Origin of the sequence: Vibrio sp. Sgm 5, from assembly GCF_026241575.1 — a bacterium.
Lineage (GTDB): Bacteria > Pseudomonadota > Gammaproteobacteria > Enterobacterales > Vibrionaceae > Vibrio > Vibrio jasicida.
The window spans coordinates 1-107,844 of sequence record NZ_JAPHPY010000014.1; the positions used below are offsets into that span (position 1 = coordinate 1).

Below are 107,844 nucleotides of genomic sequence, written 5' to 3' on the forward strand. Positions count from 1 at the left end.
GAGTTCTCCGTTACAAATCAGCAAAGTATCCAATCTGGAAAAAGAAAAATGCCAGTCAGCTTAACTGACTGGCATTAGCTCGAATGTGAGCTGCTTTTTGCTTTACAGTTGGGACAAATTTCGCGTTTATTGCGGTTTCAGTGATTATTCAGACAAGGTGATGATTGGTAAGTCATCCCAAATCTTGCTCTCATCCGAAGCGCCGCCAGAGAAGTTCCAAGGACCTTTGTCTTGTTCAAGTGGACGGTAAGTGGCAGACAATCCATCCAAGTCCCAAGTTGTCACATAGAATCGAATGCCATCCAGTGAATCAGGTCGACCTAGTGCGTCACTCGCGAAGTCCATCGAAATGGTGTTTTTGGCTTTGTCTACCGTCACCATTGGTGCCGGCGTTACTGCTTCGCCCCATGTTGTCGCGTTTGCGCCTTGGGTGTTGTAAATCGAGCTTTGCCAGCCGAAGACCACAGCATTGCGACTCCATGTTCCGCTTGGCATAGAAGCGTTGATCTTAGGCAGTTCCGTTAGGTTGGTTGCCGCTTCTTCCGGTAAATCAATGAAGATGGTGAAACCAACGTGGTCAAAGCCATTTGGCGGTAACCAAGTATCGGTGATCTTGTCCATGGTGAAGGTCAAGCGCACGTTGCTGCCGACGGTAAATACCTCGGCTTTGTTGATTGCGAGTTGGCTGTTGTCTTTATCGAAAGTTGGATCCGTTGGTAGCGAGTAGTTACCGTTAGGACCGCCCATGCCATCTTGTGCATCACCTGCATCATCAATAGTGTCGTCTGGTGTGTTTGACCAGCTTAAGTCCGACACAAAGTTCACATCTTCAATGCCTGCTTTTTTCTCCGTGGAGTAAATCGCGAAGCGGTGTTGTTGCTCGCCAATCGCAAAGTGACGGGTAGATAAAGTCACGCTAAATTGACCGTCAGCACCCACGGTAATGGCTTGTGCGGTTTCTAGATTACCGTCTACGACAAGGTTTAATTTCTCGTTTGCGTTAGCAGTACCAACAATCACGATGTCATCAGTGATGGTTTGTCCTTCCCAATCCTGTGCCAGTTGGATGTTGAGGTCTGGGGTATCTACCGATTGGGTATCGTTAGTTTTTGAGTAAATCACGGCAGATTTGGCTGGTAGCTCAAGGGTTACGTGACCGTTTTCATCGGCGACTAGCTGCTCCGGAGCGTCTGCCCAATTTGACATGATTTGTTGTTGGAAGACGGTGCCGCCCGCTTGCTCTACATCGAGTTGGTTCATCAACATCGGGGAATTCGATGTGTTCATTACCACCAAGACTTCGTCGTTATCCAACGTTCGGGTAAAGGCGAACACACCGGCACCAGCTTTATCGCTGCCAATCACTTTCATTTCGCCGCGTGTCATGACTTTGTTTTCGGTACGTAACTTAGCAAGCTCTTGGATGAACAAGTACATCTCGCTATTTTGATCGAATGAATCTACGTAGTCGCCATCTTCTCGGTAACCGCCAGCAAACATCGCATCGCGCGCTGCTGACATCGCCTGTTCTGTACCTTGGTAAATCACAGGAATGCCCGGTACCGCCATCATGGTAATCAGCGCTTGCTTCATATCGTTGACACTACCTTGCGATAGAAAACGTGGCATATCGTGGTTATCAATGAAGTTCGGCATGATGTATGGATTCGGGAACATCTCCATCATTTTCTTAAGACGGAAGCGTAAGTAATCGGTCGGTTGTCCTGCTGCAAACACGCGTGTCATGGTTGCTTGCAATGGGAAGTTCAACACCGAGGTTAACTGCTCCGGTGAGCCGCTTTCACCGATGTAAGTCAGCATCTTCTCTTCGCCTTCGGTGTTGTAAGGCGTAGATGTTTCGAAGACTTCACCAAAGGTAAGGAAGTTATCGCGACCAGTATCAACCGCTTGAGTCATCACACCATCGTCGGCGTGCAGGAAGTCGTTCCAGAAATCGTGCTCAACAAACTTCACGGTATCGATACGGAAACCGTCAACGCCCACTTCGCGGATCCATTTACGGTAGCTCTCTTTTAGATAAGCGCGTACTTCAGGATCGGACGTATTTAGGTCATCCAGATCCGACAGTTGCCAGGTTTTTTCTTGTACTGGGTCGTTGTGGTCGGTGATGCTTGGCGTCCAGTGGTAAATGCCAGTACCGTCTTCTTTACACTCATTCATGTTGAGCGGATAAGGCAGTTCTTGCCCTGCTGGCAGCGCATTTTCAATCAAACGGAAACCTTGGCAAGGTAGGCTAGGATCGTAATTGTATGGGTCATCGTAAGTGAAGAAGTTACCTACGTGGTTGGTCACGATGTCTTGAATCAAGAACATGTTACGAGCGTGCACTTCTCGCGCTAACGCTTGGTAGCTTTCCATGTCACCAAAGTGCTCATCCACTTTTTGGAAATCACGCGCCCAGTAGCCGTGGTAGCCGCCGTAGTTTTGTTCTGCGTCCCACCATTGGTTTGCCACTGGCGGCGTAATCCAGATAGAGGTTGCGCCTAGGTCTTCGATGTAACCCAGTTTGTCGCTGACACCAACAAGATCACCACCACTGAATTTCTTGTCTGAGGTAGGATCGTACTCATTCTGACCTTGATCGTTAAGCGTGTTGTCGCCGTCGTTAAAACGGTCGATCATCAAGAAGTAAATGATCTGGTCTTGCCAATCAGGAGATGCCACGTGGCTTCCTGTATCGGTTGGCGTAGTTTCATCGCTACCACAGCCAGAAAGAGCTAGGGCGATCGCAAGAGGGAGTATTTTTATTTTATTCATATGGTTAGGTAAGATTTCAAACACGGTTTTTGTCTCCGTTATGCAGCAATGCGGAAACGATAAATCAAAGGTTTGAAACTGAGAGTGTCATTTCACGCCAAAAGAGACGTGAAATGATGTCACGAAGTGCTGAATTTGAACTGTGCTACATATTTAACTGAGTGGTTGCACAATTGGGTATTGAATCGGGTAATGGTCTTTGGCTAACTCATTACCCGAATGATCATAGAGTCGGAATCGACACTGTTTAGCCGTTTGGGGGAGGGGAAGTTGTAGCGCCCAGCATGTGTAATCTTCTGCATTCTGAGTTTGGCTCATTGTGTGCGGAGATGGCGCATTACCCACGTAGCAATCGATCTTCGCCACGTCTTTTAATCGACACGCGAGTTCCACAAACAAGGTGTACTGAGTGCCGAGTTGGATAAGTTGCCTTGTCGGGACAATGTATTCCGTTGCGCCAATTAAAAGCCCTTTAGAAACCACGTAACCGCGCTGGTGGTTGTTATCAATGTAGCGTTCACCATCGACTTCATAACACAGTCTAAACGTCAGTGGATGAGCGACAGGAAGCTCTGTTGTCGCCCATAGTTCGGTGCCATTATTCAAGAAACGCTCAAAGAAGGCTGGGTAGTGACGCCACGTGCCATCACGGTCTCGACACTCAACGGAGACCACTTTTTCAAACGCAATGTTATCCACTTCCATCCAGATTTTACCGACGGGTTGGTCAATGTCGTTATCGGCTAGAGTGTTCGCTTTGGCGTAGAACAAGCGGATGGGTTGGTTGTTGAGATGAGTGCGGTTATCCAAGCACTGCTGGCGATATTGCATTGGCGAAAACGGATACCAACGGCGAAAAGTTCGGTGGAAGTTGGAAGGCTCCTCATAACCCAACTGATAGGCGATTTGCTGCGTTGTGAGTTGAGTGTCTGCGAGTAGAGCTAATGCGTGCTTTTTCTTGGCGAAGTCGACGCATTGCGAATAGCTCATTTGTTTTTCTTGCAGGCGACGTTGCAAGGTGCGCTTGGATACGCCCAGTTGCAGCGCGGCTTGGTCTAATTTCAGTGCGTAATTGCTGTTTTTGACGAACAGAGCATTAAGCACGCTCAATAATTCTGGCTGTTCAATTGGTTGGTGAGACAGCAGTAAATAAACATGTTTTACCAAGTCGAACATGACCGAGTTTTGCGTTGAGTTGGTTTCTTCTTCTAGTTCGAAATGAGCAGAATAAAGCTCAGTGCTGTGAAGTTGAATGTGCACAGATTTATTCAAACCTAGCTGTTCTAATTGCATCAGCAGCAAGTCATAAACCGATTCTGCCCAGCTTGGCATCTCGGTAGCTCGGCACTCTAGCCGCATCTGAACCTGGTTATCACTGTGTTCGAAAACAATGTACAAGCGACGGTCGAACAGCGAAACGCTTTTGCTCCACCACAACAGACCTTCACGCAGAGTCGGTGCCTCTTGCAACATCATACATTGCAAGGCAACCAACTTTTCAATGTGCCAATATTCGCCAGCAATTCTTAGGTGATTGTGCCCGAGTTTTTTGCAGAGAAAGGGCGTGATGATGTTGTCTTGAGGCAGCATGAAAGTGGTTCGGTAACGGAGCAAAGGCGACATTATTGCTTAAACCGAGTGTTGCTTCAGTGAGAGTGCTCAAAGCTTGTTACATCGGCGATTTTCAAATTTATTTTGAAGATGTTTTTAACTGAAATCGGTTTTTCCCTGTAACTCATAAGGTTAAAGTGATAACCAGCATAAACTACTCGACTGGAGAACCCGATGGACATCGTTCAAGCTGCTAAATCTCGCTACTCAACCAAAGTCTTTGACCCAACTCGTAAGCTGCCTCAAGAAAAGATCGACGCAGTCAAAGAGCTGATTCGTTTTAGTCCATCGAGTGTGAACTCTCAGCCGTGGCACTTCATTCTGGCAAGCACAGAAGAGGGCAAGCAACGTATCGCAAAAGCAGCACAAGAGAACTACGCGTTCAATGCTGCGAAGATCCTAAACGCATCACACGTGTTGGTGTTCTGTGCTAAAACGGACATCGATAACGACTACATCGAAGCGCTATTGGCGCAGGAAGAAAAAGACGGTCGATTCCCAACCGAAGAGGCAAAAGCAGCGGTACGTGGCGGTCGTAGTTACTTTGTGAACATGCACCGTTTTGACCTGAAAGACGCCAATCATTGGATGGAGAAACAGGTTTACCTCAACGTGGGTACATTGTTACTGGGTGCTTCAACGCTAGAAATTGATGCGGTGCCAATCGAAGGTTTTGACCCGAAAGTGCTGGATGAAGAATTTGGTCTACGTGAAAAAGGCTACACTGGCGTTGTGATTGTACCGCTTGGCTACCACGCGGAAGATGACTTCAATGCCAAGACGCCGAAGTCACGCTGGGAAGAAAGCTCTGTGTTTACTGAGATTTGATATCAACTCTATCAATTATTTAATCCTCCTTGCTGGTTAAAATCGTTGATAACTTCGTTTTGAACTTTGTAATTAGACCCACTAGTTACCGCAGTTCACGCCTTGTTCTAAACGATTTTTCCTGCGCAATTTATAACCTCATAATCAATAGAGTTGATATAGATGATTCATTTAGTTGCAGAAATTAAAGCGTACCCAGATAGTATCGACAACGTAACCAACTTACTTTCTGGTCTACTAGAACCTTCTCGTGAAGAAGAGGGGTGTTGCCAATACGAACTGTATTTGGATCAAAAGATCGAAGGCTTGTTTATGTTCCAAGAAATTTGGGCATCGCAAGAAGCGTTAGATAAGCACCTACAAAGCCCACATATCGCACAGTTTATCTCGACGCTAGAAGATAACGACTGGGTTGAATATTCTCAGATTCGCCCAATGACGTTCGTCGGCTAACCTTCTGAGCAGAATGTTGCAAGCACTTTCTTACGTTGCTGGCAGCATTTTTCATGAATGAATTCACGGAAGGTGCGAATGGTTGGCGTCAGCAAACGACGATCAGCGCACACCATGTATAACGGTACTGGACCACAATCCCATTCAGGTAATACTCTTACTAATCTTCCCCCAATCAAATCTTGGCTGATGTCCATCAGTGATTTGTTGGCGATGCCTTTGCCTTTGATTGCTAAGCGATGGGATAAGTCACTGTCGTTGCTAAGTAGCTTGCCACTCACGACAACTTGTTCTGTTTCGTCTCCGCGAGTCAGCGTCCATTTGTTGTAAACCGAATCCGCCACCATGTAACACAAACAGTTGTGTTGGTTTAGATCTTCCGGTTTGGTCAGCACAGGATTATTTGCGACGTATTCTGGAGAGGCACACAGGATTCGCTCATTTGCGCCACACAATGCCAATACGACGAGGTTAGAGTCAGCAGGTTCACCGTAGCGAATCGCGATATCGACGGGCTTGGTGTACATATCGGTTAAGCTATCAGACAGCTCTAACTTGATAGAGACGTTTGGGTAAACATCAATAAATTCATCAACCCAATCAAGCAGCATGTTGCGACCAAAATCAGATGGCGCAGTGATATGCAGCTGACCAGATAACTCGCCACGTGCGCTTGAGATCTGATCTAACCCTTCTTGCAGCGTTGCGAGTGCTTGGGTGGTTTTGTCTAAGAACAGCTCACCTTCCGACGTTAAGCGAAGGCTGCGAGTGGATCGCACAAACAGAGGAAAGCCTATTTGTCCCTCAAGACGTTTGATCGATGCACTGATGGCTGCTGGTGTCATGTCCATGCTGTTGGCGGCTTTCGAAAAACTGCCTTGGCGTGCGGTTTCGACAAAGATATTCAGATCGTTGAGGGCTTTCATAATGAAAAGGGCTTTTAAGAAGTTTGGGCTACTATAGGGGAGAGTCGCAGGGCAATTCAAGGTTAAAACATTAGGTTGCACGGCGAGTTTGAGTTAGATTAGCGCGCAACTTCACTTTACCGGATCAATAGCATGAGCCAACAGCAGCCGAATAACCCACTTCACGGGTTGAGTTTAGAGAAAATCCTTACCCGTTTAGTTGAGCACTTTGGGTGGAACGGAATGCATGAGCGCGTTCGTGTTAATTGTTTTCAGAAAGATCCTTCAATCAAATCGTCGTTGAAGTTCCTGCGCAAAACGCAGTGGGCAAGAGATAAAGTGGAAGCGCTGTACATCGAGACGTTCTGCTAATTGGATTTGGTGCACGTCTAAAAGAGATATTCCGGATGGCTCGCTAGAATGACACAACTTTTCTCATCGCATAGGCTGGAAGAGTACCTCTGCGTCATTCCCGATAGCGACGAAGGAGCGCAGTCGGGAATCTCGATTCTAATCTCTCGCTTCTCGCCTCTTTATTACTCCAAATGATGCGTACTGCCCACGGTGCCTTCCAAGTCTAAAATCGACTGGCGAACGTGGTCTGGAATCGCGGCTTTCACATTGTTCTTAAAATCAAACATCACACCAGTGGCGGTCGCGATGGTCGCAATCTTGCCCCACTTCTTACTCAGCACTTGGTATTCCATCGTGATGCGATCTTCTTGCATGTCGATTACGCGTGAGCCAATCAAAAGCGTATCTGGAAACGTAACGGGTAGTTTGTAGCGGCACTGGGTTTCACTTAAAACCGGACCGATGTGAGACGTCTGCAAATCTACCAACAGATTAATCTTGTTGAAGTAGTCCAAACGCGCAGTTTCGAAGTAACGAAAATACACCGCATTATTGACGTGTTGCAGGGCATCCATCTCTCCCCAAGCGACTTTGATTTCCGTAATCACTGGGAATTCTTTTAATAACGTATCCATTACTCATATTCCTTTTTCATCACCGTTGCCGCAATTTGCCAAGTGACTTATCACTTTGAGTATTTATTCTAGATGGAATTGATTAAAATGTAATAAAATTGTATGTGAAATGTGAAATGAATTAGATGCTTATTTTGTAAACTAAAAACTTTACATAGTCAGTTGTGAGGCGTAGGTTTAAGTAAGCGTAACCAAAAGGAGATGTCCAATGACAGAACTGAAAGGTTTCAATCTTGCCAAAGTAGAAAAACGAATCGACTGGACAGGTGAGCTGTTCAGTCTACGAGTTTCCGGAGCGCCTCTCTCCTTCAAAGCCGGACAATTTACCAAACTGGCCTTGCTCGACGAACAGGGCAATCCCATTAGCCGTGCATACTCGGTAGTAAATGCGCCCAGTGAGCAGTTTGAATGGCTTGAATTCTTAGTCGTCGCGAACCCAGAAGGGCAATTGACGCCAAGGCTACAGCAGCTTCAAACCGGCGATAGCATTTATGTTGGTGAAACGGCCCATGGCGATCTGATCCACGATACCATTCCCAAACACGCAAACGATCTATGGCTGCTTTCCACGGGCACAGGCATTGGTCCATTTCTCTCTTTGTTAGACGACATCAATCTACTGCCACACAGCGATCATATTGTGCTGGTGCATGGTGTGCGTTACGAAAGAGATTTAGTTTACAAATACCTGATAGAGCAGCTCCAACAGCGATATGAAGGTCGTCTTCGTTATGTACCGATTGTCAGCCGTGAGAGTATTCCGGGTCAGCTTCAAGGCCGTATTCCAGATCTGATTGCGTCGGGAGAGCTCGTTAATCGCGCTGACTTACCGTTTTCTAAAGAAAGCAGCTTTGTGATGATGTGTGGTAATCCAGAGATGATCAAAGACACCTCTCCAGTACTGCAAGAATTAGGGCTTGATAAATACCGAGCGAGAACGGGTGGCAATATCATTTACGAAAGGTATTGGTAAGCTTTGACTGATTTTTAATCCATCTCACTTCTGAGAGAGGTTCACAAATATCACATCTCACAATTGAGCACTTTGTGGTCCATCCCTAGAATGCATCAGCTTGCATTTCAGGGGGGAAGTATGTGGTGTTCAATTGCCAGTAAACGGCGCAGATTTATTGGTGGGCTGATTGATTTAATGCTTGTGACAGGGATAGTGCTACTTATTGCTCTCACGATCAACTCCCTCATTAATGGCTTCGAACTTTCTTTTCGTGAAAATCTTCAACTCGTTAATGAGACCAAAGCAAACTACGTCCTAACAATTCCGATGTTAATGATGATGAATTGGAACCTATTGCGTGACGGCCAGACAATTGGCATGCGTTTGGTTGGGATTAAAGTGGTGATGAGTAATGGCCATGATACGACGAAAGTCACTGCTTCATTGCGATTATGCATGGGCTACTTGATAGAAATGCTTATTCCATATACGCCGTTAGTGAATTTGTTGTTGCTGATTCTTCACCCGCAAAGGCGACTACTGCACGATTTAATTTCCGGAACTAAAGTTGTGAACTGTTAAAACATCTCGGATTTCGCCTGTTTCATACAGAGTTGCGAGTGACTCACCTTTCCACAACCCTCCTCTAACGTCTACACTTTCTTCAGACATAAATTCAATCGCTTAGGATCAAGGATGATGAACAAAGCTGGCTAGGCGGTTTGTTTCGCTGCACTATTCTCTTCGGTTGCTTCTGCGGGTGAATGGGAGATTGAAGCCGGTGGGTTTTTCTCCCGTACCGATACGAAACTCAACGCTTACGACCCTTATCTCGATCAAATACGCACTATCGATTTTGAATCGGATCTCGATTTGAAAGAGTTTACTGTGCTGCCTTATGTGGAGTTGGAGTATTACTTTAACCCCAAACACAGCGTGTACGCAGACTGGCGAAGTTTGCATCGAGAAGCCACCCGAACGGCGGTGACCAAGCCATTCGAAGTGACGATAGATGGAACAACGTATGCTGTTCAGGCTGGTTCAAAGCTTACAACAGAGCTGAATATTGATATTGCACGCCTAGGTTACGGTTACCAATTTTATACCAGCGATAAATGGGCGGTGGATGTATTGGCTGGGTTGCACGTAATGTGGCTGTCATTGGGTTTAGATGGCAAGCTCGGTGCTAAAGTGAGTGGAGTGGATGAAATCCCAGTGATGTTTGTTGATGATGCGGTTTTAAATGATGTCACAGCGCCATTACCAGACTTAGGTATTCGAGCTGAGTATTCGCTGAGTCCTGATTGGATTTTGAAAAGTCACGCCCAAGTCTTCTACCTAGCCGTCGATGATATTGAGGGTTACTTGTTGGAATTCGATTTGGGCGCTAAATACTTCTTTACCAATCAGTTCAGCATGACGGGGTCATTCAACTATTATGAGGTGGGCGTTGATTATGAAAGTGACAAATCAGCATTGGATGTCACTTATCGGTTTTACGGGCCGATGCTGACCATGGCGTATACATTCTGATATTAAAAAAGCCACATTCGAGTGTGGCTTTTTGCATTTAGCTGTACGTGACTAAATCAACGTGCTTATTGCTGGTTGATGTACGCTTTAAAGCGCGCTTGTGTTTCTGCGTCTGCTTTTTGGTACCAGAAGTGCAGCATCTCTTCAGCTGTTGAATCGACTTTCATGGTCGCAGGTTTAGTTTGCTTCATGTCCGCTGGGATCTTTGCAGGAAGTGTTGCTGGTTGAATTACTGCAGCACTTACAACGCCAACTGCCGCAACACCGCCAGCTTTGTTGTAATCTTCCACTTCACGAACGTAGTCACGACCGATTTGCATACCAGGCTTCATAAGCTTGTCTTGCTCAACTGCGATAGCGTTGCCAGAAGCGTCAACCAGTTTCCAATCTAGATCTTTGATTTTGTTTTCGGCTTCACGAAGGTCGCGGTATTCCGGCAGTTGTAGAGTCAGCTCTGCATCTGTCGCGTCGAAACGCGTTACGATCACGTCACTCTCAACACTTAGGCGGTCATTACCTTGGCTGAAATATGGCGCGTAACGGAACACAACTTGGTTTACGCCGTCAGGTAGAGTGAAGCTCTTTTCCGAAGCAAAGAAGCCACCAGATAGTTTTACTTTTTCGCCGTTTGCGGCCAAAACTGAAACGTCGTCAGGAACATTTACGGTTACATCCGCGAATGCCATTCCGCTCATAGCAAGAGCAAGCGCGCAAGTTAAAGGCTTGATCAATTTCATTGTTTTTATCCTAAGCACTGTCATTTGTGGTCACCGAGAGTGCATCGTAAAGTGCTTTATTGCAACTCTCGAATGTAAGAAGTATGAAAATTTAACAAGAACGTCATTTTAATCTTATTCGCGTCGATGAAACTGTGAGCCAAATAGCTCAAACCGCTGCAAGCAGCGGTTTGTTTCAATTGATAGAACGATTAGATACCAGCGCCGTGTCCGGCTTCGTTTTGTCTGGAATCTCGCTCGGCATTTTCCTCTAACGCTTCTTGCTGCTGTTGCGCTTTTTCAATGTTCAACCACCACACGAACAGCTCGTACCAAATCGCTAGAATAACCGCACCTAAGAATAGGCCGACAATGCCGTAGAACAACATACCGCCGATTGCACCCAGTAGAATTACGGGCATTGGTACATCCACACCACGACCCATCAACATTGGTTTGAATAGGTTTTCAGATAGCGCTGCAACCACAACCCAAACCGTAAACATGGTTGCTGTGCTGGTGTCTTGCGTCATGTACATGTAACCAACGACTGGCAGTACTGCCAATAGAGCAGGTAGCTGTGCGATACAAAGAATCATCAGTACTAGTGTTAGTAAGCCCGCAGCCGGAACGCCAAAGATGAAGAACCCCGCACCAATTAATAGAGCCTGAATGGCTGCTACACCAACAACGCCAAGCAACACACTCTTGATGGTCGCTGCAATAAGCGTTGTCCAGCTCTTCGCATTATCACCCGCAGTACGAACCGCGATGGTTTTCAAGCCAGATGCTAGAGACTCAGAGTAAGTCATAAAGCCAGCAGCAATCGCTAGAGAGATGATTGATAGTAGTAAGCTACCCAGTGCACCACCGACCATACCAAGCAGAGAAGTCAGACCTGCCTTAATTTGAGGCATAAAGGTTTGGATTGCTTTTTCTAGGTTGGTTGCAAACAGTGTCCATACTTCGTAAAGCTTGTCACCGACCAAAGGCCAATCTGCTACCGATGCTTTTGGACCTGGGATCTTAATGTCACCACTTTGCAGTACGTCCAGCGCATGCGTTGCGCCATCGACAATAGAACCCGATACCATGACTAAAGGTGTAACCAATAGCGCGATACCCAGCAAGGCGATGGTCGTTGCAGCGAGGCCACGTTTACCACCATACACTTTTGCCAGCTTTTTACAGATTGGCATCAGAGCGACGGCAATGATGGCACCCCAAATCACCGGAAGGATGAAAGGTTTGATGATGTCGTATGTAAACATCAGCAAGATCAAGATCAAGCCGATTCGTATTGCAGATTCCACCATGTTACTGATGAAAACCTTACTTTCGATTTTTACCGATTGTTTATCCATTTTTGTTTACCTGATGTTCAATGTTGGAACTGACGAGACTTGAAACAACAATCGCCATATAAAACACGCCTACGATGGCCTCTAGATACACGACGACTTGCGCCAAAGGTGTTAGAGGGCTGATGTCGCCATAACCGAGAGTGGTTAGAGTGACGAAACTGAAATACGCTGCGTTAGAGAAGTTTTGGCCCCATGAGATGGCTTCCATCCCAGTGAATGAGTTTGGGGAAAACTCCAGCAGAATGAGGTAAGCAATTGCCCACATCAGACCGAGCAGCAAGAAGAGTGCAACAGATCCAATCACCTTGTTGGTGTTCACATGTCCAGTGAAAAGAATCTGTCTTGCAATCGATTTAAACGTACCAAAGAAGAAGGCGAAGGTTAGGGCGAGCATCACTACGTCCATCTCTTTGATGCCTAATACTGCTTTGATGGCAATGACCACGATCCACGTACCTAACAAGGTATAAAGGAAGCGTGACCAGTTCTTATCAAAACGCAGACTCGCCATACAAACGATGAAAGTCAGAATGGTGAAGCCTTGCAGAAGATGCTCCATTGCACCTTCCCCTACGACTTGTACAAACGCACCACCGATCAACAGACCGATAAGCGCTAACGTCAGGTAGAAGAAGTTGTTTTCTTCATTGATGTTTTTGAGTTTTTTTCCAATAGCCATGGTTTGCCTGTTTAACTCCTATTCTTGTTCTTGTGATGAGTCCTTCATCACCATGATGGAAGCGGAAAGCCCGAATCTCAGATCAACGTCTTCCGGCAATTCATGCAATGACACTCGAACAGGAATACGTTGTGCTAGGCGAATCCATTGGAATACCGGGTTCACGTTAGGCAGAAGGTTATAGCCCACGGTGCCGTCTTTTGGGGCGATACCCCAACCGATAGAATCGACGGTGGCATCGATTGGTGTGTCTGGGTGTGACATCAGAGTAACGCGCGCATCACTGCCCGGAGCAATTTGCGCTAATTGGTTTTCACGGAAGAAACCAAATACCCAGAAACTGTCTTTATCGATAAGGGCAACCAAAGGTTGGTTCGCAACGGCTTGTGTACCGTCGCGGATATCAAGGTTAGAGACAAAACCGTCAACCGAGGCATAAATCTTGGTGTAGCTAAGGTTCAAACGAGCTGATTTCAATTGCTCTTCAGCGGATTTGATTTGCAGCAGTGACTCTTCGTAGGTGATCTCACGGCGGATTAAGTCTTTGTGAGAAACTGCGCCGCGGTCTTTAGCACGAATGTCTTTCAAACGATCGTACTCTATCTTCTTGCCGCGTGAACTGACGATAGACTTTTGCAATGCCACTTCTGCTTGTGAGAGGGCAACTTCGTAAGTAGTAGGGTCGATCTCAAATAGCAGATCGCCTTTCTTTACTTCTTGGTTATCTTGCACGGTGACATTGACGATAGGGCCAGAGACTCTTGGCGCCACCTTAATGACATTGGCACGAACTTGGCCATCTCGAGTCCAAGGGTTATTAAAATACTCTTCGAACTTCTGATAGCCGAACCAAGCCGCGCCACCAAGAATGACAAGATTGAGTGCAATAACGAGTAGTTTTTTCATCTTGTTGGGCACCTAAAACTGTATATAAAAACTGTCGATGGCCACCACGTAAAACACCATGATGGCAAGGAATGTCAGGGACGGAAACGCAATAAAACGAGACAGACGTGTTTTGTTTAAAATGATCACGGTAATCCAAGTGGCGGTAACCGATAAAAACAGCACTAGCAACAGTGGTGAGAAGTACACGTCACCCCAAGAGAGTTCATGTGGCATTATTGAGCCTCCCCTTCTTGTGGTGCGTTATTGCTTTCTGCTTGATCTTTCGAGGCTGAGTCCTCGATACGATAAGGCGGCAGCACACGTGCTTCTTCATCCAAGTAGCCGTCCCAATCGCTGCGTTCTTGCATTTGCTTTGCTACACCTTCGGACAAGAAAGGTTTGCCCGTCTGGGCCTCCCAGCCACCACCGAGCGCTTTGTATAAGGCGACAACTTGGTTAGCAACATTGCCTTTGATGGTGGCGTAGCTGTCTTCCGCACGCGTCATTTTCTCTACTGAGTTGAGTAGACGTTCAAACGAAATTTGGCCATTCTCATACTGAGTCATCGAGATATTGAATGCACGAATAGAGGAGTTCACCGATTGCAGACGCAATGACTTTTGCTCCAAGTAAAGATCATAAGCCTCCAGCGCATTGGTCACTTCATTGACTGCTTGCAGAACTTTCTTGTTGTAGTTAGTGAGCGTTTCTTGGAACTTCGCATCTTCAAATCGAATGTTATTTTTCACACGGCCGTACTGGAATATGTTCCAACTGAATGTCGGACCTATCACCATGGTGAGCGAGTCACTGAAGCTAAAGCTGCTGCCATCTGGCACTGTGCTGTCTATGCCGATAGAACCAAAAAGGGAGAAGCTAGGATAGAGAGCCGTTTCAGCAACACCGATTTGCGCACTTTGCGCACGTGCTTGCATTTCAGATACTTGCAAGTCAGGACGACGCATCACTAAGTTCGCATCCACTTGGTTATCAAGCAGAGGAGGGCGAGGCACGATTGAACGTTCATCATTACCGGAGAGCGCTGGCTTTCTTCCTGAGGATTTAAATTGGGCCTCGTAATCCGCCATTCGCTGTGCAAAGCCCGCGGATTTCAACAATCCTTCAACCTCTTCTGGCAAGACACCAAGCAACAACGCTAACGCGGTTCGGGATTGCTTCATCGCGATTTCTAACGAAGGTTGCGCTGCTTTGGTGTTGAAGAGCTGGTTTTTTGCTTGTTGAACGTCGAGTTCCGTAACGTTGCCAGAATCAAATTGGACTTGAGTGATGTTCACCACACGTTCTTGGATCTCGATATTTCGGCGAGAAAGCAGAATACGTTCTTGGAAAGTACGGTAGTTAATGTAGTTGCGAGCGACTTCCGCTGTGATGGTGACCATAATGTCGTGATAAGACGCAATCGACGCGTAATAGCCTGCTTCGGCAGACTCAATTCCACGTGCGTATTTGCCCCAAATGTCCATCTCCCACCCCGCATCAAATGACAACGCGGCGTTATTGACACCTTGGTCGTTCACATAAGCTCGCGCTAAGTTACCGGAGACGGTTTGTACCTGCGGGTACTGCAACCCAGTCGAGATGCCCAGTAGTGAACGTGCTTGAACGATACGCAGGCCAGCTGCCTCAAGGTCAAGGTTTTGTTGGCTGGCCATCTCAACCAACAGGTTAAGGGTCGGGTCGTTAAATTGCTGCCACCACTGCTGCAATTTTTGCTCTGACTGCTCTGCGTCTTGCGTGGCGGCGGCTTTTTCTACCGACCAGTCACTTGGCAAGGCGGCTTGCTCTGGGTGGACATAATCCGGACCCAAAGTCGTACACGCACTTAATCCGAGTACAGAGAGTATGGCGAGGCTTGGTTTAGTTAGTTTTAGAAGCATCATATCCTCACCTTTAAAACCGCTTCTGACGTAAGTTCACCCAATCGATATCCTCATAGGTTTGCTTGCATTGGTTGATCGCTTCGAACACGTTCCGTTTTAAATTCAGCAAGATATAAAAACCGGCAATCTCTGAATAAGCGTAGTCAGATAAATCCAACTCACTAAAGAAATCTTCCAGTTTATTTTCAAAGGATTGGTAATCTTGGCTGTATTGTTCGAAGACAGTATCGAGTTCAGTTGTTGGCTGATGGCTTGCTAATGCGCCTGCCATCAGGGGTAATATGGAATCGGTATGCTTGCTGCGTAACTGTTTGATAAGTGGGTTACTTAATAACTTTTGCTCCGCTGCAATCAGGATGTTGACGTGGTTACTCAACGCATCGCAGGATTTACTGAATGCGCCGATCGCCTCTGGTGTCGTTTTTTCAAACAGTTTGTGGTTGACCTTTGAGCCCCACACTTTGAGTTTTTTCGAAGACACATTCAGAGTGACCAAGTGCAGTGAGCGCTTGACGGATTTGAAGCTGGAGTTTGATGGCTGATGATAACTGCTAAACAGGTCGCCAACGTGTCGGAAATACCGCTCTTTCAAAGTCAGGAACAAATGCTCAGGGCGAGAGCTGAATGGAAAGTAATGAGCAAAAATGATCATAAACACCACCATGTAGAACAGGGTCATGATTGTCATTAGAATCCCGAAGTGATAGGTCATGTTGTTGTCGAGACCGAGGACAAACAAACCAATCATGTAGAAGATGGTCACCGGCCCTTTAAACAAGTAGAAGCCGATAAAGGTGTAGATGAAGATGAACAAGCCGAGTTCACCGCCGAGCTCTAATCCCGGCAAGATGAAGACGTACGAAGGCACCGCAAATAGGAAGCCAAACGTAAACAAAATCAGCAGCATAAATGGGTGAACGGGTACGAATGACAGCAATGACATAAAGATGGTCGAGAAGGTAACGAATGAGTAACCACCAGGAGGATTGAAGTAAATCCAAATCAACCCTGCTACCCAATAAGTCGTAAAGGTTTTCACTGCTGTTTTAAAGTTCTCAGCATCCCACCAAAGGAACTTACTTTTTTGTTTCGGCAGCTCTTGCTTGAAAGACACATTGTTCGTGACGGAATCAATACAGCTGATGCTTTCTGATAGGCGAGATAAGCTTTGATGCATTAACTTTAGCAAGTGACCAAGAGTAAGAGCGGAGCCTTTGGTTAGGTGGGAGGCATTCGATAGTGCTTCTTGGTTATAATCAATGCTGAGTTCTTGCGCACGATAAGCTGGACCTTCGTGCTCCCACATTTCTTGGCAGGTTTGAAATAGGGTCTGGATCTCTTTAACCACTTGCTCAAAGTTGTTGATGCAATCACGGTCTTGCTGATGGCTAAAGTGGCTGTGTGCCGCGACACTGAGTTCTTGAGTGATTTGTTTATTGAAGTGAACCGCGAGTTGCCATTCTTTCATGTAAGCCGAGACATCACTGCATTCAACACTGACCATGGCGAAGCGCTGTTCTAGCGCATTCTGAGCAGTGAAAACCTTATCTAATAACTCATCAATCGTGGGAGTCGGTTCTTCATCTTCATCCCCTTCTTTTTGTTCAGAGGAAGAGGCGTTAACGTGGTGTGGCGTTGTCTTTTCTTCGAAATTTTGCAAGATCGCTGCGAACAAAGTTTGCTGAGCTTGGTTAAGCTGCTCGATCATCTGGCGCAAATTCTGTTCTGTTTTGGTCGGCCACAAAAAAGTACCAACCAAGGTATAAATGACGACACCAAAAATAGTCATGTGGGCACGATCAACACCGTACATGAATGCGCCCTCGGCATCTCCGCCATTAGACATCATCAAAACCATTACGCCGGTTAGAGCTAATAACGTCGGGTCTTTTTGGTAGGCATTGCGGAAGTAGAAGATAAAAGACACAACCACTGAAACACTAAACATGTACATTAAGCGATCTTGCGCGAACATGCCTACCAACAATAAGCCAATGACGGCACCGACTAGTGTACCAAGTACACGTAGTGTCCCTTTTGCTAATGATTCGCGACGGCTGCCTGTAGAAGCAATCAGCATGACAGTCGTTGCTGCGGTTGAAGCTTGCGGCCAACCCATCGCAAATGGGATCAGATAAGCCAGAGTTAGGCTAAGCGCGACTTTTGTGGCGAATTTGATTTTATCGTTCATAGTGTCAAAGTTTGCTCAGGCTTATAGTTGTAAGTAAATGAATTTACTCGGTCAATATTCAGAATTTCGTTCTGAATAAAATGCGGAGGCGGAATATAGCGAGTGAAAAGAGGCGGTTTGTAAATCCTTTGTCAAAACCAAATTAGGGTTAGACGCCACAATCGTTCCTTACGCCTTACTGCTGCTGGCGTGAGAGGGAAATGAGAAAGAAAACGTTTAACTAGAAAATCTCATTAGTGATACAGATTTGCAGGAATTACCAAGCCAAGTTTTCAATCAATACATAGAGCCAGTGCGTTATCGGCAGTGTTCACGTCCAAATTTGTGAGACTGACTGCCTATAGAAAAGCATAGATGATGATAGCTAAGTAGATAGGAAAGTTTTTATTTTTTATTGGCTTGCCGAGAGCAGTGCTATTTTTTGAGATCGATATTAGGTTTTTGAGCGCGAGATAAAAATACTAACGCAATACCGCTGAGGATGATTAGGCTGGTCATGACTGAGTGGAATGTCAATGTTTCACCGAGTAACAGCGAGCCAAGCAGCAAGGCGATAGCAGGAACCGAGAGTTGGCTGACTGCAGCTTGTAACAATGACAGCTTTTGCATTACTTGATACCAGAGCACGTAGCCGAAACCGGAAGCAATGGCACCCGATGCAACAGCCAACAATATGCCTTGTATTGTAAAGTGAGCGGGAGCTGATAAGAGAGGAGAGAGCATAAGACCGAACAAAGAAGCGGTGATAAACCCCCACGTAATGCCACTACTTGGTGTCGGTGCTTGTTTACCAAGTGCGGTAAAACCTGCCCAACAAATACCAGAAGCGACCATTAATATTGCTGACCAAATATCAGGACGAGTCGCAGATGGCAGCATCAACCATGTAAAGCCAATCAAAGATACCGCAATACCGATCAACTCGAGCGTTCTAAATTGTTGTCCTTGCCACCAATACAGCGCGAGCAATGTGAGCTGGACGGCACCAAAAAGTAACAAAGCCCCCGTGCCTGCTGCTAGTTTTATATAGGCAAAAGAGAAGAGTGTGGCGTAACCAAAGAGTGCTAACCCTGCGAGTACGCTGAACTTGGTTGTCGGTCGTTGGCTATGCCAGTTTCCACGAATGAGAAGAATGAAAACTAATATGACTGTGCCTGAGAGCAAGCGGATAAGGGTAAAATTGCCAGCATCAATCAATCCTTCTGCCAATGCCAAACGACAGAGCAGTGAATTGGCAGCAAATGCCATCATGGCAATCGCAGTCAGTAAAAATGTCGACATTCCTTATCCTTATTTATCGTAAGAGCTGGCAGTGTAGCGCCAAATATCAAGTACGGACTAGTTGATAAAGTGATTAGTTATAGCGGAAAACATCGCTCAAGCTGGAATGAGAACAGACAACGTTAGGTTAAATTGAGTAGAAATTGCAATTGTTATAATATAACAATAATTTTAAATCCCTAAACTAGATGAATGAGGAATTCAGTTTGAATTTATTTGTTAAGGACCTCACTGTTATTGATGCTTCTTACTTGTGCGCAACACGAGGAATGGTCGGAGAGAGTTGGATTCTTGATGTCGTAATGCATGGTGATCTCAACGAGATGAGCATGGTGCTGGATTTCTCTAAAGTGAAAAAGCAAATTAAACAATTGGTTGATGAACACGTAGACCATCGACTGCTTGTACCGTCAAAGAACTCAGCAGTGCATTCTGCGCATGTGAAAGCGGGTTATTCCCAAGTTGATCTCATTCGCGGTGAAAAAAGTATTCATTTGAACTGCCCCGATGAAGCATTCTGCTTTATTGAAACCGAAGCTATCTCGATTGAAAGTGTGACTGAGCATATTCACAAGGTGTTGATCGGTCATTTGCCAAGCAACGTGGCTTCAATCGACGTTACCTTACGCCATGAACAGATTAATGGTGCGTATTACCACTATACCCATGGTTTAAAAAAACACGACGGCAACTGCCAACGCATTGCACACGGGCATCGTTCACCGATTGAAATCTTGACTGATGGTGAACGTGATACCGCTCGTGAACACGCTTTTGCACAGCGTTGGCAAGACATCTACCTCGCGTCCATCGAAGACCTAGTCGAGATTGGTCATCTGGAGCTGAGTGAACATGCAAGCCTTATCAACTGCGACACGCATTTTGGGTTCCGGTATACCACTTCACAAGGTGACTTCCAACTTGCTATCGCACATAGCGAAACTGAAGTATTAGATACGGATACGACGGTAGAGCTACTGGCTGTATTTATTGCCAATGACATTGCCCCTTCATTGGCTAAAGGGCAGTCGTTACAAGTCATCGCTTATGAAGGCGTAGGGAAAGGAGCGATGGCGTTTCGTTAAAATAGCGTCGCCCACTGTCAATCAAAGCTAACTTTTACTTAATTTTTGGAATATCACTTTTATGGACAAACTCAATAGTGTTCTGCTCGTGGCAGGTACGCATGGCAATGAGCTTTCTGGTATTTACCTTCAAAAGCTCATCAAAGACCGTCTTTATGTTGCCGACCGTTCGACGTTCAATACTCAGTGTGTACTTGGCAACCCTGAAGCGGTTAAGCAAAACGTTCGTTATGTTGAGACGGATCTCAATCGTGAATTTGCCTTGGCGAATCAATCATCGCCTGCGACTCAGCAAGAAACCGAAGTCGCGCAGCAATTCACGCAAGTACATGCTCGCCAAGAGAATCAATTGATCGTCGATCTGCACAACACTACTAGTAATATGGGCGCAACCCTGATCTTGGTGTCGAACAACGCGTTTTATCGAAAGATGGGGGCGTATGTGAAGCAGCGAATGCCAGAAGCGAATATCCTGTTTGAAGACAGAAAAGAGTGGGACGACCAACCTTATTTGTGCACCACAGGGAAGTATGGTGTGATGATTGAAGTTGGTGCTCAAGCTCATGGTTCGTTGAAATATGAAACCTTGGAGCTGATGAAGAAAATGTTAACCATGGTTCTGGACTACGTTGAAGTGCATAACCTTGGACAAGTTGGCGAACTGAGTGACTATGACGCTTATTTTTACACCGAAGAGGTCATGATTCCTCTCGGCCAAGATGGTATGCGCGTTGCGACGGTACACCCAATGATCTGCGGGCGTGATTTCGAAGTGGTAAAGCCGGGAGAGCCATTACTCGCGACTTTCTTTGGTTACGATATCTTCTGGGAAGGTAAACAAGATATCTATCCGCACTTCATCAATGAGAGTGCATACAGCAAAGCCAATATCGCTATGGCACTTGCTGAGAAAAAGGTTGTGAGCGCGGAGTGATTGAAACCGAGCTTAGCTGGAATGCTCACCCTCAATCTTGAACTGTTTATAGTGCTCTTCAAATCGGTCACTTATCCAGTCCATAAGCATTTTGATTCTTGGCAGTTGATATTTGACTGGCGGACAGACGAGCGAAAGTAAGGTTTTTTCTGACCATTCAGGGAGCACTTCGATAAGTCTCCCTGATGTTAAATCAGCATGGCAGTACACATCGGTTAGTCGCGTTACCCCTAGCCCAGAAATCGCCGCGTGGCGCATGGTTCTGCCAGTAGCCGCTTTAATACCTTGCACTACGTTGATAATGCGCTGTTCTTTATGATTCTTCATGATCCAATGCTCAACACTGCCATGAATCAAAGGCAAGGCTTTAAGATCTTCTGGGGCGAGGATCTTCGGGTGCCGTTCAAGAAAATCTGGGCTTGCGACATAGTGTGTGCGGAGTGTGGTGAGTCGGCGCGCGATGAGAGTGGAGTCTGGCATCTCGCCGACACGTAGCACCAAGTCGTAGCTATCTTCAATCAGATCGACGCGATGTTTTGAGAAGTCGAGCTCTACTTCAACGTTCGGGTAGGCGGCTTGAAAACTCATCACCAATGGTGCAATAAGCTCTTCACCAATCGGACCTCCAACAGAATTCATGTGAATCCGACCCTTAATTTCGCTGGTGGCTTGCTGTGCCCATTCTGCGGCGGAATCCAGTTGGAGCATCGCTTCTTTACATTTACGAAAGTAACCATCGCCAATCTCAGTAAGGCGGAGCTGACGTGTGGTTCTATAGAGTAACTGAACACCTAGCGAGGACTCTAATTCACTCACGAGCTGACTTACGTTTGCCTTTGATGCGCCCATCGTTTCGGCTGCGGAGGTGAAGCTTCCACATTCCGCTACATAAATAAACGCTCGAATACCGCGCCAAGATAGATTGTTCATATAAACCTAACAGTGTTTTCGTAATGGCCTTATATATCCGAATAATAGCGCTCCTTATACTTGTTTAAAAGAGAGGAGCAGAGTGCAAATGTTTGTGAATGCTCGTCTTTATCGTCTAAAAACCGTTAAACATAGAGAGTGAATCGAGTGACAGTAACAAGATATGAGGCTTCATTTTTCAGCAATGGCAACCGACTTGCAGCGGAAATTCATCGTCCATCCAAAGTCGAAAATCCTTTACCAGCGGTTTTGATTGCTGCGCCGCAGGCGGGAGTAAAAGAGCAGACGGTAAGAATCTACGCCGAGAACATTGCTGCCAAGGGATTTGTGGTATTAACGTTTGACCATGCCAGTTTTGGCGCGAGTGAAGGTGCGCCAAGATTTCATGAGAACCCATACAATAAAGCGGAAGATTGCCGCAACGGGGTGACATATTTACGTTCCTTAGCATACGTAAACAGTGAGCAAATCTATGGGTTAGGTGTTTGTTCTGGCGGTGGGTATTTAGCTCATGCCGTTGCGACAGATCGACGCGTAAAATCACTTGCGACCGTGAGTGCTTACTTTGACCACCGAGGCTTTTATCACAACGTCATTGGTCGAGAGGGTTTGTTAGATTTACTGCTTAAAGGTAATGAAGCGAGAGAACGTTATCTGGCTACTGGGCAGATTGATTTTCTGCCTCATGCACCAACTGAAGACAGTGAGGAAATGCCACGTCTGTTCCGAGAGTTCTACCAGTACTACATGACAGAGCGCGGAGCAAAAGGCTTATACGAGAGCAAGTTTTTGCCTTGGTCTTATGAAACGTTGGCTAACTTTTCAGCTTTGGATATTGCTGCAAACTTGACGCCGACACCACTACTGATGATTGTCGGTACAGAAGCGGATTCCGCATACGAAAGCGAGCAAATGTTTGATGCGGCTTCGCAGCCTAAACAGCTGATTCGAATTGAAGGTGCAAATCACATTGGGCTGTATGATGAAGACGAATATGTTGATCAAGCAGTCGAGCAGATCATCGAGTTTTTTAGCTAATCACACCATTAGAAGAAAAAGGGGCGAGAACATCGCCCCTTTTGCCATTAATCGATGTCACTGGAACAACCATAAAGTGACTTAATGGTATTTCGTAACCACACCAGTTTGGGATTGTACGCATTACGTTTATGCCAAATCATGGTGAACGGGATCAGCAATTTTTCTTGTTGTGGTTGCTCCAAAGGAATGGGTAAGCACACCAAATCTGGATGCAGCTTCTTGGTATAACTCTCACAGTATTGCGGTGCTGTGGTCAGCATATTGTGGTGTGGTTGCGCGGCCATAAATAGAGACTGTTCGAAGCTCGACATGGTTAAGCCAATGGAGCGCTGTAAGCCAAGTTCACTCAATACTTCATCCAGTGCCCACGTCTCACTCTTTTCCCAAACAATATTGATGTGTTGGTAACTCAAAAAGGTCTCAAGGTTCCATTCCTGCTCCAAAGCGGGGTGATCCTTGTGCAGGTACACCATAGGTAAATCTGAGAACAGCACTTCGAAATCAAGAAAGTAGGGAAGCAGGTCGAGTGACTCTTTTGAGCGGGGATGACTCTCTCTGCCGGTGAAGCCGATGTCTGCCTCTCCACGCACAATCGCGTCAAGTGAATCGTAATCCCAGTTACTGGTTTTGACTTTCGCATCTGGGTAGCGTTGGTGGATTGCAACAAGAAGATCATCAAGAATCGTCAGCACTAACGGGGATTCAATGGTCAAATCAAAGCGCACGCCTTTGGGGGCTATATCGCTGCGTTTCTCCGCAATTTGACTGCCAATTTGTAGCCATTCCGCCAGATCTTGCTCCATGCTTTGCGCTAATGGAGTGGGTGCTAATCCCTTTGGTGTTTTCACAAACAGAGGATCATCAAACCAGTCACGAAGCTTATTAAGCGATTTACTTACCGTTGACGGCGTGACGTTCAATTTCTTCGATGCTTTGGAAACACTCTGCTCTTGCAGCAGCAATTGCAGAGTGAACAGCAGGTTGAGATCAAGACGGGCTAGTGATTTCTTCATAGTGGCTTTCATGAGCAGGCTTAGGAATAAATAGTATTAGAGCCAAGCTGATTGCGCCACCTATAGCTAACACAAACACCAACATATTCAGCGCATTAACGCCGATAAACCCCATAAACCAGATGTAGAGGGCAGAGCAACACACTTGAGCGATGCCCAACAGGGAGCTTGCTACACCAGCACGCAGAGAGAAAGGGCTGAGCGCTTGACTCATGGCCACGCCAAAGCCAATCGAGAAGCCAGCGCAAATCAGCCCAAATCCGAATAAGTAAAATGGGATTCCCCATTGGTTTAGATGCGTAAAACCAATCACCATCGCGGCACAGACAAGCAAGGTTTGCGAAGTCAGCATCAGAGTACGTTGCTTAAAGTAAGACAATGCCAATGGCGCAGAGAAAGAAGTGATCATACTGACTAATGCTGTGCCTGCCATGACAGAAGAATAGCCACCACGGTCAAAACCAAGTTCGCCCATCACCAGCATTGGAGAGACATTCACGTAGGTAAGAATGGTGGTCACGCCGATGGCCGTAATGATGAGTCGGCTGATGAAAAAGCGCTCCGCGAACGTTTCTTGGGTAGAAGCTGAAGCGGTGTTTTGTTGTGGCAATGCACTAGGCTTTGATTCTTTCAGCACCAAGGTCGAAAGCAAACAAACCACCACACCCATGCCTGCCATTGTGGTGAATAGGCTTGGCCATGGGAATTTGAGCATAATGAGATGGCCAACAACAGGGGCGATGACAGGAATAATGCAGGTAATGCCGTTAAGCATCGACAGCACCTTAGCGCGGCGTTTGTCATCTAATGTGTCGCGCAGAATAGCAAAAGCAACCACATAGCAAGATCCAGCCCCAATACCTTGGGCAAAACGTGCGATTAAAAACGTATTGGATTGTTCTGCCATTCCGCCAAGTAATGATGCTGCAATAAAAATGGCTGCACCTACCATCGCCACCGGTTTGCGACCAACGGAGTCGGCGATTTTTCCTGCAAACAGCATGGTGGTTGCCATACCTGCAAGGTAAATAGAAAAGGCGATGTGTAATTGTGACTCACTGGCGCTTAAATCCGCGGCAATTTGAGGCAACCCTACAAGATAAAGATCAATGGCGGTAGGATAGAGTAAAACAAGAGAGAAACTACAAAGCAGAAAACGAAACATGACAACCTCACTAACAGTTGATGAGGATAATAGTGTGCTAAACGTTTGCCTGCGAGTGGGAAATACGACAGCAGGTTTTTCCATTTACGACATACCCTGTATGAAATGGGTATAAAAACAGCAAGGATGATTATGATTACCATTGAAAAGTACACGCCATGCCGTCATGAGCAAACCCTTGAGTTGCAAGTCTTAGAGGATCAAGTCCAATACACAGTCGCGAACATTCCAGAGTTATTGGGAAGTCTTAAACCGACAGAGCTAGCGCATTTGATCTTGTTGGATGATCAAGTGGTTGGCTTTTTTGTCTTCGATGCCGGATACAGTGAGAATTACGACTTCTGTCCGGAAAAGAGCTTAGGCGTGCGTTGGTTATTGTTGGATCATCGTCATCAAGGCAAAGGCATTGCCAAGCGAGCCATCAGCCAATTTGCTGATTATGCGAAATTGCATTTTCCGAGCTTTGATTTTCTCTATTTGACGGTTAATTGCCGCAATGTACCGGCTTATCAGTGCTATTTGAAAGCAGGTTTTGAAGATATCAATGAGCTGTATCATGGTGGTCCGTTTGGGCCTCAGCACATCATGCGACAAGCCTTGTAGTCATTGTGCTAAAAACCCAAAAGCCGCCCAGTTCTGCACTGGGCGGCTTTCTTTTAGATGTATTGATGAATTAACGAACAAAGGCTTTGCGACCAGCGAACACCGCCATTGAGCCTAACTCGTCTTCAATGCGCATTAGCTGATTGTATTTTTCGACACGTTCACCGCGACACGGTGCACCTGTTTTAAGGTGACCTGTGCGAAGTGCAACAGTCATATCGGCAATAAAGCTGTCTGTGGTTTCACCCGAACGGTGAGAAACAAACGCGCCCCATGCAGCGTGGTGACACATTTGAATCGCTTCAATGGTCTCGGTTAGCGAGCCAATCTGATTCAGTTTGATCAATGCTGAGTTAGCAGCATTCATGTCGATCGCTTTTTGGATGTATTTGGTGTTGGTAACCAGAAGATCATCGCCGACGATTTCGATCTTACCGCCAAGCTTCTCATTCAATAGCGGCCAGTTATCCCAGTCGTCTTCAGCAAGTCCATCTTCGAGAAGAACCACAGGGAAGTCTTCTACCAACTTCTCGTAGTATTCAATCATCTCTGCAGAGGTCAGTTCACGGTTCTCTGAGCGCAACTTGTATTTACCATTCTCATAGAACTCACTAGAGGCTGGATCCATACAGATACCGACATCGACACCAGGTTTTAATCCAGCTCTCTCAATGCCTTTGACAATCAACTCTAACGGCTCGCGGTTGGACTTCACAGCTGGCGCAAAGCCACCTTCATCACCGACGCCAACCGAGTGATTGGACTCCAATAGAACTTGGCGCAATGCATGATACACCTCGCTACCCCATTGTACCGCTTGTCTGAAGTTTTCAGCACCGTATGGCGCAATCATGTATTCCTGAAAATCCGGACCTTGCCAGCGAGCATGCACACCGCCGTTGAGGATGTTCATACAAGGCACAGGCAATAGGTTAGCGCCAACACCACCGAGATACTGATACAAAGGTATGTCAGCGGTTAGTGCAGCTGCGCGAGCAACAGCAAGGGAGACACCAAGAATGCCATTCGCGCCGAGACGGGATTTGTTTTCGGTGCCATCTAACTCGATCATAATGCGGTCAATTAATGCTTGATCGCGCGAGTCCAAACCAACAATGGCTTCAAGCACTTCGGTGTTGATCAGTTGAACGGCATTGAGTACACCTTTGCCACCAAAGCGGGTGTCGTCACCATCTCGCAGTTCAACCGCTTCTCGTGAACCTGTACTGGCACCCGAGGGCACCGATGCTCTTGCTGCAATGCCACAGCCGAGTGTGACTTCGACTTCCACAGTCGGATTTCCGCGTGAATCCAAAATTTCGCGCGCCAGAATATCCTCAATCAAGAAATCCATAGTATGTCCTCAATGATCAGTTAGGTGGGGAAATGACTTTAAGAGTGTAGACACAGATTTTTGATTACGATGACTCTTGATATCTTTGATGTTGAAGACAGTTGTTTATGTGGCTGTTTTCACATAAATTCCAGAAAGGCCATTGGTTATCAAGGAAGAGTCGTGAAGATAGAAGTCGACAATTTAGAAAGAACAGCAGTCATTGCATTGCTAGAAGAACATTTGCAAGACATGTACGCCACGTCACCACCAGAGAGCGTGCATGCGTTAGATTTAGATAAGCTCAAAGCACCGGAAGTGACATTTTGGACCGGATGGAAGGGTGAACAACTGCTTGGGTGTGCTGCGATTAAAGAGTTGGATGGCCAACACGCGGAGCTGAAATCTATGCGCACTACGCCAGCGGCAAGAAACCAAGGAGTGGCGTCTCAATTATTGATTCATGTGATTGAGCAAGTGAAGCAAAAAGGCTTGCAGCGCTTGAGTTTAGAAACGGGCTCGATGGAATTTTTTAAACCTGCGCGCCTGTTGTATGAAAAGCATGGCTTTGTGTACTGCGAGCCGTTTGGGGATTATGAACTCGATCCGAACAGTCAATTCATGACCCTAGAACTGAGCTAGGGCCATGAATTTTTAGAAGCTAAATCCAATCGATTTAGAAATTCAGATTCAAGTTGATGGTTGGCGACAAGAGGTCTGAACGCTCGTCAGCCAATCGCTTTCTCTTTTCTTTCAGACGCTTGGCATTGTCTTTGTCTGGATTGCCATCAAGTTGATTGTCGATGACCGAGATTTCAGTATCGATCTCTTGGATGCGTTGTTGGCGTTGATATTCTTGATGACCTAACTGGTAGTTTTCAATGAACTCTTTGCTGCTGCACACGCCGTAATATTCTTTGCCTTCGATACCGACAGTGTAACCATTGTCGGGTGAGCAATATTGGATAGTGCTTTTATCAAAACCTTCTTTCCATTTCGCTCGGTCTGGTGTCACACCCGCTTCACCACAGTCTTCGGTATAGCTATTGATAACGTTTGGATCGTTGCCGTCTCGGCCATCTTGATAACCTACCTTGTACCAGTTCGCCGTCTTGCACTCATCCGGAGACATGCTGGCGCAACCAGAGAGCAAAGTGAGTAAAGCTAGGGGGATTAGCGCTCTTTTCATCAGTTACTGTCCTTTAAACAAAATCGAATTGATAACTCGAGTGTGAAATGAACACTGTTCATATCAATGGTTGAAATCATTGTATTCACAATTGTAGTGACTCATCAGCGTGAGTGATAAGTTCACCACGTTGAATGAGAGGGTGTTTGATTAATATTATTCACGGATTTTGCCTTTGTGGTATCAATTCGATAGCCTTTGCGCCAAAGTAAGTGAACAAGATGTGCATCTAAACAAGTATCGTCAGTGAGGTTAGAACATTGAGCGACCAATCAACCGTCGTCATTATTGAGGATGAATCTGCCATCGCAGAGAACCTGATTCATGTATTAGAGATGGATGGCTACCACGCAGAGTGGTTTGCAACGGCAGGAGAGGGCTTGGCCTTTTTGCAACGCAACTCCGCAGCGTTACTTGTGTTAGACGTAGGCTTACCGGATGGCAATGGTTTTGAATTGTGCAAAACCATCCGTGAGTTTTCTGATATTCCCATTATCTTTCTCACCGCAAGAAGCGATGAAATTGACCGAGTAGTGGGTTTGGAGATTGGTGCGGATGATTACGTGACTAAGCCTTTTAGCCCGCGCGAAATGCTGGCGCGCATTAAACTTCGAATCAAAGCTAAAGCGCCAATGAAGGAGCACAAACCGGAGCCTGTGGCTGTTCCAGAACAACCTCAATTGAGCCATGACTTGGTTGCGCAAAACTTCGACTACGGTGTTGGCGGGCAAATGCTTGGGTTAACCGCGGTCGAATTTAAGATTCTCGATAAACTAATTTCCGTCTCTTCCAATGTATTGAGCCGAGAGCAGCTCATGGTCGCTGCAGACATGGCGCCAGAGGCCGCATATGAGCGTAATATCGATACCCACATTAAAGCCATTCGCCATAAGTTGAAGCCGTTTGAGATGTCTGAACGCATCTGTACCAAGCGTGGCTTTGGTTACTTCTACTGCATTAAAGGTGAATGATGAATCGCTGGCCGAAGATCCCGCTTGGACTCAGACTGTTTTTTCTCTACTTCATCTTAGTCGGAATGACGGCTTACATGGTGAGCAAAACTGTCGTCCAAGAACTTAAGCCAACCGTACGTCAAACTACCGAAGAGACGCTGGTGGATATGGCGAACTTGCTTGCGGTATTGGCAGAAGAAGATGTTGCGAACGGAAAGTTGTCTGCGAGTCGTTTCTCCAAACTACTAGCGGCTTATGGGCAGCGAGAACCTCAAGCGCGCATTTGGGAAATCGGCAAAAAAGCGATTAACCATCGAATTTACATCACCGATAAACAAGGGATTGTGATTGCGGATTCTTGGCAGCAAGACGTAGGCAAAGACTACTCGCAATGGAACGATGTTTATCTCACGTTGCGTGGTCAATACGGCGCGCGCAGTACCATCGAAGACCCGAAAGATCCGCTCTCAACCGTTATGCACGTGGCTGCGCCCATTTACCACAAAGGTGAAATCATTGGCAGCGTGACGGTAGCCAAATCCAATCGCTCAGTACAACCCTTCATCGATCTTTCTAAACGCAATGTGTTGTTTTGGATGGTGTGGATGAGTGGTTTAGTGCTATTGGCAGGGGCATTGTTTGCTTGGCGAATTCACTCGGCACTGAACAAGCTGGAAGACTATGCGACCAAAATGGGTGAAGGTGAAAAGGTCTCTAAGCCGACATTTCGTATCTTTTATGAGTACGGCACGCTAAGTGATGCATTAGAGAAAATGCGCAATCAGCTCGATGGTAAGCAGTATGTGGAAGAGTACGTACAGACGCTGACTCATGAGCTGAAAAGCCCGTTATCAGCGATTAAAGGCGCGAGTGAAATATTGCAAATGCCGTTGCCTGAAGAAAAGGTCACGCGCTTTGCTGGCAACATTGAGCGAGAGAGCGACCGCATGCAGTCATTGATTGATAAGTTGCTAGAACTTGCTCGTCTTGAAAAGCGCCCTGAACTAGAACAAGTCGAAGCTATCTCGCTAAAACAAATGGTCAATGAAGTGGTTGAATCGGCGGATGCTCGTTTGAGTGCTAAGTCGGTCACTGCCAAAATCCAAATTGATGACCATCTCTCCGTGCTTGGTGATGCCTTCTTACTGAAACAAGCCGTTTTTAACTTGATGGACAATGCGCTGGATTTTGTTGATTCGGAGGGATGCATTGAATGGAAAACTGAGGTCGCGAAAGAGAAAGTGTGCTTGTCGATTTTCAATTCAGGTCCTCACATTCCCGACTATGCAATGCCTCGTTTAACCGAGCGCTTCTACTCCCTCGCTCGGGAAAATGGTGTTAAGAGCACTGGGCTCGGGCTGAATTTTGTTGAGCAAGTGATCAAGCTGCACAAGGGTAAGTTGCAAGTCGAAAACGTCGATTCTGGCGTGAAAGTGACGCTGGTTTTACCAACTCCATAGAAACTCCACATTAGCTCCATTCGTTCTCCAAATTGCTGATTTAGATTACTCCCATCAGCAAATGGAGAATGAAACATGAAAAAGATCCTCAATAACCAACTCGGCACGAAGTTCGCCTTCGTGCTGTTTTTGTTTGTCTTACTGCAAATCCCGCTTTCAATGGTCACAGGGCTGATCTCAGAACGCTCATATCGCCAAGATGAAGTTAGAAACGACATCGCACGCAGCAGCAGCGGCGAACAGCGCATCATTGGTCCATTCATCATGGTTAACTACACCGAAACCAGTTACCGAGATGACAAAGTACAGATTAAAGAGCGTCGTAAATTTCTTTTACCTAGCACTTTTGATATGAGCGCGAATCTGGACAGTTTTGAAAAGTACCGAGGCATTTACCGTGCGCGTTTATACAAAGCACAAGTGGCACTGAAAGGCACTTTTGATGCAGACGATCTCGCGGCGTTGCAGGGGCTTGATATTGACAGCATGAGCCTAGTCGTTGGCATTGAAGACAGCCGTGGATTGATTCGCTTGGATGACATGACCATGGCGGGTGCAGATATCGAGGTCGCACCGGGAACAGGGTTAGATCAGTTACCACAAGGCTTCCACAGTGTTCTGACACTCGCAGACCTAAACGCAGAACAACTTTTGGCTTTCGATCTTAACTTCTTGCTACAAGGGATGGGGCAGCTTCAAGTCACACCAATCGGCAGTCAAACAACGGTTGAACTCTCTTCAACTTGGGCGCATCCAAGCTTTATCGGTGATTACTTACCGGTGTCATCAGAGGTCTCTGAAGATGGATTTAAAGCACAGTGGGCGAGCAACAACTTCTCTACCAACATCGCGCAGCTGTTCCAAAGCTGTTTATCATCGAATCACGCTTGTCACGAGCTTGAACAGCGACAAATGGGCGTAGATTTGATTGACCCCGTGGACCATTATTTGAAGTCCCACCGAGCTGTGAACTATTCACTGCTGGTTATTACATTAGTATTTGCGAGTTTCTTCTTACTGGAACTGTTCCAAGCGCGTCCGGTTCACCCAGTGCAATACGGCTTTATTGGTCTGGCTTTAGCACTTTTCTATCTATTGCTGATTTCGATGAGTGAACACCTCGGCTTTAACTGGGCGTATGTGGTGTCAGCAGTCGCATCGACGGGGCTTTTAAGTGTGTACGTGAGCGGTATGTTGAGCGACACCAAGCACGGCGCGATATTCGGAGCGTGTTTGCTCACTCTCTACGGATTACTGTTTGGCTTGCTACAAGCAGAAAGCTACGCATTGGTCATGGGGACATTGCTGTGTTTCGCGATTTTGAGCTTCACTATGGTCATTACACGCAACATCGACTGGTACGCACGAAATAAGAAAGCGGAAGAAAGCGCAAAGGCGAATTATGAAGATGTTTAAACGAGCAATTCTCACTGGGCAGCCAAGCAATATGGTGGAAGAAACGTCCGCTATCCACCTGCGATTATCTGCAAAAAATGGACTGAAAAGCTTGGTGTATTTTATCGCATTGGTCGTTATTGCGCTCTATGTTCGAGACAGCTTTATTCGTCCGACATTTGGTGATGTTCTCGTTGTGGTTTGGCTCTACTACTCTCTTGCAAGCTTGTTTTCCATGCCCGTTAACTGGCTGGTTTCATTGGTGGTGTTGATTGCGTTTGCTGTTGAGTTAGGGCAACTGTTACAGGTTGTAGTTTGGCTTGGTATCGAATCTTCATCGCCTCTGGCTGTGATTTTGGGCGCCACATTTGATTGGAAAGATCTGCTGGCTTATTGCATCGGAGGTCTACTGTGTTGTTGGATAGAAAAGAAATGAAAGCCGAGATGAAAGCCATTGCGATACCAAACCGACTCCGCCATTCCAAACGAGGTATTCGTAAGAGGTTCAAAATCAGTTTACTCAAGCGCGTGTACCTTTGGTCACTGACCAACAGAGAACTGCTGTAAACATCACCTCTTTATATGAAATACAAAAGGGAATCTCAAACTCACCGGCGCACAGGGTGAGTTAAGATTCCCTTTATTGTTAACTAAGAAGTCTAGCTGCTACTTTTAATTAGCTTTCAAATGAAAGTTTCTCGCCGAACGTCTCTTTCCAGTCTTTATCGAACTGCTCAACCGCCGGTTTTACTGCTGGATGTGCGAACATTTGTGCCGCCACATCAGTTGGCAATGTAATGGCTTCGATGCCCAGTTTCATCACCTCCATCGCTTGTTGAGTATTCTTGAAACTCGCTGCCAAAATCTTCGCTGGTAGTTGGTTTTGATCGAGCAACAATTGAAGATCCGCAACCACTTCAACACCGTTGCCGTTCATCGCATCAATGCGGTTTACGTAAGGTGCTAGGTAGTCTGCACCGCACAGTGCCGCAAGGAAACCCTGTTGAGCTGAATAGATAGCGGTAGCAAGAACCTGAATTCCCTCTTTTTTCATTAGCTTAATTGCTGCTAAGCCGGTTTCTGTTGCTGGCACTTTTACCACCATGTCGTAAGGCAATTCATTCAGTTGGCGCGCTTCTGCCACCATACCTTCGACGGTTGAACTCACGACTTGAGCGTGAAAGCGAGGTGTACCGCCAAGTGCTTCTTGCATGCCTTCTAGGGTTTCATTCAGTCCCTGTTTTGACTTCGCCAAAATGCTTGGGTTTGTCGTCACGCCTTTTAGCGGTAGGCATTGGTTAAAGCGTTTTACTTCTGCCACATCAGCAGTATCTAAATAAAGTTCAATCATGGTTTCTACCTTAAACAAAATCTTCGTTTTGATGATGGGATCACTATAGATCTGACAATCGAACGAGATCTTGATTTTGATCAATTGAAATTTCATTTGAAACTATAATAATTTCATTAAATGAAAGTTGAGTGAAACTTGTAAAGGCTCAAATGAAGCTTTCAGTTAGAAAACACAAAAGCTGTTCATAAGACTCAACGAGCAAAAGAAACGAATTAGGTACACAGCGGTAGCACAGACCAAGAGGCAAGCAGAGATGTATTTCAATATCCAACGATTCTCTACCCATGATGGCGATGGCATTCGTTCCATTCTTTTTCTTAAAGGATGCAGCTTGTCTTGCCCTTGGTGTCAAAACCCAGAAAGCCGCAGCGAAAAGCATTCACTGCTGTTTGATCAGCGAAGCTGCATGGAAGGTTGCCAACTGTGCGTTTCTGCTTATCAAGCCACAACTCAATCTACAACGGATAGTGAAACGGTGGGTGATGGTATTCGACGCATCGACAACCAAATCATCATCAATCGCAAAGCCATCAAAGAAGACCAACTGATCGCGCTGCGAAACGTCTGTCCTACGCAAGCACTGACCGTTTGCGGTGAAGAGGCGAAATCAGACATGCTGTTCGACACCTTAATGAAAGACAAACCTTTCTACGACCAAAGCCAAGGTGGTGTGACCTTCTCCGGTGGTGAGCCACTCATGCAAGCGGATTTGGTAGCAGAACTCGCACAGCGTCTGCATGACAACCAAGTCTCTACCGCTATTGAATCGTGCATGCATGTGCCGTGGAAGAACGTCGAAAAAGCCGCGCCGCATATTGATTGCTGGTTGGCGGATTTAAAACATACCGACGAAGAAAAGTTTCTTAGCTGGGCGAAAGGTTCACTAAAACGCATCAAAGACAATTTCCGAAAACTGGCACCTATCGCGAAACGCATTGTGATTCGCGTTCCCGTTGTGCCGGGGTTCAATGACACCATCGAAGAGTTGAAAGACATCATCGATTTTGCGGCTTCACTAGAAAGCTGCCAAGAACTTCACTTGCTGCCGTACCACACGCTCGGCATCAATAAATACCGTTTGCTCGATATGCCTTACGAGTGTTCTGACAAGCCATTAAACAAACCAGAACTGCTAGAAAGCGCCATGCAATACGCAAGCGAAAACACCCAACTTAACGTGATTGTAAGAGGTTAACTATGGACCTGAATTACCTTCCTGAGCGTATCAAAGCGCACAAATTGGCACTGGTAAATATCGTAACGCCACCTGTCTGTACCGAGCGTGCAGAGGCATACACTCGTGCTTATCAAGCAAACGAAGACAAACCTGTGATTGTCCAACGTGCGCTAGCACTGCAAGAGCACTTACGCACTCGTACGATTTGGATTAAACACGATGAGTTGATTGTCGGTAACCAAGCGAGCAAAGTGCGCGCTGCGCCTATTTTCCCAGAATACACTGTACGTTGGATTGAAGCGGAAATTGATGAGCTAGCCGACCGTCCTGGTGCAGGCTTTGCGGTCACTGAAGAAGATAAGCAAAGCATCCACAGCATCACACCGTACTGGCGCGGTAAAACCGTTCAAGACCGTTGTTATGGCTTGTTCACTGATGAGCAACAAGAAATCTTAGCCAGCACCATCATTAAAGCTGAAGGCAACATGACTTCGGGAGATGCGCACCTTGCGGTAGATAACGAGAAAATCTTGAAGCTAGGCATGAACGGTTTGCTAGAGGATGTTCGTCAGCACCGCGCTAACAATGATGTTTCGACCTTTGAAGGCTTGCAGAAAGAGCAGTTCTACAAATCGGTCGAAATAGTACTGCTTGCGATTCAAGATCACATGGTGAACTACGCTGAATTGGCGGCAAAAATGGCGCTAGAAGAGACGCGCCCCCTACGCAAAGCTGAATTAGAAAGCATTGCTGCAAACTGTCGTCATGTAGCAAGCCACGCACCAGAAAACTTCTGGCAAGCACTGCAATTGAGCTACTTTGTTCAGTTGATGCTACAAATCGAATCGAATGGTCACTCGGTTTCTTTCGGTCGTATGGACCAATTCCTCAACGAGTTTTATGTTCGCGATATCGAAAACAGCGCGATTGAAAAAGACTTTGCACTAGAGCTTTTACAAAGCTGCTGGTTGAAGCTGCTTGAAGTAAACAAGATTCGCTCTGGCGCGCACTCAAAAGCCTCCGCAGGTTCTCCGTTGTATCAAAACGTGTGTATCGGCGGTCAGAAGTTGAATGAAAAGGGTGAGCCTGAAGACGCAGTGAATCCACTTTCTTGGGCGATTCTGGAGTCTTGTGGTCAGTTGCGTTCGACGCAACCTAACTTGAGTGTGCGTTACCACGAAGGTTTGAACCAAGAGTTCTTAATGGGTTGTATCGAAGTGATTAAATGCGGCTTCGGCATGCCAGCGTTCAACAACGATGAGATTGTTATTCCTGAATTCATCAAGCTCGGTGTAGAGAAAGAAGACGCTTACAACTACGCATCTATCGGCTGTATCGAGACCGCAGTTCCGGGCAAATGGGGTTACCGTTGTACGGGCATGAGCTTCATTAACTTCGCTCGTATCCTGCTCGCTTCATTGAACGAAGGTGTGGATGCAACAACGGGTAAAGCTTTCTTGCCACACGATAAGTCATTAGCAAAAGGCAACTTTGAGAACTTTGAGCAAGTGACGGCTTCTTGGGCAGAGCAAATCCGCTACTACACTCGTAAATCGATTGAGATTGATACAGTCGTCGACAGCGTGCTTGAACAGCAAGCACAAGACATCTTCTGTTCAACACTGGTGGATGACTGTTTGGCTCGCGGTAAAACCGTGAAAGAAGGCGGCGCGAAATACGATTGGGTATCTGGCTTGCAAGTCGGTATCGCAAACTTGGGTAACAGCCTAGCAGCAATTAAACATCTTGTTTTCGATGATGCGCAAATCACCCAACCAGAGCTGGCAAAAGCATTAGCAGAAGATTTCGACGGCATGGAGAACGAACAGCTTCGCCAACGTCTTATCAACTTTGCACCAAAATACGGTAACGATGATGACGCAGTAGACCAACTACTGGCAGACGCGTACCAAGTGTACATTGATGAGCTAGAGCAGTTCGTTAATACGCGTCATGGGCGTGGTCCAATTGGCGGCGGTTATTACGCAGGTACATCAAGTATCTCGGCAAACGTCCCATTCGGCGCTTCAACCATGGCAACGCCAGATGGTCGTAAAGCGAAAACGCCATTGGCAGAAGGTGCAAGCCCGTCATCTGGCTCAGACCGTTTAGGCCCAACAGCTGTGTACAACTCGGTTGGTAAGATCCAAGCGAACAAGATCCTTGGTGGCGTGCTGCTTAACCAGAAGTTAAGCCCGGCAGCGGTTGAGTCTGAAGGGGATAAGCTCAAGCTCTCTATGCTGATTCGTACCTTCTTCAACCACCACAAAGGTTGGCACGTGCAGTACAACATCGTCTCTCGCGAGACCTTGTTAGCTGCGAAGAAGAACCCAGAACAATATCGTGATCTTGTTGTGCGAGTTGCAGGCTACTCGGCCTTCTTCACCGCGCTATCACCAGATGCGCAAGACGACATCATCGCACGTACTGAGCACGAGCTGTAAGTGCACTAGTTTGAGAAGTTTATACGTCTTGGCAGAAGCGCCTAAGCATGCTGTGCGGAACTTAAAAGCTCGCGAGGCGCTTAAAGTGACATATTAGTAAACGCGTTAGAGCGTCACAAAGGCACCGATTGGTGCCTTTTTCTATTTGAGCTGTATCGTGTTTAGTTGCATAACTGATTGATTAATTGAGTGGTCTCAATAGTGTGGAAGAAAATTAAAAAGAAGGGTAGAAGAACGGATGTTTTTACTCATCGCAATACTTGCAGGGGTAGCGGCGTTAATTTGGTTTTATCGAGAAGGGCAAGTCATTGGCTTGAACCGGATCCTCGGCATACTTTATTTTATTACTTACGCTGTGGTGTATTTGTACGTTCCACCATTTCTCGACATGGGGCATCAATACATTGGCAAAACCTACGAGCTGATCCCCATCGCCTGCCTTTACGGCATTTTGTACCCAGATCCTGAGGAAGCAACGACTGAACGGAAGGCGATAACCTTTTTTTCATGGTGTGGCTTGATCTTTATCGGCTGTTTCTTGTTGTATTTCAAAATGAATGTCTGGTGAGAAACTAAACACCAAGTGCAAGGAAGATAAATGAGTTATGAATTATTTATCCTGTTGATTTTGTGAGAAGGATTATTGAGGTGTTGAATTAAAGCTGCCAGAATCCAATATTCGATGCTGATTATTCATTTGGCGTCATTGGTTGTCATTTAAAAACAGAGAAAAAATATGTTTAAAAAAGCACTCGTTCTGGCTCTTCCGGTTGTATTAGCAGGTTGTTCTGCTCCTAAATTCACTGCTGAGCCTATTGCACAGTCGAATCAAAGCAAAGAAATCACTATCGTAAAAGATGATGCGACAAGGGAAGTGTTCATGGATTCTTTGCAAGAATGGTGCTTAGACACAGCACGTAAATGTACTGTGGTAAGTGACGGTACAGCGCCTAAGACAGACGAACTGACGTTAACTTATGTTTCACGTTGGAGTTGGGATTTGAGAACGTTTATCGCTGATGCAAAAATTAACGCTTACAAGAATGATCAGAAAGTCGGCCACGTTGAATTTAAAGCGTCCAACAATGGTAATTTAGACAAATTTGGTGACGATACAAAGCGTATTGAATCGATGATTCAAATTCTATTTGGTGAGCAAACTATTAGTGACGCTCAGCAGAAAATTAAATCTGGCGAAATCTAAGCACACAGTTTAAAAATGTAAGAGCATCGATACTCTAGTAAAGCTCAAAAGTAATGTTTTTCTTTTGAGCTTTATTTTTTTATGTCATTTAAGGCGCATATGAAATAAGCCTGAATAAGTGGAATGATATGGAAATAGCTAAAGCCAATCTCAGCCATTTAGAAGCGTTTGAATAGTATGTTGAAAAGTGTGCTCAGGCGGGAATGGAAATGTACGTCGCCGCCCAAAGCGACAGCGAAGCGCTGCTGAAAAAACGAATTGGATACGCGAAAGGCGAAGGCTTGCCGGAGGGGTGGACGCCGTCTTCGACTTACTTTTGTATCAAGGAGGGGATGATACTTGGTTCGATTCGAGTTCGTAACGGTAATAACGACTACCTTGAAAATGTGATTGGGCACATTGGTTACGAAACCGCGCCAGATGCTCAAGGCAAAGGCATCGCCACATTTATGTTGAACTGGGTGAAAGCTGAGGTTCTTGAAGGCAGCGCAATCGTCACTTGTGACGTGAACAATATCGCATCAAGACGCGTGATCGAAAAAGCGGGTGGCGAGTTCCTCAATACGTTTTATTCAGAACAAGATCAATACGAAGTGCGCCGCTATCGATTGTCGGCAGAGTAAACTCATTGAGATGAACAAACGCCCTCGTGACTGAGGGCGTTTGTTATTGAGAATGTTCCATTCTGAAGTGAGAACCTAGAACTCTTCTTCTTCGAAGCGTCCTGTGTTCTCTAGCCATAAACCATTGATGACACCAAAGGCGCAGGCGAGTAACACGCCAAGTACCCAACACATGTACCACATACATGCCTCCTTAATAGAGCGATGAGCTGTTGCTGCGGATGTAGTTGTTATCCAAACGTCCGAACATTTTGTAGTAACACCATGCGGTGTAGCCCAGAATCACAGGTACAACGATGATGGCAACGATAGAGATAATGCCGAGCGTTTTTTCACTCGATGTGGCATCCCATAACGTTAAGCTGTGCGATGGGTTGATGCTTGATGGCATGATCATCGGGAATAACGTGACGCCTGCGGTTAAGATGATGCAAGCGATCGCAATACTCGACATAGTAAACGCCACCCCAGCGCGGCGAGAGACCGTTGCCCAAAAGCACACGAGTAAGCTCGTTACCGCAGTGAATGGAATCAACCAAAGTTGTGGCATTTCGCTGAAGTTATGCAATAAATCACCCGCAATGCTCACCACTTGTTTGTTGAGTGGGTTTGAAATGCCATCTTTAAGCATTGCGCCTATGATGATGTAACCCGATTGCGATGCCGCGAACAAACCGCCAAACATAAACAGCAACATGGTTGCCCCCGCACCCCACAATGTGATGTTTTGTGCTCGACTGCGTAGCTCATGTTTAGTTTTCATTTGAAGGAAAGCAGCACCTTGTGTCACCACCATGGTCAAACTCACTAAGCCACACAGAATTGGGAATGGAGTGAGCAAGTCAAAGAACCCACCTTGATAATCGAGCATCAGCAAGTTGTTTAACTCGAACGGTACGCCGACCAACAAGTTACCGAAACCAACCCCAAAGATAATCGGTGGAATCACACCGCTGATGAACAAGGCGATATCACATGCGTTGCGCCATTGCGGATTATCGATTTTAGCTCGGTAATCCATACCGATAGGACGCAACCAAAGGGATGCGAGCACTAACAGCATGGCAATATAGAATCCGGAGAACGCTGCGGCGTATACCAAGGGCCATATCGCAAAGATGGCACCGCCTGCGGTGATCAGCCAAACTTGGTTGCCGTCCCAGTGCGGCGCGATAGCGTTAAGCATTACGCGGCGTTCTAGGTTCTTTTTCCCCATAACAGGGAGCAGCGCGGCTACCCCCATATCGAATCCGTCAGTGATGGTGAAACCAATCAACAGCACACCAACGATCGCCCAAGTAAATAGGCGTAGGTTTTCGTAATCAAACATAGTGCCTCCCTAGTGCTGATCAATCAGTTTGAATGTGTCGGGTTGTTTGTCTTTTTCGTTGTTTTCTTCATGGTGATAGCGACCTGTTTTGAGCACGCTTGGTCCACGTTTGGCAAACTTCACCATCAAGAACATTTCTACAATTAAGAACGCAGTGTAGAGCACATAAACAAAGCCGAGCGAAATCCAAATGTCACTTGGTGCGAGGTTAGATACTGCCATATTGACCGGAAGCACCTCACCAATTGCCCATGGCTGACGTCCGTATTCGGCAACGAACCAACCTGCTTCACAAGCTATGAAAGGCAATGGAATCGCCCATAGTGCCGCTCTCAATAACCAAGGGCTCGAACCCAATTTTCTGCGGCAGACTTGGACGAAAGACAAACCGATAATGGCGAACATCAATACCCCACAAGCCACCATGATTCGGAAGCTCCAGAACAGCGGTGCCACTTGAGGAATCGTATCTTGCGCCGCTTGCTCGATTTGACTTTCAGTCGCGTCGGTGACGTTTTCGGTGTATTTCTTCAAGAGCAGACCGTAGCCGAGATCTTTCTTCATCTCATCGAATTGAGCGATGTTTTCAGGACTGTCGTTACCTGCGCGAAGTTCCTCTAGCATGCCGTAAGCTTGGATACCATCGCGGATACGATCTTCGTTCTGTGCCATCAGATCGCGTAAGCCCATCACTGGCTCATCCAGCGAGCGAGTCGCGATGATCCCCATTAGATATGGAATCTTAATCGCGTAGTCGGTTTCCATGGTTTCTTGGTTTGGTAAGCCAAATAGCGTGAACGAGGCGGGTGCTTCTTCGGTGTGCCATTCGGACTCAATGGCTGCCAGTTTTACCTGTTGCACGTCACCAAGCTCGTAACCCGATTCATCACCCAGCATCAATGTCGACACAATCGCAGCCATGCCAAATGCGGATGCCACCGCAAACGAACGGCGAGCGAACGAGATATCTCGACCTTTGAGTAAGTAGTAAGCACTGATGCCCATTACAAACAAAGCACCAGTGGTGTAACCGGCAGCCACGGTATGAACAAACTTCACTTGCGTGACAGGGTTAAACACCACATCAGCAAAGTTGATCATCTCCATTCTCATAGTCTGGTAATTAAACTCTGCGCCGACTGGGTTTTGCATCCAGCCATTCGCCATCAAAATCCACAACCCAGAGAAGTTAGAACCTAGCGCTGTCAGCCAAGTGACCGACAAGTGCTGGCGTTTTGATAATCGATCCCAACCGAAGAAGAACATGCCGACTAAGGTGGATTCGAGGAAGAAGGCAATCAAAGCTTCGATGGCAAGCGGCGCCCCGAAAATATCGCCCACATAGTGAGAGTAATACGCCCAGTTGGTACCAAATTGAAACTCCATGGTAAGACCGGTCGCCACGCCCACGGCGAAATTAATCCCGAATAATTTACCCCAGAACTTGGTCATGTCCTTGTAGATGGTTTTTCCCGTCATGACGTACAAAGACTCCATAACAGCCAGCAAGAAAGACAAACCTATGGTCAGTGGGACGAATATAAAGTGATAGAGTGCGGTACTAGCGAACTGAAACCGCGACAGATCAACGACATCTGCAAACATAAGGACTCCTTCCCGCTACCAGAGTAGCGGGTTAGATAAGGTTATTATTAGTCTGTTTAATTAAGCGTTAAAGCTTGGGCGCTTGAGTTACGCTTTTGCTGGTGTGCGAGAGAAAGGTTTTCTCAACCAGTAATCCAAGCTTACGTAACGACCACCGCCGTAGAAGAACAGCACCAGCAACATCACAAAGTAGGTGGCTGCGAACTCCATACCGTTGTTGAGCATTACTGGGTCACCCAATTCGGTGATGTAGTTGTATCGACCTGGGAAGTTGGTTGCTAACCATTCAATAAAGCCGTTCAAACGTACCGTTGCCTCCATGCCGCCAGTGGCGATGGCATCCCAACCGTGTTTCCAGTGCACCATTGCGCTCGCAACACTCATCAAGAAAATCATCGGAATCGACATCACTCGGGTAAACAAACCCAATGCGATACAAATACAGCCAAGCACTTCCGTACCTGCGGCAAGAAACGCTAACAACTCGGGAAATGGTAAGTTCAAACCACCATCTGCGGTGGACGCGCCAAACCACGCGACGGTGCCAGAGAAACCCAGCACCTTAGAGCGAGCGCCAACAAAAATGACCGGAATGAGGTAGAGACGAATCGCAAGTAACGCTAAGTAATCGTATCTTTTGCATTTCTCGACGAGACCGTCGAACCAATTGAGGGCTGACTTAATCATAATTTTTCTCCTGAAGGGCGGACGCTGACGAGTCCTAGTTCACTGAAGTGTTGAGCCCACTCCATGAAACTGAATCTGGCGAGTTGCTGAGCAATCATTTGTTGTAGTTGCGCCAGAGTCAGGTTTGGTTGCTGTTGTAATAGCTGAATCAATGCGACATCCACTTCTCTGAGCTTTTGCGATATCACATGATGCTGTGAGTTCCGAAACACGCCATAAAACACAGGGTGACGCCTGTCAGTTAAGAAGGTCACGGAGTCTTGATGCAACAAGAAAGGCACTTCGACCAGCTTTAATGTTGGGTTGAGTTGCAGCACTTGGCTCTCTTCGAATATAGGATTCGGTGAAGAAGTGAATGCCGCGACTAAGGTGTCAATTTCTACATTGAACGCCACCCATTCATATTCCAACAACGCCTTCTGATCGGCAGAGATGAAGCTGGAATCTTGATGCGCTTTCTGCTGAAAAAATTGAACAAACTCAGTGGCAATATGATGAAACTCAGGCTCGGATGCACCATGCATCACCACAAAGTCATCCACCATGCGCTCAAGTTGTTCATCAGCGAACTGCGAAGAAAATAGAGGGAACGTATTCGCAACGACACCCAAGATGTTGTCGCGGATAAATTCGCTATATCGACACAGCGCATGCTGATTCATAGGCGCGCGAATCAGAGCCGTTAGGGACTCGGTTTGCGCGCGCATTTTGCTCGGAGGATTAAGCATTGAGTACCTCCTTACACAAAACTTCGAGTGTTTGGCTGAAATCCAAGATCTCGCCATGAATGCTGCGAAGCTCTTCAGCCAGAACAAGTAGCGACGGCACATTGTGGTCGCGTTCAAGAAGCAAAGGCTTGCTGCCATGCACCGAGTAGGTGTAACGAGCCAGTTCAATCACTTCATCAGGTACTGGCTTTCCATGGGTATCGAGCAAGAAGTCGTCACGCTCTTTCAAGTGACCCGCAATGTGGTAATAACGAATCGCGTCGCTTGGTAAAGTGCTCAGCATATCGTAAGGGCAGAAATGATGATTTCGGCTGTTGACGAACACATTGTTGATGTCGATAGCAGCTCACATCCACTTCGGTCACTCACTTCAGCGATAAACTCGCCCTCTGGCATTTCATGTCCGTAATCGTGGTAGTAAGAGATATTCTCTAACGCTAGTGGGCGTTGAATAATGTCTTGCACGCGCTGAATGCGTTCGACCAAATACGGAATGTTCTCTTTATGTCGAGGGATCGGAAGCAGTTCATACAAATAGCCCTGATTGTCTCTAGAGAAACTCAGATGTTCGCTATAGATGTCGATATTAAATTCATCGAGAAAGCGTGCGACGTTTCGTACAAAAGACTCGTTTAACGGTTGGCAATCACCAATCGATAAGCTCAAGCCATGAGCGACAAGCGGATAATATTTCGCAATGTCTTGCAGCTGTTCACGTTTCAAGCCGCCAATATTCATCCAGTTTTCCGGTGCTAATTCGAGGAAATCGATATCTGGGTGCTCGGGCAGCTGACACAGCAAATCAACGTGTTCGCTGCGCAGCCCAATCCCTTTTGATGTGTCGGTTATTGTCCGCATACCCCACCTGTGATTTTGCTTTTGGTTAATTTGATGGTTTCAGCCGAAGGGTTAATGCCCTCGCCAGTCACGCCACATTTGCCGTCACGAGCGCGTACCAAACGGCCTTGCGGATCATCTTTTAACTCTTGTTTCTCAAAGCGTTTCTCTGTACCACATTTACCAGCCGCACACTTACCGCCATGTTGAGAGCTGGATTGAGCTTCAACGGGAGCCTCGGTGGGTGCATCGGCAAACGCCATGCCTGAGTTCAAAGTAATGACAGACGTCATCGCGATAGATAGAGCGAGTTTATTGTTCATGAGACATCTCCTTCGCTGCGCTCATTGGGTAACTAGATAAGTCGTGACCAGCGATAACTTGACCGTGGTAGTACTCTTTAACGATCTTGATGGAAGCGGGTTTGAGTTTTAGACCTAAGCCCATCCAGTGGTTAAGCACCAAGAGTTTTGGATTCACTTCTGCGGCGATCTTGCCGACAACCGATGGCTTCGCGTGCATAAATGACGAGACTTCGTCGGCTTCTTCATGAATAGCTAATGGCATCAATAAAATGTCGGCACCTTTAGCAAAGTCGATGAAGTCAGGGTTACTGCCGTTTTGGTCGGCGGAAATCACCATCACGCCTTCGGCACTTTCGATTCGGAAAGCGAGACAAGGTACGTCGCCGTGTGGGATGCCGAGAGCGTAAATGGTCAACCCATCTTGCTCGTACACCTTGGTGCCTTGGGAAGTTTTGTATGGCACATCAGTAATGGTGACTGGGAACAAGCCATCGCTGCCATCAAACAAACCGTTCAGATATGCGTAAGCGCCTTCATCACCGTCGAAAAGCGCTTTCATGTAACCGGTTAAGCTAGGAAATGCAGGGCCTGCTTCAGGGCCTGCGATATCGAGGGGAGCTTGACGATCAAAGAAGTAGCCACCTTTTAATAAGGCAGGAACGTCAGCGACGTGGTCAGTGTGAAAGTGGCTTAAACCAAGGAAGTCTAAGTCTTCCAGTTTGCCGCCTGCTTGGCCGAAACGCAGATAAACACCACCACCGGCATCGATCATCACGCGTGATTTTCCTTTCCACCAAACCAGTTCACCAGACGATGCACGAAGGTCATCAGAGATTGGTCCACCGGATCCGAGTAGCTGCAAAGTAAAATCTTTTTCGAGCGGTTCGACAGTTAATGCGTAACAGTTAGCTGCACCTAAGGATAGCCCTAGAGCCAGCACTAACGCTTTTAAAGGCTGTTTCATATTGAATACCTATGAGTTTGATTTTTCTTATTTATTTTCTTTGGGTGAGCATCCAAAGAAGTGTTGAAGAGGCAGGAAAAACGATTTGTTTTTGATGTCCGTCAAAGCACGGGAATAAGATATCCAATATGAATGGTTAATTATATCTAGTAATTTTAAAGTTTCGTTCAGGTAAATTGAACGTTATTGGTTTGAGCTGAACAAGCATCAGAATGTAAAAAGGCACCGCGAAGGGTGCTTTTTGTTTCTCTTCCAACCTAAGCTGTTAAAGGCTTAGAGGAGTAAAGTGTTTTCTTACGATGTATTTGAGATGACGGTTGGTCGCTTCAATGATCTCGAATTCAGCTCCTTTGTAAGAGATGACTTTCCCTTCTGTCAGGTCATATTCGACAGGAACAGTAAATGCTCCTCTGATCATGTTATTGGTGAACTCACGGTACATGAAGTTCACTTTTGAGCCATGTTTACCCGTATAAATCATTTCTTTAAATTGAGAGTCAGCGCCTTCCACTGTTCTTGGTTTGATTGAAACGGGTGCATTTTCGTCGGTACAGAAATACAAAACGTCATAGTTGCAGACAGTGCTGTTGGTTTTGTCTAGGTAGATATTGGTTTTATGCAGAGTAAAGCCTGAATCCATCCCTGCCGTAGGTGAGACCGCCATGTACTCGTCATATCGGCTTGCATCCGCCACTTTTACGTAGGTACCGACTTCCATCGTAAGCAAGCCACCCTTCAGATCAAGTGGGGTGTGCACGCTAAATGAATCTTTAGTTTGTGCGTAGCTGTATTCGACAATTGGTTCGCCCAATGATTTTGTTGTTACAAGGCCTACATCTGGCGCATCAATTGATTGAACTTGACCGTAGTAGGGTTTGCTCGCACAACCTGAAAGAGCCAATGCTGCAAATGAAACAATGATTAACAAGATTTTCTTCATGGTATTCTCTTCGCCTTTTGATTTATACGGTGCATTGTACTGTTAATTGTTTTTGTGTAAATAGTATGCTGTACTTTATTTTTAGAGTTAATGAAACAATTCACTAATTGGGATTTGCTCAACAAGTGAGAGTTGATACATTGGGGCTTTCAAAAAATGGAGGCATTATGGATCTCGATATCTACCAAGTGGACTCTTTCACCACCGAACCTTTCAAAGGAAACCCTGCTGGAGTTTGCCTTTCACAAGAACCGTTACCAGAAGCATTGATGTTTTCTATCGCTGAAGAAATGGCGGTATCAGAAACCGCTTTTCTCTGTTTGAAAGACATGCGACTGCGCTGGTTCACACCTAAAGTAGAAGTGGCGCCATGTGGTCATGGCACATTAGCGACGGCGCAAATCTTAAAAGAGCAAGGGTTAGCGAAGGTTGGCGATACCATTGCCTTTCAAACCCTCTCTGGTGAGCTTCATGCAAAAGTAAACGAGTCGACAATTGAGCTCGATTTTCCTTCGACTCAGCTTGAAATGGATGTTGAACAAGACGCTACGTTGCTAGCGGCACTTGGATTGAAAGCAGAGCAGGTGGTTTCTTACGCTCAGTTTGACAACAAAGGCTTTATTGAAGTTGATAGTGAACAAGCGGTGTTGGATCTCGCGCCTAACTTTGACGCACTAAAGAACATTCAAGGGCGTGGCGTGGTGGTAACTGCTCAATCGAACTCCCCAGACCTCGACTTTATCTCGCGCTACTTCGCTCCTTGGGTGGGCGTGAACGAAGATCCAGTAACAGGCTCAGCCCACTGCGCATTGACTCAGTTTTGGGCGCAGAAGATCGGTCAAAATCTGTTCCGTGCCTATCAAGCCTCAGCCCGCGGTGGTCATTTACAAACCGAACTGCTTGAAAACGGACGCATTAAACTGATTGGCTCCGCGAAGACGGTAATCAGCGGAAAACTAAAGGTATAACGCGATGAAACAATCCATTATCCATATTGCTTTGGTCGTAAAAGATTACGATGAAGCGATTGATTTTTATGTGAATAAGCTGAAGTTTGAGCTGGTGGAAGATACTTACCAACCAGAGCAAGATAAGCGCTGGGTTGTGGTTTCTCCACCGGGTTCTAATGGTGTGACATTATTGCTAGCCAAAGCGTCTAAGCCAGAACAGCATGATTTTATCGGCAATCAAACTGGTGGACGTGTGTTCCTATTTTTAAACACCGATGACTTCTGGCGTGACTACAACCGAATGGTAGAGCAGGGCATTAAGTTTGTTCGCCCGCCTGCGGAGCAAGACTACGGCACAGTCGCAGTATTTGAAGATCTCTATGGCAACCTGTGGGACTTGTTAGAGATGAGCCCAAGCCACCCAATGGCTTCGCGTTCATAGATTCATACTAATTGATATTAACAGCGTCTTTCGGGGCGCTCTTTTTGTTTCAGATGTCCGCCTCTTGCATTTCTTTCTTCTTCTCCTATTTCGCTTCACTTTGCCTATCAGCTTCATTCTCAAAATGATAATGATAAAAACATCTAAATAAAATTTTGTTTTTTAAGGGTTTAAACTCGGCACTATATTTGCGTTATCCCCCTTACAACCAATGATTCAGTTGACGAGGGGAATAATATGAAAACAAGGAAAATGTTCGTGCTAACGTGTTGTTGTGCATCTGCGTCAGCATACGCACTTACTACCAGTGATTTGACATATGAATCTGGCAGCGATAGCTCAAACTACTCGCTAAAAGGCAAGCCGAATAATATGTATTCTATTTCCGGAACATTGCCACAAGACACTCTCAGTAATGTTTATTCAATGCTGCCAGAGGGTACAGCCGTTAACAATGCCTTTATCGCACCAGAGCGTTACTCAAACATCGATATTGACGATGAACTCGATGGAGCCCCTTACGCGACCGCCTCAATTACGTTTCTGAATGAAGGGGCTGGTTATAGAAATGCATTGGGGTACTTCGTTTACGACACTGATAATCCACCGTCAAACAAAGACGAAGTTAACGCACATTTGATTGTATTCCCTAATGCTTCCAAGGCACCAGATGGTGAGATGGCTGAAGGTGATACGATTGACCTCAATGTGCAGTTGACAGCAGGTCAAACGCTGGCATTTTTCGTTATCCCAAATGGGTGGGGAGCCAGTACTTACAACAATATTTTGAATTTAGGTCCTTGGAACACGCCTTTCTATAGTTATTCGAACCTTAACCCTGAATCAACAGCGCTCTATCGTAGACATAATGTTGCGTTTATCGATACGCAAAACGAGTTTCTTGTGTTGGGGTTCGAGGATCTTCTTCGCCCCTACGGTGACAATGACTTTAACGACTTACTGTTTACCGTCGATGTTTCACCATTCTCCGCAGTAGACGGTGTAAACCCGGATGGAACGACGGATTCTAAATACGAAGTGCTGGTACAAGAAAACGCCCCAGATGTTACCGTTACTTCTGTTTATCCAAGTTCTAATTCTTATGCGACCATGGCCTTTGAAGATCGCTGGCCATTAATGGGCGATTACGACTTTAACGATGTGGTGTGGCGCTACCGCGTGACTGAACTGTTGAATGGTCAACGTGAACTGAAAGCCATCACCGTGGATTACACCTTACAGGCAATGGGAGCAGGGTTTTCAAACGGCTTTGCTGTAAAACTGCCGAATGTTGACCCGACAAACGTTGCTTCTGTTACGCTCACGAAAAATGGGCAGGCGGTTGAACATACGGTCTTACAATCTGGTAGTGAAACGATTCTTGTGGTTTCAGAAGATCTACGAGCAGAGTTGGAATCGCTTGGCGTGCTCAGTGAGACTTGTACTTATTACCGAACGCAAAGTGGTTGTTTGAACCAACAAGCTGCTGAGCTCCTTGCATACCAACTTGTTGTTGAGTTAACCACTCCTGTGGAGAGAGATTTGGTTGGCTATCCACCTTATGACTCTTTCATTTTTGCGGCTGAAAATACCTACCATGGCGACTTTGTGGCGACATTCCCTGGTATGACATGGCAAACGCACTTTAAGTCGTTCTCCGGTACTGCTGAGATGAACAATGCAATATTCAATATGCATGATGACGATACGGGTGGTTCGGAATACTTCCTGACCGCTAACAACATGCCTTGGGCGATCAACATTCGTGATGAGTGGGAACATCCTATCGAACTTATGGACATCAGCCATGCTTATACCGGTTTTCCTGCGTGGGTATCGAGCAATGGTGAAACAGATACCAGTTGGTATAGCACGCCAGTAAGCGGAAAAACCATTTCAGTAGCGGAATAATAAGGAGCTTCACATGAAAATTTCAACAAAACTGCTGACCATCATGTTCGTTCCTGTGTTTATTGTCGCTTGTGGTGGTGGAGGCGGTGGTGGTGGTGGTTCAACGCCTGCACCAACGCCCACTGTTGAAACCATCGATAACACTCAAGATATTGTGGCGGAACGTGATTTTTCATTTGATGTCGGAGAAACCATTACTATATCGATGAACTATCAAGGTTCTGCGGATGGTGCTTTACACCTTTACACCAAAGCGGCATTTACCACAGAAAACGGTGTGGTCGTGGCCGATCCAATGTCGCGCATCACCACCATTTATCCAACACGAACCAGCGAAGTGGAGTTAGAGGTAAATGGTAACTGGAGCCAGTTGTATGCTCAGTGGGTACCCATGAGTGCGAATGAATCAGAGAAGAATTGGGTCGTATCATTAAATCAGTCCAACAATAATTACCACCTCGACTTTTAATAGTGACGAGTAGAAAAAACGAAAGCGCGGCAAATGTCGCGCTTTTTGTTTTTCGAAAAATTCGGCGCAATATGAATGTGACCTATATCACCTTATGAATGAATCATATAGAATGGCGGCCACATTCAATATGACCTTTTTTAACAGTATCTCGAAAGTAAATTAAGAGCTTGTTATTAAAAGAAATTTACTTCGAGGGCACTGCTATCATTAGTACAAACAACATCACCATGCAATTTGGTGCCGAGCCATTGTTCGAAAACATTTCCGCTAAATTTGGCAACGGTAACCGTTATGGCCTGATTGGCGCGAACGGCTGTGGCAAATCTACGTTCATGAAAATCCTGAGTGGCGCGCTCATGCCAAGTTCAGGCAACGTTTCTATTACTCCAGGATTAAAACTTGGCGTATTGAGCCAAGATCAGTTTGCGTTTGAACAATACAGCGTGATTGACGCCGTGATCATGGGTGATCGCAAATTGTGGGAAGTGAAACAAGAACGTGACCGCATCTATTCATTGCCAGAAATGAGTGAAGAAGACGGCATGAAAGTCGCTGAGCTTGAAAGCGAGTTCGCAGAAATGGACGGCTATACAGCAGAAAGCCGTGCTGGCGATATTTTGCTGCAAGCGGGTATTGAAGAAGAGCTGCATTTTGGTTTGATGCAACAAGTTGCTCCGGGCTGGAAACTGCGCGTGCTTTTGGCACAAGCCCTGTTTGCTAACCCGGATATTTTGTTGCTCGACGAACCAACCAACAACTTGGACATTCATACCATCAACTGGTTGGCAGAAGAGTTGAACCAACGTAAGTGTACGATGATCATCATCTCGCACGACCGTCACTTCCTAAACTCTGTGTGTACTCACATGGCAGATATCGATTACGGCGAACTGCGAATTTACCCTGGTAACTATGAATACTTCCTTGAAGCCTCGGGCCTACGTCGTGAACAGCTATTGGCTTCTAACGCGAAGAAAACCGCTGAAATCAACGAACTTCAAGATTTCGTTAACCGTTTTGGTGCGAACGCATCGAAGGCGAAACAAGCCAGTTCGCGCGCTAAAAAGATGGATAAAATCCAACTCGACGAAGTGAAAGCAAGTAGCCGTGTTAGCCCATCGATTGATTTCGGTGAGGGTAAAAAACTGCATCGTTTAGCCTTGGAACTGCAAGACCTTGGTCACTCGTTTGGTGATGAGTTGTTGTTTGAAAAAGGCAATTTGTTACTTGAAGCGGGCACTCGCCTTGCGATCATCGGTGAAAACGGTGTGGGTAAAACGACCTTGCTGCGTTGCCTAGTGAACGAGTTAGAGCAAACTCAGGGCGTAGTAAAATGGTCTGAAAACGCTTCGATTGGTTACTGCCCACAGGACAGCAGTGCAGACTTCGATAATGATCTGACCATCTTTGAGTGGATCTCACAATGGCGTACCGTGAAGCACAATGACTTAATGGTGCGTGGCATTCTAGGCCGTTTGTTATTTACCGCTGACGACGCCAACAAAAAAGCGAAAAACTGCTCGGGTGGTGAGAAGAACCGCCTACTGTTTGGTAAGCTAATGATGCAAGACATCAACGTTCTGGTGATGGATGAGCCAACCAACCACATGGATATGGAAGCGATTGAAGCGTTAAATAGCGCATTAAAAGACTACACTGGCACTTTGATTTTTGTCAGTCATGACCGTGAGTTCGTATCGTCATTGGCGACTTCAATCATTGATGTAAAAGACAAACAGTTGGTGAGTTTCCAAGGTACATTTGAAGAGTACATGGCACACCAAAAAAAGGTGCTTAGCGCTGCGTAACCAAGCGCCGATCATCGCGAATAATTGGATGTAAAGATCGTCTTTGAGACGAAGCAAACAACAGATTATTCGTAATAGTGATTTAATCTAAACCTAATAGAGGTAAGGTGGTGAGTACAACGCTCGCCACCCACAATTAAGGAGCCGTTCATGAGCCATGAATTTATGACCGACGAAGAACGTATTGAACTGCAGAAGAACAACCCTCTGCACGGTCTTAAATTAGAAGACATGTTGCAGCAGCTTGTTGACCATTACGGTTGGGAAATCCTCGACACAGCAATGCGTATGAACTGTTTCAACACTAAGCCAAGCATTGCGAGCAGTGTTAAATACCTGAAGAAAACAGAATGGGCTCGCGAGCGTGTAGAGAACTTTTACCTATACCGTTACAAGCGCATGCCAAAGGCATCTGAATACGAATACAATCTACCGCCACGTGCACGTACTTTCCGTCATGGATTAGAACCACGTGAACCAATGGAACTGACGGTTGAATCGATTCTAGCTTCACAAGCAAAAGCTGCGTCTGCGCACAAAGAGCGTTCGTCTAAACAGCGTGCAGATCGCGCTCGTTTTAACAATCGCCGTCGATAAACTTTCAGTCCTCTTGTTCTCATGTGCTTTGATGCTTCGTGAACAAGAAAGGTGATGAAAAGCCAAGCTATTCAGTTTGGCTTTTTTTGTTGACTTTTCTTTGGCTAAATCTGTTTATCAAGACCCTAGCTTGATAATCGAAGAGTACATCTGCTACGGATCTGACTGACGCTTGAATCGCGTTTGGAAGCTCTCCACCACATAATCAATAAAGGCTCGTAACTTTTGCGATTGCTCTTTGTGGTACGGGTAAACGATATACAGCGCGTGCTTTTCCATCTGCCACTCAGGAGTAATCTCAACCAATTCACCGGATGCTAACTGAGGCTCAACAAAGAAGTCTGGCAATAGCGCAACCCCATGCCCTGCGCATGCGGCTTGGGTGAGCGCCAAACCGCTGTTGACGGTGTAAACACTCGCAGGCAAATCAACTTCCAGTACCTCACTGCCATTTTGAAATATCCAGCGGCGAGAAGTTGAAGAGAGGCTATAGCTAAGTAAACGATGGTGTATAACGTCACTTGGTGATTGAAACGGCTGCGATTCTTTAAGGTATTGAGGGGAAGCGCAAAGTACACGACGAATATTCAATAGTTTACGCGAACGTAGGCTAGAGTTACCCAATTCGCCTCCGCCACGAATGGCAATGTCGACCCCTTGTTCAATCAAATCGATATGTTCGTCACTCATCACCACTTCGATGGAAAGCTCTGGATGCAGTTTCATGAACTCACAGATGATGGGATTCAGCTCAATCAACCCTAATGACATCGGCATGCTGATTTTTAGCGTGCCTTTTAATGTGTGGGAAGACTCAATCACTGAGCGGTCTGCATTATTGAGTGCATCGAGAACCTGACACACTTGTTGATAATAGAGCTGACCATTATCGGTAATGTGTAAATTGCGGGTAGTGCGGTTAATCAAAGGGCTTTTCAAATAGCTCTCTAATTCATTGATGTTCTTACTTATTGCGGCTTTTGAGAGATTTAAATCTTCTGCTGCCGCGACGAAGCTACCTAGCTCCACCACTCGACGAAATACGTTTAATGCTCTGATCTTATCCACGCATTAGTTTCCTCATATTTTATTGTTCACTGATGGTGAACTATATAGCCACTATTATAGTGTTTATTCACTCGTGGGAGTTAATTAATATCACCTCATTCACTGAGTGCCCGACATAAGTAGGGGCAAACGTAATTAGGATTCCACTATGAAAAAGATCGTCGCATTTACTGGTAGCAACAACAGCCAATCAATCCAAAGCCTTTTAGTTCAAGCGTTGGCAAACCAAGCTACACAAACAGAAGTAAACACCATTGACCTAAATGACTTTGAATTGCCAATGTACGGTTTGGACGTTGAAGGTCAGGGCATCCCAGAAAACGCACACAAACTGCGTGCAACGTTAAACGAATACGATGCGATCATCATTGCATCACCAGAGCACAACGGCTCAATGCCAGCATTCCTGAAAAATGCGATCGACTGGCTATCACGTGTTGCGCCTCAAGGTACGTCTTTCTTTGGCGACACTAAGAAACCAGTTCTGCTAGTGAGCACATCTCCAGGTGCAAACGGCGGCGCAACTAACATCAAAACCATGGCTGAGTTAATGCCTTGGTGGGGTAGCGATGTAAAAGGCACATACAGCCTAGGCGGCTTCTACGATAAGTTCCAAGATGGCAAATTTGATGCTGCGACCTCAGCGGAACTGAGTGAGCTAATGATGTCTTTCGAGAAGTCTCTGTAAGTTATCTATACTCGCATAAGTAGCAATTCATCAGGGTAGCCAATCAAGAAAGGTAGGTAAGGTATGGCGGTATTAGAACAAGGCGTTTGGTATCCAAACAAAGACGCAAGTGAGCTGACAGCAGAAGATCAATTCGCGTTACCAAGTCAGATCGAAGCGGGTCGCTATCACTTGTACATGTCGTTGGCTTGTCCTTTTGCCCATCGCCCTTACCTAGTGATCAAGTACCTTGGTTTGGATGAAGTTATTTCCGTCTCTTCCGTTGCTGCGAAACGTTACAGCAATGGTTGGGAGTTTGATGATGCACATCCTGATCCTCTATACCGCGCGGATAATCTAGCGGCGTTGTATGTGAAAGCGAAAAGCGATTACACCGGACGCGTAACAGTCCCCTTGCTGTGGGATAAGCAAAACCATGCGATTGTGGGCAATGATTCAGCAGCAATGGCAATGGACCTCGCTACGCGTTGGCTGCCTTTGGCAAAACATCCGGTGGAGTTGGTACCAGCCGCATTGCGTGAAGAGATCGAAAGCCTAAATCGATGGCTTCACAGCAATGTGAATGGCAAGGTGTATCAAGTCGGCTTTGCAACCTCGCAAGCGCAATATGACCAAGCGAGCGAAACCTTGTTCGATGCGCTAGAGCAATTGGAGCAGCGGTTGGAGCAGTCGCGCTACTTGCATGGCGAAGACGTTACCCTCTCAGACTTGTTCTTGCTGCCAACATTAGTCCGTTTTGAGGCAGTATATGAAGTGCACTTCAAAGCCAACAAAAAGCCTCTAAAGGCGTACCATAACTTGTATCGTTACATGCTGGATTTGGTTGCTGATGAGCGTATTCGCAGCACCATCGATATTGATTACATGAAGCTGCATTATTTCTTCTCGCACAAGCACATCAACCCAAATGGGATTGTGCCAGCGGGACCTGAGATTTAGTGGATCTAATTCGAAGCCAATAAGAAAGCCGGAGATTACCTCCGGCTTTGTCATTATAGTTGGGCCGTAATTTCCTCTATCTCTTGCTGCCACTGCTTTTGCATCGCTGGTTTTTGATGTTTGGGTTTTCGCCCTAAATCGGCTTCCAGTAAGCTTTCCAGTTCCAACAGTCTTTCTAGCATTTGCTCTTCGGATTGCTCATCAGACGCGATGTTTATTTCCATCGATACTACTTCATTGCAATGCTGCGATATGGCTGATTTCAGTGCAGTATCAGTTACGCGTTGATACACCTCTTCCGCGCTTAAATACTCCGTCAGTAAGCCATTTTCAATAAACCAGAATCGATTACAGCTTTGCTCTATCAGGCTTCGGTCGTGACTCACCAATAAGGCAGCACCTTCGAAGTTTTGCAAAGTTTCAATCAACTCTTCTTTGCCTTCCATATCCAAATGGTTGGTCGGTTCGTCTAAAAACAACATGTGATAACGAGCGAGGGTTAAGCCCACAAATAGCAGCCTTGCTCGTTCTCCACCACTTAGACTGACGACTTTCTGTTCGTGTCTTGCGTACTCGAATCCTGCACCAATAAGCGAACGTTTTGCCTGTTCACTGCTTATGCTGGCAAACGACTGCAACGCATCTGTGATGGATTGATGATCGTCGAGTTGCCTTAGAGATTGATCGTAGTAACCCAAGCGACAGCGATCGTGAAAAGTCACACTCTCATGTTGGTTGCCTAGGTCGGTTTGGATGACTTCATACTGACGATAAAGCAGGTTCAACAACGTCGATTTACCGCAACCATTACTGCCTAGAACGGCAATTCGGTCGCCACTTTTCACGCGCATTTCTGCCATATCAAACAAATGATAATCACTGTTTGGTGGCGTTACCGAGAAAGGCAAAACCTCTAGCAGTCGATTTGCTGGCATTGACTCACCTTGAAGTTGTAGCGCCCACGGTGTGCCTTCTGTCAGTTCGGTTTGCTCTTCTTCTAAACGTTCTTTGCGCGCAAACATCGTCTTGGCTTTTCGAGCAAGATCTTCGTTGTCGTAGACTTTGCCCCAAGTGGCTAGACGCTTGGCGCTTTTCTCGATTCGGTCGATCTCTTTCTGCTCGCTGGCATGGCGAAGTTGATCGGTTTCATCTTTCTCTTTCAATGCTTGTCTTGCTTGAGAACAAGGCAGAGAGAAATGATGCAGAGATCGATCTCGCATGACCCAAGTGGTGTTGGTGACGCGATCGAGTAAGGTTTGATCGTGAGATACCAACACGAATGAGCCCTTCCAGTTTAATAGAAATTGCTCTAACCAAAGGAGCGATGGCAAGTCCAAGTGGTTGCTTGGTTCATCCAGAAGCAGTAAGTCAGGTTGATGGATAATCGCACGTGCAAGCAGGAGTCGCATTTGCTGACCACCGCTGCAATTCTCAACCGGCATGTGTCGTTCTGTGGTTGAAAATCCGAGTTCATCCAATAAGAGTTCGGCGCGCCAAATCTCATCATCGGATAAGGATTCTGCTAACGCGTCCAATACGGAATGTGTACTTAAAGACTTAGGTAAATGCTGCTCAACATAACGCATCAAACATGAACTGGCTTTGGCAACCGTGCCTTGGCTTGGTTCAAATTGACCGCTAAGCAGTTTGAGTAGGAAGCTTTTACCACAGCCGTTATGACCGATAAGACCAATTTTGTCGCCACGATGAATCGTAAACGTTACATCTTTGAAGATTGGTGTTGCTGTGTGAGAAAGGGTTAGTGATTGTGCAGTTAAAAAAGTACTCATAGTGTTCTCAAGAATTTTGGGCGCAAGACGCCGTTGTCATAGCTGACAATAATTCTTCGAGCTTGAGGGAAAGTACTCGGGTGACGTGTTTTCGTCGAAAGGTAATTATTCGCTCAAGTCGAGATTATCGCAGCGCGAAATCTGAAACTCTTGAGCGGTCCTTCATGCCATAAAAACGTGGGTTGATTGAACACCACAAAGACATAAATTCCTCCTTAATTTCGTTGTAAGTGTTGCCACTTTTGGTTGATAGATGCGCTAGATTCTAACCCTAAAAGTGGCAATGTACAGATAGCTTGATGAAAAAATGATGAGAGGATCACCAATGTATCACGCGCTTTTAGCGATATAAGCTGAACTTCTTGGTCAATTCTCGAAGTGTTTCAGTCTCGCCGAACAAGCAAATACCCAAGTATTCTAACTCGGCTTCTGGTGTGTTTTTGGTGGTTTGCTGTTGTATTTCAGAGCCGCCTTCTACCATGGTGTGAGTAAAGTCGGAGAAGGGGATGCTTCTATCGAGTGCTTCTTGGCGAAGCTTTCTGATTTTATTGGAGTTGTCCGCTCTCAAGACGATAAACGGATAGTGGGAGATATTTGGATGAAGACTACCATCAAGGTCGTGATAGTCGGTGTAGACTGCGTCGCCATCAGAAAGTTGATTCGCAAGGCTTACGCTCAAATGTCCTAATACGTTAACGGCGCGTCCCACTTCGACTTTTTTACTGATTACGGCAACAAATCGTTTTTGGTTTTCGTCGGGAAGTTGATTCATGGAGGACCTCGTTTCTCTAATGATCTGGCTATTGTTTAACTGCCTCCATTGTATTTCCTCGCACGCGCAATTTTGTTTCTAACATTGCTTTCGAAAAGTTAAATTTGCAATAAACGACCGATGTAATCGTTTTTCATGCAATAAGATTCCTCAGAGTTTGCAAATAGACAAGGCACCAACGGATTGTCGGTGCCTTAGGTCGATGGCGAACCAAGCTCTATTGTTTGTTTAGCTCTGCCGCGGTATCCACAAAGATGCCTTGGATGTCTTTCGCTTCACGTTCTGTTTGACCACCGTGTTTTAGGAACGCGTCGATGATCGCTGCGGTTTTTTGCTCTTTTGCGCGCTCTAAGAAGTAACGCAACTCTAGCTCTGCACCTGCGTCTTCGTCTTTGATAGAGGTTGCGATGATCTCTTTGTACATTACGATGTCACGCACTTCTAGTTGGCTAATCACACCCAATGTTGCCGCTAAGAACCCATCCAGTTCTGCTTTAGGAACAAACTGAGTAATGATGTTTAACTGCTCTGCTTGTTGTGCTGTAAAGTCGTTACCAAGTAGCAGTGCTTGAAGCGCTTTGTTTTTACCCATGCGACGAGCGAACTGAACCGCGCCTTGACCACCCGTTGGGATATTGACGTGGATCTCTGGCTGAGCAAATGCTGCGTTTTCAGTGCCGTAAGCCAAGTCACACGCCATCACAAACTCGTTACCGCCGCCACGAGCCACGCCATCAACCACAGCAACCGATACTTGTTTCATCGCTTTGATGTTGGCAATCATATGGTTGAATTCAATTGATGCTGCCTGACCACCTTGTGTGCCGTTGATAACGTTCAAATCTAAATGCGCCAAGAAGAAAGACTCATGAAGCGATTTAAAGACCACTACTTTCGTATCGCGGTCATCTTTAAGTGATAGGACAAATTCGTTGATTTCATTAATCAAATCGATAGTCAGTACATTCACCGGTGGGTTGTTGATTTCAACAGTAGCGATGCCGTTTTGTTGTGTGATTGATAGAGTTTTCATAGCTGTTTCCTCAGCGTTAGTAAGATCAGCAGACCTCGGTAACGCGAATTTATTGGTTTGGTATTGAGGAGGTTTGTCTCTCTCCCGTTGTGTGCAGCTACTATAGATTTGTTATAAGATGAGAAAAATAAGCTAAATGGCATATAATTGGTGCCATAAAAGCAACAATGGTTTTTTAGGTAAGACGTTATGGATTTCTCTAGTCGTTTATTGCTGTTACTTGAAGTGATCGAGCTTGGCTCGTTCACCAAGGTATCAGAACAGAAGAATGTGGATCGTTCGGTGATCTCAAAACAGATCAGCCGTTTGGAAGATGAGTTGGGTGTTCGATTGCTCAACCGAACTACGCGCTCCTTATCATTGACGGCTGCTGGGAATGAAATGGTCAACCAAGCCAAATCCCTTCGGTCACTTCTCAGTGATACTCACCGTTTGGCGCAAAATTATCACGAAGAGCCTCGTGGTGTCTTGCGTATTACCAGCTCGACCATGTTCGGTCGTCAATACGTTCAAGATGCGATTTCGGTGTTTCAACAACAATACCCAGATGTGGAGTTTGAACTGCGCTTAGAGGACCGCATGGTTGATATGGTGCAAGAGGGCTTTGATATTGGCTTCCGAATTGGACGACCTAAAAATTCAAGCTTGATTACCCGTAAGATTGCGCGAAGCCGCCTGTTGATTGTTGCCGCCCCGGCGTTTTTAGATAAGTATGGTGACGTAAACAGTCTTGAGAATTTGGAATCACTACCCGCTACTATCTACGTAGCTCCTGGTCTGTTATTCGATAAATTCGGTTATCAAGATGAGCAAGGTAAACAACAATACTTTCAGCTTAATGTCGCTTATAAAGTGAATGATGTAGAAATGTTGGCAAGAAGCGCAGCAGGAGGAAATACGCTTGCTGTGGTGACCGCACAAATGGTTCAAGACGAAATCAAACAAGGCAAGCTAGTGCCGATCATGACGCATTTGAACATTGATGATTTCGGCACCTTTTATGCCGTGTATCCGCACCGAGATGCGCCGATCAAAACCAAGTTATTTATCGACACACTCAAATCCATTGTGGGAGAAGAGACGCCCATTTGGGAAAAGAACATCCCAAATTTCGACAAGATGTATGGGCGAGGGAAGTAGAGCTATTAAGCGACTAGACTTCACCATATTAATCTAAACAAAAGAGGCTCGACGGAGCCTCATTCACATTGCTTTTAAATGCGAGTTTGAATCTAAACTAAAATGCGCTCAACTTGCTCAATAACATACGAATCTTCTAGCGCTTTACCCAACATCAATTGATGGTTTAGTAGTCCTAGCATAAGGGTATAAAGCGATTCTTTGTGTTGCGCTGAAACGTAGTTTTCTAGCATCGTCATGTACTTTTGATTCGCTAGTAACATGCATGGATCGGTAGCTACGTTTTCTTGCCCAACCACATCAATGTAATCAGAGACAAGCTTCATTTCTTGGAAGAAACGCGGAGCCATTTGCCGGAAGATCAATACGAAGTTTTCGATTTGTTGCCCTGTACTCGCTTCACTTGAGTTTGGTCTATCTGCTAGCACTTCTGCATCAAAGTTGACGATGGCCTCTGTTGCGGCTTTGAACAGTTCATCCTTACTTTTGTAATAGTGATAAACCGCACTTTTGCTCATTCCTAACTGTTCGCACAGTTGTCTCATACCAATATTTTTGTAACCGAACTCAAGGAACACTTCGGTTGCTTTTAAGGCAATTTCTCTACGTCTGCTTTCATGATCGACGATCTTCGGCATGGTTTTCTTCTCAGCTTTTGTTACCGCAATGCCCCGCAGTATAACACAAGATCTTTTATTTAGACCGAGTGGACAAAAAAGATCTTTACTTAGCTCTCAAAGCGTACTAATTTAAAAAGACCAAGTGGTCTAAATAAGGTTTTAGTATGAAAATTGATTGGAGTGTTCCTCAAGCAAGAGTGGGTTTCTGGGGTGGAATTGATAAGCTGATTGGTCCGGGCGCAACGAAAGCTGAAAAGAATTTGCAGCTGTATGTCCCTTTCGCTGCTGGTTTTGTCATGGTGATTTATGCGTACTTTGCACAACTGGGTTGGACTGCAACTCAATATGTTATCGCGGGTTTGCTCACAGTGGATATTATTGGCGGCATTATTACCAATGCGACGTCTACGGCAAAGCGTTGGTTTCATCGTGAAGGACAAGGCTTTAAGCAGCACATGAGTTTTATTCTGACTCATTTCGTGCAGCTTTCTCTCTACAGTTGGGCGTTCTTGAATTTCGATATTATGTGGATTGTTGTGATCGGTGGTTACATGGTTCTGGCATGTAGCCTAGTCATGAAAACACCGTTGTATTTACAACGTCCTGTAGCGCTAACTCTGTATTCTCTGAGTGTGATTATTTCGATTTACTGGGCACAAGCACCACAGGGTTTGGAATGGTTTTTACCACTGTTCTACCTAAAGTTATTGGTGAGCCACGTATTGCGTGAAGAGCCATACCGACCAGAACAAGAATAGGAAGTCATGTTATGAAAACGCACCCTCGAATTTTGATTGCGGGCTCAACGGGGTACTTAGGCTCGAATATTGTTGAGTTACTCCTCTCTGAGCACATTGATTTTAAAGCCATTGCGAGAAACAAAACCAAGTTACTCTCAATGGGAGTGGAAGAGTCACAAGTGATAGAGGCGCAGGTGACTCATCCCGATGAGCTTAAAGGTGTTTGCGAGGGTGTCGATGTTGTTATCTCATGCTTGGGCATTACTCGCCAGCAAGACGGATTAGGTTATTTGGATGTCGACTGCCAAGCAAATTTGAACTTGCTTGAAGAAGCGGAGCGAGCAGGTGTCGGTAAATTTATCTATATCTCTGCGTTTAATGCTCAGAAATACCCTCAAGTTCGTCTGCTGGAGGCGAAAGAACGCTTCGCGAGTCGGCTTCTGAAATCAACAAAATTAGTCCCTTGTGTGATTCGCCCGAACGGTTTTTTTTCTGATATTACCGAGGTGTACAACATGGCGAAATCAGGTCGAGTATTTACTTTTGGTGATGGTGAAAAACTGCTTAATCCCATTCACGGAAAAGATTTGGCAAGGTTTTGTTTAGAAGCGATTGAACGAAATGACACAGAACTCAATGTCGGTGGTCCAGATGTTTTGTCTGTCAATGACATTGCTCGGATCGCGTTCAAATCTCAAAACAAAGTGGAGAAAAATACGCACCTACCAGACTTCCTGTGCACAGCAGGTTTATCGATTGTACGTCACTTGCCAGAGAAATGGGGCGGTCCTGCTGAGTTCTTTTTGACCATGTTAGGCGGTGACAATATCGCGCCGACTTATGGTGGTCATCGATTGGAAGACTACCTTAGCGAGCTGGCTTTAACCGATAACGAATAGATTGTGAAAAAACAAAAAGCACACGAGAGGTGTGCTTTCCGTTCAGTTGGCTAGGTAGGTGCTAAGTCGTGCTACTTTGTTTGTTGCATCTCAACCAAGCCGCCCGCGTTATGAAGGTTGGTAAACCCCTGTGATTGCAGGTACTGATACGCTTGCCCTGAGCGATTACCGCTGCGGCAGTAGAGCACGATCTGCGTGTCTTTATCGACATTAGCAAAGTGTTTATCCAACTCTGAAAGCGGAAAGTTAACCGCATTGTCTAAGTGACCATCGGCAAACTCTTGTGGCGTGCGTACATCGACAATCATTGCGCCTTGCTCAATCCATTGCCAACCTTGCTCTGCACGTTCAGAAGCCAATACCGATGGTGCGGTGAAAGCTAAGCTCAAACAAGTGAATACAATCGGAAGTAGTTTTTTCATTGAGTTCCTTTCCTCAAGGTCAATTGCCCTTAATCGTTCTGATGAAGATTATACGTGCGATTATTAAACTTCGATGTGCTCTTGGTCGAGTTGTGTTACAGAACTTTCCACCAAACATTGGTAGTTTTTTTCGAAATGACTAGAGTAGTTGAATACGTGCTACACAATGGAAACTTAGGAAATGGAAAGCCTCAATATTGTTGAAATTAAATCTTTTGTTCCAGCGAAAGATTACGAGCTATCAAAGCGTTTTTATCAGGCGTTAGGTTTTGAGATGCCCTCGGATTTTGGTGGTGTGGCGTACTTCTTCAAGGGCAGTTGCTCATTCTTGCTGCAAGATTTTTATGAGCCCAAACACTGCAATAATTTCATGATGCATTTGTTGGTGGAAGACGCTGCCAGCTGGCATGAACATGTTTCGAATGTCGATCTGGAGTCATTCGGAGCCAAGGTGACAGAACTGGTTGATCAACCTTGGAAGATGCGAGAATTCTGTTTGCACGATCCTAGTGGCGTGCTGTGGCGAATTGGTCAGAATATCGATTAATTTCAACTATATAAAAACAACAAAGGGAGCGAGCGGCTCCCTTTGTTTTTGCTCTAGTGCAATAGCGCGTACATAGCGCCGCGATTGGCGGTCGGGTTCTCGGTGTAAATCCAATCCAAAAACTCAGTGGCGTTCTTTCCTACCTTAGGGCAATAAAGATCTTTGTTTGCCCCTTGCTGCATTAGCCATTTAAACGCTTCGAAATCATCATGAATGATGGCGGAGTGCAGAGGTGGACTGTTACTTTCGTTCAGCCAATTTACGTCAAACCCATGTGCGATTAAGGTGTTTGCCATACGAAAGCGGCTATGACTGTCACCACTTAGAATCGACGAAATACCATATTGATACTCGACTAAGCTCAGTAAATCTTGCGAAACGCCAAACGTCTCAAAATAGAATAAGCAATCCTCGCTATCAAACACCGGAATATCATTTCCTAATGCGCACAGCATCATTCGTTCTTCGGTGAGGGAATGCTTCAAAAACAGTGCGAATGAAGTTGTGATAAACGATAGGGTAAAGATTGTGGTTCTAATTGTTGTATTGATGTCCATATCTACCTGTATTTAAAAAATAAAAAGCCGCAAGCGCACCTGACGCTTGTTGGCATTAGGTAAACTTGGAAACGGTTTAATTGTGGAAATAAGGTGTCATTACGCGGTTTACGCAGCTATGGTTTGGCGTTCTTCTTCTAGCAACCAGCCGTACCACCAACTCATGAACTCAAGGGTCACGATTGGGTAGGGGTTTTGGTCAAATGGGATGTTATTGATAAATGCCAGCTTGCCTTTGCCAACGACTTCGTCAACCAATTGAAGCCCGCCATCGTCATAGTCTTTCATGATAGTTCGTCCTTTTTATCATTCGGAAAACTATACATTACAGAGTTCTCTAACCTGCAATACGGCATTGTATAAAGAGCCAAAAATGAAAATGCTATTATCAATAAAAAATTATTTATAATCAGATGTTTATGATGGTTTACTTGTTGGTGAATGATGGTTTATGAAGTCAACTAAGTCAGTAACTTGGCTTGGTTCGATGAATCGAGATCCAATTTTGATTTCATGGTGGCACCGTGTGAAATTGTGCAAAAAGCGATAAATGCTTTGCCACTGCTGTATTCGAGCCAAGCTGAGGTGAGACGCGTAGCTAGGTTGTAGCCATTCGGTATAGCGTTGCCAGAAGCGTGAATTCCAATCTGGATGTGTGGGGAAAAGGGAGTGAATAGCGGAATCATCGAGCTCGCCTTTTTTGGTCAATAAACCCAAGCCGATTTGCCACTTGCCCAGTGCATTTTCAATATTCACTCGTCGCCACGTTTCATCCCACCAACTCATGTTTTGTTTACCGTTGTTGTTAGTGTCGTAAACGTTACGTGAGGCGACATGGCAGTAGTACAGATGTATGCTTCCACTGATTACCGTTGGTGTAAATGCGGTAATCGCAGCGCCGCGAATAAAGCTTTTGGCGGCTAGATGAGCACGTCAGAAATTAAAGCATACAGTGTTGGTTGAGGGGCTTATGGCACTTTTCTTACTGTGGTTCAACTTGTGAAAAATCCCCGAACATCGAGGATTTTAAAATAAAAGAATCAGTTTATGATGCAGCGGCCGCTTTTGTTAAGCTGTCAGAATAGAGCATGAACAAGTAGACAACCCATACTCCCACGCCGACTAATATTCCTATGTTAATTCTATTCAATAGCTTTTTCGCAGCTTTAGCCTTGTCTTGAATCTCAATGAAAACACCATCAAGTGAACTGCTACTGTTTTCCATATTGTTCTCGTTGGTCGTAGATTCGGCAATAATAGAAAGAGCTTTCTTCGCACTCGTTTCGCAATCATTAATAGCAACGATTTTGTGTCTTAGATTCAGAACCACAAGAAAAACAGCTAAAAGCATCGCAGCAACAATCAGTACCGCTGACATTGGATTCCAGCTACGAAGCAGGCTTGTTCCAAGAATAACTACAGGGATTGATAGAGCCTTCGCCTGATTATCGTGAATGATCGCATTTATTTTTTCAAAATACTCAATTTTAGCGGTCTCGATTTCTCGTGTGAACTTGTCAATGGAGTATTTGGAAGTGTAAAACTCATAGCCAATATCAAAGTTTTCAATGAAGTCAGTAGGCTTCATTATAATAGACAATAGGCCATTCTTGTCGCCAAGCTTAATTCTACCTTTGAGTGTTTTCAGTAAAGCAGATTTACAAACCAGTTTCTTCTCAACAGTGTAAGCATCGTCCTGCTTTTTAAAGCCTAGTTCCTTAGCTGGAAATTCTGTTAGCTCATCAAAGTTTAGCTTTGTGTCTTTAGAACTAATCACAAACTCATGTGATTTGATCTTCTTTTGTTCCTCAATTTCTTCGATAAGAAAAAAACAAACCTCATTATAGTTGGAGCTATAGATATAGTTCCTCGTTAGTGATTTGAACAAGTTCAGCCAGCTTTGCAAAGATTCAAATCTTCTCGCTATTTCGGCATGAGAGTCGCCTGGCGTAGCAAAGAAGAAATCTCTGTGTTTTGCTTTAAGCTCGCCTTTGATGGCGAGCTTAAAGTAATCATTGAACATTGCCTGATAGTTTTGATAAATATGATTAACACCATCAGTAGCCACTACTAGAGTAGTGATGTACTTATCGTCTTTATGTTTCTCCATATCTTCATCCATGATTAAGGACCGACCGTCACCTATATCTCTTAGGGCGTCGATCGTCCCTGCGATTCTATCATCACAGTTAGACAAAAATTGGAAAACCAAATAGCGACCATCTATTTCGGCTTTTTGGCCTGAAACCTGCAGAAGCTGGTTCAGATGTTTCAAAATAGTGCTGTTATTCATTCTCTAATATCGAGTTAATCTTCTGTATTTCTCTTGGATCTTCGATAGTTGTTGTAAATGTCACTTCACCGGTGTCAGAGTTAAACTTGAATTGAAAGTCATCTGGGTCGGTAAACTTACCTATCGATCTCTTTTCCAAAATTAGTTTCGCAAAGCCTACATCGAGGTTAACGTAAACCAATTCCTTTATTATATTGGTCTTTAGTTCAAACTCATCATTTATTTCGTATGGCCCCTCGTTTGCAAAGGTCTCGAACGTGCCGCGAAGTTCTGCATTTTCATCTGGAATGCATCCGTCAACGATTGCAGAGATTTGCGCTAACGTGACAACTTGCCCTTTATGGCCCTCTGAGAAGGTGTATACACTGCTGTTGATTTGGTCACGAATTTTTCTCGTACCAAATTCTTCTTTGTTTTCCTTCCAGAAATCAACCAATGCTTTCTCTACATTTGCACTGCTTGCTTTGTTTGTTATTAGTGCTTCCGCAAACAATGCCTCTTTGAAGTACTCGCGAACGTCGCCCCCGCCACTGATAAAAGTAAGGAAGTTATCGACTTCGTCTTCTTCCTGTCCTTCTTGTGTTTCTTGGGTATTGAATCGTATGAGGTCAACTTGACACCCTTGGACGAATTGTTTCAGATCAATGACATCTGTCTCAGCAATTTGGAAGTCTTCAGTGAACTTGAGTGCACCAGTATTTTTGACCATAAGAACAGAGAAATGTTCTTTGACAATCTCAAGTTCTTCATCAGGATTCTGCACTTCTTCTGTACCGTCTTCTTGTACGATAACTACTGGGTCTTGTCTAACTCTAAAATGAACAAAAACTATTACTGCGCCTTGTTCTAATCTGGAATTTTTCAGGTGTGGAGCTAACTTCTTTTCGGCGAACGTAGAATGAAAATCTTCAAATGTAAGATCTCCCTTTATATAGCTACCTAATAGAGAAGGGAATTCATGGTTGCTAGGATTACTTTTGAAAGTCGAGTATTCTTTTCCGCCCTGATCGATTTTGAGGTTTGATTTCTGAACAAACTTTTTAACGTTATCGGAACTTGTATCCCAAGCAGAGCCTGCCTCTAATGCCCAAACACGCTCCTCTGTGTTTGCGTCGACACTAGGGGTACCGTTGTAGGCGATAGCACTCACTACTTCAATCATTCGCTTTGACCTGTATTACAAAAAATATGATGTACGGCATTATAATGATTGAGGTCAATATGTAATGCTTTGCTATGAGCTTAATGCAATATTTGATGTGCGTGTAGAATCTTGAAGATTAAGCAAACATACTTATAAACTAATTTGAAACAAATGTTTTATTGTTTTTTGACGATAGAATCACAATTGCCTTTTTGCTTCTTTATTCGAGCCGAAGATGATGTTTATACCGAGGCGAACTCGTTGCTCTGCTTGGGTTTCAAAACTAAATAGCTAAATGTGTGCCCGGTAATTAAGATCTGTGGTTGAACAAAAGGCCAGCTCTCGCGAACTGACCTTTGAAGAGGGAAGAGTGATAGAGACTTATTGAGGTGCTTTCATCGCTTCAGATTGCTCGCCCGTCATCACGAAGTGCAACTCACCACCCGGCTTGAACTCGGAATGGTCGAAGAAGAAACCGTTATCCAAAGCTTTGCCATTGATGGTGACAGACTTGATGTACATGTTGTCATCGGCGTTGTTCTCTGTAGTGATGGTGAACGTGCCACCTTTCACCGGAATCACCGCTTTGTCGAATAGCGGACGACCCACAGTGTAAATAGGTTCTGCCGCGTTCACTTGGTAGAAGCCTAATGCAGACATCACATACCAAGCGGACATTGCGCCTACGTCTTCGTTACCAATGACGCCTTCTGGCGCTGCAAAGTACATGTCATCAAGAATGTGGTCGACGACTTGTTGTGTCTTCCATGGTTGTGCGGTCCAGTTGAATAGGTAAGGAATGTGGTGCGAAGGTTCGTTACCAAACGCAACTTGACCAATCAAACCAGACATATCCGGTGTTTCTGTACCTTGGCTTTCTGCGGTGAAGGTTGCTTCTAGGTTCTTCTGGAACTCAGCATCGCCACCCATGATGGTTTTTAAGCCCGCGATGTCATGCGGTACAAACCAAGTCCATTGCCACGCGTTACCTTCGGTGTAGTTGCCCGTTTCGTGTTCTGTGCCGTATGGGTCGAATGGCGTCATGAAGGTTTCATCAATCATCACTGGGCGCATAAAGCCCGTCACGCCATGCTCTGCGTATTCCGTCGGGTTGTAATCGAAGTACTTTTTGTAGCCTTTTGAGCGTTCAAGGTATTGCTCTTCCACTTGAGTATCACCGGCTGCTTTGGCGATTTGCGCGATAGCCCAATCGTAGAACGCGTTTTCTAGACCGTAAGAAACAGACTCAACCGTGTAGTCTTCAAATACTGGCTCACCATCGACACGTTGGATAGCTGGCGTGAAGCCGTTTTTCTCAATGTAGTCGATGTGCTTGGTTAAAGTACGATCCAATACGCCCTGATCCCAATCCGCTTGCAATGCTGGGTAGTTCTCGTAAGTCGAAGAGTCGATCGCGGCTTTCAGCGCCAGCTCTTTCTCTTGCTGAGTAAACTCTTCTGGGAATTTGGTCATCGCATCTGCAATCACTGCTACCGCTGGGTAGCCGACCATGGTGCCTGTTTCGTCGCCTAAGTGCTCCCACTTCGGTAGCAAGCCGCTTTCAGTGTACTTCTGAACTAGATTCTTCGCGTATTGCACCGCGCGGGTTGGCTCTGTGATGGTTTTTAGTGGGTGTAATGCGCGTTGGGTATCCCATAGAGAGTAAACCGAGAAGTTTGGCTGCTCTTCCGTTGCTTGACCATAAGCGATGGAGTATTCCCCTTCACCTTCACGAATCGAGCCTTTGCCCATGCCACGGAATCGACCATCTACATCTTGATGCACCATAGGCGCAATCTTGGTGTGGTAAAGCGCAGTGTAGAAGATCTCTTTCTGATCTTCTGTGCCCCCTTCAATTGAGAAGTTGAGTGCTTTTGCCCATTTATCACGTGCGTTGTTGCGCGCAGTATCGAAAGAGACATTCGCCTCAGCATCGTAGTTGTTTTCTGCGCCTTGTGGGTCAACCGCAGACAACGCCACTTGCGCATTCAACTCTTGTGAGCCTTCATCTTCAAATTCGATGTAGGCAGTGACGTCCGCTTTGACACGCTTAATAGGATTACCTTGGTCATCGTAAATCAATTCAGAAACGTGCTCTGCCGTTAGGCCGTCAACAGGTTCGCCGTTGGCAAGGATGTAGACGTCTTTGATCTTCTTATCGAAAGTCGCATAGAAGAAGATTTTTTGGTTTTTCGCCCAACCAGAGAAGTGCGCTGCATCGCGCTCGCCCGTGATGGTATGACCGTCTTCGCTCACCGTCAGTTTGTTACGCAGAGAGGTCGAACCCCAGTCACTGTTAAGGATGGAGTTGAGGTCAATCTTCAAACGTTGTGGTTGACCTTGTGGGTAGGTGTAGCGGTGGAAGCCGACACGTTCAGAAGTCGTAAGCTCAGCTTTGATACCGTTCTCAGCAATCTTCACAGAGTAGTAACCCGCTTCTGCCACTTCTGAGGTTTTGTCCATCTTGACCGAAATCGCTTCGCGGTAGTCGTCGCTGTCTTCGATGTATTTAGCTTTATCTTCGGTAAACGGCAGGAACAGAATGTCACCTAAGCCGCCCATACCCGTGCCAGATAGGTGAGTGTGGGAGAAGCCAAACAGGGTCTTTTTATCAAAATGGTAACCTGATGAAGAGTGCCAGCCGATCAGCTCGGTATCTGGAGAAAGTTGCACCATGCCTTCTGGCACAACAGGACCCGGGAAGGTGTGTCCGTTAAAGCCGGTACCAATGAATGGGTCGACGTATTTTAGGTTGGAAGTATCGACGCTTGGTGAGGTGTTATCGTCGTCATCGTTGCAGCCAGCCAAACCAATAACACTTGCAATCACTGCGGTGGCGATAGCGGTTTTCGTAAAGTTCATAATCTTGATTCCTTAGGCAGGAAGCGCATCACTTCCTGCCACTGAGTTAATCTATCTGCTTATTCTTTAAACACGAATTACATAAAACGTTACTGAGCTTGAAGCGCTTCTTGCTTGTCACCCGTCATGACGAAGTGAAGCTCGCCGCCCGCTTTGATTTCGCTGTGCTTGAAGGTGAAGTTGGCATCCAGCGGTTTGCCGTTGATGGTTACGGACTTCACGTACTTGTTGTGTGGGCTGTTGTTGTCTGCGATGACTGTGAACTCGCCGCCTTCCACTGGAATGGTGATTTCATCAAACATAGGGCGACCGATGGTGTAGACTGGATCCGCAGGCGTCACTTGGTAGAAGCCCATTGCCGACATCAAGTACCAAGAGCTCATCTGACCTACGTCTTCGTTACCAATCAAACCAGTTGGCTCGCTGGTGTACATCTCTGACATGATGCGGTCTAGGTACTCTTGCGCTTTCCATGGCTCATCCGTTAGCGCATATAGGTAAGGAATGTGGTGCGATGGCTCGTTACCGTGCATGTACTGACCGATGTAACCCGTTAGGTCTGGCAGTTCTTCACCAGTGTTGGAAGAACGCGCATTGAATAGCTCGTCCAAGTCTTCACGGAAGGCTTTCTCTGGCGTAGTGTCTTTGCCTTGCGCCAAGTCTGCTTGGTAGATTTCTTGTTTCAGACGGTTGAAATCGTGCATTGGTTGGAACTTCCATTGCCACGCGTTCCCTTCGGTGTAGGCAAACTCGTCCACGTAGTAAGGGTCGAATGGTAGCAGTGGGCATTTCTCTTTCATCACACCTGAGCCTTCTGGCCACTCAACCATTTCACACTCATCCAAACGCTCTTCATCAATCGGCTGGTTGAACTCCAAAGGCGGTTTGTTTGGTGATGAGCTTAGCGGGTGGTTTTTCGGACGTAAGAAGCCTGTCTCTGCATCCCAATGGTTAAGCCAGTTGTCGGCACGAGTCATAAACTCTTCTTGAAGTTTTACATCACCAGCCATGCGCGCGATTTCTGCCATTGCCCAGTCGCCATAAGCAAACTCAAGCGTGTATGACGCACTGTTCCAGTAGCCGTGATGAACAAAGCCGTTTTCTTCGTACACCTTCACTTGCACAACGTTTGCTGCGCCGATGTTGTTGTCTTCCGTCCAATCTGGGAATTCAGATGCCTCGTGGTAACGCACCGTAAACTCAGCCGCTTCTTTGGCAAGTTGTGGGTCGATGTCTAAGCCTTTCGCCATCGCGTCAGCAATGATAGAAACCGCAGGGAAGCCGATCATAGTGCCCGTGTAATGGCTGTGCAGTTCCCATTTTGGCAAGATGCCACCGTCTTCGTATTTACGAATCAGGTCGTTAGCAAACTCTTCGGCACGTTCTGGGTCGATGATGGTTTTCAGTGGATGCGCTGCACGGAAGGTATCCCACATGGAGTACACAGAGTAGTTTGGTGTGTCGCCCGCGTCTTTTTGAATACGAGTACGCATCGCTGGGTATTGACCGTCGACATCTTGGAAAATCATTGGTGCGATAGAAGCGTGGTAAAGCGCGGTGTAGAAGATCTCTTTCTGATCTTCCGTGCCGCCAGATACCATCATGCGGCTAAGCTCTTGGTGCCATGCGTCGTTTGCTTGAGCGCGCGCAGTATCAAATGACACGTCTTTCGCTTCTGCTTCTAGGTTCTTCTCTGCACCTTCCGTGCCTGTTGGTGACAAGCCTACTTGGATTTCTAACGGTGTTGATGATGGTGCGAATTCTAGGTAAGCGATGGTTTTCACTGCGTCGATGTTGTCGTTGTTTACATCGATTTCCGTTTCTGCGCCGTCAACCAAAGCAATGGCTTTGACGATAGGTTGGTTGAAGGTGGCGTAGAAGTACACGTGTTGGTTGTTCGCCCAACCGTTCGAGCTACGTAAACCGCGAATGGTGTAAGCGTCGATGAACTCCAAATCACCCTTCATGGTGCGGTTGTTGAAGTGACCTTTATTGAGAGTGTGGTCTAAATCGACCTTGATGTGTGGCGTAGTGCCTTCTTTGAAGGTGTAGCGGTGGAAGCCAACACGTTGCGTGGTAGTTAGCTCAGCTTTGATCTCGCCTTTGTTCAGTTCAACCGCGTAGTAGCCCGCTTCTGCGGTTTCGTTGTCTTTATCGAAGGTGTTGAAAACGGCGTTTTCTTTCTTGGTGAAAGGCAAAACTAAGATGTCACCAAGGTCGGTAATGCCTGTGCCTGAAAGGTGAGTGTGGGAGAAGCCATACACTGGGATTTCAGTCAGCTTGCCGTGGTCGAAGTAACCGGCGGCAGAGCCCCAGCCTTCCATTTCGGTATCAGGAGAAAGTTGTACCAAACCGTAAGGCACAACCGCCCCAGGGAAGGTGTGACCATCTGCGCCTGTACCAATCAACGGGTTGACGTATTGGGTTAGCGTCGTGTCAAGGGATGGAGCACCAGATTTGCTGTTGTCGTCATCACTGTTACAACCAGCAAGACCAAACATGGCAGCGAGTATAGCGGTAGAGATAAGGGTTCTTTTTAGTTTCATTTTTATGGTTCCACTGAAGTGAAGTTTTTTAGGGGGCTAGGTGCCCCCTTTCGTTATTTGGATGGGTATCGGTTACTGCGCTTTCATCGCTTCAGATTTGTCTGAAGTCATAACGAAATGCAGTTCACCACCGTCTTTCAAATCGCTGTGCGCGAAGCTGAAGTTGTCACTCAATTGTTTGCCGTTGATGGTCACCGACTTAACGTAGATGCTCTCTTGGCTGTTGTTTTCTGAGGTGATGGTGAATTTACCGTCTGCGACTGGAATCACGGCTCTGTCGAACAGAGGACGGCCAATGGTGTAACTTGCTTCGCCCGGTGTGACTTGGTAGAAGCCCAATGCAGACATCACATACCAAGCCGACATCTGACCGACGTCTTCGTTACCAATCAGACCTTCATGCGTTGGGTGGTAGAACTCGTTCATCGCTTGGTCGACGATTTCTTGTGTCTTCCAAGGCTCTGCCGTCCAGTTGTAGAGGTAAGGCACGTGATGATCTGGCTCGTTACCCATCACGAACTGACCGATGTAGCCAGACATGTCGTGTGATTGGCTCGTATCGGCGTTGGAGTCCGCATTAAACAGCGCATTCAAGTTAGCGAGGAATGCCGCTTTGCCTTGTTCGGTTACATCTTCTGGAAGAGAGAAGTCGGTGCGGTCGATGTGCTCGCCACCCATCACGTTAGCCAGACCATTCAAGTTGTGTGGTGCAAACCATGTCCATTGCCATGTGTTGCCTTCGGTAAAATCTTCACCTCGGTGCTCGGCGCGGTAAGGCCAGAACACGTCACTTTCGTTGAGTGCTTTGCGGTCTTTACACGCGTTGTAGTCCATACCGTCTGGGATAGACAGCGCCATGTTCTCGTCCAAACATTCGGCTTTGAGGTTGTTTGCCCAAACCTTGCTGCCGCTGTTCATGTAAGCCGGACGCATAAAGCCCGTCGCACCCAATGCATTGCCTTTGGTGTCTTGCAGTTTGCCGTATTGCTCTGGGTTGTAGTCGAAGTAGTTCTTGAACGATTCTGAGCGTGCCATGTAGCGGTCGTACTGTTGGTCGTTGCCCGCAAGTTTAGCGATCTGAGCGATACACCAGTCGTAGTAAGCATTCTCAAGACCGTAAGACACCGACTCGTTCACAAGCTCGTCGTATTTATCGACTTTTAAGCCTTCAACATAACCCGGTTTGTCGCCAGAGTCCGGCGCCCATTTGGTATTGGCTGGAATAAAGCCGACGTCTTCTTGGTAGTCGTTATGACGTGTCATGACCGTGAAGCGTTTGTCACCGTTCCAAGCATCTTGGTAAGGCACCCAGCTTTCGGTTTTATCAAGGTTGAAGTTGACTGTTTCGTCAGCCGCTTTCAGCGCCAAATCAAACTCAGCAGCAGTAAAGGCTTCTGGGTGTTTGACCATGATATCGGCAATAACCGAGACCGCAGGGTGACCGACCATTTCACCGGTGTAATCCGAGTGTAGTTCCCATTTTGGTAACACGCCGCCCGTTTGGTATTTGTTCAATAGATCGCGTGCGTGTTCAATCGCGCGGTCTTTATCGATGATGGTTTTCAATGGGTGTGCAGCGCGGAAGGTATCCCACATTGAGTACACTGAATAGTTCACTAAGCCATCTTCTGCTTGGTGCACTTTGCCATCCATGCCACGGTATTTGCCATCCACATCTTGGTATAGGAATGGAGCAACGAACGTACGGTAGAGCGAGGTGTAGAACATGGTTTTGTCGGCTTTGTTGCCGCCTTCTAGTTCAAACTCGCCAAGGATGTTTTCCCAAGCCACGCGGTTTTGTTGTACGACGTTGTCGAAGTCCCAGCCGTTAGTGTCTGCTTCTAGGTTTTTCAGTGCGCCGTCAACGCCAGTGCCAGAAATCGCTACTTTGACCACCAATGGCTCATCGCTCTTGCCAAAGTTCAAATGCGTCAGGACATCGTTTGCGCGTTTTGCCAAACGTTCTGGGTCAGGTTCTGGTTCGCCCGGCATTGGTTTGTGCTCTGCGTAACCGCGGTAATCTTCTAAGCCGACTTCGGTAGCGTCAGTTGGAGTCAGTTTGCTCTCAGAAGCCAACTTGGTGTACAGGTTTTCTTCGATGATTGGATCAGAGAATTCTGCCGCGAAGAACACGGTTTGCCATTGACCCCATTCGTTTGAGGTACGCGCGCCTACGACGGTAGTGTCGTTAACGCGTTTGTAGTAGATGCTGCGAGAGTGGTTGCCGTATTGCTCCAACAGTTCGTGTTGCAGGTCGATACGCACTTTACGATCTTCACCCGGCTTGAAAGTGTAACGTTGGAACGCCACGCGGTCGGTTGCAGAAAGCTCAGCTTTTACGCCGGTTTCTACAAGGTCAACCGAGTAGTAACCAACCTCTGCCACTTCCGAGCTTTTATCCATGGTCACGGCGTCGGTATTAAAGCCTGTGTATGGCAAGAAGGCGAAGTCATTTAGGTCGCCTTTACCTGCGCCAGAAATGTGGGTCATTGAGAAGCCAGAAAGCAGGCTGTGCACAGGATCGTATTCGACAGGTGAGCCTTTGCCATTCCAACCGTTTGGATCGAAGTTATCTGGTGATGGCTGAATCATACCTTCTGGCATAACCGGAGACGGGTTAACGTTACCAAGACCTTTAGTGCCGATCAAGGTATCAACGAACTCCAAAGTAGGGGTAGAGATAACTGGAGTTTCTGGATCAGAGTCGCTGCCACAACCAGCAAGACCAAGCATGGCGGTTAACACTGCGGTAGAGAGTAGGGTTCTTTTTAGTTTCATTGTTTTTATTCCACGAGAAAAGGGGACACGAGGTCCCCTCAAAATCATTATTCGCCTAGGTTGGCTTGCATTGCTTCAGACCTGTCAGCCGTCATCACGAAGTGCAGTTCGCCGCCTGCTTTGAATTCGCTGTGCTGGAAGGTGTTGTACACATCCAGAGGCTTACCGTTGATGGTCACTTCTTTGATGTACATGTTGTCTGGACCGTTGTTCTCAGCCGTTACCGTGAAGGTGCCAGAACCAATGTCTACCGTCGCTTTGTCGAAGATTGGACGACCGATGCTGTAGGTTGGATCGGTTGGCGAGATTTGGTAGAAGCCCAGTGCTGACATCAAGTACCACGCCGACATTTGACCTACGTCTTCGTTACCGATGATGCCGTCTGGCGTTGGTTTGTAGAACTGGTCATAAACTTGGTCTAGGTATTCCTGCGCCTTGTAAGACTCTTCAGTACGGTTGTACAAGTAGATGACGTGGTGAGAAGGCTCGTTACCGTGAATGTACTGACCGATGTAGCCTGTCATGTCTTGGTGTGCTTCGCCGCCATTTGGATCGGCGGTAAATAGGTTGTTCAGCTTGTCGTTCAGACCTTGCGTGCCGCCCATGATTTCAGTCAGCTTGTCTAAGTCTTGCATGAACGCCCATTGCCATTGCCACGCGTTACCTTCTGTGTAGTAGAACGCGTCAGACTTGTAAGGGTCGAAGTCAGTTGAAGCGTATTTCAGTGCACATGGGTCGCCTTCTTTCAGTTCTGTTGGTACAAAGAAGCCCGTGCCGTCTGCGTTACCTGCTTTCGCATCCCAGTGTTTCAAAGAGTTGTAAGAACGAGCTTTGAACTCTTCATACGCGTCCATATCGCCAGCGGCTTTCGCCATTTCTGCGATCGTCCAATCATAGAATGAGAATTCCAACGAGTACGACACTGAGTTCCAGTTCGGGTAACGAACACACTGCTCTTTCTCGTGGTAGTTCAACTGACCTGCCATGAGTGAGCTTAGGATGTCGTCATGAATCTGTGGGTAGTCATGCGGTGTGTAACGCGCTGATTTCACCGACGCCGTGTAAGCCTGCTCTGCATCAATCAAGCCTTTGGTTACCGCATCGCCTAAAATCGCTGCCGATGGGTAGCCGATCATGGTGCCGGTTTCTGAGCCGTGACCTTCCCATTTCGGCAATAGACCAAACTCGTCGTTGGATTTACGAATCAAGTCTTTCACGTATAGCGTTGCTTGGTCTGGGTCGATGATGGTCCACATTGGGTGAACCGCGCGGAACGTATCCCAAGTTGAGTAAATCGAGTAGTTTGGTGTGTCACCATCTTTCAGTGTGCGCACTGTGCCAAGCATATCCACGTATTGACCATCCACATCGTAAAACTCGATTGGTGCGATCATCATGTGGTACATGCCAGTGTAGAAGTTGGTTTTCTCTGCGTCAGTGCCGCCTTCAACTTTGATTTTCGCTAGCTTCTCAGCCCACGCGTATTCTGCGTCTTCTTTCACTTTTGCTAGGTCGAAAATTGGTGCTTCCGCTTCTAAGTTTTTCTGTGCGCCTTGCCAGTTAACAGGAGAGATACCGACGCGGATTTCAATGGGCTCTTCGCCAGTGCCGAAGTTTAGGTAAGCGGTCAGATCATCGCCTGAGTAAACCGCGCCATTACGCATTTCACGCGTTGGCTCTAGGTCTTGTTCGCCTAACAGTGCTTTGGCGATTGGTTGGTTGAATTTCGCGTAGAAGAAGATGTCCTGACCTTGGTGATCTTGCCCTTGGAACCAGCCTGTTGATGTTTTACGACCGCGAATGGTGTATTCGTCCACCACTTCTACTTTGTTCTTCAAAGACTTGCCGTTGTTGTTCATTAGGGTATGACCCAAATCGAACTTCACGTTGCGGTCCGCGCCTTCAGCAAAGGTGTATTTGTGCAAGCCAACGCGTTTGGTTGCGCTCAGTTCTACTTCGATTTGACCTTGGTTTAGCTTGGTTTTGTAGTAGCCTACGCTTGCTTCTTCATTGGCTTTGTCGAAAGAGTTCAGTTGTGTGTTCGCCATGTCTGCGTATGGCAGAACCAAGATGTCGCCTAAGTCCGTTGCGCCTGTACCTGAAAGGTGAGTATGGGAGAAGCCGTACAGCGGAACGTCAATGTTAACTACTTCGCCAGTTTCGTAGTTGGATGAATCCCAGTAGCCAGATGCCGAGTGCCAAGGGTTAAGTCCTGATTCATGGTCTGTGTTAGAGCCGATGAAAGTATCTGGAGACAGTTGAACCATACCTGCCGGTACCGTCGCGCCCGGGAATGTATGACCAGAAGCTGCTGTGCCGATCATAGGATCGACGTATTTCAATACCGCAAGATCAACAATTGGATCACCCGGCAGTGAAGAGGAAGAATCGTTGTCGCTGTTACAGCCAGCTAAGCCACCCGTCAGACCAACCAGGATAGCCAAAGAGATAAGATTACGTTTAAACATGTGCATACCGTTTTCCGTTTTGTCGTTATTCGTATGTAAAAGTGTTTATAAGAGACTGCTTATAAAATTTGCTTGTAGGGATAGCCGGGAGATGCGCTCCCCCGGCTGAGTTGTCACTATTGGGATTAACGAGAACCTGCTGGCATCTCGTCTTCATGCAAGAACTCACCGATGCCTTGTGCTGGTGGTAGGTCTTGCTCTAGAGATCCCCAACGTTGATTTGGTTTGTCGCCCATCACGAACTCCAACTCACCGCCGTACATGATTTCGTCATGAGTCAGGTAAGTGCGGTTGAAGTCTTTGCCGTTGTAGCGAGCCGATTGAATGAAGATGTTTTCGCGGCTAACGTTCTTCGCGGTAACGGTGAACTTCTGGTTGTTGCCGACATCGATAGACGCGCTTTCAAACAGCGGAGTACCGATTTCGTAGATGCCAGAAGAAGCATTCACTGGGTAGAAGCCAAGCGCACGGAACACGAACCACGCAGAGAGCGTACCGAAGTCGTCGTTACCACAAATACCGTCAGCGGTGTTCTTGTAGCAAATGTTGGTTGCTGCGGCGATGGCTGCCTGACCTTTCCAAGGTTGACCGACGTAGTTGTACAAGTACGGCACGTGGATATCTGGTTCGTTACCTTGAACGTGCTGACCAACGTTACCTGTGTTGAACACTGGGAATTGGTTGTCGCCTGCATTGCGGTCTGGGTAGGTTGACCAGTACTCATCCAAGCGAGCTGCGAACAAGTCACCGCGTTCTGCTTCGGGGTTTTGTGTCTTGTCGAAGCGTGTCATCAGGTCAATCAAGCCGTGAATGTCGTGTTGAACACTGAACGAGTATTGCCAGCCGTTCGATTCAGAGAATGACCAGTTGAACATGTCTGGACGCCAGTCTTTACCAACCGCGCGACCAGTGATTGGGTCTACCCAACCTGCATCGATAAATTCGCCATTGTAGTCACGGGCTTTGAACCAACCTTGGTATTGCTTACCGCCAAAGTCGAATTGTGCTTGCCAGTTTTTAGAACGGTTCGCGAACTCGGTGTAGCGCGGATCTTCTTCACCGAAGACTTCCTTGATCGATTGTGCGATTGCCCAGTCGTTCATTGAGTATTCAAGCGAGTAAGATGCTGTCCAAGAATCTTTAAATGGTGAGTGACCGCCGTAAGAATCTGGTGGAGTGTCGTGCAATTGCGCTGGCACGTAACCTTGTTCCTCGTACTCTTTGATCCATGCTACGCCTTGGCTCGTTGCGGCGCGTGCGTCTGTGATCATCGCTTCAACTAAGCGCTCTTTTACGTCTTTGCGCTCTGCTTCTGTGAAGCCAAGATCGATCATGCGTTTTTCTAGTGAGCCTTTCGACAACACATCATGAATCACAGGCGTTGAGTGCATGCCCATCATCATGCCCGTTTCGTTGCCTTTGAATGTCCACTCAGGCAGGCGACCTTTGCGCACGTTGCCTTTGTCATCCACCCATTCTTCTTCGGCGTAAGACAGCATAGACAGCACCACGTCGGCTAGGCGGTCAGGCTCAAGAATCGAAGACAGCGGTTGAACTGCGCGGTAGGTATCCCACAACGAGAAAGTGTCGTAGCGCGTGAAGTCTGCTTTGCCATCTTTGTTGGCATCGGCAGTGCGGATTGACTCTTTCAGCGTATCAATCTTATCGCCCCAAGGTGTGTTGCCATCTGGGTAAGCGTTACGACCTTGGTGAACTTGGCGGTAGCGACCATCTAAGTCAGAGTGAATGGTTTGACCTAGGTACGAGTGGTACATCGCGGTGTAGAACGTCTGTTTGTAATCTTCGTCGCCCGAGACTTGGATCTTGCCGAGTTCGTCTTCCCATTTCTTCGTTGCCGCTTCGCGTACTTGGTCGAAGTTCATGCCCGCAACTTCTGTCATGTTAAGAGAAGCACCTGATTTGCCATTCTCGCCGATCTCAACGTTTGATAGCGCCAATTTTGCTTCAACCGTTAAGCCGTCTTTGGATGTGTCGAACTCTACGTAAGCGCGCGCGTATTGGTACTTGCCGCGTGTCTCGTTACCGATTTCCGTAATGCCTTCTGGCACGTCCATGTAACGACCTTGCTCTTTATCGTAGTAAGCAAAGCGAACGTTTTTGATTGGTTGGTCGAATTCCATCACGAAGAATTCTTTTTGGCTTGGTGCCCAGCCGTCAGAGAAACGGTGACCTTCTAGACGGTTATTGTCTTTGTCCCATTTCAAGTAAGAATCTGAGGTGTAGTCCCAGTTAATTTTGAAGCCAGTGTTGACGATGATTTCTGACTTCTCATCACGAGGGAAGGTGTAGCGGTGTACACCAACGCGATCAGATGCCGTCAATTCAGCTTTGATGTCGTAATCCAATAGATCGACTTTGTAGTAGCCTGCTGTCGCTTGCTCGTCACGATGTTGGAAGCTAGACGCTTCTAGGTTTAGCGTTGCCGAACCTTCATCAATCATGTAATCCGAACGCGAGTTGATTGGCATGACGAGAATGTCGTTCAAGTCGCCAGCACCTGCTCCGGAAAGGTGGGTATGAGAGAAACCGGAAGTACGTGCGTCGTGGTAGTAGTAGCCTGAAATGTATTCCCAGCCGTTAGAACCGTTGTTTGGAGAAAGCTGCACCATGCCGTGTGGTGTGGTTGCACCTGGGTAGGTGTTGCCTAGGTTACCTGTGCCGATGAATGGGTTGACGTAGCGTGTTACGTCCATATCGGCGAAATCTACCGGGATGTGAACGCCCATGTCGATTTCAGGTGTTTCTGGGTTTGGCTTGTCATCACAGTCGCCATCGCCAACTGGAGGACATACTGGCTTGCCGCCGTCAGGAATATCCGGCAGTGCAGGGTTGGTGTCACCGCCTTCATAAATGTTGGTTGTGTCGTCGTTACAGCCAGTCAGACCGACTAGACCACTGAGAACTGCGCAAGCGAGTAGGGAAGGTTTGAATTTCATTTTTAAAGCCTTGTAAATTGTAGGGTTATATAATTAAAAAATCAGGGGTATTACTAAAACTTAAAAACTTGAAATAGAGCCCTTTGGGGGAAAGGGCTCTTAGGGGGAGGAGCTTAAGGTTTAAGCTTTCACAAGAGTCGCTGCGTTACGCATCGCTTCTTTCGTTGAACACTCAACAACGTTTGCTTTTGCAAAGCGGTGAGCGTCTTTTACTTGGATATCGTGAGCTAGAATAACCAGCTTCGCGTTTGCTACATCTAGGTCAGTGATGCGGTTCTGGATACCGTTTTGACCTTGAGTTTCTACTTTGATTTTCAGACCCGCTGCCGCACCTGCTTTCTCTAGTGCTTTCGCTGCCATGAATGTGTGTGCTACGCCAGATGGGCAACATGTTACTGCTACGATGTCGTACTCGCCTTCGCCTGCTGCTGGAGCCGCTTGAGCTTGTGCAGGTGCTGCTTCAACGATTTCGTCTTCTGCTTCTTCTTCAGCAACTGGTTTCCAGAAGCCAACGATAACAGCTGTTGTTAGTGAGCCTAGTGCGATACCCACAACGTACATTGGGATGTTGCTTGATACAGGAGCTGTGATTAGACCGCCCCATGGTGCGTGTAGTAGTACGTCTGTTAGGAAGCCGAACACACAGCCAACGATACCACCAGCAACGATTGAAGGAAGAACGCGTACAGGGTCGTTTGCTGCGAATGGGATAGCACCTTCAGAGATACCGATAGAACCCATGATTGCTGCTGCTTTACCTGCTTCTTGCTCTTGCTTAGTGAACTTCTTCTTGAATAGGAATGTTGCTAGTGCCATACCTAGAGGAGGCGTACAGATTGCAATACCAACACCACCCATTAGCCATGGTTGTGTATCAACTTGAGTTTGAGCGAATAGCGTTGCTACTTTGTTGATTGGACCGCCCATATCGAATGCAGTCATACCACCAAGAATCGTACCTAGAACCACTTTAGAAGCGCCAGCCATAGAAGCTAGGAATTCGTTCATAGACGCCATGAAGATCTTGATTGGCTCACCGATACCCCATAGAACGATACCTGCAGAGATAAGCGTACCTAGTAGAGGGTAGATGAAGTAAGCGCCCAACGCAGTCATGTTAGCAGAAAGAGGGATCTTCTTAAGTTGGAATACCACACCTCCTGCGATGAAACCCGCTACGATACAACCAAGGAAGCCGCCGCCCATGTCAGCCATGATGCCAGAAGAGATCATCGCTGGTGCTAGTGCTGGTTTGTCTGCAATTGAGTAACCGATGAAGCCACCAAGAATAATTGGGAACAGCACCAGACCTTTAATACCGATATTAGAAATATCAGCCAATAAACCGTCCGCAGGAACCGCACCTTTACCTGATGCCATTACCGCTAGCGCCAGTAGTACACCACCCGCAACGATAAATGGAAGCATGTGAGAAGTACCGAATAAAAGGTGACCTTTCATGGTGCTTAGGATTTTTTTGAAATCGCTATTATTACTAGCTTGAGCTGTGATTGTACTCATAATTTCACGCCTTATGAATTAATTAAAATATTTAGTATTTGGTTTTCGTCTTTTGCGTTGTGAATATCTTCAATAAACTCTTCGCTAAATTTGCCGAATAATTCTTGAAGAACATAAATATGGTGGTCGGCACCGTTATCTGGTGAGGCAATCATGAAGAATACGGTCGGTTTGACTCCCTCTTCGTCGCCATACTCGATGCCTTCGCGCTTTACGCCAACAGCGATTGCAGGCTCTGTAACCGCTTTGCTTTTTGCGTGTGGGTAAGCGATGCCGTCCATTGAAGTTACGCTTAATGCTTCACGCGCTTCGATGTCGGTTAAAAAAGCCTCTTTGCTGCTAATTCGATTATTTTCGAATAGCATTTGCGCTAGCTCTTCAAAGACTTCTTTTTTATTATTTGCTTGAAGGTTGCCTTTAATTAAATTGACGTTTGTTAGTTCTGTAATCATTTTTTGACTCATTGGTACTGAAGTAATGAGGCAAATTTAATTAATGTTACGGTTTTCTGAAATAGTAAAAAAAATCCAATAACTATATTTTTGTATCACTGAGAGCTAAGTGTGATAGAAGTCATTAATATCAATGAACTAGAAGGGAATTAGTATTGTGACTTATATTCCATTTATTTTGAAATTAATAATGAAGCTTGAAAATAAACGAGAAGGGAATCAAATATGGTTCAATTTTGCTATAAAAAAGAGGCTTTGTGCTAAAGCTCCTGCAATAACCCTTTTATTAACGTAATTTTCTGTCTCTTTGAGAAAAGAAATAAAGCGCTTAGGAGAGCGGATTGTGAGCTCAGCTAGTTCCTCCCCTTGATACACATTGGCGAATGTAGGCTCCGAATTTGAAGCCAAGAGGAGGTTAGGAAGGGTTGGTACGCTGGATTTGGCTAATCCATTAAGACGGATTTTTGTACTTATGCAGTAAATCTAACGGGATATGGCAGTAGTCGTTTGGAAAGCGCGTGAGTCTGTCTTGGTGCTCATCATCACTTGGTACGTAGTTTGTGAGTGGCAGCACTTCTACGGCGATTTTATCGGCATCTGGTCTTGCGGCGATAAATGCTTTGGCAATCGCTAGGTGTTGGTCGTTTTGACTATAAACACCGGTACGGTACTTTTCACCTACGTCTTCACCTTGCTTGTTAACACTGTGCGGGTCGATGATCTCAAACAGATACCCCATTAAAGTTTCAACCGAAACCTGCTCAGGGTCGAACTGGGTTTTCACGCATTCTGCGTAGCCATCGTATTCGGATTGAGTGTTATCCGTTGAGCCATTTGCTCGTCCTGCTTCGGTGCTGATTACGCCCGGAAGGTGGCGCATAAATTCTTGAACGCCCCAAAGGCAGCCGCCTGCGAAGTAAATTTCTTCCATCATTCTGTCCTGAAAATCTTTGCGCCATTATGGGCATCACTTTCACTCAAACACAACTCCAACCATAAAACAGGAACAACTCGGTGGTGATTTGCTCTCTTTTTTGTGCTGCTTTTCCTCGTTAGATTGAACGCAGTTAAGAGCTAGGGGAATCCTAATGAAAATTGAACATATCGCGATTTGGACTGAACGTTTGGAAGAGCTAAAAGCTTTCTATGAGAAATACTTTAACGCGGTGTCTAACGACAAATACCACAACCCAACTAAACAGTTTTCATCTTACTTTCTTTCGTTTGAAAGTGGTGCACGACTGGAGTTAATGTCGATGGAAGGTGTGACCGCTTGTGAAAAATCTCATGCGATGCAGGTAACAGGGTTGGCACACTTTGCCTTTTCTCTAGGATCAGAGCAGGCAGTGGATCAATTGACCAAAACCTTAGTGGATGATGGCTATCAATGGATCGACGGTCCGAGACAAACAGGTGATGGTTACTACGAAAGTTGCATCTTAGATCCGGATGGCAACCGTCTTGAGCTTACGGTGTAACGCGACTTAGCTTATTTCTATCGTTCACAGGCTGCTTTCATATGAAAGTGTTCGGGCGTATACTGCAAGCTCATCTATAAGGAGCGAGCCTGTGAACTCAAGACAAAACGAAATCCTGCAATTGGTTAATGACCGCAAACGCGTTCAAGTGACGGAGCTTTCTGACATCATTGGCGTGTCGGGCGTGACCATCAGGCAGGATTTGAATTTCCTTGAGCAACAAGGCTACTTGAAGCGTGTTCATGGCGCTGCGACGGCGCTACAAAGTGACGATATTGATACGCGACTCGAAGTGCGCTTCGACATCAAACAAGCGTTAGCCAACAAAGCGGCAGATTTGGTATCACCAAACGAAACCGTGTTAATCGAAGGCGGCAGTGCTAATGCGCTCTTGGCTCGCACATTGGCTGAACGTGGTGACGTCACCATCATTACCCCATCGGCGTACATAGCCCATCTCATCCGAAACACTTCAGCTAACATCATTTTGCTCGGTGGTGTGTATCAGCATCAAGGCGAGAGCTTAGTTGGACCGTTAACCAAGCTATGTATCGAGAACATTCACTTCAGCACGGCTTTCTTGGGTATTGACGGTTTCCATCAAGATACTGGCTTTACTAGCCGAGACATGATGCGCGCAGAAATCGCTGAAACCATCATTGCGAAAAAGCGTCGTAACATCGTACTGACGGACTCAAGCAAGTTTGGGCAAATCTACCCATCTTCGATTGGTAAAACGAGTGAAATCTCGGTGCTGTTAACCGACGAAGCCGCTCCGAAAAGCGACCTCGAACAGTTGAGAAAGCAAGGCGTGGAAGTGGTGTTGGGTTAAGCCGATTCACGAACAATAAGTTTGGGAGGCAGGATCAAGCTGTAAGGCTCGCTGTCTTCTTGCTTCAGTTGATTGATCAATCGTTTTGCCGCTTGTCTTCCCATCTCTCGTGCATTGGAATTAACGAAGGTGAGCGGTGGTTCAATTAACTCGGCTTCTTCAACATCATCAAAACCAATTACCGATACTTGTTCGCCGATAAACTGATCTTTACCGATGGAACGTCCTGCTCGATGTATGCCATAAACCGCGCCTAATGCTGTCGAGGAATGATGACAAAGAACTGCAGTAATCTGTGGATGTTCCAACAACAACTGCTGCACAGTTTGAGCGGCAGACGCTTGGCTTTTTTCACACTCGACCACCCATTCTGGTTTGAAAGGCAAACCAAACTGCATCAGAGTTGAACAATACCCACCAATACGCTCAGCACGACACAAAGAACTGCTCGCGCCGCCGACATAAGCGATTCTGCGATGCCCTTGCTTAACCAGATGCTCCGTCGCTAACTTGGCGGCGTACATGTTGTCTGGTCCCACGTAGTCGATTTGCTTATCCACCGAAGCGCGGGAAATGCAGACCATTGGCAGATTGTGCTGCTTGAGGTTTTCGACATTGAACTGCTGGCTTTCACCAATCGGGCAAAATGCGATACCACCGACACCTTGGCGTGCCATGGTTAATACACACTTCTCAAACTTTTCTTGGCTATCCCCACTTTGAGCCAGAAACAGCATGTAACCTTGCTGCTCGATTTCTTCGCTCAGTCCTGCCGCGACTTCCGCGTAATAGGGATCGCTGATGTCTTTGAGGATCAGTCCAATGATTTCACTGGAGTTGGAGCGCAAGTTGGCAGCGGCACGGTTACGGATATAGCCGAGCTCTTCTACCGCAGCGTTGACCTTTTCTATCGTGTCTGGAGAGATCCGCCCTTTATTCCCCAACACCATAGAGACGGTGGTAACTGACACGCCAGCATGTTTAGCGACTTCTGTAATGGTCACTTTTTTTGACGACATAGATTCACTTTATGGATTAGAAAAACGTTTTATCATCAAACTGTAACCCTATTAGGTTGATTTTAAAAGCCCTACACAGTTTGTGGAAAAAGATATCTAACTCGATCACAGAATTTTTGGTAAAACGTTTTATCAAAATTTTTAGCAGCGTATATTGAGTGCATAAAAACAACACTTCATGCGCACATAATGTGATGTGTATGAGCCCTACAAGTTCTCAATTTCCGGAGACAAACTATGTCTAAAAGCAATAAATCGACCATGTGGGAGTTCTTGCAAAGCCTCGGCAAGACCTTCATGTTGCCAGTCGCGCTGCTGGCATTCTCAGGTATTCTTCTTGGTGTCGGCAGCTCGTTTTCTAGCGCCGCTATCAAAGAAGCCATCCCATTTTTAGACAACACCCCTCTGCAATACCTGTTTATGTGGATGACCAAAATCGGTCTTGTCGCATTCATCTACTTGCCTGTGATGTTCGCAGTAGCTATCCCGCTTGGATTAGCACGTGAAGAGAAAGGCGTAGCAGGTTTCGCGGGTTTCGTTGGCTATGCTGCGTTCAACCTTGCGATCAACTTTTTCTTAACCGTCGCAGGTGTACTAGACAGTGAAGCGGAACGTGCCGCCTATGGTGTGAAAAGCATCATCGGGATTGAATCGATTGATACCGGTATCCTTGGAGCGGTGATCGTTGGTGTGATAGTTGCGAAACTTCACCAGCGCTTTTACACCTTCAAAATGCCAGATGCGCTAGCGTTCTTTGGTGGTGCTCGTTTTGTTCCAATCATTTCTGCATTGGTACTGGGCGTTGTCGGTGTATTTATCCCATTTGTATGGCCTTACTTTGCTGCAGGCATCAATGGTATCGGTCATGTGATTGAAGGCGCGGGTGATTTCGGTCCAATGCTGTTTGGTACGGGCGAACGTTTGTTGCTGCCAATCGGTCTTCACCACATCTTAGTTGCGCTGATTCGATTCACTGAAGCAGGCGGTACTATGGACGTGTGTGGTCAAACCGTGTCTGGCGCACTAAACATCTTCTACTCTGAACTGTCTTGTCCTGACACTACGGCGTTTACTCCGGAAGTCACGGCATTCTTGTCTCAAGGTAAAATGCCAACCTTCCTAGGCGGTCTGCCGGGTGCGGCTCTTGCGATGTACCACTGTGCTCGCCCTGAGAACCGCTCAAAAATCAAAGCACTGCTTATCTCTGGCGTCGTAGCTTGTGTGGTAGGCGGTATCACTGAGCCGCTTGAATTCTTGTTCCTATTTGTTGCGCCAGTGCTTTACTTCGTCCATGCGATTCTGACAGGTCTGGGCTTTATGGTGATGGGCTTGCTTGATGTCACCATCGGTAACACAGACGGCAACCTGATTGACTTCTTGGTGTTCGGTATCCTGCAAGGCACGGCAACGAAATGGTACTTAGTGCCGCTGGTGGCGGGTGTTTGGTTTGTGGTTTATTACTCAGTATTTAAGTTTGCGATCACTAAGTTCAACCTAAAAACACCAGGTCGTGAAGTCGATACGGCGGAAGTGGACAAAGAGCTTGAAGCGGCATTCATCAACGAATCTGGCAAAGGTGCCGCAGTATTGGCAGCTCTTGGTGGCAAAGAGAACATCACGGCTCTGGATAACTGCATCACTCGCCTTCGCTTGTCTGTTAACGACATGAGTTTGGTCGACGACGCTAAGTTGAAGGCCAACGGCGCGCTGGGCGTAGTGAAGCTTGATGAGCACAACCTGCAAGTCGTTATTGGCACGCAAGTTCACTTAGTGAAGAACGAAATGCAAGCCATCATGTCTGCAAGCTAATCACTGCCTTGATAGATGCTCCCCCTCGGCACAATCTCCATCCTCCCCCCAATGAGATTGTGACGAGGGACCTTAATATTGGAATATTCGTATGACTCAGAATTTCGACTTTGATACACCGATTGATCGCACCGGCACTTACTGCACGCAGTGGGACTACGTTCAGGATAGATTTGGAAAACCGGGTTTATTGCCGTTTACCATTTCAGATATGGATTTTGCTGCGCCAGAGCCCGTGATGGATGTACTTAAACAACGTTTAGAGCATCCGGTATTAGGTTATAGCCGCTGGAACCATGAGGATTTTAAGTCCGCGATTCGCTACTGGTATCAAACTCGTTTTGACTGCGAAATCGACACTCAGCAAGTGGTGTACGGACCATCGGTTATCTACATTGTGTCAAAGTTGATTGAGCAATGGAGTCAGCTGGGACAGGGCGTGGTGTTCCATACACCAGCTTATGATGCGTTCGACAAAATGATTGAAGGGCAAGGTCGTGCGTGCGTTCGCAGTCCGCTCATCAAGCTGCAAGGTCGATTTGAAATTGACTGGCAAGATCTGGAAACCAAACTCGCTGACCAGAACAACACTGTGCTGTTGTTATGCAGCCCTCACAACCCAACAGGGCGAGTGTGGCGCCAAAGCGAATTGGAAAAGATGGCGGAGCTTTGTAACCAACACCAAGTCAAAGTGATTTCGGATGAGATCCACATGGACGTGAGCTTTAAGCGTCACATCCCTTACGTGGGGTTTGGTCGTTCACAAGATTGGGCTGTGGTTACATCGGCGTCTAAATCATTCAATATTCCAGCCTTGAATGGCGCGTATGCGTTGATCGCGGATTCACCAACTCGCGAACGTTATCTGCATAAACTCAAAGAGGTGGATGGTCTTTCATCGCCCTCTATCATGGGCGTGCTTGGTACGATGGCGGCTTATCGTCATGGAGAGCCTTGGCTAAAGGCACTCAACGAGTATGTATTGGCTAACCATCAATACGTGAAAGAAGCACTGGAAAGCGCCTTTCCTGAGGTGAGCTACCTTGTCCCAGACGCGACCTATTTAGCATGGATTGACTTATCTGTTTTGAATCTAGATATGACACTGCTTAATCAGGCGTTAATTGAGCGATTCAATGTCGCCATCATGTCTGGAGATGTTTATGGCGATTCTGGTAAAGGCTATCTCAGACTCAATCTGGGCTGTCCGAGAAGCAAAGTCGAGCAGGGTGTTTCAGCCTTGATTCAAGCGATCAAATTGCAGCGTTAAACCATCGCGGGAGAGTGTGAGATGTCACTGTTCAAGCTAGATAACGTGATTCAAAACTACGCTTGGGGAAGCAAAGAGTCGATTTCTAAACTGTTTGGCATCGACAATGCAAACCATCAACCTCAAGCTGAAATTTGGATGGGAGCGCATCCTAATGGTTGCTCCCGCCTTGCGACAACCGGTGAGTTATTATCTGATGTGATTGCGAGAGACAAAGCAAGCATGTTTGGTGATTACACCATGATGCGTTTCGGGGAACTTCCTTATCTATTCAAAGTGCTTGCGGCGGATTCTCCGCTCTCGATTCAAGTTCATCCGAACAAGCGTAAAGCTGAGCTTGGTTTTGCACGAGAGAATGAACAAGGTATTCCGCTTCATGCTCCTAATCGCAATTACAAAGATGCCAATCACAAGCCAGAGTTGGTCTACGCGCTGACTTTTTACAAGGCGATGAATGGCTTTCGTCCGATAGAACAAATACTGACGCTGTTCCGCCAATTTGGTATTCGCAGTTTAGATGGTGAGGTGGCAGCATTAGCCGAACACCCAAATCAAGATGGGTTGAAAGGTTTCTTCACGGCGATAATGACGTTGAACGAAGCTCATAAAATTCAAGCCTTGGCAGAACTGGACGCAGCGTTAGAGCGTGGTCCAAAGACGGCATTGGAAAGAGAAGTGCTCGGTTATGTGGCGGAGTTTCAAAAGCATTACCCGCAAGACATTGGATTGCTGTCTCCGTTGATGTTGAACACGATAGAGCTTGCGCCTGGGGAAGCGATGTTCCTCCATGCCGAAACGCCTCATGCGTATGTTCAAGGCACAGCGCTGGAAATAATGGCGAATTCAGACAACGTCCTCAGAGCTGGTTTAACGCCCAAATACATTGATGTGGATGAGCTTATCGCCAATACAGCATTTCACACCACGCAACCGGAACTGATTAAGCTGTCGCCAATTCACAAAGAGGACAAGTTGAGCTATCCAATTCCGGTAGACGATTTTGGGTTTGATATTCTCTCTTCCGATGAAGAATACAAGCAACAGTTTGTGCGTGGTGCTGAGATTGTTTTTTGTGTTGAAGGCGAAGTTGAGGTCATGACATCAGAAACAAGTCTGACTCTTAAAGCCGGAGAATCCGCGTTTATCACTAACGATTGTAAGTTCTACCAATATCAAGGGAATGGTACGTTGGCGAGGGCGTATAACTAGTCATTTCGTTGTTGATATTAATAGGCCGCTTGAACAGCGGCCTTATTCGATTTTGTGACGACTAAAAACGTCTATGCAACTTCTCTTTTCGTTTCGCCAACATTGCGGCAGGAGAGAAGCCTGTCACCAACATTGTCCCACTAAGCACCAGAATGGTCCCTATGATGGTGTTGAAACCGACTGGCTCATCCAAAACTAGGTAGCCCCATAGAATACCGAAAACGGGCACAAGGAAAGTGACGGTGAGAGCCGAAGCAGGGCCAATTTCAGAAACTAGGCGGAAGTAAAGCAAATAAGCCAAACCTGTACAAACCACACCGAGAGCAACCACAGAGCTCCACTCTATACTGGTTGGTTCTGCACGCATTGGTAAAAATGGCAGTAGCGGAAGTACCCAAATAACCGCTGCCCACATACTGCCGTGTGCGTTGTCAAAAGCTGGGACTTGTGGTGCATTTTTAGTGTAGTTGGTTGCAATCCCATAGCTGAAAGAAGCCATTAAGCTTGCCCCAATAGGGAGGGTAGCCTCTCTGCCGATGATTGAAGAATCCAAACCGACAAGTACAGCGACACCGCCAATACCAATCATCATACCTAGAATGGCTTTTGCCGTTAAAGGGCTGCGATACCAAACAAAACCAATTAATGCGCCCCATATCGGTGCGGTTGAGTTGAGAATGGCTAAGGTCGACGCATTAAGTGTTTGAGCAGCGTAAGCAAAAAGCAGAAAGGGCACGGCGCTATTAAATAAGCCAATAATGAAAAAGTGCTTAATGTGCTTTGTGAAGGCAAGTTTCTTTTTGAGATAGAAAGCTATCAAGAGCAATGCTATTGCCGCAAATGCAACACGAAACTCGATTAAGTAAGCCGGTCCGAACGTATTAGCAGCGACTCGCATAAACAGAAACGAGCCACCCCAAATAGCAGCGAGACAAAGTAAGCGAAAAAAACTGGCTGCAGTCATGATACATCCTTGGTCGAGGTCTAGCGCCCCATTGATTAATTGTTGCGCTAACAGTGGATTAAACCAAGGATGAGATCAACCAGAAATGCAACGCCAGTTCCGAATCTGGCTACCACTGACTTATTTTGATGGTCTTAAATTTCTTCTTTTGGAAACAAGATTGGGAGGCTGTCCCTGTAGGTGTGATACCACATTTTTCCATGATCTAAATTTTTGTACTCGATAAGAGTCGGTAAATTGAAACCCATGTAGTTCTTGGTTTGTATATGTTTATAGAAAGCCTCAACGGAGGGGTGATTTCCTATGTGTGTTGAGCTGAATATAGCGGTGACTTCTAACCATGGCAAAGCCTTATAACGTTCCTCCTCCAAAGGATAGATGGTGTCTTCAATACGCCAGAACGAACCGTCGGCGATAATAAAATTCTTGAAAAACTGGCTCCCAATATCTTCTGATACCATGATATGTGCAGTTTTTGCGCCTCCAAATGAATGTCCAGCCAGTGTGCGTTCATTTGGATCGATATCGTATTCGGCTTCGACAACTGGGATGAGTTCTTGGGTTAAGAAAAGGTAGAAGTCATCGACCCCTGGTGGCAAATAATCAATATTTCTGCGTCCAGGAGGACCTTCATGAATGGCGATTAGAATGACATCGAGTTCGGCATTGGCGATAAGGTTACCAAACCCCTGACCCGTCCCATTACCGCCGGAAACGTAGATAACGGGCAAAGATGTTGTGCGCTCTTCATAGTTTTCTGGCAAGTAGATGTCGTAGGGATAGCTGACGCCAGTGATATTAGAAAAGATATTGCCTTGTACTTTTTCCGCAGGAACATACGCGGAGTTGTTGTCTACAGAGGAGCCGTCCCCCCCTCCGCATGCCGATAACACAAGGCCCAAAGAAAGGGCGATGAACCAACGCTTCAAAACTTTCATGTTTTACCTTTGCTTTTGATTTAAAGAACAAAAACAACTGTATAATATTTGAGCAATCAAAAAGCCCCGCGTTATCAACAAATGAAAAGGCGGGGGGAGCGGGTTTGTAACTCTTCGAGTCAATTATCGAATGCGGTGGTACGTTATTGTTTTACCTATCATTAATTACTCTTTTACTTGTCATTAATTAATGCTTTTCAGACCAGACCGCGAACTCATTGCCACTTGGTTCGGTAAAATGGAAACGACAACCTCCCGGGAATTCGAAGATAGGGCGGATGACTTGCCCTCCGAACTGTTCGACTTTGGCTAACGTAGCGTGAATATTTGAGCTATAGAACACCAACAGTGCTGCTCCATTTGTTGTTTGGCTGACTTGTTCTGCTGCATAAAAGCCACCGTCCAAGCCTTGACCTGAAAAGGCGCTGTACTCAGGACCATAATCAACGAAGATCCATCCAAAGGCTTGCTCGAAAAACTGTTTAGTCGCATTGATGTCTCTCGTGCCAAACTCAACGTAATTTAACTTTTCATGTTGGTGCATTCTGGTGTCCTTTTCATCACTGTGCTTTTCTGCCAGTGTATTATCTCTTCCATCGAGTTTCTCAGCCCGAGTCTAGGTTTTATTAATTAAACTGATAAAACCTCAAAAATTTCATTGGTTATCCCTATTAAATCTATCGTTATTTCCCATTAAACAAATGTAATCATTGAAGATATATTCTTCGTGGGCAGAAAAGAGCTTTTGAGTATCCATTGACCACTCGACTGGTCAAATGGTTAGCACGCATTGGAGAGCAACCATGCAGATGTCAAAAAGCTTTTTATTAATTACAGTTGGCTTAGCCAGCACATCTCTGCAGGCGCAAACCCTGACAAGAGACAACGGTGCACCAGTCGGTGACAACCAGAATTCAATCACAGCAGGTGAAAACGGCAGCGTATTACTGCAAGACGTTCACCTGATCCAAAAATTGCAGCGTTTTGCCAGAGAGCGTATTCCTGAGCGTGTTGTGCATGCTCGTGGTACAGGTGCTCATGGTGAGTTTGTTGCATCGGGTGATTTTAGTGACTTAACGGTTTCCGCTCCTTTTACTAACAAAGGAAAGGTAACCCCTGTTTTCGTTCGTTTTTCGACCGTTATTCACTCAAAAGGATCACCTGAGACACTTCGCGATCCTCGTGGTTTCGCCACTAAATTTTATACTGAACAGGGTAACTGGGATCTGGTAGGGAACAACCTGCCTGTGTTCTTCATCCGCGATTCAATTAAGTTTCCGGATATGGTGCACTCTCTAAAACCGTCTCCTGTTACCAACGTTCAGGATCCAAACCGATTCTTTGATTTCTTCAGTCATGAGCCGAGTGCGACCAACATGCTGACTTGGGTTTATAGCAACCTAGGTACGCCAGCAAGCTATCGCACAATGGACGGCTTTGGTGTGCACGCTTATAAGTGGATTAATAAGCAAGGCGATGTGAACTATGTGAAGTTCCAATGGAAGAGCCAACAAGGTATCGAAAGCCTGCGCCCTGATGAAGTAACCGCAATGCAGGGTAAAAATTTCAATCATTTAACCAATGATCTGTATAAAGAAATTGGGCGTGGTAACTACCCTAAGTGGGATCTCTACGTGAAGGTGCTGTCACCAGAAGCTCTGAGCAAACTGGATTACAACGGGTTGGATGCGACCAAAGTATGGCTGAATGTGCCGGATCAAAAAGTCGGCACTATGACGTTGAACCGCCTACCAGAAAATTTCTTTTTAGACACTGAACAGTCGGCATTTGCGCCTTCGAATTTGATTCCTGGTATCGAGCCATCGGAAGACCGTTTGCTACAAGGCCGTTTGTTCGCTTATGCAGATACACAGCTGTACCGCGTGGGTGTGAACTTGTTCCAACTGCCAGTAAACCGTCCTTTAGCATCAGTGAACAACCATAACCAAGATGGATTGAGCAACAACGCGAAGCAAGGCAATGGTGATGTGAACTACGAACCAAGCCGTAAATTGGCGCTGGCAGAAGACACGCAATTTAAAGCGGTTGAAACCAAGCTGGTTGGCACTGTTCAACAGAGAGCAATCAGCAATCCTCGCAACTTCTACCAAGCGGGTGTGTTGTTCCGCAGCATGAGCGAGCAAGACCAGAGTGATTTGATTGCTAACTTAGCGGGTGACCTGAACAAGGTGATAGATAAAGACGTTAAGGAAACCATGGTGAGCTATTTCTATCGCGCAGATAAAGAGTACGGTACGCGTCTGGCTGAAGCGACAGATACCAATCTTAAGCAAGTGAAAAACAAAGCGATGATGTAAGCAATAAGTTTTGACCTGCGGGAGATTTATCTGCTCTTTTCTGCCCGAAAATCAGGGCTCCCGTGGGTCATTCTCAAATTCTGTTAGTGAGGGTGAGTAAATGAAAACCGTGTTTTTGCTCAGTGCCGTTCTGTTCTCTTTAAGCTTCTCGCTGAGCTTATTAGCTGCCGAAGACGAACTAGAAGAGGAATACCAATCTTTGGTTGAACTGTTCTTTGACGCAGCGCGAATTGGCAATAACGAAGTGGTCGATACATTTGTTTCTCAAGGCTTCCCAATCGACCAACGTAACACTCAAAGTTATACCGCATTGATGGTGGCAGCGTATCAAGGACATCGAGAAACCGTTCGCTTGCTGCTCGATTCTGGCGCTAACGCCTGCCTGCAAGATAAACGTGGTAACACTGTATTAATGGGAGCACTAATCAAGCGTGAAATTGGCATAGCGAAAGACCTCTATCAAGCGGACTGTTCACCAGAGCTGCGCAATAAAGCAGGGTTAAATTTGAAAGAGTTTGCCGAAATCTATGGTCAATCCAATGTGTTGAAATCACTTCAACACTGATAAATAACAATAAATAGGACCCACAGTATGAAAAAAGCAACATGGCTTGCTGCACTTACGCTTCTCTCTTCCCCAACTTTTGCCGAGACAGTAAGCGTAGAAATGATTGACCTTGGCTCTGGGCAATCAACTGGTACCGTGATGATCAGCGACAGTGATTACGGCACCGTTTTTACGCCGAAACTAAAGGGTTTACCCACTGGTACGCATGGCTTCCATTTACACGCTAACGGCTCGTGCGACAGCATTACCAAACAAGGTAAAACCATACTTGGTGGTGCTGCTGGAGGGCATTATGACCCAGAAAAAACAGGCAAGCATGGCTTCCCTTGGACGGACGACAATCACCTTGGCGATTTACCCGCGCTTTACGTGAATGCTCATGGTGTCGCGGATCAGCCAGTATTAGCACCACGAGTAAAACTTGATGACGTAAAAGGTCGTGCTTTGATGGTTCATGCGGGTGGCGATAACCACTCTGACCATCCGGCGAAACTTGGCGGCGGCGGTGCTCGCATTGTGTGTGGTGTGATTAAGTAATCCCCTTCTTAGATGCCACAAACAAAAAACGGTCCAGATAAGTTGGACCGTTTTCTTTTTAAGCAAAAGCTGATGGGCTTAGGTTCAAACCGACGCAAATTACGCGAAATTCTCGACGATGATGTCATCTGCATTGCTAACAAATACTGCACCTTTCTCTTCCATCTCCGCAATCACTGCATCGATAGTATCTGGCAATACTGCGCGGCTAGAGGCTAGGTTCACAATCACTTTGAAACCTAAATCGAGAGCTTGAGTGACGGACTTCTTCACACAAAAATCAAGCGCTAAGCCGCCGACAACAACCGTATCGATGTTGTTGAACTTGAGGAACTCATTCGCACCTGTAGTTTTGGTATCAGCCACGTCGTGGAAAAAGATGCCATAAGGGTGTGCGTCTGGGTCCATGCCTTTGTTGACTTGGAAATCGTATTCCAGAACAGAAGGTAGACCGTCCAGCAGTTCAACGCCCGTAGTACCAAGCACGCAGTGGCGGTTCCACTTAATATCCACATTAGGTAGGCCGACAGGTTCAAGCATATTCGCTGGCGTTTCTGCATCCCAAGCTGCTTTTGGTGGGTGCAAATCACGGCTAACGAGCTTTAAGCGACCTTTAGTGTGGTTCTTTAATAGCTCTGGAACGATTTCTAATGCGCCAGTGACGGGCAGCTCGTCAGGACAAAGTTCGGTGAAGCCTTTTTCAGGATCCACGTCGATCACTGCGGTAGTTTGGTAGTTAACTCGAACGGTCATGGCAGACTCCTTGTCTGTCTTTTGTGCTTGCGTTAACCACGCAAACAGTTTTGGAAAAAGGTCACTTCGTCGCTTGCTAGGGTGTACACCATGGCTGGTTTACCGCCTTTACCTTTGTTGGTGGAAGCGACTTTGTTGGTTGGCTTTAGAACACCAGAATCAATCAAGCGGCGTTTGATCGTCATGCGACTGATGTCGATACCGAACTCTTGATAGGCGGCAATGATGTCGGCAACCAGAAACTCTTTATCAAGTGCGAACAACAGGACCGAGGTGTATTCGATAGAGGCACGCAGCTTCTGCCATGCCTTTTCAATCATCTTTTGGTGATCAAAAGCGAGAGTTTCTTCACCATCAAGGATTGCTTGCAGTGGGAACCACTTCAAATGACATTCTGGAACACCAGCGTTGTCGATTTGTTCTTTGTTATTGCGGTCTACTAAGGCGTAGTGGGTGATGTTCAGGCTCCAATCTTCAGGGTCACGCTTTGGGTCGCCATCGACAAAAGCTTCGCTAAAGTGGCGAGGGTAAGTGTGAATTTTTTCACGGCAGATTCTACGTCGCGCTGCTTCGAAGTTTTCGTCTGCTGCTCGTCCACCTTCGTGCGTCATGTCTTTATCAAATACAAATCCACCGGGCAAAGCCCACACGCCGTGGTAGGGGCGTTCTGGATTTGAGCGTTTGATCAGCAACACTTCCAACCCTTTATCGGCACAGCCAGATAGTCTGAATGGAATGATGTCGACAGTTACGATCATGATTGGGTCCTGAGATTGATTTGTAAGTAATCTAGCGCATAACAAGTAGTTAATCAATGGGTAAGTAACCGATTGTTAGAAACGTACATGCATTTTTCTCGTGATACTGTTTAAGCATGAATGTGCGTATATGTTCAGGTTATCCACAATAGCTGTTGGATTATTGTGCGTAAAAACCTTATAAAAAAGAGTAGTTAGTAACAAAAGTTGACAAACTAATAGTGGGTGTTTATTGTTTACGCAATTTAGTTAGTAACAACAAGTTATATACCCAAGTTTGCCTTGTTGAGAACTTCCCGCCAACTTCGTTGGGAAAACAATAAGATGCGGTTTGCACCGTGCTGAGGGAATTTGGGTATAAACGAAAAAGGGCGTGTAGAAGGGCTCCGAATGACCACCAATTTATTTTCGTCTCGCATCATTCAAAGTGCGTTAGATTTTGACGTATACAAAGTGAATATGATGAGTGCTGTTGCAACGCTTTATCCAGATGCGATGGTGTCCTACAAATTCATTGTTCGCAGTGAAGAAGACCTGTCTGAACTACTGCCAGATGTGAAAGCGGAAGTTCTAAAACTGCAAGACATCACTTTCTCGGCAGAAGAAATCGAGTACATGAAAGGCGTCGCGCCTTATCTTAGCTCTGAGTTTGTTGACGCTCTGCATGCATTTCGTTTTAACCCTCAACGTGACGTTTCTTTCAACACGAAAACCATGGCTGATGGCACAAGCCAATTATGCATCACCATCAATGGTCTTTGGAAAGAAACCATTCTCTACGAAACCATTATCATGAGTATTGTGTCCGAAGTGCGCAGCCGTGCACGTTGGGCAGACATTCCAGTCGAGCAATTCCAATCTGTTCTGAAAGAGAAAGTTAGTCATCTAAAATCTGAACTAAAACGCCGCAATATCACTAACTTTAAGTTTGCGGATATGTCGACGCGTCGTCGTTTCTCGTTTCAAGCACAGCGATCAATGCTGCAGTATCTGAGCGAAGAGTTGCCTGACAGCCTCACTGGAACCAGTAACTACCATTTGGCGAAAGAGCTCGATCTCACGCCAATCGGTACGGTGGCACACGAATGGTTTATGGGGCACCAAGCGCTCGTGAATGTTCGTGATTCACAAAAGGTAGCATTGCAACGTTGGCAAAAGATGTTTAACGGCGCGTTAGGCATCGCTTTAACAGACACCATTGGTATCGATGCGTTCTTAAAAGACTTCGATGAAGAGCTAAGTAATGCTTACGCTGGTGTTCGTCATGATAGTGGCTGCCCTTACACATGGGGCGAGAAGATGATTGAGCATTACCAATCGCTTGGCATCGATCCTATGACCAAAACCTTGGTGTTTACAGACGGCTTGAACTTTGACCAAGCATTGGATATTTGTGAGCACTTCCAAGGTCGAGTAGAAATCAGCTTTGGTATTGGTACGTTTTTGGCCAACGATATGGGCGAATACGTGAACGCACAAAGTGTTGCGTACAAACCTCTGTCTATCGTTATTAAAATGGTGTCATGCAATGGCTCTCCAGTGGCGAAAATCAGCGATGAGCCAGAGAAAGCGATGTGCGAAGATATCTTCTTTCTGATGAATTTGAAGCGTCGTTTTGAGCAACCGCTCGATCTTGATGAGTGCCGTGTTTTGATTGATCGCCTCGAAGACGAAGGCGATAACTACCTTATCGACGCTTAAGCTATCGATGAATAAGGGTGATGTTTTGTCATCACTCTTTCTCTGTGGCGCAACTTTCGTTGTATTTTATTTCGCATAGTGCGCCACATTTCATGCGATAGGGAAGACGCTTACTTCCTGTGTTCGCACGTATCCTCTTTACAATAAGCCCTTCTAGATTGGCACTTTTCAGGTGCTTTTCGCGCACCTTTTTCCAGTAGTCATCAAAAGCCATACGTCACCTTTACTATCGCTGTCATTATTTTTATAAATATGCAGCCATTTTATGCAACACAACGCGGTTTCTGATGTCAGAAAAATCCTAAAAATCGTTAGGTAAAAGGCGAATTGTTGTAACGCTCTCGTTTCTTGATTTTTACCTTCTATGGTTTCGATAAATTAATATCGGCAAACCTAGCAGGCGATTTGGTTATAGTACAAGCAAAGGTCAAGTCAGGAATGAACGATGAATTTGGTTGTGCATCTACAGAAAAAAGCGATCAATAAACACGGCTATGAGTGGGCAACGCGCCAAGCTTGGAAGTGTGGAATAAAAGCGAATCTTGTGAAACGAGTGATCGGGATCTTCAAAGGTCAGATTGTTTGTGTTGTTGAAGGCTGTCGTGCAGAGCTTACTACGCCAATCAATAACCCACTACATGAAGAAGAGAAACAAGGGCGTTACGTGTTTGTTGGCGGCATTTTTTGGGAGCCGAACAATATGATTGCACCAGGATTTCCTGATTTTATGTTTATGCATTTGCGAACGCTCAGCCATCGTCATAAATACCTGACGGATGATGAATTGTTCTTGAGTTTAGCGTAGTCACTTTATTAACCTATTAATGACCAGTCTATTTTTAAAATCGATACTCGGAGCTTGCGCTGTGTTGATCATTGCCATGCTCTCTAAATCAAAAAGCTTCTATATTGCTGGTTTGGTGCCTTTGTTTCCGACCTTCGCATTGATTGCGCATTTTATTGTGGGCAGTGATCGAGATATGGAAGCACTTCGCCAAACGGCATTATTTGGCATCTATTCTTTGATTCCTTACGCCGCTTATCTGATTTCGGTATTTTACTTCAGCTATCGTTTGAGCCTTATTGGCACACTCACCGCCGCAACTCTGGTTTGGATACTTTTTGCAACCATGCTGTTAGCATTTTGGACTCGCTGGATGGTGCCTGCCTAAAGTTTGCTCAACTTAGCGTTGTATTTAACGCAATATTCATTGTTCAAACTGATGTGATCTCGCTCCAATTGACCTTTCTCTGAGTTTTCTCTAACACAGCGTTTATAAAACGCTGTATTTTAACCTGCTAATGACCGGACGTTTGTTTTCACCTGATGTAAATTTTTCTTCTAGATTTACTATACCGCCAAGCAAAGATAACCATACTGGGAAGTAAACCATGAATATGAAATCTATCGCAATCGCAACTGCGGTTGTAGCCGTTCTAGCAGGCTGTAAAGACAAGACACCACCAGCACCAACAGAAGCAAACATCACGCTGGTTGAAGCTGTGACGGAAACGGTGAAGAACCCACATCAAGTATGTAAAGATGTAGTCGTAACTCACAAAGTTGAACCAACAGACAACAACAAGATACTTGGTACTGTAGGCGGAGCAGCAGCAGGTGCAGCCTTAGGTAACCAAATTGGTGGTGGTTCTGGTAAAGTGATTGCAACTGCAGCCGGTACTGTTGCAGGTGCAATGACAGGTCGTAAGATTCAAGACAATGTGCAGAAAGGTGATGTAGTCACGTCAACTGAAAAGCAATGTCACACAGAATACACCACTTCTGAGAAAGTAGTAGGTTACGATGTCACTTACGAAGTTGCTGGCGCGCCAACAACCGTTCGTATGCAAAGCAAGCCAGCAGGTAAGACATTCCCAATTCAAGATGGCAAAGTAGTACTACCGCAATAATTGCCAACTTAGTTGAACCTAAAAGCCCTTTAGATTAAAGGGCTTTTTCTTATTTCAATGAAAATTAAGATTCATGGCAACTCGACATTACTTATCGGCAAAGTAATCGACTAATGTTTTGCGCCATTTCCGTGATTCACGAATTTGCAGAAGCGCACGGTTAATTTCTTCTTCATACGTGTTGTTTTCCGTAATGATGAAGCCATAGTTCTGCTTTTCTAACTGGTAAGGTAGCACCTCTAAATTATCAAATTGCCCTGATATTCTGCCATTACCAATCATGTATTTGAGTACGACATCATCGGCAACGATGGCCTCGACTTCACCATTCTCTAGTGCAGCAAGCAATGTGGGCATATCTTGGTATGTTTTGTGACGAAGTCCGAAACTCGTCAAAAGCAGAGAGGAAGTGGTGGCATTCTTTGCACCAACCTCAACGTTGGCAAGGTCGTTAATCCCTTTTATCTGTGAAGCACCTTGGCTGAGAGTGAGCTTACTGGCTAATACCGCGGTAATACTCGCGATGAAAAGCATACTGAACACTCCAATAAACACGGTAACTATTCGTCCGGTTAAACTTTTAAATTCGAAGTAATTAAACGGTCCGCGAGTGATGAAGAGTAAGCCGAGAATAAAGCTTTCTATCCAGCGACCTGAGCGGCTTTTCATTGAGTAGAGCTTTTCATTATTCCCTTTCTCTAATGCATAGAAGAAGGCACCAATAACACCAGCAATAAGAACAATGATACCAATGATGAGCCATAACGCAGGGTTTAAAAATATGGATCGTAGGGTATGAAAATACCCCTGATTTTTTACTGCTATGGCGAGGTGGGTTTCATAAAAAGAATGCGAGAAATCAGCGAAAAGTTCACGCTCTGGTGTGATGGATATACAGGAGACACCAATGTCTATTTGCTCAGCTTCAATGGCATTGAGCAGATCATCTAACGGGTGATGCTCGAAGGAAAACTCCACATTCATCTCCTTCGCAATCAATTCCCACAGCTCAACACTTAAACCATTCAGTTGAGTATCGACTGAGCCGATCACAAAGGGTGGGCATGGATAGGTCCCAACTTTTAATTGAGCTGCATGAGAAAAAGTACTGAATAAAACAAAGAAACAAAGAAACAAAGTGTTGAAGTGACTAGGTATCGAAGTGTCGTTTGGAAACCATTTTGCATGCACAGGCCCTCAAAAGAGAGGCAGTGAATGAATTGTATCCACGGCGATGAGTCACCCTAGAATGCAAACATGATCAGAAGTTAATGGAAACGATGACGAATTCAGCACTGCCCTAGTTTTTATTTACTGTTTTAACTATAGCAGTTGATGCTAACAACGACTTTCACCAGTGACTGACATGCAAGCACTTACATTGCTCACTTACAAAAACGCCATTACTGAAGGTTTCTTAAGCGCGTGTAAGCGAACGTAAGAATCAGAAGAAAGTGCAGTTTTTTTGTTTATCATGCTCCTCAATATTGAACGGTGTTTTATTGGAGAAAGGAATGAAAAAACGAGTATTGGCCATGAGCATTGCCTTGGCGGTGTCTGGTTGTGGTTCAGAAGGGAAAGATGGAAGCGCTACGGAATCTAACACATTTACGTCCCAGTGTGGTGACCAACTGTCAGCTCAAGAGTCTGGCTTGTCATTTGTGGTGAAAGGAGACATCGCAGAATTGCAAGGGGTGATTTGTCAGGGCTCCCCAAAGGCGTTCGAGCAAATGATGGCGAAACACAGTAACGTGAAGCAGCTTAAGTTCATTAGTATTGATGGTTCCGTTGATGATGAATCAAACCTGGAACTGGCTTACCAAGTTCGTGCTAAACAGCTGGATTCCCATATTGCGAGCAGTGGGCAGATTGCCTCTGGCGGTACAGATTTATTTTTGGCTGGTGTAAATCGAACAATTGAAAGCGGTGCAACGATTGGCGTTCATTCATGGGCAACCGAAGACCAAGTCGCAACGGATTTCCCTGTCGGTCACAAGTATCATCAACCTTACATTGATTACTACAAGAAGATCGGTTTGCCAGACCCTGAAGGTTTCTACTACTTCACGATTAATGCAGCGTCGGCACAAAACATACACAATATGTCTGAGCAAGAGATAACCAAATACGGCCTAGGTAAACTTGTCTCCCCTGAAGGCGAAACGTCTTTGACCAGTGAGGTTGATAGTAAGCTTTTCGAGCAACTTAATGCTTCTGTGAATGCACTGAAATTCCAATCCCTTTGGGGCGGTTACGGGAACTACTTATCAGGTACGCCAGCTTACTTTCTACGCTTGGATGAAAAAAGCAGCACGCCAGTCACTGCCTATTTGGTCAATCCTTCCAAAGTCCCAGAGGAAGCGCAAAAGTTAGGCGTCAATGAAAGTGGTGCTCTGAATATCTATCAATACGAAAACAATATGCACGTCTTTCATGACGTAATAAACAAAGGTAATGGGGCGTATGAAAGGCAATATACGTTTAACGGAGCGAAGTACTATCTCCAAGTGTATAAGCCCTCAGAGACCTTCGTAAAAGGTGAGCATCAACGCAACACCATTGCATTAGCTGTGCATGAGATGTTTCATGATTATCAACTGGAGCACTTTAGCGACCCTGCCAATTACTTCAACGAGCTCAACGGTTACCCTGTGAATGTAGAGCAGATTACTTACAAGCTAGCGGTACTGGACCTGTTTAAATCTTTGCCTAAAACAATGACCCAAGACGAAGCGAAAACCATGCTCAAGCAATACATCGCTTTGACTCAGGAGCAAATCAATATTGATACCAGCAGTAAGCGTTATGCGAAGAATATGGGACTTGGCCAAGAGTTGTTTGAAGGCAGTGCTTGGCATGTTGAAGTGATGGCATTGAGAAATGCGCTACCGAATTTTTCCGAGCTCAAGTTCGTTGATAGCTACGCGTTTACGACTCAGTATCAAAATCGTGAAAGTGTGAAGTCTCAGTTTGGCTGGGGGTACTTCTATCCAAGTGGTGCCGCCGCTATTTATACCTTGAAGGCAGCAGGCTATGACATCCTTCAATTGGAAAAAGGACTGACACCCTTTGAGGCCGCAAAGCAGGCGGTTGGAACGTTCGATATTACTGACACATTGAACCAAATTAAGCAGAGCGCTGACTTTAAAGCGTTAGAGCAAAAAGCGTTAACCATTAACGCCATCAAAAACCAGTAAGTTGATAACTAGCGAGAGGCAAGATTTGACTGTCTCGTCCTAAAGTAAAAAAGCCGAGCGATGAATGCTCGGCTTTTTAGTCCATTTACGCCGCAGGTGCTTGATGGTGATTTTGTTCTTCCAATTGTTTTTCGGCTTGCGCTTGTTTTTGTTTTCTACGCTCGCGTTTGGATAGCCAAATCAAAGGAACGACAATCATCACTGTGCCAATTGCCATAAAGATATCCGGTACTTCACCAAACCAGATTAAACCAACGAAGACAGCGCCAATTAAACCACTGTATTCGGCACTGGCAATTTTGTTGCTATCAATAGAGCGGTAAGCCAGTACACAAGTTGCTGCATAAATCATAATGAATAAGCTAGATCCTGTCGCGACTGGGAATGAACTCCAATCCCATGCTTCCCCTTCGATAAATACAAGCAGCAGAGATACTGGAATACCCGCGAGGTTAGTCATAAGTAGCGTGTGGACGACGGATTGATTCTTTGGCAGCTTACGGATCAATAAGTTGTTGATGGCTAGTGTTATCGCGACCGCTAATGCTGATAATGCCGCCCAATCAATTTGGTCAGGACGAATAATTACAAGCACGCCAGCAAAGCCCATGACGGCAGCGGCGATAGACTGAGCAGAGAGCTTCTCAGCAAAAAAGAACGCGGCAAGTGGCAACATGATAAGTGGAGCTGCATAGAAGATCGCATTGGCGGTTGCGAGCGGCATTGAAGAGATCGCAAAAACCATAAAAATAGCACCCGTCAACCACACGTGAGCACGCACAGCATGCCATTTAAAGCCTTCCATTAGAGGGGTTTGTTTAGTGAATAAGTACACGGGCAATAACATCATCACAGCGGACAATTGTCGGTAAAATACGAACTGAAAAACCGGCACCTCGTTACCGACACTTTTGATCAAAGCGTCTGAAAGCACCGCAATTAGGTTACCAACAATTAATAGCAGCATGGCTGCACCGACAGATGTGACTTTCACGTTATTCCTCTCCTGTTTCTTTGCCAAAGAGTAGGGGATGTCATAGGATGAAGTGAAATGATATTTATTAGTTTAAGTATGAGATTTTTAGATAATGAAACTGCCACCTTTAAGAGCGGTGCACTGTTTTGAATCGGTCGCGCGCAATCTAAGCTTTTCACTCGCTGCAGAGGAGCTCAACGTGACTCAAAGTGCGGTAAGCCATCAAATACGTTTGCTCGAAGATTATCTCGGTGAAGCTTTGTTTATTCGTCAAGGACGCAAACTGTCACTCTCGGAAACGGGAGCTCGTTATCTTGAAGACATCAGCCCCGCCATCAGTTCGATCGCAATGGCTAGTCAGAAAGTGAGAGAGGGTGATAAGGGCAGTTTAAGGTTGGCGATATACAGTTCGCTAGCGGTGAAATGGTTGATACCACGTCTGGCGGATTTTAAGCGGTTACACCCCGATATCGACCTTACCTTGAATATGGTTGCGGGTGATCCTGAACAAACGGACAGTGTCGGAGACTGTTTCATTACGGTTCAAAAACCGAAGCGTAATTACATGGCGGTACGTTTGTATGATGAGACTTTGTACCCAGTTTGTAGTTTGAATCTTTGGAAGGAGATTCAAGACCAGCCGTTGCCGGATGCGCTTTGGAACTATCCGATTCTTTCTACTGACTCCATCTATCGTGAGCGTGGTAAAGATTGGGCAGAGTGGTGCAGCGTGGGTGGTTATGAGCTTCCAAAGAACATCGACATGCAGCACTTCAGCCACATGTTGCTGGCTATCGAAGCCGCTCGTTACGATCAGGGCATTACGTTTGCCAATGACTTCATGTTGAATGAACGGGATAAGGCTCAAGATTTGGTTTATATCCCTTCGCACGGTTTGGAGACGGGAGATAGCTTTTACTTTGTGCACAAAAAGAGCCGAGCCCGTCAGACCGAAATTATAAAACTGACAAACTGGCTCAAGCAGCAGTGCCTATAAATAGGAAAGGGAGGCGTTGTGCCTCCCTTTGCGATTCAAAAAGCGACTATTGCTTTTTGATCAGCGCTTTAATCACATCAATCGTGTATAGCTGACAATCGACAGCGGTTTGCGGGTCAAAGTCTTGTTTGTGCTGGTCAGTATTCGACAAGATGCGAATCCCAACAAATGGCACTTGGTAAGCTTGAGCAACCAAAGCCGCTGATGAGGTTTCCATCTCTTCAACAGATGTACCGTACGTTTCATGGAACCAGTTGATGCGGTCTACTTCGCGGTTCCACTCGTCCGCTGAACCAATCAAGCCTTTTACAACTTTGCCTTTTTTGTATTCTTCAGACAAAGAAAGAGCAGTTTCAATCAATGCCGGATCCGCTTTGAACTGTTTATGTTCAACAAACTCACCATCTTCACGTAAACGCATGGTTACGTCGAAGTTCTGCCACTTCGTTGGGTCGATGCCTTTGCCTTTTTCAGTAAATTCAGACTTGTATGAACCCATGTTGAAGCTTGCTTCACCGACAACAATATCACCACGGTAAAGCTTAGGGTCATGACCGCCAGATGTGCCTTGGTTGATGATGTATTTAGGATTGAAGTGTTCAATTGCAATCGTGGTAGAAGCGGCAGCATTGGCCAAGCCAACTTCGGTACGAGATACCACGACTGGGTAGCCGTCGATTTCACCTTGCCAGAAAGTCCAAGAACCAACGGTGGTTTCTTTTGCGTCATCTAGGGCTTCTACAAGCGTGCTGGTTTCAATATCCATTGCACCTTGAACTAGGATTGGTTGAGTTTGAGCGAAAACAGAGAATGAAAGCACGGCAGGAACCAGTGCGGCGAAACGTTTAAGAATTTGCATACGACATACTTACAAAAGGAAAAGATGGCGCAATCTATCAACAGCAAACGTTTGCGTCAATTGATGAATTTGTTAATTTTCTTAATGGATGACTTTTTTTGATTTTCATTCTAAATAACGAGAAATAAAAAATCCGAGCGGGGGAAGCTCGGATTTATGTTCTATCAGGACTAAATTGAATGATGAATTAGCGCTAAGGCATTTTGCTTAGGTTGTAGAATGACGCTAGCTCGCCTGTTGCTTTTTCGCCATTCATATCCAGTTTCATTAGCATGTTTTCACCAACGAAATACTGGTTTGGACCTGACTCGTCGACCAAAGTAATGGTATTGCCGGATTCGTTCCAAGTGAACTTACCTTCAGATTTGATTGGTTCACCTTCTTTACCCTCATACAGCTCTACCAATGAGTAAGTGCCGTCTTCATTCAGGGTTAGCGTTGTGTCGATTCCTGCACAATCTGCACATGGAAGCTTGCCTTTGTATATGCCGTTCCAATCCAGTGCATTTTGCGCATTGTGGCCAGAATCGACAAACGTATCAGTCGTGATTACTTGCTCTTCTTCAATAGGAGTTGCATCAACCGTACTTTCAACTTCTGTCGCCTGAGGAACGTCAACTGTGGTTGTCTCTGCTGGTTTCTCGTCCTGACAACCAGCTAAAATAAATACGGCACTGGTGAGTGCTAATAGTGTCTTTTTCATTTTATTCCTCTTTTAATCAACAAGTTGATATACCGAAATGATCTCGAAGCATGTATGCTAAGGTCACTTGGATATATGGTCTTAATAATAGACTCGTTTCCTACACCTGCGTCAGAAGAAAGCAAACCATTGATCTGCCTTTGTTAGAAAAACTCTTTAACGTCAGTGATTTGCAAAGAAGATGGGCTTTGTTGCTTAAATCGATGGAACTAAATCTAGAAGCTACGATCTGATCGGCTACACCCATCAATCGTCGTAGC

Annotated in this window: 99 protein-coding genes and 4 pseudogenes; 46 read left to right on the forward strand and 57 right to left on the reverse strand. The window is 46.0% G+C overall.

The window, feature by feature from the left end:
- Window positions 1–144: 144 nt before the first annotated feature.
- Window positions 145–2,802: an alpha-amylase family glycosyl hydrolase gene (locus OQJ86_RS09950; RefSeq protein WP_265987616.1), complete on the reverse strand. Its 2,658-nt coding sequence runs from the start codon at window positions 2,800–2,802 to the stop codon at window positions 145–147.
- 129 nt (window positions 2,803–2,931) lie between these two features.
- A complete protein-coding gene (locus OQJ86_RS09955) occupies window positions 2,932–4,368 on the reverse strand; it encodes a helix-turn-helix transcriptional regulator (protein ID WP_265987682.1) in 1,437 nt (478 codons plus the stop codon).
- Window positions 4,369–4,563: 195 nt separating this feature from the next.
- Here OQJ86_RS09955 and OQJ86_RS09960 point away from each other — a divergent pair, with 195 nt between their 5' ends.
- Together OQJ86_RS09960 and OQJ86_RS09965 are read left to right on the forward strand one after the other, a co-directional pair.
- Window positions 4,564–5,217 (forward strand): oxygen-insensitive NAD(P)H-dependent nitroreductase NfsB, encoded by a 654-nt coding sequence (locus OQJ86_RS09960; RefSeq protein ID WP_039977563.1) that lies wholly within the window; start codon window positions 4,564–4,566, stop codon window positions 5,215–5,217.
- A gap of 162 nt (window positions 5,218–5,379) precedes the next feature.
- Window positions 5,380–5,670 carry a putative quinol monooxygenase gene (locus tag OQJ86_RS09965; RefSeq protein ID WP_005436210.1) on the forward strand — a complete coding sequence of 97 codons (291 nt, stop codon included), beginning with the start codon at window positions 5,380–5,382 and terminating at the stop codon, window positions 5,668–5,670.
- On the opposite strand, the gene OQJ86_RS09970 is transcribed toward OQJ86_RS09965, so the two are convergent.
- Complete coding sequence (locus tag OQJ86_RS09970; RefSeq protein ID WP_104036205.1) at window positions 5,667–6,596, reverse strand: LysR family transcriptional regulator; 930 nt, start codon at window positions 6,594–6,596, stop codon at window positions 5,667–5,669. The two genes, OQJ86_RS09965 and OQJ86_RS09970, sit on opposite strands and share 4 nt — an antisense overlap.
- A 132-nt stretch (window positions 6,597–6,728) precedes the next feature.
- On the opposite strand from OQJ86_RS09970, the gene OQJ86_RS09975 reads away from it, so the two are divergent.
- The gene (locus OQJ86_RS09975; RefSeq protein WP_265987618.1) at window positions 6,729–6,947 is read left to right on the forward strand and encodes a VF530 family protein; all 219 of its coding nucleotides are present in this window, start codon (window positions 6,729–6,731) and stop codon (window positions 6,945–6,947) included.
- Between the two features lie 164 nt (window positions 6,948–7,111).
- Here OQJ86_RS09975 and OQJ86_RS09980 read toward each other — a convergent pair whose 3' ends face one another.
- A complete protein-coding gene (locus OQJ86_RS09980; RefSeq protein ID WP_005453229.1) occupies window positions 7,112–7,564 on the reverse strand; it encodes an acyl-CoA thioesterase in 453 nt (150 codons plus the stop codon).
- Window positions 7,565–7,772: 208 nt separating this feature from the next.
- Between OQJ86_RS09980 and OQJ86_RS09985 the strand changes: the two genes are divergently transcribed.
- From OQJ86_RS09985 to OQJ86_RS09995, 3 genes and pseudogenes are all read left to right on the forward strand, one after another.
- Window positions 7,773–8,537, forward strand: coding sequence for a ferredoxin--NADP reductase (locus OQJ86_RS09985; protein WP_038881555.1), 765 nt, complete (start codon window positions 7,773–7,775; stop codon window positions 8,535–8,537).
- A 120-nt stretch (window positions 8,538–8,657) separates the two neighbouring features.
- Complete coding sequence (locus tag OQJ86_RS09990; RefSeq protein ID WP_038869181.1) at window positions 8,658–9,101, forward strand: RDD family protein; 444 nt, start codon at window positions 8,658–8,660, stop codon at window positions 9,099–9,101.
- Window positions 9,102–9,215: 114 nt separating this feature from the next.
- Window positions 9,216–10,052: pseudogene (locus OQJ86_RS09995) on the forward strand (hypothetical protein).
- A gap of 65 nt (window positions 10,053–10,117) precedes the next feature.
- Here OQJ86_RS09995 and OQJ86_RS10000 read toward each other — a convergent pair.
- The 8 genes from OQJ86_RS10000 to OQJ86_RS10035 form a co-directional block, all read right to left on the reverse strand.
- Window positions 10,118–10,789 (reverse strand): DUF2057 domain-containing protein, encoded by a 672-nt coding sequence (locus tag OQJ86_RS10000; RefSeq protein WP_265987620.1) that lies wholly within the window; start codon window positions 10,787–10,789, stop codon window positions 10,118–10,120.
- 191 nt (window positions 10,790–10,980) lie between these two features.
- Window positions 10,981–12,132 carry an AI-2E family transporter gene (locus OQJ86_RS10005; protein ID WP_038869038.1) on the reverse strand — a complete coding sequence of 384 codons (1,152 nt, stop codon included), beginning with the start codon at window positions 12,130–12,132 and terminating at the stop codon, window positions 10,981–10,983.
- Window positions 12,125–12,811 carry a potassium channel family protein gene (locus OQJ86_RS10010; protein ID WP_038869040.1) on the reverse strand — a complete coding sequence of 229 codons (687 nt, stop codon included), beginning with the start codon at window positions 12,809–12,811 and terminating at the stop codon, window positions 12,125–12,127. Before OQJ86_RS10010 ends, OQJ86_RS10005 begins: the two co-directional genes overlap by 8 nt.
- Window positions 12,812–12,829: 18 nt before the next feature.
- The gene (locus OQJ86_RS10015; protein ID WP_105067832.1) at window positions 12,830–13,717 is read right to left on the reverse strand and encodes an HlyD family secretion protein; all 888 of its coding nucleotides are present in this window, start codon (window positions 13,715–13,717) and stop codon (window positions 12,830–12,832) included.
- A 12-nt stretch (window positions 13,718–13,729) separates the two neighbouring features.
- Window positions 13,730–13,933, reverse strand: coding sequence for a DUF1656 domain-containing protein (locus OQJ86_RS10020; protein WP_019821560.1), 204 nt, complete (start codon window positions 13,931–13,933; stop codon window positions 13,730–13,732).
- Entirely contained in the window at window positions 13,933–15,600 is a 1,668-nt protein-coding gene (locus tag OQJ86_RS10025; protein ID WP_265987621.1) for a TolC family protein, read from the reverse strand. The genes OQJ86_RS10020 and OQJ86_RS10025 overlap by 1 nt, the downstream gene beginning before the upstream one ends.
- A 10-nt stretch (window positions 15,601–15,610) precedes the next feature.
- On the reverse strand, window positions 15,611–17,791 hold the full coding sequence (locus OQJ86_RS10030; protein ID WP_265987622.1) for an FUSC family protein: 2,181 nt from the start codon (window positions 17,789–17,791) through the stop codon (window positions 15,611–15,613).
- A gap of 414 nt (window positions 17,792–18,205) precedes the next feature.
- The gene (locus tag OQJ86_RS10035) at window positions 18,206–19,072 is read right to left on the reverse strand and encodes a DMT family transporter (protein ID WP_095760517.1); all 867 of its coding nucleotides are present in this window, start codon (window positions 19,070–19,072) and stop codon (window positions 18,206–18,208) included.
- Window positions 19,073–19,278: 206 nt separating this feature from the next.
- Here OQJ86_RS10035 and OQJ86_RS10040 point away from each other — a divergent pair, with 206 nt between their 5' ends.
- Together OQJ86_RS10040 and OQJ86_RS10045 are read left to right on the forward strand one after the other, a co-directional pair.
- Window positions 19,279–20,157 carry a 6-carboxytetrahydropterin synthase gene (locus OQJ86_RS10040; protein WP_042604742.1) on the forward strand — a complete coding sequence of 293 codons (879 nt, stop codon included), beginning with the start codon at window positions 19,279–19,281 and terminating at the stop codon, window positions 20,155–20,157.
- 61 nt (window positions 20,158–20,218) lie between these two features.
- Complete coding sequence (locus OQJ86_RS10045; protein WP_042601952.1) at window positions 20,219–21,091, forward strand: aspartoacylase; 873 nt, start codon at window positions 20,219–20,221, stop codon at window positions 21,089–21,091.
- Between the two features lie 12 nt (window positions 21,092–21,103).
- Here the strand turns inward: OQJ86_RS10045 and OQJ86_RS10050 are convergent, their stop codons facing one another.
- Window positions 21,104–22,021, reverse strand: a complete 918-nt coding sequence (locus OQJ86_RS10050; RefSeq protein WP_265987626.1) for a LysR family transcriptional regulator — start codon at window positions 22,019–22,021, stop codon at window positions 21,104–21,106.
- 147 nt (window positions 22,022–22,168) lie between these two features.
- On the opposite strand from OQJ86_RS10050, the gene OQJ86_RS10055 reads away from it, so the two are divergent.
- Complete coding sequence (locus tag OQJ86_RS10055; protein WP_265987627.1) at window positions 22,169–23,059, forward strand: alpha/beta hydrolase; 891 nt, start codon at window positions 22,169–22,171, stop codon at window positions 23,057–23,059.
- Between the two features lie 47 nt (window positions 23,060–23,106).
- Here the strand turns inward: OQJ86_RS10055 and yidZ are convergent, their stop codons facing one another.
- Entirely contained in the window at window positions 23,107–24,075 is a 969-nt protein-coding gene (gene yidZ / locus OQJ86_RS10060; RefSeq protein WP_038869058.1) for an HTH-type transcriptional regulator YidZ, read from the reverse strand.
- Window positions 24,050–25,240 (reverse strand): MFS transporter, encoded by a 1,191-nt coding sequence (locus OQJ86_RS10065; protein ID WP_265987628.1) that lies wholly within the window; start codon window positions 25,238–25,240, stop codon window positions 24,050–24,052. Before OQJ86_RS10065 ends, yidZ begins: the two co-directional genes overlap by 26 nt.
- A 132-nt stretch (window positions 25,241–25,372) precedes the next feature.
- On the opposite strand from OQJ86_RS10065, the gene OQJ86_RS10070 reads away from it, so the two are divergent.
- A complete protein-coding gene (locus OQJ86_RS10070) occupies window positions 25,373–25,843 on the forward strand; it encodes a GNAT family N-acetyltransferase (protein ID WP_265987629.1) in 471 nt (156 codons plus the stop codon).
- Window positions 25,844–25,913: 70 nt separating this feature from the next.
- Here the strand turns inward: OQJ86_RS10070 and eno are convergent, their stop codons facing one another.
- Window positions 25,914–27,197 carry a phosphopyruvate hydratase gene (gene eno / locus OQJ86_RS10075; RefSeq protein ID WP_038869064.1) on the reverse strand — a complete coding sequence of 428 codons (1,284 nt, stop codon included), beginning with the start codon at window positions 27,195–27,197 and terminating at the stop codon, window positions 25,914–25,916.
- A gap of 162 nt (window positions 27,198–27,359) precedes the next feature.
- On the opposite strand from eno, the gene OQJ86_RS10080 reads away from it, so the two are divergent.
- Window positions 27,360–27,818, forward strand: a complete 459-nt coding sequence (locus tag OQJ86_RS10080) for a GNAT family N-acetyltransferase (protein WP_265987630.1) — start codon at window positions 27,360–27,362, stop codon at window positions 27,816–27,818.
- A gap of 34 nt (window positions 27,819–27,852) precedes the next feature.
- Here OQJ86_RS10080 and OQJ86_RS10085 read toward each other — a convergent pair whose 3' ends face one another.
- Window positions 27,853–28,365: a DUF2799 domain-containing protein gene (locus OQJ86_RS10085; RefSeq protein WP_265987631.1), complete on the reverse strand. Its 513-nt coding sequence runs from the start codon at window positions 28,363–28,365 to the stop codon at window positions 27,853–27,855.
- Window positions 28,366–28,625: 260 nt separating this feature from the next.
- On the opposite strand from OQJ86_RS10085, the gene OQJ86_RS10090 reads away from it, so the two are divergent.
- The 4 genes from OQJ86_RS10090 (at window position 28,626) to OQJ86_RS10105 (ending at window position 32,609) form a co-directional block, all read left to right on the forward strand.
- Window positions 28,626–29,336 carry a response regulator gene (locus OQJ86_RS10090; protein WP_265987632.1) on the forward strand — a complete coding sequence of 237 codons (711 nt, stop codon included), beginning with the start codon at window positions 28,626–28,628 and terminating at the stop codon, window positions 29,334–29,336.
- Window positions 29,336–30,778 (forward strand): two-component system sensor histidine kinase CreC, encoded by a 1,443-nt coding sequence (gene creC, locus OQJ86_RS10095; protein ID WP_265987633.1) that lies wholly within the window; start codon window positions 29,336–29,338, stop codon window positions 30,776–30,778. The genes OQJ86_RS10090 and creC overlap by 1 nt, the downstream gene beginning before the upstream one ends.
- A gap of 75 nt (window positions 30,779–30,853) precedes the next feature.
- Window positions 30,854–32,194, forward strand: coding sequence for a cell envelope integrity protein CreD (gene creD, locus OQJ86_RS10100; protein ID WP_265987634.1), 1,341 nt, complete (start codon window positions 30,854–30,856; stop codon window positions 32,192–32,194).
- Window positions 32,181–32,609, forward strand: a complete 429-nt coding sequence (locus tag OQJ86_RS10105; RefSeq protein ID WP_265987635.1) for a DUF2809 domain-containing protein — start codon at window positions 32,181–32,183, stop codon at window positions 32,607–32,609. The genes creD and OQJ86_RS10105 overlap by 14 nt, the downstream gene beginning before the upstream one ends.
- 240 nt (window positions 32,610–32,849) lie before the next feature.
- Here OQJ86_RS10105 and OQJ86_RS10110 read toward each other — a convergent pair whose 3' ends face one another.
- Window positions 32,850–33,524, reverse strand: coding sequence for a fructose-6-phosphate aldolase (locus OQJ86_RS10110; RefSeq protein WP_265987636.1), 675 nt, complete (start codon window positions 33,522–33,524; stop codon window positions 32,850–32,852).
- A 256-nt stretch (window positions 33,525–33,780) separates the two neighbouring features.
- Between OQJ86_RS10110 and OQJ86_RS10115 the strand changes: the two genes are divergently transcribed.
- From OQJ86_RS10115 to OQJ86_RS10135, 5 genes and pseudogenes are all read left to right on the forward strand, one after another.
- Complete coding sequence (locus OQJ86_RS10115) at window positions 33,781–34,722, forward strand: glycyl-radical enzyme activating protein (protein WP_265987637.1); 942 nt, start codon at window positions 33,781–33,783, stop codon at window positions 34,720–34,722.
- Between the two features lie 2 nt (window positions 34,723–34,724).
- Window positions 34,725–37,148, forward strand: a complete 2,424-nt coding sequence (locus OQJ86_RS10120) for a formate C-acetyltransferase/glycerol dehydratase family glycyl radical enzyme (protein WP_265987638.1) — start codon at window positions 34,725–34,727, stop codon at window positions 37,146–37,148.
- 238 nt (window positions 37,149–37,386) lie between these two features.
- Window positions 37,387–37,716, forward strand: a complete 330-nt coding sequence (locus OQJ86_RS10125) for a hypothetical protein (protein WP_265987639.1) — start codon at window positions 37,387–37,389, stop codon at window positions 37,714–37,716.
- Window positions 37,717–37,884: 168 nt separating this feature from the next.
- Window positions 37,885–38,352, forward strand: coding sequence for an Sbal_3080 family lipoprotein (locus OQJ86_RS10130; RefSeq protein WP_039977538.1), 468 nt, complete (start codon window positions 37,885–37,887; stop codon window positions 38,350–38,352).
- Window positions 38,353–38,480: 128 nt separating this feature from the next.
- Window positions 38,481–38,975 (forward strand): annotated as a pseudogene (locus OQJ86_RS10135) (GNAT family N-acetyltransferase).
- A gap of 75 nt (window positions 38,976–39,050) precedes the next feature.
- Here the strand turns inward: OQJ86_RS10135 and cydX are convergent.
- The 9 genes and pseudogenes from cydX to OQJ86_RS10180 all read right to left on the reverse strand — a co-directional run bounded on the left by cydX (window position 39,051) and on the right by OQJ86_RS10180 (window position 46,371).
- Window positions 39,051–39,158, reverse strand: a complete 108-nt coding sequence (gene cydX / locus OQJ86_RS10140) for a cytochrome bd-I oxidase subunit CydX (RefSeq protein ID WP_010453186.1) — start codon at window positions 39,156–39,158, stop codon at window positions 39,051–39,053.
- Window positions 39,159–39,168: 10 nt separating this feature from the next.
- On the reverse strand, window positions 39,169–40,305 hold the full coding sequence (gene cydB / locus OQJ86_RS10145; protein WP_077262750.1) for a cytochrome d ubiquinol oxidase subunit II: 1,137 nt from the start codon (window positions 40,303–40,305) through the stop codon (window positions 39,169–39,171).
- A 9-nt stretch (window positions 40,306–40,314) separates the two neighbouring features.
- Complete coding sequence (locus OQJ86_RS10150) at window positions 40,315–41,910, reverse strand: cytochrome ubiquinol oxidase subunit I (RefSeq protein ID WP_265987642.1); 1,596 nt, start codon at window positions 41,908–41,910, stop codon at window positions 40,315–40,317.
- A gap of 87 nt (window positions 41,911–41,997) precedes the next feature.
- Window positions 41,998–42,597, reverse strand: coding sequence for a DoxX family protein (locus OQJ86_RS10155; RefSeq protein WP_005429408.1), 600 nt, complete (start codon window positions 42,595–42,597; stop codon window positions 41,998–42,000).
- On the reverse strand, window positions 42,594–43,325 hold the full coding sequence (locus OQJ86_RS10160; protein ID WP_265987643.1) for a putative DNA-binding domain-containing protein: 732 nt from the start codon (window positions 43,323–43,325) through the stop codon (window positions 42,594–42,596). Before OQJ86_RS10160 ends, OQJ86_RS10155 begins: the two co-directional genes overlap by 4 nt.
- Window positions 43,318–44,183, reverse strand: a pseudogene (locus OQJ86_RS10165) (DUF692 domain-containing protein). The gene OQJ86_RS10160 and the pseudogene OQJ86_RS10165 overlap by 8 nt, the downstream one beginning before the upstream one ends.
- Window positions 44,171–44,485 (reverse strand): hypothetical protein, encoded by a 315-nt coding sequence (locus OQJ86_RS10170; RefSeq protein WP_005436274.1) that lies wholly within the window; start codon window positions 44,483–44,485, stop codon window positions 44,171–44,173. Before OQJ86_RS10170 ends, OQJ86_RS10165 begins: the two are co-directional and overlap by 13 nt.
- A complete protein-coding gene (locus OQJ86_RS10175) occupies window positions 44,475–45,431 on the reverse strand; it encodes an MBL fold metallo-hydrolase (RefSeq protein WP_265987645.1) in 957 nt (318 codons plus the stop codon). Before OQJ86_RS10175 ends, OQJ86_RS10170 begins: the two co-directional genes overlap by 11 nt.
- Before the next feature lie 265 nt (window positions 45,432–45,696).
- The gene (locus OQJ86_RS10180) at window positions 45,697–46,371 is read right to left on the reverse strand and encodes a hypothetical protein (protein WP_265987646.1); all 675 of its coding nucleotides are present in this window, start codon (window positions 46,369–46,371) and stop codon (window positions 45,697–45,699) included.
- A gap of 167 nt (window positions 46,372–46,538) precedes the next feature.
- Here OQJ86_RS10180 and OQJ86_RS10185 point away from each other — a divergent pair, with 167 nt between their 5' ends.
- From OQJ86_RS10185 to OQJ86_RS10210, 6 genes are all read left to right on the forward strand, one after another.
- Window positions 46,539–47,339, forward strand: coding sequence for a PhzF family phenazine biosynthesis protein (locus tag OQJ86_RS10185; RefSeq protein ID WP_265987647.1), 801 nt, complete (start codon window positions 46,539–46,541; stop codon window positions 47,337–47,339).
- Window positions 47,340–47,343: 4 nt separating this feature from the next.
- Window positions 47,344–47,763 carry a VOC family protein gene (locus tag OQJ86_RS10190; protein ID WP_009706429.1) on the forward strand — a complete coding sequence of 140 codons (420 nt, stop codon included), beginning with the start codon at window positions 47,344–47,346 and terminating at the stop codon, window positions 47,761–47,763.
- A 237-nt stretch (window positions 47,764–48,000) separates the two neighbouring features.
- Window positions 48,001–49,674 carry an LruC domain-containing protein gene (locus OQJ86_RS10195; RefSeq protein WP_265987649.1) on the forward strand — a complete coding sequence of 558 codons (1,674 nt, stop codon included), beginning with the start codon at window positions 48,001–48,003 and terminating at the stop codon, window positions 49,672–49,674.
- A gap of 13 nt (window positions 49,675–49,687) precedes the next feature.
- Window positions 49,688–50,143 carry a hypothetical protein gene (locus OQJ86_RS10200; RefSeq protein WP_045421733.1) on the forward strand — a complete coding sequence of 152 codons (456 nt, stop codon included), beginning with the start codon at window positions 49,688–49,690 and terminating at the stop codon, window positions 50,141–50,143.
- A 206-nt stretch (window positions 50,144–50,349) separates the two neighbouring features.
- A complete protein-coding gene (locus OQJ86_RS10205; RefSeq protein ID WP_265987683.1) occupies window positions 50,350–51,954 on the forward strand; it encodes an ABC-F family ATPase in 1,605 nt (534 codons plus the stop codon).
- A gap of 165 nt (window positions 51,955–52,119) precedes the next feature.
- Complete coding sequence (locus tag OQJ86_RS10210; RefSeq protein WP_038885589.1) at window positions 52,120–52,551, forward strand: VF530 family DNA-binding protein; 432 nt, start codon at window positions 52,120–52,122, stop codon at window positions 52,549–52,551.
- A 153-nt stretch (window positions 52,552–52,704) separates the two neighbouring features.
- Here OQJ86_RS10210 and OQJ86_RS10215 read toward each other — a convergent pair whose 3' ends face one another.
- The gene (locus OQJ86_RS10215) at window positions 52,705–53,619 is read right to left on the reverse strand and encodes a LysR family transcriptional regulator (RefSeq protein ID WP_265987650.1); all 915 of its coding nucleotides are present in this window, start codon (window positions 53,617–53,619) and stop codon (window positions 52,705–52,707) included.
- A 148-nt stretch (window positions 53,620–53,767) separates the two neighbouring features.
- Here OQJ86_RS10215 and OQJ86_RS10220 point away from each other — a divergent pair, with 148 nt between their 5' ends.
- Together OQJ86_RS10220 and OQJ86_RS10225 are read left to right on the forward strand one after the other, a co-directional pair.
- Window positions 53,768–54,307, forward strand: a complete 540-nt coding sequence (locus OQJ86_RS10220) for an NADPH-dependent FMN reductase (RefSeq protein ID WP_265987651.1) — start codon at window positions 53,768–53,770, stop codon at window positions 54,305–54,307.
- Window positions 54,308–54,370: 63 nt separating this feature from the next.
- Complete coding sequence (locus OQJ86_RS10225; protein WP_265987652.1) at window positions 54,371–55,246, forward strand: glutathione S-transferase C-terminal domain-containing protein; 876 nt, start codon at window positions 54,371–54,373, stop codon at window positions 55,244–55,246.
- Window positions 55,247–55,299: 53 nt separating this feature from the next.
- Here the strand turns inward: OQJ86_RS10225 and OQJ86_RS10230 are convergent, their stop codons facing one another.
- The 3 genes from OQJ86_RS10230 to OQJ86_RS10240 all read right to left on the reverse strand — a co-directional run bounded on the left by OQJ86_RS10230 (window position 55,300) and on the right by OQJ86_RS10240 (window position 58,841).
- Window positions 55,300–57,036, reverse strand: coding sequence for an ABC-F family ATP-binding cassette domain-containing protein (locus OQJ86_RS10230; protein WP_265987653.1), 1,737 nt, complete (start codon window positions 57,034–57,036; stop codon window positions 55,300–55,302).
- A 340-nt stretch (window positions 57,037–57,376) separates the two neighbouring features.
- The gene (locus OQJ86_RS10235; protein ID WP_038879557.1) at window positions 57,377–57,808 is read right to left on the reverse strand and encodes a DUF2000 domain-containing protein; all 432 of its coding nucleotides are present in this window, start codon (window positions 57,806–57,808) and stop codon (window positions 57,377–57,379) included.
- 217 nt (window positions 57,809–58,025) lie between these two features.
- Entirely contained in the window at window positions 58,026–58,841 is an 816-nt protein-coding gene (locus OQJ86_RS10240) for an enoyl-CoA hydratase/isomerase family protein (protein ID WP_009700909.1), read from the reverse strand.
- A gap of 189 nt (window positions 58,842–59,030) precedes the next feature.
- Between OQJ86_RS10240 and OQJ86_RS10245 the strand changes: the two genes are divergently transcribed.
- Window positions 59,031–59,981, forward strand: a complete 951-nt coding sequence (locus OQJ86_RS10245) for a LysR family transcriptional regulator (RefSeq protein WP_265987655.1) — start codon at window positions 59,031–59,033, stop codon at window positions 59,979–59,981.
- A 92-nt stretch (window positions 59,982–60,073) separates the two neighbouring features.
- Here OQJ86_RS10245 and OQJ86_RS10250 read toward each other — a convergent pair whose 3' ends face one another.
- Entirely contained in the window at window positions 60,074–60,619 is a 546-nt protein-coding gene (locus OQJ86_RS10250) for a TetR/AcrR family transcriptional regulator (protein WP_265987656.1), read from the reverse strand.
- 146 nt (window positions 60,620–60,765) lie between these two features.
- Here OQJ86_RS10250 and OQJ86_RS10255 point away from each other — a divergent pair, with 146 nt between their 5' ends.
- Both OQJ86_RS10255 and OQJ86_RS10260 read left to right on the forward strand, forming a co-directional pair.
- A complete protein-coding gene (locus OQJ86_RS10255) occupies window positions 60,766–61,359 on the forward strand; it encodes a hypothetical protein (RefSeq protein WP_265987657.1) in 594 nt (197 codons plus the stop codon).
- Between the two features lie 11 nt (window positions 61,360–61,370).
- Entirely contained in the window at window positions 61,371–62,240 is an 870-nt protein-coding gene (locus OQJ86_RS10260) for an SDR family oxidoreductase (protein ID WP_265987658.1), read from the forward strand.
- 71 nt (window positions 62,241–62,311) lie between these two features.
- Here OQJ86_RS10260 and OQJ86_RS10265 read toward each other — a convergent pair whose 3' ends face one another.
- On the reverse strand, window positions 62,312–62,662 hold the full coding sequence (locus OQJ86_RS10265) for a rhodanese-like domain-containing protein (protein ID WP_265987659.1): 351 nt from the start codon (window positions 62,660–62,662) through the stop codon (window positions 62,312–62,314).
- A gap of 181 nt (window positions 62,663–62,843) precedes the next feature.
- On the opposite strand from OQJ86_RS10265, the gene OQJ86_RS10270 reads away from it, so the two are divergent.
- Entirely contained in the window at window positions 62,844–63,209 is a 366-nt protein-coding gene (locus tag OQJ86_RS10270) for a VOC family protein (RefSeq protein WP_265987660.1), read from the forward strand.
- A gap of 53 nt (window positions 63,210–63,262) precedes the next feature.
- Here OQJ86_RS10270 and OQJ86_RS10275 read toward each other — a convergent pair whose 3' ends face one another.
- From OQJ86_RS10275 to OQJ86_RS10335, 13 genes are all read right to left on the reverse strand, one after another.
- A complete protein-coding gene (locus OQJ86_RS10275; RefSeq protein ID WP_050567178.1) occupies window positions 63,263–63,766 on the reverse strand; it encodes an ankyrin repeat domain-containing protein in 504 nt (167 codons plus the stop codon).
- 108 nt (window positions 63,767–63,874) lie between these two features.
- Complete coding sequence (locus tag OQJ86_RS10280; RefSeq protein ID WP_265987661.1) at window positions 63,875–64,054, reverse strand: hypothetical protein; 180 nt, start codon at window positions 64,052–64,054, stop codon at window positions 63,875–63,877.
- Between the two features lie 129 nt (window positions 64,055–64,183).
- Window positions 64,184–64,552 (reverse strand): hypothetical protein, encoded by a 369-nt coding sequence (locus tag OQJ86_RS10285; protein ID WP_265987662.1) that lies wholly within the window; start codon window positions 64,550–64,552, stop codon window positions 64,184–64,186.
- A gap of 259 nt (window positions 64,553–64,811) precedes the next feature.
- Entirely contained in the window at window positions 64,812–66,059 is a 1,248-nt protein-coding gene (locus tag OQJ86_RS10290; protein WP_265987663.1) for a hypothetical protein, read from the reverse strand.
- Window positions 66,052–67,221 carry a hypothetical protein gene (locus OQJ86_RS10295; RefSeq protein WP_061007612.1) on the reverse strand — a complete coding sequence of 390 codons (1,170 nt, stop codon included), beginning with the start codon at window positions 67,219–67,221 and terminating at the stop codon, window positions 66,052–66,054. The genes OQJ86_RS10290 and OQJ86_RS10295 overlap by 8 nt, the downstream gene beginning before the upstream one ends.
- Window positions 67,222–67,584: 363 nt before the next feature.
- Window positions 67,585–70,065 carry a GH92 family glycosyl hydrolase gene (locus tag OQJ86_RS10300; RefSeq protein ID WP_265987664.1) on the reverse strand — a complete coding sequence of 827 codons (2,481 nt, stop codon included), beginning with the start codon at window positions 70,063–70,065 and terminating at the stop codon, window positions 67,585–67,587.
- Window positions 70,066–70,154: 89 nt separating this feature from the next.
- Window positions 70,155–72,611: a GH92 family glycosyl hydrolase gene (locus tag OQJ86_RS10305; RefSeq protein WP_265987665.1), complete on the reverse strand. Its 2,457-nt coding sequence runs from the start codon at window positions 72,609–72,611 to the stop codon at window positions 70,155–70,157.
- Window positions 72,612–72,683: 72 nt separating this feature from the next.
- Window positions 72,684–75,389: a GH92 family glycosyl hydrolase gene (locus tag OQJ86_RS10310; RefSeq protein WP_140281993.1), complete on the reverse strand. Its 2,706-nt coding sequence runs from the start codon at window positions 75,387–75,389 to the stop codon at window positions 72,684–72,686.
- Between the two features lie 47 nt (window positions 75,390–75,436).
- Window positions 75,437–77,857, reverse strand: coding sequence for a GH92 family glycosyl hydrolase (locus OQJ86_RS10315; protein WP_265987685.1), 2,421 nt, complete (start codon window positions 77,855–77,857; stop codon window positions 75,437–75,439).
- Between the two features lie 125 nt (window positions 77,858–77,982).
- Window positions 77,983–80,814: a GH92 family glycosyl hydrolase gene (locus OQJ86_RS10320; RefSeq protein ID WP_265987666.1), complete on the reverse strand. Its 2,832-nt coding sequence runs from the start codon at window positions 80,812–80,814 to the stop codon at window positions 77,983–77,985.
- A gap of 120 nt (window positions 80,815–80,934) precedes the next feature.
- A complete protein-coding gene (locus OQJ86_RS10325) occupies window positions 80,935–82,335 on the reverse strand; it encodes a fructose-specific PTS transporter subunit EIIC (RefSeq protein ID WP_005453038.1) in 1,401 nt (466 codons plus the stop codon).
- Window positions 82,336–82,346: 11 nt separating this feature from the next.
- Window positions 82,347–82,787 carry a PTS sugar transporter subunit IIA gene (locus tag OQJ86_RS10330; protein WP_005436338.1) on the reverse strand — a complete coding sequence of 147 codons (441 nt, stop codon included), beginning with the start codon at window positions 82,785–82,787 and terminating at the stop codon, window positions 82,347–82,349.
- A gap of 451 nt (window positions 82,788–83,238) precedes the next feature.
- Window positions 83,239–83,718, reverse strand: coding sequence for a peptide-methionine (S)-S-oxide reductase (locus OQJ86_RS10335; protein ID WP_182026717.1), 480 nt, complete (start codon window positions 83,716–83,718; stop codon window positions 83,239–83,241).
- 157 nt (window positions 83,719–83,875) lie between these two features.
- Here OQJ86_RS10335 and OQJ86_RS10340 point away from each other — a divergent pair, with 157 nt between their 5' ends.
- A complete protein-coding gene (locus OQJ86_RS10340; RefSeq protein ID WP_029788265.1) occupies window positions 83,876–84,265 on the forward strand; it encodes a VOC family protein in 390 nt (129 codons plus the stop codon).
- 91 nt (window positions 84,266–84,356) lie between these two features.
- On the forward strand, window positions 84,357–85,097 hold the full coding sequence (locus OQJ86_RS10345) for a DNA-binding transcriptional regulator YciT (protein ID WP_005436345.1): 741 nt from the start codon (window positions 84,357–84,359) through the stop codon (window positions 85,095–85,097).
- Here the strand turns inward: OQJ86_RS10345 and malI are convergent.
- On the reverse strand, window positions 85,094–86,116 hold the full coding sequence (malI, locus tag OQJ86_RS10350; protein ID WP_005453001.1) for a Mal regulon transcriptional regulator MalI: 1,023 nt from the start codon (window positions 86,114–86,116) through the stop codon (window positions 85,094–85,096). The two genes, OQJ86_RS10345 and malI, sit on opposite strands and share 4 nt — an antisense overlap.
- A 237-nt stretch (window positions 86,117–86,353) precedes the next feature.
- Between malI and malX the strand changes: the two genes are divergently transcribed.
- The 3 genes from malX to manA all read left to right on the forward strand — a co-directional run bounded on the left by malX (window position 86,354) and on the right by manA (window position 90,404).
- The gene (gene malX, locus OQJ86_RS10355; protein WP_005436347.1) at window positions 86,354–87,925 is read left to right on the forward strand and encodes a maltose/glucose-specific PTS transporter subunit IIBC; all 1,572 of its coding nucleotides are present in this window, start codon (window positions 86,354–86,356) and stop codon (window positions 87,923–87,925) included.
- Between the two features lie 91 nt (window positions 87,926–88,016).
- The gene (locus tag OQJ86_RS10360; RefSeq protein ID WP_042602042.1) at window positions 88,017–89,195 is read left to right on the forward strand and encodes a MalY/PatB family protein; all 1,179 of its coding nucleotides are present in this window, start codon (window positions 88,017–88,019) and stop codon (window positions 89,193–89,195) included.
- A gap of 21 nt (window positions 89,196–89,216) precedes the next feature.
- Entirely contained in the window at window positions 89,217–90,404 is a 1,188-nt protein-coding gene (manA, locus tag OQJ86_RS10365) for a mannose-6-phosphate isomerase, class I (RefSeq protein WP_265987671.1), read from the forward strand.
- Between the two features lie 61 nt (window positions 90,405–90,465).
- Here the strand turns inward: manA and OQJ86_RS10370 are convergent, their stop codons facing one another.
- From OQJ86_RS10370 to OQJ86_RS10380, 3 genes are all read right to left on the reverse strand, one after another.
- On the reverse strand, window positions 90,466–91,368 hold the full coding sequence (locus tag OQJ86_RS10370) for a DMT family transporter (RefSeq protein WP_042602045.1): 903 nt from the start codon (window positions 91,366–91,368) through the stop codon (window positions 90,466–90,468).
- 134 nt (window positions 91,369–91,502) lie between these two features.
- Window positions 91,503–92,306 (reverse strand): alpha/beta hydrolase, encoded by an 804-nt coding sequence (locus OQJ86_RS10375; protein WP_265987672.1) that lies wholly within the window; start codon window positions 92,304–92,306, stop codon window positions 91,503–91,505.
- Window positions 92,307–92,493: 187 nt separating this feature from the next.
- The gene (locus OQJ86_RS10380) at window positions 92,494–92,850 is read right to left on the reverse strand and encodes a VOC family protein (RefSeq protein WP_265987673.1); all 357 of its coding nucleotides are present in this window, start codon (window positions 92,848–92,850) and stop codon (window positions 92,494–92,496) included.
- Window positions 92,851–93,109: 259 nt separating this feature from the next.
- Here OQJ86_RS10380 and OQJ86_RS10385 point away from each other — a divergent pair, with 259 nt between their 5' ends.
- The 3 genes from OQJ86_RS10385 (at window position 93,110) to sodC (ending at window position 95,729) form a co-directional block, all read left to right on the forward strand.
- Window positions 93,110–94,624, forward strand: coding sequence for a catalase (locus OQJ86_RS10385; protein WP_265987674.1), 1,515 nt, complete (start codon window positions 93,110–93,112; stop codon window positions 94,622–94,624).
- Between the two features lie 100 nt (window positions 94,625–94,724).
- The gene (locus tag OQJ86_RS10390; RefSeq protein WP_265987675.1) at window positions 94,725–95,189 is read left to right on the forward strand and encodes an ankyrin repeat domain-containing protein; all 465 of its coding nucleotides are present in this window, start codon (window positions 94,725–94,727) and stop codon (window positions 95,187–95,189) included.
- Between the two features lie 27 nt (window positions 95,190–95,216).
- Window positions 95,217–95,729, forward strand: coding sequence for a superoxide dismutase [Cu-Zn] SodC (gene sodC / locus OQJ86_RS10395; protein WP_265987676.1), 513 nt, complete (start codon window positions 95,217–95,219; stop codon window positions 95,727–95,729).
- 99 nt (window positions 95,730–95,828) lie between these two features.
- Here sodC and OQJ86_RS10400 read toward each other — a convergent pair whose 3' ends face one another.
- Window positions 95,829–96,482 carry a nicotinamidase gene (locus OQJ86_RS10400; protein ID WP_265987677.1) on the reverse strand — a complete coding sequence of 218 codons (654 nt, stop codon included), beginning with the start codon at window positions 96,480–96,482 and terminating at the stop codon, window positions 95,829–95,831.
- 32 nt (window positions 96,483–96,514) lie between these two features.
- Window positions 96,515–97,240: an NUDIX domain-containing protein gene (locus tag OQJ86_RS10405; protein WP_005436370.1), complete on the reverse strand. Its 726-nt coding sequence runs from the start codon at window positions 97,238–97,240 to the stop codon at window positions 96,515–96,517.
- Between the two features lie 390 nt (window positions 97,241–97,630).
- Between OQJ86_RS10405 and pncB the strand changes: the two genes are divergently transcribed.
- On the forward strand, window positions 97,631–98,941 hold the full coding sequence (gene pncB / locus OQJ86_RS10410) for a nicotinate phosphoribosyltransferase (protein WP_265987678.1): 1,311 nt from the start codon (window positions 97,631–97,633) through the stop codon (window positions 98,939–98,941).
- Between the two features lie 31 nt (window positions 98,942–98,972).
- On the opposite strand, the gene OQJ86_RS26600 is transcribed toward pncB, so the two are convergent.
- A complete protein-coding gene (locus tag OQJ86_RS26600) occupies window positions 98,973–99,155 on the reverse strand; it encodes a hypothetical protein (RefSeq protein ID WP_038869163.1) in 183 nt (60 codons plus the stop codon).
- Between the two features lie 231 nt (window positions 99,156–99,386).
- On the opposite strand from OQJ86_RS26600, the gene OQJ86_RS10415 reads away from it, so the two are divergent.
- The 3 genes from OQJ86_RS10415 to OQJ86_RS10425 all read left to right on the forward strand — a co-directional run bounded on the left by OQJ86_RS10415 (window position 99,387) and on the right by OQJ86_RS10425 (window position 100,852).
- Window positions 99,387–99,746, forward strand: a complete 360-nt coding sequence (locus OQJ86_RS10415; RefSeq protein WP_038869165.1) for a hypothetical protein — start codon at window positions 99,387–99,389, stop codon at window positions 99,744–99,746.
- A gap of 19 nt (window positions 99,747–99,765) precedes the next feature.
- Complete coding sequence (locus tag OQJ86_RS10420; protein WP_038869166.1) at window positions 99,766–100,113, forward strand: GlpM family protein; 348 nt, start codon at window positions 99,766–99,768, stop codon at window positions 100,111–100,113.
- A gap of 220 nt (window positions 100,114–100,333) precedes the next feature.
- Complete coding sequence (locus OQJ86_RS10425) at window positions 100,334–100,852, forward strand: glycine zipper 2TM domain-containing protein (RefSeq protein ID WP_038869168.1); 519 nt, start codon at window positions 100,334–100,336, stop codon at window positions 100,850–100,852.
- Between the two features lie 87 nt (window positions 100,853–100,939).
- Here the strand turns inward: OQJ86_RS10425 and OQJ86_RS10430 are convergent.
- A pseudogene (locus OQJ86_RS10430) lies at window positions 100,940–102,039 on the reverse strand (transporter substrate-binding domain-containing protein).
- A 327-nt stretch (window positions 102,040–102,366) separates the two neighbouring features.
- On the opposite strand from OQJ86_RS10430, the gene OQJ86_RS10435 reads away from it, so the two are divergent.
- On the forward strand, window positions 102,367–104,049 hold the full coding sequence (locus tag OQJ86_RS10435) for a hypothetical protein (protein WP_265987681.1): 1,683 nt from the start codon (window positions 102,367–102,369) through the stop codon (window positions 104,047–104,049).
- Between the two features lie 85 nt (window positions 104,050–104,134).
- Here OQJ86_RS10435 and OQJ86_RS10440 read toward each other — a convergent pair whose 3' ends face one another.
- Entirely contained in the window at window positions 104,135–105,043 is a 909-nt protein-coding gene (locus OQJ86_RS10440; RefSeq protein WP_039975560.1) for a DMT family transporter, read from the reverse strand.
- Between the two features lie 94 nt (window positions 105,044–105,137).
- On the opposite strand from OQJ86_RS10440, the gene OQJ86_RS10445 reads away from it, so the two are divergent.
- Window positions 105,138–106,022, forward strand: a complete 885-nt coding sequence (locus OQJ86_RS10445) for a LysR family transcriptional regulator (RefSeq protein ID WP_038864959.1) — start codon at window positions 105,138–105,140, stop codon at window positions 106,020–106,022.
- Between the two features lie 46 nt (window positions 106,023–106,068).
- On the opposite strand, the gene OQJ86_RS10450 is transcribed toward OQJ86_RS10445, so the two are convergent.
- Together OQJ86_RS10450 and OQJ86_RS10455 are read right to left on the reverse strand one after the other, a co-directional pair.
- On the reverse strand, window positions 106,069–106,881 hold the full coding sequence (locus OQJ86_RS10450) for a 5'-methylthioadenosine/S-adenosylhomocysteine nucleosidase (RefSeq protein WP_038864961.1): 813 nt from the start codon (window positions 106,879–106,881) through the stop codon (window positions 106,069–106,071).
- A gap of 193 nt (window positions 106,882–107,074) precedes the next feature.
- Entirely contained in the window at window positions 107,075–107,584 is a 510-nt protein-coding gene (locus OQJ86_RS10455) for a copper resistance protein NlpE (protein ID WP_042604679.1), read from the reverse strand.
- Between the last annotated feature and the right edge of the window lie 260 nt (window positions 107,585–107,844).

Bases quoted from the DNA above. Each gene is read 5' to 3' on its own strand.
- OQJ86_RS10150 (WP_265987642.1), bottom strand. From the start codon at position 41,910: ATGTTTGCAGATGTCGTTGATCTGTCGCGGTTTCAGTTCGCTAGTACC.
- OQJ86_RS10085 (WP_265987631.1), bottom strand. From the start codon at position 28,365: ATGAAAAGAGCGCTAATCCCCCTAGCTTTACTCACTTTGCTCTCTGGT.
- OQJ86_RS10450 (WP_038864961.1), bottom strand. From the start codon at position 106,881: ATGCAAATTCTTAAACGTTTCGCCGCACTGGTTCCTGCCGTGCTTTCA.
- OQJ86_RS09960 (WP_039977563.1), top strand. From the start codon at position 4,564: ATGGACATCGTTCAAGCTGCTAAATCTCGCTACTCAACCAAAGTCTTT.
- OQJ86_RS10290 (WP_265987663.1), bottom strand. From the start codon at position 66,059: ATGAATAACAGCACTATTTTGAAACATCTGAACCAGCTTCTGCAGGTT.
- OQJ86_RS10105 (WP_265987635.1), top strand. From the start codon at position 32,181: ATGAAGATGTTTAAACGAGCAATTCTCACTGGGCAGCCAAGCAATATG.
- OQJ86_RS10285 (WP_265987662.1), bottom strand. From the start codon at position 64,552: ATGAGTTGGTGGGATGAAACGTGGCGACGAGTGAATATTGAAAATGCA.
- malX (WP_005436347.1), top strand. From the start codon at position 86,354: ATGTCTAAAAGCAATAAATCGACCATGTGGGAGTTCTTGCAAAGCCTC.
- OQJ86_RS10210 (WP_038885589.1), top strand. From the start codon at position 52,120: ATGACCGACGAAGAACGTATTGAACTGCAGAAGAACAACCCTCTGCAC.
- OQJ86_RS09970 (WP_104036205.1), bottom strand. From the start codon at position 6,596: ATGAAAGCCCTCAACGATCTGAATATCTTTGTCGAAACCGCACGCCAA.
- OQJ86_RS10245 (WP_265987655.1), top strand. From the start codon at position 59,031: ATGGATTTCTCTAGTCGTTTATTGCTGTTACTTGAAGTGATCGAGCTT.
- OQJ86_RS10335 (WP_182026717.1), bottom strand. From the start codon at position 83,718: ATGGAAGAAATTTACTTCGCAGGCGGCTGCCTTTGGGGCGTTCAAGAA.
- OQJ86_RS10255 (WP_265987657.1), top strand. From the start codon at position 60,766: ATGAAAATTGATTGGAGTGTTCCTCAAGCAAGAGTGGGTTTCTGGGGT.
- OQJ86_RS10250 (WP_265987656.1), bottom strand. From the start codon at position 60,619: ATGCCGAAGATCGTCGATCATGAAAGCAGACGTAGAGAAATTGCCTTA.
- OQJ86_RS10295 (WP_061007612.1), bottom strand. From the start codon at position 67,221: ATGATTGAAGTAGTGAGTGCTATCGCCTACAACGGTACCCCTAGTGTC.
- OQJ86_RS10065 (WP_265987628.1), bottom strand. From the start codon at position 25,240: ATGTTTCGTTTTCTGCTTTGTAGTTTCTCTCTTGTTTTACTCTATCCT.
- OQJ86_RS10115 (WP_265987637.1), top strand. From the start codon at position 33,781: ATGTATTTCAATATCCAACGATTCTCTACCCATGATGGCGATGGCATT.
- OQJ86_RS10405 (WP_005436370.1), bottom strand. From the start codon at position 97,240: ATGATCGTAACTGTCGACATCATTCCATTCAGACTATCTGGCTGTGCC.
- OQJ86_RS10360 (WP_042602042.1), top strand. From the start codon at position 88,017: ATGACTCAGAATTTCGACTTTGATACACCGATTGATCGCACCGGCACT.
- OQJ86_RS10200 (WP_045421733.1), top strand. From the start codon at position 49,688: ATGAAAATTTCAACAAAACTGCTGACCATCATGTTCGTTCCTGTGTTT.
- OQJ86_RS09980 (WP_005453229.1), bottom strand. From the start codon at position 7,564: ATGGATACGTTATTAAAAGAATTCCCAGTGATTACGGAAATCAAAGTC.
- creC (WP_265987633.1), top strand. From the start codon at position 29,336: ATGAATCGCTGGCCGAAGATCCCGCTTGGACTCAGACTGTTTTTTCTC.
- OQJ86_RS10265 (WP_265987659.1), bottom strand. From the start codon at position 62,662: ATGAAAAAACTACTTCCGATTGTATTCACTTGTTTGAGCTTAGCTTTC.
- OQJ86_RS10125 (WP_265987639.1), top strand. From the start codon at position 37,387: ATGTTTTTACTCATCGCAATACTTGCAGGGGTAGCGGCGTTAATTTGG.
- OQJ86_RS10385 (WP_265987674.1), top strand. From the start codon at position 93,110: ATGCAGATGTCAAAAAGCTTTTTATTAATTACAGTTGGCTTAGCCAGC.
- OQJ86_RS10270 (WP_265987660.1), top strand. From the start codon at position 62,844: ATGGAAAGCCTCAATATTGTTGAAATTAAATCTTTTGTTCCAGCGAAA.
- yidZ (WP_038869058.1), bottom strand. From the start codon at position 24,075: ATGAAGAAATCACTAGCCCGTCTTGATCTCAACCTGCTGTTCACTCTG.
- OQJ86_RS10050 (WP_265987626.1), bottom strand. From the start codon at position 22,021: ATGAACAATCTATCTTGGCGCGGTATTCGAGCGTTTATTTATGTAGCG.
- OQJ86_RS10330 (WP_005436338.1), bottom strand. From the start codon at position 82,787: ATGATTACAGAACTAACAAACGTCAATTTAATTAAAGGCAACCTTCAA.
- OQJ86_RS09985 (WP_038881555.1), top strand. From the start codon at position 7,773: ATGACAGAACTGAAAGGTTTCAATCTTGCCAAAGTAGAAAAACGAATC.
- OQJ86_RS10230 (WP_265987653.1), bottom strand. From the start codon at position 57,036: ATGAGTACTTTTTTAACTGCACAATCACTAACCCTTTCTCACACAGCA.
- OQJ86_RS10190 (WP_009706429.1), top strand. From the start codon at position 47,344: ATGAAACAATCCATTATCCATATTGCTTTGGTCGTAAAAGATTACGAT.
- OQJ86_RS10110 (WP_265987636.1), bottom strand. From the start codon at position 33,524: ATGATTGAACTTTATTTAGATACTGCTGATGTGGCAGAAGTAAAACGC.
- OQJ86_RS10195 (WP_265987649.1), top strand. From the start codon at position 48,001: ATGAAAACAAGGAAAATGTTCGTGCTAACGTGTTGTTGTGCATCTGCG.
- eno (WP_038869064.1), bottom strand. From the start codon at position 27,197: ATGGATTTCTTGATTGAGGATATTCTGGCGCGCGAAATTTTGGATTCA.
- OQJ86_RS10030 (WP_265987622.1), bottom strand. From the start codon at position 17,791: ATGAACGATAAAATCAAATTCGCCACAAAAGTCGCGCTTAGCCTAACT.
- OQJ86_RS10390 (WP_265987675.1), top strand. From the start codon at position 94,725: ATGAAAACCGTGTTTTTGCTCAGTGCCGTTCTGTTCTCTTTAAGCTTC.
- pncB (WP_265987678.1), top strand. From the start codon at position 97,631: ATGACCACCAATTTATTTTCGTCTCGCATCATTCAAAGTGCGTTAGAT.
- creD (WP_265987634.1), top strand. From the start codon at position 30,854: ATGAAAAAGATCCTCAATAACCAACTCGGCACGAAGTTCGCCTTCGTG.
- OQJ86_RS10340 (WP_029788265.1), top strand. From the start codon at position 83,876: ATGAAAATTGAACATATCGCGATTTGGACTGAACGTTTGGAAGAGCTA.
- OQJ86_RS09965 (WP_005436210.1), top strand. From the start codon at position 5,380: ATGATTCATTTAGTTGCAGAAATTAAAGCGTACCCAGATAGTATCGAC.
- manA (WP_265987671.1), top strand. From the start codon at position 89,217: ATGTCACTGTTCAAGCTAGATAACGTGATTCAAAACTACGCTTGGGGA.
- OQJ86_RS10235 (WP_038879557.1), bottom strand. From the start codon at position 57,808: ATGAATCAACTTCCCGACGAAAACCAAAAACGATTTGTTGCCGTAATC.
- OQJ86_RS10180 (WP_265987646.1), bottom strand. From the start codon at position 46,371: ATGAAGAAAATCTTGTTAATCATTGTTTCATTTGCAGCATTGGCTCTT.
- OQJ86_RS10225 (WP_265987652.1), top strand. From the start codon at position 54,371: ATGGCGGTATTAGAACAAGGCGTTTGGTATCCAAACAAAGACGCAAGT.
- OQJ86_RS10325 (WP_005453038.1), bottom strand. From the start codon at position 82,335: ATGAGTACAATCACAGCTCAAGCTAGTAATAATAGCGATTTCAAAAAA.
- OQJ86_RS10035 (WP_095760517.1), bottom strand. From the start codon at position 19,072: ATGTCGACATTTTTACTGACTGCGATTGCCATGATGGCATTTGCTGCC.
- OQJ86_RS10120 (WP_265987638.1), top strand. From the start codon at position 34,725: ATGGACCTGAATTACCTTCCTGAGCGTATCAAAGCGCACAAATTGGCA.
- OQJ86_RS10220 (WP_265987651.1), top strand. From the start codon at position 53,768: ATGAAAAAGATCGTCGCATTTACTGGTAGCAACAACAGCCAATCAATC.
- OQJ86_RS10260 (WP_265987658.1), top strand. From the start codon at position 61,371: ATGAAAACGCACCCTCGAATTTTGATTGCGGGCTCAACGGGGTACTTA.
- OQJ86_RS10375 (WP_265987672.1), bottom strand. From the start codon at position 92,306: ATGAAAGTTTTGAAGCGTTGGTTCATCGCCCTTTCTTTGGGCCTTGTG.
- OQJ86_RS10455 (WP_042604679.1), bottom strand. From the start codon at position 107,584: ATGAAAAAGACACTATTAGCACTCACCAGTGCCGTATTTATTTTAGCT.
- OQJ86_RS10240 (WP_009700909.1), bottom strand. From the start codon at position 58,841: ATGAAAACTCTATCAATCACACAACAAAACGGCATCGCTACTGTTGAA.
- OQJ86_RS10045 (WP_042601952.1), top strand. From the start codon at position 20,219: ATGGACAAACTCAATAGTGTTCTGCTCGTGGCAGGTACGCATGGCAAT.
- OQJ86_RS10070 (WP_265987629.1), top strand. From the start codon at position 25,373: ATGATTACCATTGAAAAGTACACGCCATGCCGTCATGAGCAAACCCTT.
- OQJ86_RS10425 (WP_038869168.1), top strand. From the start codon at position 100,334: ATGAATATGAAATCTATCGCAATCGCAACTGCGGTTGTAGCCGTTCTA.
- OQJ86_RS09955 (WP_265987682.1), bottom strand. From the start codon at position 4,368: ATGCTGCCTCAAGACAACATCATCACGCCCTTTCTCTGCAAAAAACTC.
- OQJ86_RS10010 (WP_038869040.1), bottom strand. From the start codon at position 12,811: ATGGCTATTGGAAAAAAACTCAAAAACATCAATGAAGAAAACAACTTC.
- OQJ86_RS10310 (WP_140281993.1), bottom strand. From the start codon at position 75,389: ATGAAACTAAAAAGAACCCTACTCTCTACCGCAGTGTTAACCGCCATG.
- OQJ86_RS09975 (WP_265987618.1), top strand. From the start codon at position 6,729: ATGAGCCAACAGCAGCCGAATAACCCACTTCACGGGTTGAGTTTAGAG.
- OQJ86_RS10445 (WP_038864959.1), top strand. From the start codon at position 105,138: ATGAAACTGCCACCTTTAAGAGCGGTGCACTGTTTTGAATCGGTCGCG.
- OQJ86_RS10315 (WP_265987685.1), bottom strand. From the start codon at position 77,857: ATGTTTAAACGTAATCTTATCTCTTTGGCTATCCTGGTTGGTCTGACG.
- OQJ86_RS10435 (WP_265987681.1), top strand. From the start codon at position 102,367: ATGAAAAAACGAGTATTGGCCATGAGCATTGCCTTGGCGGTGTCTGGT.
- OQJ86_RS10370 (WP_042602045.1), bottom strand. From the start codon at position 91,368: ATGACTGCAGCCAGTTTTTTTCGCTTACTTTGTCTCGCTGCTATTTGG.
- OQJ86_RS10015 (WP_105067832.1), bottom strand. From the start codon at position 13,717: ATGAAAAAACTACTCGTTATTGCACTCAATCTTGTCATTCTTGGTGGC.
- OQJ86_RS10130 (WP_039977538.1), top strand. From the start codon at position 37,885: ATGTTTAAAAAAGCACTCGTTCTGGCTCTTCCGGTTGTATTAGCAGGT.
- OQJ86_RS10320 (WP_265987666.1), bottom strand. From the start codon at position 80,814: ATGAAATTCAAACCTTCCCTACTCGCTTGCGCAGTTCTCAGTGGTCTA.
- OQJ86_RS10000 (WP_265987620.1), bottom strand. From the start codon at position 10,789: ATGAAATTGATCAAGCCTTTAACTTGCGCGCTTGCTCTTGCTATGAGC.
- OQJ86_RS10280 (WP_265987661.1), bottom strand. From the start codon at position 64,054: ATGAAAGACTATGACGATGGCGGGCTTCAATTGGTTGACGAAGTCGTT.
- OQJ86_RS10185 (WP_265987647.1), top strand. From the start codon at position 46,539: ATGGATCTCGATATCTACCAAGTGGACTCTTTCACCACCGAACCTTTC.
- OQJ86_RS10025 (WP_265987621.1), bottom strand. From the start codon at position 15,600: ATGATGCTTCTAAAACTAACTAAACCAAGCCTCGCCATACTCTCTGTA.
- OQJ86_RS10160 (WP_265987643.1), bottom strand. From the start codon at position 43,325: ATGCTTAATCCTCCGAGCAAAATGCGCGCGCAAACCGAGTCCCTAACG.
- OQJ86_RS10155 (WP_005429408.1), bottom strand. From the start codon at position 42,597: ATGATTAAGTCAGCCCTCAATTGGTTCGACGGTCTCGTCGAGAAATGC.
- OQJ86_RS10275 (WP_050567178.1), bottom strand. From the start codon at position 63,766: ATGGACATCAATACAACAATTAGAACCACAATCTTTACCCTATCGTTT.
- malI (WP_005453001.1), bottom strand. From the start codon at position 86,116: ATGTCGTCAAAAAAAGTGACCATTACAGAAGTCGCTAAACATGCTGGC.
- OQJ86_RS10415 (WP_038869165.1), top strand. From the start codon at position 99,387: ATGAATTTGGTTGTGCATCTACAGAAAAAAGCGATCAATAAACACGGC.
- cydB (WP_077262750.1), bottom strand. From the start codon at position 40,305: ATGTTTGATTACGAAAACCTACGCCTATTTACTTGGGCGATCGTTGGT.
- OQJ86_RS10400 (WP_265987677.1), bottom strand. From the start codon at position 96,482: ATGACCGTTCGAGTTAACTACCAAACTACCGCAGTGATCGACGTGGAT.
- OQJ86_RS10300 (WP_265987664.1), bottom strand. From the start codon at position 70,065: ATGAACTTTACGAAAACCGCTATCGCCACCGCAGTGATTGCAAGTGTT.
- OQJ86_RS26600 (WP_038869163.1), bottom strand. From the start codon at position 99,155: ATGGCTTTTGATGACTACTGGAAAAAGGTGCGCGAAAAGCACCTGAAA.
- OQJ86_RS10020 (WP_019821560.1), bottom strand. From the start codon at position 13,933: ATGCCACATGAACTCTCTTGGGGTGACGTGTACTTCTCACCACTGTTG.
- cydX (WP_010453186.1), bottom strand. From the start codon at position 39,158: ATGTGGTACATGTGTTGGGTACTTGGCGTGTTACTCGCCTGCGCCTTT.
- OQJ86_RS10380 (WP_265987673.1), bottom strand. From the start codon at position 92,850: ATGCACCAACATGAAAAGTTAAATTACGTTGAGTTTGGCACGAGAGAC.
- OQJ86_RS10175 (WP_265987645.1), bottom strand. From the start codon at position 45,431: ATGAAACAGCCTTTAAAAGCGTTAGTGCTGGCTCTAGGGCTATCCTTA.
- OQJ86_RS10170 (WP_005436274.1), bottom strand. From the start codon at position 44,485: ATGAACAATAAACTCGCTCTATCTATCGCGATGACGTCTGTCATTACT.
- OQJ86_RS10420 (WP_038869166.1), top strand. From the start codon at position 99,766: ATGACCAGTCTATTTTTAAAATCGATACTCGGAGCTTGCGCTGTGTTG.
- OQJ86_RS10005 (WP_038869038.1), bottom strand. From the start codon at position 12,132: ATGGATAAACAATCGGTAAAAATCGAAAGTAAGGTTTTCATCAGTAAC.
- OQJ86_RS10305 (WP_265987665.1), bottom strand. From the start codon at position 72,611: ATGAAACTAAAAAGAACCCTTATCTCTACCGCTATACTCGCTGCCATG.
- sodC (WP_265987676.1), top strand. From the start codon at position 95,217: ATGAAAAAAGCAACATGGCTTGCTGCACTTACGCTTCTCTCTTCCCCA.
- OQJ86_RS09990 (WP_038869181.1), top strand. From the start codon at position 8,658: ATGTGGTGTTCAATTGCCAGTAAACGGCGCAGATTTATTGGTGGGCTG.